The sequence below is a fragment of the Chryseobacterium sp. POE27 genome (assembly GCF_039727685.1).
GTDB lineage: Bacteria > Bacteroidota > Bacteroidia > Flavobacteriales > Weeksellaceae > Chryseobacterium.
Genome location: NZ_CP152475.1, coordinates 346,029 through 461,371, shown reverse-complemented (window position 1 = coordinate 461,371; position 115,343 = coordinate 346,029). Strand labels below are relative to the sequence as shown.

Annotated in this window: 101 protein-coding genes, 1 tRNA gene and 2 pseudogenes (2 of these 104 cut by a window edge); 42 read left to right on the top strand and 62 right to left on the bottom strand. The window is 37.7% G+C overall.

Features of this window, described 5'->3' with window-relative positions; all coding sequences use genetic code 11:
• The 5 genes from AAHI02_RS02030 to AAHI02_RS02010 all read left to right on the top strand — a co-directional run.
• A protein-coding gene (locus AAHI02_RS02030; protein ID WP_346985222.1) for a M28 family peptidase crosses the window boundary here: on the top strand, nt 1-268 show its 3' portion. The gene continues 1,139 nt to the left of window position 1, outside the view; 268 of the gene's 1,407 nt are visible here — the last part of the coding sequence; its start codon lies off the left edge, out of view; its stop codon occupies nt 266-268.
• Between the two features lie 27 nt (nt 269-295).
• Entirely contained in the window at nt 296-1,303 is a 1,008-nt protein-coding gene (locus AAHI02_RS02025) for a S1C family serine protease (RefSeq protein ID WP_346985221.1), read from the top strand.
• Nucleotides 1,304-1,351: 48 nt separating this feature from the next.
• The gene (locus tag AAHI02_RS02020) at nt 1,352-2,197 is read left to right on the top strand and encodes a hypothetical protein (protein WP_346985220.1); all 846 of its coding nucleotides are present in this window, start codon (nt 1,352-1,354) and stop codon (nt 2,195-2,197) included.
• On the top strand, nt 2,172-2,282 hold the full coding sequence (locus AAHI02_RS02015; protein WP_346985219.1) for a M28 family peptidase: 111 nt from the start codon (nt 2,172-2,174) through the stop codon (nt 2,280-2,282). Before AAHI02_RS02020 ends, AAHI02_RS02015 begins: the two co-directional genes overlap by 26 nt.
• Nucleotides 2,283-2,357: 75 nt before the next feature.
• Nucleotides 2,358-2,723, top strand: a complete 366-nt coding sequence (locus AAHI02_RS02010) for a hypothetical protein (protein WP_346985218.1) — start codon at nt 2,358-2,360, stop codon at nt 2,721-2,723.
• Between the two features lie 399 nt (nt 2,724-3,122).
• Here AAHI02_RS02010 and AAHI02_RS02005 read toward each other — a convergent pair whose 3' ends face one another.
• The 5 genes from AAHI02_RS02005 to AAHI02_RS01985 form a co-directional block, all read right to left on the bottom strand.
• Complete coding sequence (locus AAHI02_RS02005; RefSeq protein ID WP_346985217.1) at nt 3,123-4,286, bottom strand: aspartyl protease family protein; 1,164 nt, start codon at nt 4,284-4,286, stop codon at nt 3,123-3,125.
• 102 nt (nt 4,287-4,388) lie between these two features.
• Nucleotides 4,389-4,958 carry a hypothetical protein gene (locus AAHI02_RS02000; protein ID WP_346985216.1) on the bottom strand — a complete coding sequence of 190 codons (570 nt, stop codon included), beginning with the start codon at nt 4,956-4,958 and terminating at the stop codon, nt 4,389-4,391.
• Between the two features lie 244 nt (nt 4,959-5,202).
• Entirely contained in the window at nt 5,203-6,240 is a 1,038-nt protein-coding gene (locus AAHI02_RS01995) for a peptidylprolyl isomerase (protein ID WP_346986653.1), read from the bottom strand.
• A gap of 81 nt (nt 6,241-6,321) precedes the next feature.
• A complete protein-coding gene (locus tag AAHI02_RS01990) occupies nt 6,322-6,831 on the bottom strand; it encodes an FKBP-type peptidyl-prolyl cis-trans isomerase (RefSeq protein WP_346985215.1) in 510 nt (169 codons plus the stop codon).
• Nucleotides 6,832-7,215: 384 nt separating this feature from the next.
• Nucleotides 7,216-8,286 (bottom strand): branched-chain amino acid aminotransferase, encoded by a 1,071-nt coding sequence (locus AAHI02_RS01985; protein ID WP_346985214.1) that lies wholly within the window; start codon nt 8,284-8,286, stop codon nt 7,216-7,218.
• Between the two features lie 84 nt (nt 8,287-8,370).
• Between AAHI02_RS01985 and mnmD the strand changes: the two genes are divergently transcribed.
• Entirely contained in the window at nt 8,371-9,060 is a 690-nt protein-coding gene (mnmD, locus tag AAHI02_RS01980; RefSeq protein WP_346985213.1) for a tRNA (5-methylaminomethyl-2-thiouridine)(34)-methyltransferase MnmD, read from the top strand.
• Between the two features lie 68 nt (nt 9,061-9,128).
• On the opposite strand, the gene egtB is transcribed toward mnmD, so the two are convergent.
• From egtB to AAHI02_RS01965, 3 genes and pseudogenes are all read right to left on the bottom strand, one after another.
• Complete coding sequence (egtB, locus tag AAHI02_RS01975) at nt 9,129-10,301, bottom strand: ergothioneine biosynthesis protein EgtB (RefSeq protein WP_346985212.1); 1,173 nt, start codon at nt 10,299-10,301, stop codon at nt 9,129-9,131.
• Between the two features lie 9 nt (nt 10,302-10,310).
• Nucleotides 10,311-10,850 carry an L-histidine N(alpha)-methyltransferase gene (locus AAHI02_RS01970; RefSeq protein ID WP_346985211.1) on the bottom strand — a complete coding sequence of 180 codons (540 nt, stop codon included), beginning with the start codon at nt 10,848-10,850 and terminating at the stop codon, nt 10,311-10,313.
• Between the two features lie 112 nt (nt 10,851-10,962).
• Nucleotides 10,963-11,304, bottom strand: a pseudogene (locus AAHI02_RS01965) (L-histidine N(alpha)-methyltransferase); the annotation flags it as partial.
• Between the two features lie 306 nt (nt 11,305-11,610).
• On the opposite strand from AAHI02_RS01965, the gene AAHI02_RS01960 reads away from it, so the two are divergent.
• Complete coding sequence (locus AAHI02_RS01960; protein WP_346985210.1) at nt 11,611-11,931, top strand: hypothetical protein; 321 nt, start codon at nt 11,611-11,613, stop codon at nt 11,929-11,931.
• A gap of 221 nt (nt 11,932-12,152) precedes the next feature.
• The gene (locus AAHI02_RS01955; RefSeq protein ID WP_346985209.1) at nt 12,153-12,659 is read left to right on the top strand and encodes a hypothetical protein; all 507 of its coding nucleotides are present in this window, start codon (nt 12,153-12,155) and stop codon (nt 12,657-12,659) included.
• 25 nt (nt 12,660-12,684) lie between these two features.
• On the opposite strand, the gene AAHI02_RS01950 is transcribed toward AAHI02_RS01955, so the two are convergent.
• From AAHI02_RS01950 to AAHI02_RS01940, 3 genes are all read right to left on the bottom strand, one after another.
• On the bottom strand, nt 12,685-14,706 hold the full coding sequence (locus tag AAHI02_RS01950; protein WP_346985208.1) for an ATP-binding protein: 2,022 nt from the start codon (nt 14,704-14,706) through the stop codon (nt 12,685-12,687).
• Nucleotides 14,707-14,918: 212 nt separating this feature from the next.
• Entirely contained in the window at nt 14,919-15,080 is a 162-nt protein-coding gene (locus AAHI02_RS01945) for a hypothetical protein (RefSeq protein WP_199897975.1), read from the bottom strand.
• 124 nt (nt 15,081-15,204) lie between these two features.
• Nucleotides 15,205-15,972: a hypothetical protein gene (locus AAHI02_RS01940; protein ID WP_346985207.1), complete on the bottom strand. Its 768-nt coding sequence runs from the start codon at nt 15,970-15,972 to the stop codon at nt 15,205-15,207.
• Nucleotides 15,973-16,218: 246 nt separating this feature from the next.
• Here AAHI02_RS01940 and AAHI02_RS01935 point away from each other — a divergent pair, with 246 nt between their 5' ends.
• The 3 genes from AAHI02_RS01935 to AAHI02_RS01925 are packed head-to-tail and all read left to right on the top strand — an operon-like array spanning nt 16,219 to nt 18,086.
• Nucleotides 16,219-16,968 carry a PAS domain-containing protein gene (locus AAHI02_RS01935; RefSeq protein ID WP_346985206.1) on the top strand — a complete coding sequence of 250 codons (750 nt, stop codon included), beginning with the start codon at nt 16,219-16,221 and terminating at the stop codon, nt 16,966-16,968.
• A complete protein-coding gene (locus AAHI02_RS01930) occupies nt 16,943-17,719 on the top strand; it encodes a HAMP domain-containing sensor histidine kinase (protein WP_346985205.1) in 777 nt (258 codons plus the stop codon). Before AAHI02_RS01935 ends, AAHI02_RS01930 begins: the two co-directional genes overlap by 26 nt.
• 4 nt (nt 17,720-17,723) lie before the next feature.
• Nucleotides 17,724-18,086, top strand: a complete 363-nt coding sequence (locus AAHI02_RS01925; RefSeq protein ID WP_346985204.1) for a response regulator transcription factor — start codon at nt 17,724-17,726, stop codon at nt 18,084-18,086.
• A gap of 157 nt (nt 18,087-18,243) precedes the next feature.
• On the opposite strand, the gene AAHI02_RS01920 is transcribed toward AAHI02_RS01925, so the two are convergent.
• The 3 genes from AAHI02_RS01920 to AAHI02_RS01910 all read right to left on the bottom strand — a co-directional run bounded on the left by AAHI02_RS01920 (nt 18,244) and on the right by AAHI02_RS01910 (nt 21,564).
• Nucleotides 18,244-18,864 (bottom strand): DUF4142 domain-containing protein, encoded by a 621-nt coding sequence (locus AAHI02_RS01920; RefSeq protein ID WP_346985203.1) that lies wholly within the window; start codon nt 18,862-18,864, stop codon nt 18,244-18,246.
• A gap of 433 nt (nt 18,865-19,297) precedes the next feature.
• Nucleotides 19,298-20,056, bottom strand: a complete 759-nt coding sequence (locus AAHI02_RS01915) for a GEVED domain-containing protein (protein WP_346985202.1) — start codon at nt 20,054-20,056, stop codon at nt 19,298-19,300.
• A gap of 110 nt (nt 20,057-20,166) precedes the next feature.
• Complete coding sequence (locus AAHI02_RS01910) at nt 20,167-21,564, bottom strand: alkaline phosphatase (protein ID WP_346985201.1); 1,398 nt, start codon at nt 21,562-21,564, stop codon at nt 20,167-20,169.
• 154 nt (nt 21,565-21,718) lie between these two features.
• On the opposite strand from AAHI02_RS01910, the gene AAHI02_RS01905 reads away from it, so the two are divergent.
• The 10 genes from AAHI02_RS01905 (at nt 21,719) to AAHI02_RS01860 (ending at nt 33,848) form a co-directional block, all read left to right on the top strand.
• The gene (locus tag AAHI02_RS01905) at nt 21,719-22,114 is read left to right on the top strand and encodes a transcriptional repressor (RefSeq protein ID WP_346985200.1); all 396 of its coding nucleotides are present in this window, start codon (nt 21,719-21,721) and stop codon (nt 22,112-22,114) included.
• Nucleotides 22,115-22,411: 297 nt separating this feature from the next.
• Nucleotides 22,412-24,436: a hypothetical protein gene (locus AAHI02_RS01900; RefSeq protein ID WP_346985199.1), complete on the top strand. Its 2,025-nt coding sequence runs from the start codon at nt 22,412-22,414 to the stop codon at nt 24,434-24,436.
• On the top strand, nt 24,436-25,476 hold the full coding sequence (locus AAHI02_RS01895; RefSeq protein WP_346985198.1) for a hypothetical protein: 1,041 nt from the start codon (nt 24,436-24,438) through the stop codon (nt 25,474-25,476). Before AAHI02_RS01900 ends, AAHI02_RS01895 begins: the two co-directional genes overlap by 1 nt.
• 4 nt (nt 25,477-25,480) lie before the next feature.
• Entirely contained in the window at nt 25,481-26,428 is a 948-nt protein-coding gene (locus AAHI02_RS01890; protein WP_346985197.1) for a hypothetical protein, read from the top strand.
• Between the two features lie 8 nt (nt 26,429-26,436).
• Nucleotides 26,437-27,456 carry a glycosyltransferase family 2 protein gene (locus AAHI02_RS01885; protein WP_346985196.1) on the top strand — a complete coding sequence of 340 codons (1,020 nt, stop codon included), beginning with the start codon at nt 26,437-26,439 and terminating at the stop codon, nt 27,454-27,456.
• 332 nt (nt 27,457-27,788) lie between these two features.
• Nucleotides 27,789-29,816, top strand: coding sequence for a hypothetical protein (locus AAHI02_RS01880; protein WP_346985195.1), 2,028 nt, complete (start codon nt 27,789-27,791; stop codon nt 29,814-29,816).
• 358 nt (nt 29,817-30,174) lie between these two features.
• Nucleotides 30,175-30,546, top strand: a complete 372-nt coding sequence (locus AAHI02_RS01875) for a response regulator (RefSeq protein WP_346985194.1) — start codon at nt 30,175-30,177, stop codon at nt 30,544-30,546.
• Between the two features lie 178 nt (nt 30,547-30,724).
• Nucleotides 30,725-31,849, top strand: coding sequence for a serine hydrolase (locus AAHI02_RS01870; RefSeq protein ID WP_346985193.1), 1,125 nt, complete (start codon nt 30,725-30,727; stop codon nt 31,847-31,849).
• Between the two features lie 273 nt (nt 31,850-32,122).
• Nucleotides 32,123-32,560: an FAD/NAD(P)-binding protein gene (locus AAHI02_RS01865; protein ID WP_346985192.1), complete on the top strand. Its 438-nt coding sequence runs from the start codon at nt 32,123-32,125 to the stop codon at nt 32,558-32,560.
• Nucleotides 32,561-32,921: 361 nt separating this feature from the next.
• Complete coding sequence (locus tag AAHI02_RS01860) at nt 32,922-33,848, top strand: hypothetical protein (RefSeq protein WP_346985191.1); 927 nt, start codon at nt 32,922-32,924, stop codon at nt 33,846-33,848.
• A 1,216-nt stretch (nt 33,849-35,064) separates the two neighbouring features.
• On the opposite strand, the gene AAHI02_RS01855 is transcribed toward AAHI02_RS01860, so the two are convergent.
• The 8 genes from AAHI02_RS01855 to AAHI02_RS01820 form a co-directional block, all read right to left on the bottom strand.
• Entirely contained in the window at nt 35,065-35,799 is a 735-nt protein-coding gene (locus AAHI02_RS01855) for a DNA-binding domain-containing protein (protein ID WP_346985190.1), read from the bottom strand.
• A gap of 131 nt (nt 35,800-35,930) precedes the next feature.
• Nucleotides 35,931-37,895, bottom strand: coding sequence for a hypothetical protein (locus AAHI02_RS01850; RefSeq protein ID WP_346985189.1), 1,965 nt, complete (start codon nt 37,893-37,895; stop codon nt 35,931-35,933).
• 627 nt (nt 37,896-38,522) lie between these two features.
• Nucleotides 38,523-39,053, bottom strand: coding sequence for a hypothetical protein (locus AAHI02_RS01845; RefSeq protein WP_346985188.1), 531 nt, complete (start codon nt 39,051-39,053; stop codon nt 38,523-38,525).
• Between the two features lie 397 nt (nt 39,054-39,450).
• The gene (locus AAHI02_RS01840) at nt 39,451-40,926 is read right to left on the bottom strand and encodes an efflux transporter outer membrane subunit (RefSeq protein WP_346985187.1); all 1,476 of its coding nucleotides are present in this window, start codon (nt 40,924-40,926) and stop codon (nt 39,451-39,453) included.
• Nucleotides 40,919-44,080 carry an efflux RND transporter permease subunit gene (locus tag AAHI02_RS01835; RefSeq protein WP_346985186.1) on the bottom strand — a complete coding sequence of 1,054 codons (3,162 nt, stop codon included), beginning with the start codon at nt 44,078-44,080 and terminating at the stop codon, nt 40,919-40,921. Before AAHI02_RS01835 ends, AAHI02_RS01840 begins: the two co-directional genes overlap by 8 nt.
• Nucleotides 44,081-44,095: 15 nt before the next feature.
• Complete coding sequence (locus tag AAHI02_RS01830; RefSeq protein WP_346985185.1) at nt 44,096-45,178, bottom strand: efflux RND transporter periplasmic adaptor subunit; 1,083 nt, start codon at nt 45,176-45,178, stop codon at nt 44,096-44,098.
• Between the two features lie 92 nt (nt 45,179-45,270).
• Complete coding sequence (locus tag AAHI02_RS01825; protein ID WP_346985184.1) at nt 45,271-45,750, bottom strand: hypothetical protein; 480 nt, start codon at nt 45,748-45,750, stop codon at nt 45,271-45,273.
• A 96-nt stretch (nt 45,751-45,846) separates the two neighbouring features.
• On the bottom strand, nt 45,847-48,174 hold the full coding sequence (locus tag AAHI02_RS01820; RefSeq protein WP_346985183.1) for a hypothetical protein: 2,328 nt from the start codon (nt 48,172-48,174) through the stop codon (nt 45,847-45,849).
• Nucleotides 48,175-48,540: 366 nt separating this feature from the next.
• Here AAHI02_RS01820 and AAHI02_RS01815 point away from each other — a divergent pair, with 366 nt between their 5' ends.
• From AAHI02_RS01815 to AAHI02_RS01800, 4 genes are all read left to right on the top strand, one after another.
• Nucleotides 48,541-49,026: a DNA alkylation repair protein gene (locus AAHI02_RS01815; RefSeq protein WP_346985182.1), complete on the top strand. Its 486-nt coding sequence runs from the start codon at nt 48,541-48,543 to the stop codon at nt 49,024-49,026.
• Nucleotides 49,027-49,160: 134 nt separating this feature from the next.
• Nucleotides 49,161-49,934 carry an SDR family NAD(P)-dependent oxidoreductase gene (locus AAHI02_RS01810; RefSeq protein WP_346985181.1) on the top strand — a complete coding sequence of 258 codons (774 nt, stop codon included), beginning with the start codon at nt 49,161-49,163 and terminating at the stop codon, nt 49,932-49,934.
• A gap of 56 nt (nt 49,935-49,990) precedes the next feature.
• Nucleotides 49,991-50,911 carry a helix-turn-helix domain-containing protein gene (locus tag AAHI02_RS01805; protein ID WP_346985180.1) on the top strand — a complete coding sequence of 307 codons (921 nt, stop codon included), beginning with the start codon at nt 49,991-49,993 and terminating at the stop codon, nt 50,909-50,911.
• Between the two features lie 336 nt (nt 50,912-51,247).
• On the top strand, nt 51,248-52,480 hold the full coding sequence (locus tag AAHI02_RS01800; protein WP_346985179.1) for a YaiO family outer membrane beta-barrel protein: 1,233 nt from the start codon (nt 51,248-51,250) through the stop codon (nt 52,478-52,480).
• Nucleotides 52,481-52,484: 4 nt separating this feature from the next.
• Here the strand turns inward: AAHI02_RS01800 and AAHI02_RS01795 are convergent, their stop codons facing one another.
• From AAHI02_RS01795 to AAHI02_RS01725, 15 genes are all read right to left on the bottom strand, one after another.
• A complete protein-coding gene (locus tag AAHI02_RS01795; RefSeq protein WP_346985178.1) occupies nt 52,485-55,916 on the bottom strand; it encodes a sulfatase-like hydrolase/transferase in 3,432 nt (1,143 codons plus the stop codon).
• Nucleotides 55,910-56,287 carry a HEAT repeat domain-containing protein gene (locus AAHI02_RS01790; protein WP_346985177.1) on the bottom strand — a complete coding sequence of 126 codons (378 nt, stop codon included), beginning with the start codon at nt 56,285-56,287 and terminating at the stop codon, nt 55,910-55,912. Before AAHI02_RS01790 ends, AAHI02_RS01795 begins: the two co-directional genes overlap by 7 nt.
• A complete protein-coding gene (locus tag AAHI02_RS01785; protein ID WP_346985176.1) occupies nt 56,268-56,981 on the bottom strand; it encodes a hypothetical protein in 714 nt (237 codons plus the stop codon). The genes AAHI02_RS01790 and AAHI02_RS01785 overlap by 20 nt, the downstream gene beginning before the upstream one ends.
• Before the next feature lie 6 nt (nt 56,982-56,987).
• The gene (locus AAHI02_RS01780) at nt 56,988-57,344 is read right to left on the bottom strand and encodes a response regulator (protein WP_346985175.1); all 357 of its coding nucleotides are present in this window, start codon (nt 57,342-57,344) and stop codon (nt 56,988-56,990) included.
• 13 nt (nt 57,345-57,357) lie between these two features.
• Nucleotides 57,358-60,681 carry a response regulator gene (locus AAHI02_RS01775; protein WP_346985174.1) on the bottom strand — a complete coding sequence of 1,108 codons (3,324 nt, stop codon included), beginning with the start codon at nt 60,679-60,681 and terminating at the stop codon, nt 57,358-57,360.
• Nucleotides 60,584-61,267: a GAF domain-containing protein gene (locus AAHI02_RS01770; protein ID WP_346985173.1), complete on the bottom strand. Its 684-nt coding sequence runs from the start codon at nt 61,265-61,267 to the stop codon at nt 60,584-60,586. Before AAHI02_RS01770 ends, AAHI02_RS01775 begins: the two co-directional genes overlap by 98 nt.
• 339 nt (nt 61,268-61,606) lie before the next feature.
• Nucleotides 61,607-63,184, bottom strand: a complete 1,578-nt coding sequence (locus tag AAHI02_RS01765; RefSeq protein WP_346985172.1) for a Na+/H+ antiporter — start codon at nt 63,182-63,184, stop codon at nt 61,607-61,609.
• A gap of 138 nt (nt 63,185-63,322) precedes the next feature.
• Nucleotides 63,323-63,604 carry a hypothetical protein gene (locus AAHI02_RS01760; protein ID WP_346985171.1) on the bottom strand — a complete coding sequence of 94 codons (282 nt, stop codon included), beginning with the start codon at nt 63,602-63,604 and terminating at the stop codon, nt 63,323-63,325.
• 63 nt (nt 63,605-63,667) lie between these two features.
• Nucleotides 63,668-64,921, bottom strand: a complete 1,254-nt coding sequence (locus AAHI02_RS01755; protein ID WP_346985170.1) for a S41 family peptidase — start codon at nt 64,919-64,921, stop codon at nt 63,668-63,670.
• A gap of 24 nt (nt 64,922-64,945) precedes the next feature.
• The gene (locus tag AAHI02_RS01750; protein ID WP_346985169.1) at nt 64,946-65,767 is read right to left on the bottom strand and encodes a hypothetical protein; all 822 of its coding nucleotides are present in this window, start codon (nt 65,765-65,767) and stop codon (nt 64,946-64,948) included.
• 267 nt (nt 65,768-66,034) lie between these two features.
• Nucleotides 66,035-67,042 carry a T9SS type A sorting domain-containing protein gene (locus AAHI02_RS01745; protein ID WP_346985168.1) on the bottom strand — a complete coding sequence of 336 codons (1,008 nt, stop codon included), beginning with the start codon at nt 67,040-67,042 and terminating at the stop codon, nt 66,035-66,037.
• 67 nt (nt 67,043-67,109) lie between these two features.
• On the bottom strand, nt 67,110-68,378 hold the full coding sequence (locus AAHI02_RS01740) for a hypothetical protein (protein ID WP_346985167.1): 1,269 nt from the start codon (nt 68,376-68,378) through the stop codon (nt 67,110-67,112).
• A 372-nt stretch (nt 68,379-68,750) separates the two neighbouring features.
• A complete protein-coding gene (locus AAHI02_RS01735; RefSeq protein WP_346985166.1) occupies nt 68,751-69,929 on the bottom strand; it encodes a TonB-dependent receptor in 1,179 nt (392 codons plus the stop codon).
• Nucleotides 69,874-72,039, bottom strand: a complete 2,166-nt coding sequence (locus AAHI02_RS01730) for a carboxypeptidase regulatory-like domain-containing protein (RefSeq protein WP_346985165.1) — start codon at nt 72,037-72,039, stop codon at nt 69,874-69,876. Before AAHI02_RS01730 ends, AAHI02_RS01735 begins: the two co-directional genes overlap by 56 nt.
• A gap of 45 nt (nt 72,040-72,084) precedes the next feature.
• Nucleotides 72,085-73,035 (bottom strand): FecR family protein, encoded by a 951-nt coding sequence (locus AAHI02_RS01725; protein WP_346985164.1) that lies wholly within the window; start codon nt 73,033-73,035, stop codon nt 72,085-72,087.
• Between the two features lie 296 nt (nt 73,036-73,331).
• Here AAHI02_RS01725 and AAHI02_RS01720 point away from each other — a divergent pair, with 296 nt between their 5' ends.
• The 3 genes from AAHI02_RS01720 to AAHI02_RS01710 all read left to right on the top strand — a co-directional run bounded on the left by AAHI02_RS01720 (nt 73,332) and on the right by AAHI02_RS01710 (nt 75,996).
• The gene (locus tag AAHI02_RS01720; protein ID WP_346985163.1) at nt 73,332-73,952 is read left to right on the top strand and encodes a sigma-70 family RNA polymerase sigma factor; all 621 of its coding nucleotides are present in this window, start codon (nt 73,332-73,334) and stop codon (nt 73,950-73,952) included.
• 264 nt (nt 73,953-74,216) lie between these two features.
• Nucleotides 74,217-75,188, top strand: a complete 972-nt coding sequence (locus AAHI02_RS01715; RefSeq protein ID WP_346985162.1) for an aldo/keto reductase — start codon at nt 74,217-74,219, stop codon at nt 75,186-75,188.
• A 28-nt stretch (nt 75,189-75,216) separates the two neighbouring features.
• Complete coding sequence (locus AAHI02_RS01710; protein WP_346985161.1) at nt 75,217-75,996, top strand: AraC family transcriptional regulator; 780 nt, start codon at nt 75,217-75,219, stop codon at nt 75,994-75,996.
• A 112-nt stretch (nt 75,997-76,108) separates the two neighbouring features.
• Here the strand turns inward: AAHI02_RS01710 and AAHI02_RS01705 are convergent, their stop codons facing one another.
• The 11 genes from AAHI02_RS01705 to AAHI02_RS01655 all read right to left on the bottom strand — a co-directional run bounded on the left by AAHI02_RS01705 (nt 76,109) and on the right by AAHI02_RS01655 (nt 84,694).
• The gene (locus tag AAHI02_RS01705; RefSeq protein ID WP_346985160.1) at nt 76,109-76,243 is read right to left on the bottom strand and encodes a hypothetical protein; all 135 of its coding nucleotides are present in this window, start codon (nt 76,241-76,243) and stop codon (nt 76,109-76,111) included.
• A gap of 240 nt (nt 76,244-76,483) precedes the next feature.
• Nucleotides 76,484-77,281 (bottom strand): SDR family oxidoreductase, encoded by a 798-nt coding sequence (locus AAHI02_RS01700; RefSeq protein ID WP_346985159.1) that lies wholly within the window; start codon nt 77,279-77,281, stop codon nt 76,484-76,486.
• Between the two features lie 80 nt (nt 77,282-77,361).
• Nucleotides 77,362-78,246: a helix-turn-helix domain-containing protein gene (locus tag AAHI02_RS01695; protein WP_346985158.1), complete on the bottom strand. Its 885-nt coding sequence runs from the start codon at nt 78,244-78,246 to the stop codon at nt 77,362-77,364.
• A 209-nt stretch (nt 78,247-78,455) separates the two neighbouring features.
• The gene (locus tag AAHI02_RS01690; protein WP_346985157.1) at nt 78,456-79,316 is read right to left on the bottom strand and encodes an SDR family oxidoreductase; all 861 of its coding nucleotides are present in this window, start codon (nt 79,314-79,316) and stop codon (nt 78,456-78,458) included.
• Nucleotides 79,317-79,395: 79 nt separating this feature from the next.
• Entirely contained in the window at nt 79,396-79,965 is a 570-nt protein-coding gene (locus AAHI02_RS01685; RefSeq protein ID WP_346985156.1) for a Crp/Fnr family transcriptional regulator, read from the bottom strand.
• Nucleotides 79,966-80,048: 83 nt separating this feature from the next.
• Nucleotides 80,049-80,876, bottom strand: a complete 828-nt coding sequence (locus tag AAHI02_RS01680; protein WP_346985155.1) for an NAD(P)-dependent oxidoreductase — start codon at nt 80,874-80,876, stop codon at nt 80,049-80,051.
• Nucleotides 80,877-80,939: 63 nt separating this feature from the next.
• A complete protein-coding gene (locus AAHI02_RS01675) occupies nt 80,940-81,794 on the bottom strand; it encodes a helix-turn-helix domain-containing protein (RefSeq protein WP_346985154.1) in 855 nt (284 codons plus the stop codon).
• A gap of 174 nt (nt 81,795-81,968) precedes the next feature.
• Nucleotides 81,969-82,880 carry a helix-turn-helix transcriptional regulator gene (locus AAHI02_RS01670; RefSeq protein WP_346985153.1) on the bottom strand — a complete coding sequence of 304 codons (912 nt, stop codon included), beginning with the start codon at nt 82,878-82,880 and terminating at the stop codon, nt 81,969-81,971.
• A 7-nt stretch (nt 82,881-82,887) separates the two neighbouring features.
• Nucleotides 82,888-83,244 carry a hypothetical protein gene (locus AAHI02_RS01665; RefSeq protein ID WP_346985152.1) on the bottom strand — a complete coding sequence of 119 codons (357 nt, stop codon included), beginning with the start codon at nt 83,242-83,244 and terminating at the stop codon, nt 82,888-82,890.
• A gap of 222 nt (nt 83,245-83,466) precedes the next feature.
• Entirely contained in the window at nt 83,467-83,901 is a 435-nt protein-coding gene (locus AAHI02_RS01660; protein WP_346985151.1) for a DUF2147 domain-containing protein, read from the bottom strand.
• A 10-nt stretch (nt 83,902-83,911) separates the two neighbouring features.
• Entirely contained in the window at nt 83,912-84,694 is a 783-nt protein-coding gene (locus tag AAHI02_RS01655; protein WP_346985150.1) for an SDR family NAD(P)-dependent oxidoreductase, read from the bottom strand.
• Between the two features lie 1,113 nt (nt 84,695-85,807).
• On the opposite strand from AAHI02_RS01655, the gene AAHI02_RS01650 reads away from it, so the two are divergent.
• From AAHI02_RS01650 to AAHI02_RS01640, 3 genes are all read left to right on the top strand, one after another.
• Nucleotides 85,808-88,147, top strand: coding sequence for a TonB-dependent receptor (locus AAHI02_RS01650; RefSeq protein ID WP_346985149.1), 2,340 nt, complete (start codon nt 85,808-85,810; stop codon nt 88,145-88,147).
• 117 nt (nt 88,148-88,264) lie between these two features.
• Nucleotides 88,265-88,519, top strand: a complete 255-nt coding sequence (locus AAHI02_RS01645) for a PepSY-associated TM helix domain-containing protein (protein ID WP_346985148.1) — start codon at nt 88,265-88,267, stop codon at nt 88,517-88,519.
• Nucleotides 88,416-89,753 carry a PepSY-associated TM helix domain-containing protein gene (locus AAHI02_RS01640; protein ID WP_346985147.1) on the top strand — a complete coding sequence of 446 codons (1,338 nt, stop codon included), beginning with the start codon at nt 88,416-88,418 and terminating at the stop codon, nt 89,751-89,753. Before AAHI02_RS01645 ends, AAHI02_RS01640 begins: the two co-directional genes overlap by 104 nt.
• A gap of 665 nt (nt 89,754-90,418) precedes the next feature.
• On the opposite strand, the gene AAHI02_RS01635 is transcribed toward AAHI02_RS01640, so the two are convergent.
• The 3 genes from AAHI02_RS01635 to AAHI02_RS01625 all read right to left on the bottom strand — a co-directional run bounded on the left by AAHI02_RS01635 (nt 90,419) and on the right by AAHI02_RS01625 (nt 93,018).
• Nucleotides 90,419-91,189: a hypothetical protein gene (locus AAHI02_RS01635; protein WP_346985146.1), complete on the bottom strand. Its 771-nt coding sequence runs from the start codon at nt 91,187-91,189 to the stop codon at nt 90,419-90,421.
• A 53-nt stretch (nt 91,190-91,242) separates the two neighbouring features.
• The gene (locus tag AAHI02_RS01630) at nt 91,243-91,980 is read right to left on the bottom strand and encodes a hypothetical protein (protein WP_346985145.1); all 738 of its coding nucleotides are present in this window, start codon (nt 91,978-91,980) and stop codon (nt 91,243-91,245) included.
• 267 nt (nt 91,981-92,247) lie between these two features.
• On the bottom strand, nt 92,248-93,018 hold the full coding sequence (locus AAHI02_RS01625) for a helix-turn-helix domain-containing protein (RefSeq protein ID WP_346985144.1): 771 nt from the start codon (nt 93,016-93,018) through the stop codon (nt 92,248-92,250).
• A 618-nt stretch (nt 93,019-93,636) separates the two neighbouring features.
• On the opposite strand from AAHI02_RS01625, the gene AAHI02_RS01620 reads away from it, so the two are divergent.
• A complete protein-coding gene (locus AAHI02_RS01620; protein WP_346985143.1) occupies nt 93,637-94,242 on the top strand; it encodes a hypothetical protein in 606 nt (201 codons plus the stop codon).
• Nucleotides 94,243-94,298: 56 nt separating this feature from the next.
• A complete protein-coding gene (locus AAHI02_RS01615; RefSeq protein WP_346985142.1) occupies nt 94,299-94,736 on the top strand; it encodes a hypothetical protein in 438 nt (145 codons plus the stop codon).
• A gap of 2 nt (nt 94,737-94,738) precedes the next feature.
• On the opposite strand, the gene AAHI02_RS01610 is transcribed toward AAHI02_RS01615, so the two are convergent.
• The 8 genes from AAHI02_RS01610 to AAHI02_RS01575 all read right to left on the bottom strand — a co-directional run bounded on the left by AAHI02_RS01610 (nt 94,739) and on the right by AAHI02_RS01575 (nt 102,517).
• A tRNA-Ser gene (locus AAHI02_RS01610) sits at nt 94,739-94,827 on the bottom strand.
• Between the two features lie 243 nt (nt 94,828-95,070).
• A complete protein-coding gene (locus tag AAHI02_RS01605) occupies nt 95,071-96,777 on the bottom strand; it encodes a hypothetical protein (protein ID WP_346985141.1) in 1,707 nt (568 codons plus the stop codon).
• Between the two features lie 213 nt (nt 96,778-96,990).
• On the bottom strand, nt 96,991-97,182 hold the full coding sequence (locus AAHI02_RS01600) for a hypothetical protein (protein ID WP_346985140.1): 192 nt from the start codon (nt 97,180-97,182) through the stop codon (nt 96,991-96,993).
• A complete protein-coding gene (locus tag AAHI02_RS01595; protein ID WP_346985139.1) occupies nt 97,154-97,990 on the bottom strand; it encodes an SDR family NAD(P)-dependent oxidoreductase in 837 nt (278 codons plus the stop codon). Before AAHI02_RS01595 ends, AAHI02_RS01600 begins: the two co-directional genes overlap by 29 nt.
• 107 nt (nt 97,991-98,097) lie before the next feature.
• Nucleotides 98,098-98,328, bottom strand: coding sequence for a glutathione synthase (locus AAHI02_RS01590; protein WP_346985138.1), 231 nt, complete (start codon nt 98,326-98,328; stop codon nt 98,098-98,100).
• A gap of 341 nt (nt 98,329-98,669) precedes the next feature.
• A complete protein-coding gene (locus AAHI02_RS01585; protein WP_346985137.1) occupies nt 98,670-98,888 on the bottom strand; it encodes a hypothetical protein in 219 nt (72 codons plus the stop codon).
• A 124-nt stretch (nt 98,889-99,012) separates the two neighbouring features.
• On the bottom strand, nt 99,013-99,624 hold the full coding sequence (locus tag AAHI02_RS01580) for an alpha-ketoglutarate-dependent dioxygenase AlkB (protein WP_346985136.1): 612 nt from the start codon (nt 99,622-99,624) through the stop codon (nt 99,013-99,015).
• Nucleotide 99,625: 1 nt separating this feature from the next.
• The gene (locus tag AAHI02_RS01575) at nt 99,626-102,517 is read right to left on the bottom strand and encodes an AsmA-like C-terminal region-containing protein (RefSeq protein ID WP_346985135.1); all 2,892 of its coding nucleotides are present in this window, start codon (nt 102,515-102,517) and stop codon (nt 99,626-99,628) included.
• 237 nt (nt 102,518-102,754) lie between these two features.
• On the opposite strand from AAHI02_RS01575, the gene AAHI02_RS01570 reads away from it, so the two are divergent.
• A complete protein-coding gene (locus tag AAHI02_RS01570; RefSeq protein WP_346985134.1) occupies nt 102,755-102,907 on the top strand; it encodes a hypothetical protein in 153 nt (50 codons plus the stop codon).
• 6 nt (nt 102,908-102,913) lie between these two features.
• Here the strand turns inward: AAHI02_RS01570 and AAHI02_RS01565 are convergent, their stop codons facing one another.
• Genes AAHI02_RS01565 through AAHI02_RS01555 form a run of 3 tightly spaced genes read right to left on the bottom strand, consistent with a single transcriptional unit; the run spans nt 102,914 to nt 104,133 of the window.
• Complete coding sequence (locus tag AAHI02_RS01565) at nt 102,914-103,087, bottom strand: hypothetical protein (RefSeq protein WP_346985133.1); 174 nt, start codon at nt 103,085-103,087, stop codon at nt 102,914-102,916.
• Between the two features lie 10 nt (nt 103,088-103,097).
• Nucleotides 103,098-103,379: an NUDIX domain-containing protein gene (locus tag AAHI02_RS01560; protein WP_346985132.1), complete on the bottom strand. Its 282-nt coding sequence runs from the start codon at nt 103,377-103,379 to the stop codon at nt 103,098-103,100.
• Nucleotides 103,380-103,383: 4 nt separating this feature from the next.
• Nucleotides 103,384-104,133: an NUDIX domain-containing protein gene (locus tag AAHI02_RS01555; protein WP_346985131.1), complete on the bottom strand. Its 750-nt coding sequence runs from the start codon at nt 104,131-104,133 to the stop codon at nt 103,384-103,386.
• A 553-nt stretch (nt 104,134-104,686) separates the two neighbouring features.
• Here AAHI02_RS01555 and AAHI02_RS01550 point away from each other — a divergent pair.
• The 8 genes and pseudogenes from AAHI02_RS01550 to AAHI02_RS01515 form a co-directional block, all read left to right on the top strand.
• Nucleotides 104,687-106,951 carry a TonB-dependent receptor gene (locus AAHI02_RS01550; RefSeq protein WP_346985130.1) on the top strand — a complete coding sequence of 755 codons (2,265 nt, stop codon included), beginning with the start codon at nt 104,687-104,689 and terminating at the stop codon, nt 106,949-106,951.
• A gap of 10 nt (nt 106,952-106,961) precedes the next feature.
• Nucleotides 106,962-109,254: pseudogene (locus tag AAHI02_RS01545) on the top strand (glycoside hydrolase family 3 N-terminal domain-containing protein).
• A gap of 114 nt (nt 109,255-109,368) precedes the next feature.
• Nucleotides 109,369-110,445, top strand: a complete 1,077-nt coding sequence (locus tag AAHI02_RS01540; RefSeq protein WP_346985129.1) for a formylglycine-generating enzyme family protein — start codon at nt 109,369-109,371, stop codon at nt 110,443-110,445.
• 18 nt (nt 110,446-110,463) lie between these two features.
• Complete coding sequence (locus AAHI02_RS01535) at nt 110,464-111,960, top strand: sulfatase (protein ID WP_346985128.1); 1,497 nt, start codon at nt 110,464-110,466, stop codon at nt 111,958-111,960.
• Nucleotides 111,961-111,997: 37 nt separating this feature from the next.
• On the top strand, nt 111,998-112,135 hold the full coding sequence (locus tag AAHI02_RS01530; RefSeq protein ID WP_346985127.1) for a sulfatase/phosphatase domain-containing protein: 138 nt from the start codon (nt 111,998-112,000) through the stop codon (nt 112,133-112,135).
• 77 nt (nt 112,136-112,212) lie between these two features.
• The gene (locus AAHI02_RS01525; protein ID WP_346985126.1) at nt 112,213-113,385 is read left to right on the top strand and encodes an alpha/beta hydrolase-fold protein; all 1,173 of its coding nucleotides are present in this window, start codon (nt 112,213-112,215) and stop codon (nt 113,383-113,385) included.
• A 253-nt stretch (nt 113,386-113,638) separates the two neighbouring features.
• On the top strand, nt 113,639-114,517 hold the full coding sequence (locus AAHI02_RS01520; RefSeq protein ID WP_346985125.1) for an alpha/beta hydrolase: 879 nt from the start codon (nt 113,639-113,641) through the stop codon (nt 114,515-114,517).
• A 236-nt stretch (nt 114,518-114,753) separates the two neighbouring features.
• Nucleotides 114,754-115,343, top strand: the 5' end (the start) of a protein-coding gene (locus AAHI02_RS01515) for a glycoside hydrolase family 3 N-terminal domain-containing protein (protein ID WP_346985124.1). The gene runs 1,867 nt beyond the window's last position; 590 of the gene's 2,457 nt are visible here — the first part of the coding sequence; the start codon lies at nt 114,754-114,756; its stop codon lies beyond the right edge, outside the window.

Below are 115,343 nucleotides of genomic sequence, written 5' to 3'. Positions count from 1 at the left end.
GCCCCAGAGAAGAAGGCAGATCTTTGAATGGAAAAATTATTTCCTTCCGTATGGCGTCTATGATTTCGACCAGACCGAAGCCATTCAGGATATTTCCCCACTGAAAAAACTGGACATTCCATTAGCTGAATTGGTTGTTGATACGCAAAGATATTTCGATTACCATCATTCGGTAGAAGATACGTTCGATAAGGTGAATAAGCGAGAACTTTTGTTGGGTGCAGTTGCGATGACACAGATGGTGTTTATGATTGATAAAAACTGGTAAAATAAATTTGTAATTAAAATAAATTTTATGACATTAAATAATTACTATAAAGAATATAAATATATTCCTATAGAACTGCTAATATTTTTTTCTGAATTAAAAGCTTTAGGGAACGGAAAAAATACAGGACGTACGGTGCAAGAATTCTGCGATTATTATAAAGGTAAATATAATAAGGTGGAAGCCCCACAACCACAAATTGTAGCTATGATTTGTGATAAGCTTGTAAAAGATAATTCATTAACTGTCATTAATAGAGGAGGATTTATGGATATGGAAAACTCCTATTATTGCTTGCTGAACGACAGAAGTTCTTTATCTAATAAATTAATATTTGACTTGAGAAACGTACAATTATCCTCGACTATATATGGATTTGAGTTTATATATGATCATTATAAAAGATACGTTATACCTATACTCAACATTGATAATAAAGGAGATCAGTCTATTGGAAGTGCATTCATCTATAGAGGAGGCATTGTTACAGCAAAACACTGTATAGAAGGAGCTAATAAGATTGCAGTTAAAGGTATTTCAGAAGAAGATCTTAAGTCAGCAATTTTTTATATTTCTCCTAAAAAAGGAATGGATTTAATTTACATAAAACTTCCTAGCGATATTACTGATTCTATATATTTTAAAAATGAAGTGAATATATTAGAAGAAGTTATGGCATTAGGATATCCTAAAATTCCTGGTTTTCATAATTTTTTAACTGCTGAAAAAGCAACGGTTTCTGCAAGATATACTGCAACCAGAGGCGCCGTTGTTTCAATTGCAGAAGACATATGGATAAGAGAAGATCTTATTCTAATAACAGCAAAGATACAAGCTGGAAATAGTGGAGGTCCAATTATCAATGATAAAGGCATGGTTGTCGGAGTAGCAGTAAATATTCCTACAGGTGAAGGCAAATATGATGATTTAGGTTATGGTACTGTTATACCAATATCCTTTGCAGACAATATCATCGATAGTTTAGATTCTGAATTAGATACAAGTAATATTGAATTTTTAAATTTTATTGATTAGCAATTATGCAATATTTGTATTATCATATTAATATTACACCACAATTTTATGAAGATCAAAAAAAATAATTTATTTTTAGTATCAGCTTTACTTTTTATTGGTGTAGAAGTATCCAGCCAAATAAAACAAGATTCTGTACGGTTTGCAGAAATTTCTACAGAGATATTAAATAAAGGAAAAGCCTATAATGAACTGAGAGATTTAACCAAAAACATTGGCCATCGTCTCAGCGGTTCTGAATCTTACGAAAAAGCAGTAAAATGGGCAGAGCAAAAGCTTCGTGATGCAGGAGCCGACAAAGTATGGCTGCAGGAAGTGATGATCCCGGTCTGGGTGAGAGGAAAAGAATCGTTACAGATCAAAGTCTCCAACGGAACATGGAAAAATCTTAAAATGCTTTCCCTCGGGAATTCCGAAGGTACGGGCGGAAAAGATGTTACCGGAGAGATCATCATGGTACGTTCGATGGAAGAATATGAAAAGCTTACCCCGGATCAGGTGAAAGATAAGATCGTTTTCTTTAATTATCCTTTCAGTCAGACGTATATCGAGACTTTCAGAGGATACAGTGATGCTGCCAAATACAGATCAACGGCAGCTTCTTTAACAGCGAAAAAGGGTGGTAAATTTGCTATTATCCGGTCACTTTCTTCTGCTTTTGACGATGTTCCGCATACGGGAGCAATGCGTTATGCAGACGATAAGAAAATTCCTGCCGTAGCTATCGGAAGTACCACTGCTGATGAACTGGCTTTGCTTTTAAAATCTCAAAAAACTGTCGCCAAACTTAATTCTAACTGCGGGATGAAAGGTGAAAAACTTTCCCATTCTGTTATCGGGGAAATTACCGGCAAAAAAAGATCAAAGTGTGATCGTAGTAGGTGGACATCTTGATTCATGGGATGTCGGTGAAGGGGCTCATGATGACGGAGCAGGAATCGTTCAGAGTATTGAAGTGTTGCGGACTTTTAAAATTTAGGAATTAAAAACAATCATACCATACGCGTTGTCTGTTTCGCTAATGAAGAAAACGGTGTAAAAGGTGGTGTTCAGTATGGAAAAACGGTTAAAGAGAATAATGAGAAACATCTTTTTGCCATTGAAACGGATGCCGGTGGATTTACCCCACGTGGAATTTCTCTTGATATGGATAACGAAAAAAAGAAAACAGATTCAGAGTTGGTCAGATCTGTTTTTGCCATACGGAATTTATGATTTTAAAAATACCTATTCCGGAACTGATCTTTATCCGCTTCACGATATGGGAATTCCGACCGCAGAGCTGGTTCCCGACTCTCAACGGTATTTCGATATACACCATACGGAAGAAGATACTTTTGAAAAGGTAAATCGCAGAGAGCTTCTGCTGGGAGCAGTGGCGATGACACAGCTTATTTATATGATTGATAAAAACTGGTAAATATATTCAACCGTTCCTTAAAAGAGCGGTTTTTTTATGAAATTATCTCTAATTGTATTTCTTTCCCGAAAAGCTGTTGCACCTTTGCAATGACTTTTCGGGAACACCCGAAAGTTTGTCGCACCCTTGCAACAAGGTTTCGGGTAACCCAGAAAGTTTGTCACACCCTCGCAATGACTTTTCTGGTGACCCAGAAAGTATGTTGCACCCTCGCAACAAGTTTTCTCCATAAAATGCAAAACAATGTAAAATAAAATACAGATTTTCCATTCCTATCTGCATTTGAATCTTTAGCGCAACTCCCTTGCGAACGGAAAATATGCGAAATTTAATTTAAAAGAAACCTTGCATCGTTGCGTTTAAATCTTTAACGCAACGCTCGCAATGATATGGAAGAAACTACTCCAGATACACCTTTTTATCAAGCTTTACCTCAAAGGTTTCTCCACCTCTTTTAATCTTTAGATTGAGGGTATTCTGATCTTTTTCCACTCGGTTGATGAAATAATGACAGGCCGTATCTTTGTCAAGATTTTCAAGCTTTATGCCATCGATGCTGAGGATCGCATCCCCTATCTTCAGCGGGAAATTTTCATCCTCAAAGATAAAAGTGACCATCGCATTTCCATTAACAAAACGGTAGCTGAATCCGAAAGATTCAAGAGTAGAAGGACTGGTAATGATTCTTTTCATATAAATCCTGTTATTCTTCCAGTCGAGGATAAAAATGAAATCCTTAAAAAATTCGTTGCCTATGAGATCCGTTTTTCCGGTAGCCATTCTTTCCTTCTGAAACATAGTATTTCCCATTTTCACGGAATCTGCCCGAAAAATATATCCCGGTGCCGGCATGGCAGTTCCGAATGCACCGGTGGTACGGGTCCCGAAAGTTTTTACAACGTGCTGAAGTGTTTTCGGATCTATATTGTCACCCGATATTTCCAGCCTGCCGGAAAAGCCGGTATCGAAAGTAAGCTTTATATCTTTATTTAACAGTGAGATATTTATTACCGGAGTTTTCTGTGGCTGGCTCTCGAAAGGAATGACTACTTCATAATCCTTTGTATTAAAAGCATAAATATCATTTGATGCCTCCAGTAAATTTTCTGAATAATTAATCTTCCAGAAAAGTTTAGCCATCTGATTGGCTCCAATAATACCATCGACTTTCAGGCAACCCAGCTCCGCAGAATTGAGGTCGAGAACAATTGCCCCTACATTTTTAAAGATCAGTCCGTCTATCTTCATTTCCGGAAGCTCGGTGAAGATCTGCTGCTGTACCTTTTCGTCGGAATCTTTAATGGATTTTTTATACTTTTTCTTAAGATTGAGTTCCTCATAAATCGTTTGAGAAACAACAGTCGGCGCGCCGGTATCAAACAGGAAGTTATAGAATTTCCCATTGATGCTCACTTTCACAAATGGCAGATTGTTTTCAAATCTCAGATTTACTTTTTCGACCGGATGCAAAATCTGCACTTCTCCTTTTTCAAAAAACTTTTTAGACTGTCCGAAAATGGTAACTGCTGAGAATAGGAAGAGTGAGTATAGGATTTTTTGCATTAACTTATTTTATGGCTAAAATAAGGTTTTTTTGTGAGGATGTGAAAATAGAAAAGCCATCCCAACGGACAGCTTTCTATAATACATTAAAAATTCTAAATTTTATCCAATACCTTTTTTCGGAAGCACCTTTACCAGCTGAGGCTTATATTCCTTTTCCAGTACTACAAACTTCCATGATTTACGGTCTTTGGAAACCGCGCAGGCTTTCATGGTGGCATTGATAAGGTAGACACCTTCTTTGGGCAGATATTTTACGTTGTTTTTACCGTATCTTTTTGTCAGCATTGTACTGAGCTGCTTTTTCATCTCATCATTCAGGGAACTCATATTGCATTTCATGGTAAAAATATAGTGGGCAATTGAGAAATATTCTCCATTGATGAGTTCCGGTTTTTCAATATTTCCAAACTGAAGGTTCTGAAGATCAATTTTCATGAAGGGATTATTGTACGTCATGTTCATAAGCTGGGTCATCTGGTCTTTCGGAATTACGGTGAAAAACTTGGGATAAATACAGTTTACTGCCTGATCGATCTGCTTGGTTTTAATAGTGTTAGCAAAATAGGTAAGCGATTTTTTGATGGCTGCATCATCAGGATTGGCTTTTGTCTGTGCAAAAGTCATTAATGATAACAACACGAAGAGAAACAGAAGTGATTTGATTTTCATAATTTAATTTAAACTTTATTAACGTCAGGTTCGAGTGTTTTTTCGTAATGAAATGAAAATTATCGAGACCTTTTTGAGCTTATTTAAATAAGCTTTTCGATACTATTTTTTTTAAATCTACTCAGAGTGACGTTATTCTTTCTGATCTGTCGCAGGATTCTGAGAGATTGTTACAATCTTTGTGTAGCTGCGTAAAAAAAAGCCATCCTTCCGGACGGCTTTTAAAATATATTGTAAAGTCTGATTATTTCACTTTTACAAGCTCAACATCGAAGATCAACCACGCGTTTGGCGGGATCACCCCTCCTGCACCTCTTTCTCCGTAGCCCATTGCCGGCGGAATTAGTAAGGTAGCGGTTTCCCCTTCTTTTAACAAAAGAATTCCTTCGTCCCAGCCCTTGATTACTCTTCCCATCCCGATAGGAATTTCGATCGGCTCATTTCTTTTGAATGAAGAATCGAACTCGGAACCGTCAACCAGTTTTCCCGCATAGTGTACAGAAACATTGTCACCGGATTTCGGAGCTTTTCCATCAGTAGTTTTGGTGATTTTATAGTAAAGTCCGGATTCTGTTTTCTGCATTCCTGCTTTTAAATTCTCCACCATTTTCTCCTGGTTTGCTTTGAATTCCTCTTCTTTTTTCTTCTTTTCAGCTTCTTCTTTAGCTAAATAAGCTTTATTGTTTTCAGCGATTTTTGCTTTTCCTTCGTTAAAAGTTTTGGCAGCATCGTAGTTTTTGTATTCGTCACCTTTACTGAAAACGGAAACTTTCTCTAATACGATATCTGTTTTAGGCTTATCCTGAGGTCCTTTTTCTACGTTGGCAATCGTATCGATCACATCTTCTCCTTTTACCACTTTCCCGAAGATCGTATGTTTCCCGTCCAACCAAGGGGTAGCTACTTCCGTGATGAAGAACTGAGAACCGTTGGTATTCGGTCCTGAATTTGCCATAGAAAGGATTCCTTTTCCTGTATGTTTAAGGTCGTTTCTTTCGTCCTCAAATTTATATCCCGGATCTCCCATTCCTGTTCCCTGAGGATCTCCTCCCTGGATCATGAAATCTTTAATTACTCTGTGGAAAATCGTTCCGTCATAGTAAGGAACACCTTTCGCTTTTGCCTTATTTTCTATCTTTCCTTCTGCAAGACCAATAAAATTAGCCACAGTTACAGGAGCCTTTTTATCTTCAAGCTTTACGATCATATTACCTTTCGTTGTCTGAAGATTTGCATAAAGTCCGTCATTAAGACCTTCGTAAGTTTCTTTGTCTACGTTCATTTTTTTATAAATTGGTGTACAACTCATGAGCGAAATACTTGCCGCTGCCAGAATTATATTCTTGTTAAACAATTTCATTGATTATAATGCTTTTAATTTTATGATTAACGGGATATCGTTGTCTATTTTCTTCTCGTCTCCGTACGTACCGTACGCAAGCGCTGAAGGGACCAAAATTGTAACTTCCTCACCATCATGTATAAAACGCAAAGCATCTTCTACTGCTTTCAGCTCATCAAAATGTCCGAATCTGGCTTCCCTTCTCTGGATCGGCCGGTCATAAATCTTGGTCTGATCAAAATCGTAAAGATCATACGAATAGGAAATGAAGCTTTCGTCCTGCCTTCTCTGTCTTTGGTCAAATCCCTGAACATTCACCCAATAATTAAGCTGGGTAGGATAAAATTTCACAGGCTGATTGTTGATCCATTCCTGGATATGATATCTTTCCTGTGCATTCAGGTTTTTCATTCGCTGCCTGGAAATATCAAGATCATTCTTGCTGAGAACTCCCCCAACAGGCGGATGCGTCTGCGCATTCTTGCTACAGCCAAATAAACTGAGAACCGATATGAAGAGTATTTTTTTCATAAACTTTTGCGAAAATACACATTTCAGGAATGATTAACAAAACTTGTAAACTAAAGTTTAAACATTTTATTGCTATTCTGAACACATTTTTTAAATGTACCAGCTTGGTCTTTGAAGCTTTATCCGGCTTTTAGCACTCGCTATTTTTTCAGTTTCGGCGGCGCAGCTCCGCTGCGCCGCCGAAACTGAAAAAATGAGCTCAGACAATTGCTGCAATCAGGCTAGGGCTGAAGCCATTTTTTGTCATTGTGAGGAAAAAATCTTATCAGTAGGTTGTTAGAGATTCTTCACTTCATTTTGTTCAGAATGAAAGGAGTAGAGATATTATTTAAACGCAAAAAAGCCGGGAAATCCCGGCTTTTACAATTATTTTAAGCTTAAAAATTAAACAGTTTCCAATACATGATCTACCTGAACTCTCCATCCAAAAGGATCTTCTGAAAGATTGCTCTGAATATTGACAAGGTCTTTCTTAAGCAATTCAGCATAGCTTTCCTCGTCAGACAATCTTGGCAACTGAAGTTTTTCACCATTGTATCCTAAAGCCTGGAAAACAGTTGTCACCACAGCTGTTCCAACACCCCAAACTTCTTTAAGTGTTCCGTTTTTCTGGGCTTCGATCACGTCTTTTACTTTAATAGGCTCTATTTTCACTTCAATTCCTCTCTTTTTAGCCAACTGAATAAAACTGTCTCTGGTAACTCCGTCAAGAATTTTTTCTGATGTCGGCGGAGTATAAATCGTATCGTTGATTCTAACAAATACATTCATCGTTCCGCTTTCTTCAAAGTACTCATGGGTAGAATCATCGGTCCAGATGATCTGCTCATAGCCTTCTTCGATAGCCAATTGTGTAGGATAAAAAGAAGCCGCATAGTTTCCTGCAGCTTTAGCAGAACCTACTCCACCGCTTGCTGCTCTTGAATAGTGGTCAGAGATTTTTACAGAAACAGGCTCTGTGTAATAGCTTTTTGCAGGTGTCGCCACAATAGCAAACATATATTTATTGGCAACTCTTGCCTTCAGAGCTTCTTCGGTAGCAAAGATCAATGGTCTGATGTACAATGACATTCCTTCACCCTGAGGGATCCAGTCTCTGTCGATGTCTACCAATGCTTTTAATCCATCAAGAAACATTTCTTCCGTTACTTCCGGCATTGCCAGACGTTTTGCCGACTTGTTGATACGTTCAAAATTCTTTTCAGGCCTGAAAAGGAAAACCTGTCCGTCTTTGTCTTTATAGGCTTTCATACCTTCAAAACAAGCTTGTCCGTAATTTACGCCCATCATCGCAGGAGTAAACATTAAAGGACCATAAGGAACCAATTTTACATCACCCCACTTTCCATTTTCATACTCGCAGATGATCATATGATCAATAAAAGTATTTCCGAATGAAAAATTGTTTGGGTCGAATGCAGAAATCCGGGAGTTTTCAGTTTTTTGAATTATCATTTCTAAAATTTTTTATGATGTTCTACAAATTTAACATAATTTTCTAAATATAAAAATTTTAGAGTAAATTTGTAAAAAAATAGCTTGGAAAGAGAAATTAAAACCACGAATGACGGTAGCAAAACATTATATATCAACGATTTAAATGAAAACTATCATTCCCATCACGGAGCGCTTCAGGAAGCAGAACACGTGTTTATTAAAAATGGATTAAATTTAATAAATAATTATGAAATTAATATTTTAGAACTCGGTTTTGGAACAGGTTTGAATGTTTTGGTGACAATTAATGAATATTTAAAAACTGACAAAAATCATGTCATCAACTATTTTACCCTTGAGAAATATCCCATAAATGAATCGGAAATGAACGATTTGGCATATTTTGAACTCTTTGATAACCCGGAATTCAAAAATATTTATCAAAAAATTCATCAGGCAGACTGGGAAAAACAGACTGAAATCATTAATGGTTTTACTTTAAAAAAGATACAATGCGATTTTTTCGACCTGAAAAACATTGACTTACCAAAAATAAACCTTGTATATTATGATTGCTTCGGGGCAAGAGTACAACCCGATCTTTGGGAAAAACCTTTATTTGAAATGGTTTCTGACAAAATGGCGGTTAACGGATTGTTAACAACCTATTCTTCCAAAGGAAGCGTAAGAAGGATTCTCCAGGAACTTAATTTCAAAGTAGAAAAGAAGCAGGGGCCACCGGGAAAAAGAGAAATGATCAATGCGGTGAAGAATGAAAATTCATTAATGTAACAATCTATCAATGTACCAATTTAACAATGCTCACCGGTAAACTGCTACATTGATACATTGATAGATTGTTATTTGGCAAGCCTTATTCCTGTAAACTGCCATTTCAGTTCGGGCTGAAAAAAATTGCGATATGTGTTTCTGCTGTGTCCATGAGGGGTTGCTACCGATGCGCCTCGCAAAAACATCTGGTTGATCATAAATTTTCCATTGTATTCTCCTACTGCGCCGGGTTCTTTTTTAAAACCGGGATACGGAAGATAGGCGCTGTTTGTCCATTCCCAACGTTTTCCCCATTCAAAATGAGGAGATGCTACTTCCCATTCCTGTTCGGTAGGAAGACGCATTTCTTTCCATGAAGCATAGGCGGAGGCTTCATAAAAACTGATGTGACAAAGCTCTTCTTCTGGATCAATTTCTTTCGAACCATTTAATGTATAATGCATCCATTGATCATCAATTTTATGCCAGTATAAAGGAGATTTTATATTATTCTCTTTTACCCAGCTCCAACCGTCAGCGTGCCAGTATCTGAAATCTTCATAGCCTCCTGCTTCCATGAATTCAAGATAATCTGCATTAGTTACCAGACGATTGGAAATTTCAAAATCATTAAGGTAAACTTTATGCCTTGTCAATTCATTATCAAAGCAAAATCCGGATCCTTCAAAGCCCACTTCATAAATGCCTTCTAAGAATCTAAGCATTGTTTTCTCTGCAGCTATTTTATTTTCTTTTTCGCACTTATTTTTATAAACAGGGAAAAGAGGATTATGTCCCAGAATATATTTAATATCGGTCATCAGCAATTCCTGATGCTGCTGTTCGTGATTAAGACCTAATTCCAATAATATTACAATCGAGCCATTTATATGATCGCTGTTAAGAAAATCAGCCATTTTTTCATCCACATACTTTCTATATCTGTAGACATCAGAAACAGAAGGCCGGCTTAAATTTCCACGGTCTGTACGGATGACACGGGCTCCAATGGTTTCATAGTAACTGTTAAAGACAAAATTATATTGAGGATCAAAAACCTCATAAGAAGGATCGTAAGCTATTAATATAAATGTCTCAAAAAACCAGGTTGTATGTCCCAAATGCCACTTGGGAGGACTTACATCTACAATAGGTTGGACTACATAATCTTCAATCTCAAGAGGCTTGCATATTTCTTCTGAATGCATTCTGATCTCCTTAAATCTTTTAACGAGAGAATTTATGATCGTATCGGTTTCCATATTTATATATTATTTGTTAACCATCCAAATACTGTCTACAAACCAGTTTTTTGAATCACTGATTTCTCCTGTTATTGTAAACCCTGATTTTTTTGCGAGCTCTTCTATGTCGGGTTTTGAAAACTTCTGAGAAACCTCCATATCAATAACTTCATTTTCTTTAAAAGTAATCATTTTACCGGCAACTCTCACTTCCTGCTCTGCAAGACTTATCAGAAAACTACGGCAAGCTCCTGTGATCGGATCGTAAGATTCATAATGCTGAAATTTTTCAATCGTAAAATCACCTCCCAACTCCCGATTAATTCTGGATAAAAGATTAAGGTTAAATTGCGCGGTAATTCCGGATTGATCACTGTATGCATTCAGAACTGTGTAAGGATTTTTCTTCAGATCAAAACCTATTAAAACGATATCTTCAGGATTTAGCAAACGATGAAGCTCTTTGCAAAACCCTTCCGCTTCTTTTCTGTTCATATTTCCGATATTTCCACCCAGAAACAAAATTACTTTTCTTCTTGATGAAAGCGTCATTGCCTTTTCCAGCATTTGAAAGTATTCTCCTTCGAGTGGCAAAACATTCATATGCGGCAACTTCTTTTTTTAAGTTATTCTTCAACACAGAAAGAATATTTCCAGATATATCAATAGGCATATACGTGAAATCGTGTTCTTTTTCGCTAAGATATTCTAAAAGATAAGTAGATTTCATTGCATCTCCGGCTCCCAGTTCTATCAGGTCAAAAGGCTCCTGATGGGCTTTGATACAGTCTGCAATTTCTGCTGTTTTGTTTTTAAAAATATCAAGCTCGCATCTTGTCAGATAATATTCCGGCATAGCCATTATTTTCTGAAACAGCTCATCACCTTTTTTGTCGTAAAAATATTTGGAAGACAAATGTTTGGGAGTGCTTTGCAGACCGGTAAGAACATCATCCAGAAAATGATCCTTATGATTTTCTTCGTTTCGGTTTTTTAGTTTTTGGGTTAATTGAAGATTCATATGAGTTGTCATTTGGTTTTTAGAATTCTGCAACTATCTTGCCGACGTCATAAAATGTTTGATAAAATATTTGTTTCACAGTAATTGTATTATTGCAAGAATTCATATAAAAACTATTTTTTTTAAAGCTTGGAATGCTCATTGCTATATATGAGCTGAATGGCTTCCAGAGAGATACCACATCAGTTTTATAAATTATATCAGCATAAATATTGAAACATCTAATTGTAAATGGCTCGGGTTTCTGTACAGGAAGTAATCAGCTTTTTTTGTGAAATTTTTTAAACCAAATTAAATCATCATATTATGAACAGTAAAATAAAAGTCGCTTTAGCGCTTATCGGAGCAGGAGCTCTTGTTGCCTGGGGAATCAAAAGAAAGAAAAACGGGAAGCTAAAAACATTTACAGCACCGGATGGGAATACTTATCAGGAAAACCAGCTTTACAGAACCTTTGACAATAAACTCTATAAGAACGGAAAACAAATTCATTTTGAAACTCCTGTCATGGAGCAGAGTAAGTCGGGCAATCATGCATTCGACGAGCATTCCAATACAATTCCGAAAAATTACGAAAGCGTAAATCAGAATATCACTTATCATCAGAAAGGCGTAAGACATCACTAAATCAACAAAGCTTCGGTCATCTAACCGGGGCTTTTTTTATTAAATACCGATGAATTCAAATCAACATTATTCAATGATAACAATTTATTATATACAATAATCTAATATAAAATTTCAATAAAATTAAAATTTTATAACATTTGTAATGAATTAGTATTTTTTTTGGTATTTTTAATTAATTAAAAAACGAAAACACCTTTCACCTTAAAATATTTATACTAATGAAAAAACTGACTTCTTTTTCAATCCTTATTCTTCTAATGGCTTTTTCTTTTTTGAAAGCTCAGAAAATATCGGATGGACAGACAATCGATATTAATGGTTTATCCGTTACGTTCAATATACTGAATAAGGAATCGATTACTGTTTCAGGTAAGGATTTTGACCGGTATAAAGTATCTGCCAAGCTGGTGAACAATTCTCAGAAAAGTTATACTGTAAGATTAAGCAATGCTCCACAAATTGTCACTAATACTTCATTAGTAGAACTTAACTGCATCAATGCTACCGGCGCAAAACTAACCTCAAAAAAAATTGATCTTAAGCTCAAAGCACAAAATGTAAATGTGACTTACTGGGCTTACACGAAAGACGGCAAATACCAAAGCTTTGTTATCCCGATCGTAGCAGGATATTATCTTGACGGTGGAGATTCTGTAAGTGATGACGCCATCTTTATTGTACCTAAAGGAGAAGCTCCGAACGTTAACGTAAGGAGTTTACAGTAGCCAATTAATATCTGTTTTTTTTAATTTAAACTGTAGCGGCGGCATCAACTGTAGTATGATCTTCCTTTTTAGGAATGGTAAACCAGAAAGTACTTCCCTCACCTATTTTGCTGTCAACTCCTATAGTTCCGGAATGCTTCCTTATGATCTCCGAACAAATATACAATCCCAGACCAAGTCCCGAATAGGAAGCTCCCAAATGGTCTGCACGGTAATAACGATCGAAAAGATTAGGAATAACGGACTCTGAAATTCCCTGACCAAAATCCTGCACAGACACTTTGATATGATCATCAAATGACTCGGCAAAAATATGGATTTCAGGAGATTCTTTCGCATATTTCACAGCGTTATTCACCAAATTGACCACTACTTGTTCGATCCGGTGTTCATCGGCAAATATTTCAAGAGATTCATTACTTTTCAGAATGAGCCGGTGTTTATTTTCAAGCCTTACATGATGGCAGCTTTTGTTAAGCATCTCATATAAATTGAACTTTTTATATTCTAGCATAAGCTGATCCTGCCCCAGCCTGCTCATGTTAAGCAGATCGTCTATCAGCAGACACATCTTCTCTATACCTTTATCGGATTGCTCGATCAATCGTATGTGTGTTTGTGAATACGGTTGATGTTTAATCCTGTTAAGAAGCTGTATAGAAGCTTTTACAGCAGTAAGAGGGGTTTTAAGTTCGTGGCTGGCAACACTCAGGAAATCATCTTTTCGCTGTTCTGCCAGTTTTTTATCTGTAATTTCAGTGGTCATCCCTACCATTCTGTCGGCAACGCCATTTTTATCATATCTCGGGCGGCCGTTTGCCTGAATCCAGTGGATGGAACCATCTTTCCACTTTACTGGATATTCAGCTTTGTAAATTCCGTTTGTACGGATGGCTTCCTGCACCAATCCTCTGATATGCTCTCTGTATTCCGGGAGAATTGCTTCATAGAGATCGGAATAATTAAATTCTTCATCCGGTAAAAAACCAAAATTATATTTAAACTGAGCCGAACTTTCCATTGTTCCGGTGGCAAGATTCACTTCTGTCGATCCCAATCGGCTTGCATCCATAGCGATCTCCAGACGGTTTTTGAATTCTAAAACAGCATCTCTTGCATTTACCTGCTCTGTAACGTCACTTGCCACCACAAGAATCGAAGTGCTTTTATTGTTTTCGTCAAAAATAGGCTGATATGCAAAGTTTAGATAATATTCATTCAGCTCATTTCCATTTTGTATTAAAGCCTTGATTTCTTTACCATAATAAGGCTGTCCTGTTCTGTACACTTCCAAAAGAACATCAATAAACACCTGCCCTTTCAGCTCCGGAATAGCTTCTGACAAAGGCTTTCCAACAATTGAACGATCTTTGTTCCAGATTTTAAGAACCAAATCATTCACAATTTCCACCTCAAAGTTTTCGCCTCTTAGGGACGCCATAGCAACAGGTGATTTTTCAACTAAAGTTTTGAAACGTTTTTCATTTTCAGTCAAAGTATGATTGGCAGTGAGCAATTCTTTTCTTATTTTAAGGAGTTCACTGTTTGTAGCAAAGAGCTCTTCATGTTTAGAAAAAAGATCTTCGTTGGTGGTGAGATATTCTTCATTTAAAGCAGAAAGATCATTAATAAGCTTCTGTTCGGATTTGGATTTTTCTTCTACCATATTCATGGCTTTTTTTCTTTCGGTAACCTCAAATGCGGTATGCAGAATATATTCTGTTTTTCCGTGCTGATCCAGAATGGCTTTATATTCAAAATCAAAATAAAACTCCTGAGGTCCTTCGTCAGTAAGCAGAACGGCAGGATAATTTTTAGCCTTAAAAGTTTCTCCCGAATCCCAGACATTCTTCAGAATAGTAAAAAAAGGCTGCTCATCCAACTCGGGAAGAATAGTCCGAAAATCTTTACCAACAACACTTCTGTCCTTACCCCAAAAATCAAGCATTGCCTGGTTGGCGCTTAAAATCCTGATGTTATCACCCTGATAAACAGCAGTAGCATTGGGAGAGTAAAAAAAGTACTGACAGTAATTTTTCTGCCTCAATTTGTTCCGGAGAATTCATATTGCTAAATATTATTAAATATAATTATTAAATGTAATACTGTCTGTACTGCAGAACATTATTTCAAATTCACAGTACAGAATAATGTAGTTCAGCAATGGGAAAAAAGTAAACCATAACAGGAACAACTGCTATGGTTTAATGATCATTCTATTTCTAATCTTTATATTTAAAAGAGTATAAAATACATCCATTAAAAAAGATCGTTGAATTTGGGACTTCCTGATGCTCCTTTAGGAAGAAAAACGACTTTTCTTTTGATCATTTTTGCTTTTTCAAGAGCTTTTAAGGCTTTCTGACGTTCAATCTCTCTGTTAATAGACGGGGAATTTTCCCATTGTGTAAATTCTTTCATAATTTAATATTTTAAGTGTTGGTGTCTGGTGTGACTTATTATAGTCTTAGCATAAAGCAGACCAATTTTTAACAAACATTAAAATATTTTTTAACTTTTTAAAATTATAAAATTTCTGATGCAATCATTCCAAATGAAATCTTCTGGGATCAGGATATTTAAAAATAAAACCAAGCTCAGAAACCAGTTTTTCAGATGAGATCATCCTTTGTTCATCATTATAAAGCCTATCATTGAGAGGAATATTATTTTGAGCCGAGATAACTTCCTGTTTTGTCGGATGAAGTGGTGCCACAACATTATAAACTTTAGATTCCACATTCTTTTCCATCATGATCCGTATTACTTCTGCAACATCATTATAATGAATATGATTAACAATACCTCCGAGATCTGAAACTGTAAAATTTTTCAGGAGCCTCCTGTCGCCCATCAATCCTCCGAGTCTCAGGATATTAATATGCGGAAACTTTTTAGATATTTCGTTTTCTATAAACACATTTTCTACAGGCATCATTTCTTCAGTATAAATTCCCGGTTGATTGGGATAAGCACCTGTTGTACTCGTAAAAAACATTTGTTTTTCATATTTTCCGATAAATGAAAATAGCTTTGAAAGTATTGTCTGTAATGACTCTTGGGACGATCTTCTTTCCGATAAAGGAATGGTAATGATCACAGCATCAAGCTGATGAATTATTCCCCAGGATTCCGGATAACCATTATCTGTACTGTTACTGAACACTGCTATTTCAGCATGAAATCCCTGTGACTGAATGCCATGGAGTTTATCATAAGATGTAGTTGTCGCGTAAATATCAAATTTCCCATCCAGATGATCAGCAACTCTCGACCCCAGCCAACCGAATCCTATAATTCCTATTTTTTTCATTTAAATTTAATAATTAAAAGAAATCTCTGTTATTCCCCATGAATAAAGGATAAAGATATTGAATTTAAACAGACATCAGATTACATAAATGTGAAAGTTTGTAAAATAATCAGGCATATTATTATACTGTAGGCATATTATTTGCGTTGGAGATTATTGAATATGCAATTTGCAAAACCACGGGCTTTTCCACATATTTGCATATCAATGAAAGTTTAAAGCTATTTCACAAAACAGCTATATCCGATGAATAACAACATTGAAATATATATACAGGCACTTAACTCGGCAAACTGTGGAATTATTATCACAGATAATTTGCAGCCCGATAATCCTATTGTGTACTGCAACAAGGCCTTTGAAACTATAAGCGGCTATTCTCACGACGAGATTATCGGTCACAACTGCCGGTTTCTGCAATCTCAGGACAGATCCCAACCCGAAAGACAATATATTAAAGACTCCATAAGAGAAGGAAAAGATTGTAAGGTCGAAATACGAAACTACAACAAAAAAGGAAATCTTTTCTGGAATGAGCTTTTCATCTCTCCGGTAAAAAATAATGATGGTGTTATCACCCATTTCATTGGTGTTCAGAATGACATTACTGAACGAAAAAAAGCAGAACACGAATTAAGAGAAGAGAAATCTTCTGTAGAAAGGAAAATTCAGGAAAGGACTAAAGAACTTGTTGATAATGAAGCGTTTCTTTCGAGTATTATTCAGACGGTAAGAGAAAGTCTGCTCGTTTTAGATGCAGATTACAGGGTTCTGAGTGCCAATAGTCATTTTTTAAGTTCATTTAAAGTAACTCATGAAGATACGGTAGGTAAAATTCTGTTTGAGTTAGGAAATCATCAATGGGATATTGATACATTGAGAGAGCTTCTCATGAAAATTCTGCCGACTAATAATCCGGTTATTGATTATGAAGTAGAACATGATTTTCCACATATAGGTAAAAAAGGTTATGCTTCTGAATGCTTACCGAATTGAATTTGAAGGACAGTATAAAGACCGAATACTCATTGCTATTGAAGATATTACTGAGAAAAAAGAAATTGACCGCCGGAAAGACGATTTTCTCTCCATCGCAAGCCACGAGCTGAAGACACCGCTGACAACCATCAAAGGATTGGTACAACTCCTTCAGCGAATGAAACCCGATGGTTCCTCTGAGAAATACAATGGAACATTAAATAAAGTATCAGTGTACGTAGATCGTCTTAACATATTAATATCTGATCTTTTAGACACCTCCAAAATACAATCGGGAAATATAGAACTTCATGTGGAACCATTTGATATTGATAAGACAATCCATGATACTGTTGAAAATCTGTCTGTATCAGCTCCCGGTCATACGATCACATTATCCGGTACTACCAACGCAACACTTTTAGGAGATGAGCTACAGATATCACAGGTAATCAATAATCTGATTTCCAATGCTATCAAGTATTCTCCCGGCTCAGATAAGGTAGATGTTTATATCAACAGAGTCGGTAATTTTGTAAAAGTTTCGGTAAAAGATTACGGAATGGGAATCAGCTCGCAGGACAAAGCCAAAGTTTTTGACAGATTTTACAGGGCAAGAGATATACAGAAAAAATTTCCGGGGCTTGGTATAGGACTCTATATTTCGCATGAAATCGTAGCCAACCACAACGGTACTCTATGGGTCGAAAGCGAGGTCGGAGAAGGCTCAACATTTAGTTTTACGTTACCCATAATGAAAAATCACTAAGGAAATGAATAGTAAAAAGATAATGGTCTGTGATGATGATCAGGGTATATTGGATGTCCTGCAGATGCTTTTAGAATCGGAAGGGTTTACCGTATTTACAGAAATTAACAGTACAAATCTGATTAAACAAATCCATATTGATAATCCGGATCTTATCCTGCTGGATCTATGGATGCCACTTCTTTCCGGTGATCAGGTTTTAAAGGCAATAAGAAGCACCAATGAGATAAAAGATCTTCCGGTAATTGTACTTTCGGCGAGTGTAGACGGTGACGATATTGCTTCAGATGCGGGTGCTAACGACTTTGTTGCCAAACCGTTTGACCTTGATGTCATCGTTTCAAAAATAAGAAATCTTTTAGTTTAAATATTTACAAATTAAAATAGTAAAAAAAGGAATATGTGTACTTTACCACGTATTCCTTTTTTTGCAATTATTCACCAAATAAAAATTCCGTAGAATTAAACTTGCGCTAATTCTACGGAATAGATTGGATTTATAATAATGAATATATGTTTAAAAACTATTTAACAGCTTTTTTCGCGTTTTCAGATTCCATCAGGTGATGCTCCAAAGTAGGTAGTGTTGTGCTTGCGAAAGATTTCAGAGATGCTTCTGAGCCTTCAGACGCCTGTTTTTTAAATTCAGCAATATCTTTTTTATGATCGGTTACCATCAAATCAGTGTATGCACGATCAAATTCTGCCCCCTTTTTAGCTTTTAGGTCGTCATACATTTTCTGTTTTTCTGCATCCAGGCTCGTTGGTAATGTATATCCTGCAGTTGATGCCCACTTTTTAAGCTCATCATTTGCCTTTCCATGATCTTTCACCATCATTGCCCCCAAAGATTTTACGGTTGCATTACTTGCATTGCTCGCGGCAAGCTGTCCCATCATGACTTCCATCATTCCTCCTATTGCTGCTGCATCTGCAAATTTCTTATCCTGAGTGCTCAGTGTAGCCGTTGCTGTATTGGTATCTGACACAGCAGTTGTAGCAGAATCTCCCGTAGCCATCGAAGTATCGGCGGGTGCAGACATTGAAGCCGTACTATCCGCAGACTGATCAGAATTCGTTGTTTCTTTTTTCTTGCAGGCTACCATAGCAGCCACTGCCAGAATAGTTAAAATTGAATTTTTCATAATATAATTGTAAATGGTTAAATAAAACAGCAAAGAATATTGCTTATCGCTGATAGTAACAATTAATTTGCCAAAGTTTTTAAAATCAATTATTTATGATACCACAAAAGTATTTATGGAAGAAATTTTTAATATCAACACAATGGAATATGTCGTATATAAAAAAATACAGTTTAATTTGATTAATTGCAGTTCAGATAAAAAAGATTATTCTTGTTTAATAGGAAATAAACATTTCCATCATTATCATGATAGAGATGAACTTTTTGGAAGACTGATATTCTAGAAGCAAGCATTAAAAACTACAGAGACCACCATCACGGTTTACAAAAGTTGCTGACCCCAAAAAATCCGGCATCTGGCAAAAAAAGTAAAACGGCGGTGAAAAATTTAAATTGCCCCAAAAGAAAAACTTCCGGGGCAGCTTATTTTTTTAATTTTTAATGAATTTAAAGTTTTTTACTCCTCCACACGAATAGATGGTAACTAGGTAATTTCCTTTAGGCAGCTGAGAAATATTTAAACTACTTTTTACCTTTCCGATATCCTTTTTAAAGAGTTCCCGCCCGGAAAAATCAGAGATCGTTACATAATCGATTTTGGTTTCGCTTTCAAGATTGACTTCATCCTGAGCAGGATTTGGATAAATTTTAACATTCTTTACTTTTCGCGTTTCCGAAGTTGATAAAGAATTATTTGTTATCTGAAATACATAATCCCTTGTTTCACCGGACCCGAAACTTGAGCAGGCATTGGAGGCCAGGATAGAACTTCCGTAGGCGCGCGACCGGATTCTTACTCTTATACTTCCGGAAAGAACGGAAGACGGAACAGAAAAAGATGAGGTATTCTGTGTAATCATCGAATTTGTCAACAGCTTATATTCCTGATCTTCAAACAATCCGTTATTGTTAAAATCCAGCCAGATGGCGGTTACAGCTTCTGAAGATGTAGAAGTATAAATATCATAGCTGTTGCCGGCTACTAACGTTGCTGTCGTCTGTCCCGTTGCAGGATAGCTGTGATAGTAGGACGTAAGTGATGAATACGTCAAATGGTCGAAAGCAGTATTATTGATCCTGATCTCAATAAAAGCCGGATCATCTCCACCGCCAAGATTTGAGGTACAAGGATCTGACTGAGCCTGTAAAATGCTGCTCAGCAGAACGCTAAAAAATAAGATTGATTTCATAAGGTATTATTTAAATTAAAAAATATGATAACAGCAGTCCTGTCTTGCCAGTAAATGAACTGCAAAACGGATATGATTTGTAAAGGAATAGTGCGGGTAAAAGCTCTCGTTTATTCTACTAAAGCCGCTTTCAGCATAAGGTAATGTAAATCTGTATTTTTAATAAAAGGCTGTAAAAGTTCGCTTCCGGGGCCAAACATGGCCAGCTCTACATAATCTCCGGAATGATCCATGCTGATCCATCCTACGGAATTATGTTTTTTCTGAATTTCAGAATATGCTTTAAATGGAAGTTTTTTGTAATTGTAAAGACCTACTTCCTGTTTTTCAAGACCTGAATAAAAACTCAGCATATATTTGGCTTCGTCATCGGCCAGCCTTATTTTATTGGTTTCATAGATCCAGTCTTTTATCTCTTGAATATTAAAATCTGCATGAATGGAATTCAGGATAAATTCATTGGTATATCTGTAGTTGGCAATGCTGTTGAATTTCTCAGTCGCCTCCGAACCATAAATCGTTCCCGGATTTGCATTTCCGTGATCGGTAGTAATAATTACGAGTGTATTACCGTCTTTTTCTGCAAAATCCATCGCTACCTTTACGGCTTCTTCAAATGCAATCTGATCATGAAGCAAAGCCGCAATATCATTGGCATGAGCCGCCCAGTCTACTTTTCCGCCTTCAACCTGCAACACAAAACCTTCTTTATGATCCTTCATCTGCGAGATGGCCGATGAGGTCATTTCCGCGAGTGTAGGAATAGTCTGCAATTCAGGGATATTTTGTCTGTCGATACTGTAAGGCAATGCACCTGTATTGAAAATACCGAGCGTTTTTGTATCTTTTTTTAAATTTTTCAGATCAGCTTTCGTTTTGAGAACCTGATACCCTTTCTGCTTGTAAAGATTATACAAATCTTTTTTATCCTGTCTTTTTGAAGGATTAAAAAATTCGTCTCCACCGCCCATCATCACGTCGAATCCTATATTGGCATACATTTCGGCAATCTCGGGTTCGGCGTTTCGGCTGTCGGAATTGATGCAGAATCCGGCAGGTGTCGCATGGGTGATCGTAACCGTCGTTACACAACCTGTCTTTTTCCCTGATCTTTTGAATTTTTGCCAAACAGGAAGATATCTTTCTCCATTCGGTCCGACATTGAGAACTCCGTTTTTCACCCGGAATCCACCACCAAAAGAAGAGCTGGCGGCAGCAGAATCTGTTACGATAGAACTTGCAGAAGCAGTATCCATCAAAGCTCTTGAGATTTTATTTTCCCGGTAAAGATTCATCCAGTTGCCGCCGTATCCCAGGATATTACGAGAATATAGATCGGCCATAGCCAATGTTCCCGAGCTCATCCCATCACTGATCATGAATATTATGTTTTGGGCCTGCTTTCTTTTTGCTGACAAATTGCGTTGGCCAGCTAATAAATCCCAGGGATTTAATGTTAATGCTCCCGACAATAAAGCCGATCCTTTTAAAAACTTACGTCTGTCCATTACAATGAAATTAGGCGTGCAATTTAGATATAAAATTCATTTATTGAAACAATGTTGCATTAAAGAATTATTAAATTTCAGATTTAGAATTCTTATTGTAACTTTGTTGCAAAGATAGTCATTAGAATTAAAAAAGCAACACTGTTGCATTATCATGAGACAAATACGCAATACTCAGGCAAAAACGGAAATACTGAATCTTCTTGATCATACAGAAAGCGCTTTGTCACACAGCGAAATACAGGAAAAACTTGATGGATTATGCAACCGTGTAACAATCTACAGGGTTCTTGAGCGACTGGAAAAAGAGGGAAAAATTCACAAAATTGTAAATGTTGATGGGGTGATAAATTATGCAAAATGTCATCACTGTAAGGAAGATAAACATTCTCATAATCATCTTCATTTTAATTGTGAAAACTGTAAACTTGTAACGTGCATAGAAAATGTAGTTCCTGAAATCGAACTTCCTGAAAATTTCATTGCACACAGTTATAACTTCATCATCAGTGGAATTTGTCCGAAGTGTAAATCTCTACTCAATGTTTAGTAAATAATCATAATTTCTTATCAAAAACTTTAAAAAAAGATGATAATAATCAGTAATTTCTTAGGAAGTTATCTGATGTATTAGGATAAATAAGAATTTTAGAAAAAATCAATAACTATAAAAAAGATTCTGAACGGTGTAACAATATTAGTCTTAACAGCTTACACAGTAAGCAATCGCATGATTATTCACTATTTTAAGACATTTGAAATCTTTTGAAATATATACCAAATATTTTATTTATTCGTTAAAATTTTAATAGAATGTTATAACTTTGCGCAAAAATTATTTTAATCTATGCGGAAAACGTTACCAATTCTACTAGTACTGAATGTTTTCATTTTCTTTAATGCTCAAAACAAATCAACCTTAAACATCAACTCTAAATCATTAAGTACTCTTACCGTAGAGTATAATAAAATCTATGAGTCTGCTAAGGAAATTATTTCAAACTTATTGGCTGATAATAAAAGTACTGCTGAAAAAAGCAACTATGATTTTACATCTGCTGATGTCTCACTACACAAAAATGACTTCACTTTCAACACCAAAACTTCTGAAGACAAAAACAGGCTTCATCTGAACTGGGTTTCCGAAATGAGCTACAATTTCAGCCCCGGATTTGGTGATGATGAAAATATCTTTTACCGTGCCAGGGTATCTTCAGGGCTAGACTGGCTGGCTTTGGGAGAAGGAAGTTCAAAAAACCAGAGAATCCAGAATTCTTTGAATGAGAAACTAAGAAATATTGATCTTTTAGAAAAAGTAAAATATAAAAGAGAAATTGACCACAGACTCAATATTGATCATGTAAGAGCCGCTTTTGACGAAAAAAAGATCAGCCTTTTATCTGATTACGAGAAAATTTTAAAGCTTCTGAACGATTTTACAATCAACCAGAATAAAATCGGACTGAAGAACAATGCTGAAGCAGCACAGTCAAAATATCTTCTGGAAAAAATTTCAATTGAAAAAAAATCACTGGAAGATCTTCTGAAAACTTCTGGCAGAAATCCTTTAAGCAAAGAGATTTTTACGACAGATATCCCGGATCTGATCCCTGTAGAAAATATTGATCTGAGCGTATTGATAAAGGATAAGGCCATGGCTTTAAAGATGGAAAAGGAAATACTGGACATCAAACGCAAGAGAGACAAGCAGCTTGATCTTAGGTTTAAGCTTCGTTATAATTATTACTCAGCATTATCAAGAGACCGTAATTTTGCCAGCGTAGGCGCTACGATCAACCTTCCGCTAAGCAGAAGCAAAACTGATCTTGAAAGTGATAACGATCTGAAAGCTAAGGAAAACAGCCTTCAGGATATGCAGATGATTTATCGTAATAATCTCAGCAATATGTACAGAGATTATTATCTTCTGAAATCTGAAATAGAAATATTACAAAGCGAAAGCACCTATCTGGAATCTGAACTTAAAGTAAATTCTACCAACGAGAAGAGCAATACCTTCAGTCCGGCAGCTTATCTCACTACAGCTGAAAAATTTTTGAACAACCAGATACAGATATGTGACAAAAAATCTGATCTGTACGAAAAATATCTTGAATACAGAATGATTTCAGGAACAGACAATAAAACAGAAGGTTTACAAAACCAGGCCAACGACGACAACGCAGGGCAGGAAACTTATATCTGGAGCAGTTTTTTCACAAACTATTCTAATACATATATCATCAATCTGATGAACCACTGGCACATCAACAGGGTTTTTCTGTCGGTGGGAAAAGTAGCGGATATGGTAAAAGTAGCAGACTTTATGACGAAAGCCGCAGAAAACAATATTCAGGTGTATCGTCTTATCGGTGAAAATTCCTATGCTAAAACGGATGATGGATTTGCAGACCTGCAACTGGTGATGGAAGATGCTAAAACCTTGGGATTTACGGGAATTCACCTTGACATTGAGCCTCATACTTTTGATGATTATAAAGCCAATGTTGATCTCTATGCACAAAGGCTTATCAACCTGTTTACCAACTCAAAAACATGGTGTATCCAGAACAATATGGATCTTGGAGTGAGCGTTCCGATGCAGCTGCCGGCGGAAGTTGCAACAGCATTACATGACAACAACACTATGGCTTACATTATGGCTTATGATGTTCTGAGCCTTGACAAAAAGCTCAATAAGACAGCCATTATTAGAAATATATTAGGTCCGGATTATTACGTTTGGGTATTCCGTATTAATGATTTTCAGGCTTTCAGTGATCTGCTGGACGCCGAAGAAGCGGTTCAGACGGCTGGTGTTACCAAAATAGGATACTACGATCTATCACAAATGAATAATTTTAAACCATAATGGAAATCAATTTTAACGACGATAAAATAACCGAAGAGTCTTACGAAAAACCCATAAAAAAACGGAAATGGGACCGTTGGATTTACTTCGCCATCATGTTGTTGATCGTATTTTCTGTCCTGAGGTGGCTTATTTCATCCTGGATCTTTGATTATGCCGACGGCTTCCTGAAGCAGCAGCAGTTTGATGTGAAATTTACCAGCGATGTAAGAATTCTTAATTATAACATAAAGGAAGGTGCTGCCATAAAAAAAGGAGATACCCTATTCAGCTATGAATTCTATGATGCCAATTTTCGCAAAAATTCTGTACAGGATTCATTAAAAAATCTTGTCGACAATACGACTTTTGAAAATCATCTTGCTTCCATCAGCTCAGAGATTTCAAAAAAACAGAGCCTTGTTGCCGATTTGAGAAAAAGAGTTGACTTCTGGAAAAAAGAAAAAAGCAGAAAAGAAAAACTGGTGTACATTAATCAGATTACACCCAATGAGCTGGCCAATGTAGAACGCTCAATAGATGACCTCCAGTACGAGATCTCCTCTCTTGTTGCAGATATCAGGGCTCTCAATGATGAGAAGGGGAAAATCTCACTGATCAATAATCATAAAAATCTTCTCGCAAAAGAAGAAAACAAAGCAGCTGCCATTCAGAATTATTACATTTCACCCGTTAATGGAAATATAGATCGTTTCCGTGTGACAGACGGACAGGTTGGATATAAATCTGATATCATCACTTCGGTAATCCGTAAAGGACAGTTTGTACAAGCCTATATCAATATCAGTGATGTAGATGAGTTTCATGAAGGTGATCATGTTGCCATTAAACTGCCATACGGATTCAATAAAACACTTACCGGCAAAGTAAGAAAAATTTATTCTATATCGGAGATAAAGGATAATACCATGATCAATAAAAATGTTAATGAAGATAAATACGGAGTAGTCATTGATATTGTACCATTAGACGGAAAATCATGGGACAACGTAAAGATCAGTAATATTCCAGTGAAAGTAAGGAAACTAAAATTTACATAAAACGATGCCTGATAAAATACTGACCCTTGAAAACGGAATCAGAGCTCAATTGCTGGATGACTGTATAGACAGAAATGAAATCCCCAACGCCGAAAATGCCGATATCTGGATCATCAACAATGAAAAAGCGTGGGAAGTAAGAAAATTTTTAATTTCCGTTATTAGACACCCGGATCCGAAAGTTTTTCTAAAACCGGTTTTCCTGCAAAAAGACTTAAAGAAAATATATAAAGAATTTAAGAATTATAACCTTAAACATTTGTGTGATGGGTATATTCAGGACTTAAATATTCAAAATAAAATACCTTACATACGGTTTATTTTAAATTTCATAGCAAAGCTTGATGCTTCCCTTCATCAAGGAGATTTGCTGAAAAAAACATTGCTGTATTATCATTCAAGAAATAAAGATATTGATTTCTACGAAAGTGCCAACTCGCTCAACGGATATTCTTACCCGAGAATTGAAGCCTATTATGATGGTACTACCGATGCGTATATCAATGGAAGAGCTTTATTGCATGATGCTTACAAGGATGATCTTCTTCACAGAAAATATGTAGATACCTCGCATATCTGCAAAAAATGTCATTCCGGATTTCTGAACTACCGGGAAGAATGTCCGAAGTGCAAAGAACACAACCTTCAGGTAAGAGTTCTGATCCATCATTTCAGATGCGCTCATGTTGCTACAGAACAGAGTTTTCAGCAAGGAGACAGGCTCATTTGCCCAAAATGCAGCATGGAGCTGAGAAATCTGGGAGTTGATTATGACAAACCCGGGAAAGTATTTTACTGCCTGAACGAAAAATGTAAGAATGAATTTCAGAAACCCCTGATCGGGGTACACTGTATCAATTGTAAAACAGAGCAGGCCCCTGCTGAGCTGCACCTGGAAAAGATTTACAATTACGAGCTTACTCAAAAAGCAATTAACGAAATTCTCAATTAAAAACAGACGTGGACAGTTTCTGGGAAATTATCTATTCAAACTTAAGGTATTCGGATTGGTCTACAATCCTGAACTGGGGCTGGTATGTCTTTATCATAGATATTCCAAGGTTTCTTGTTCTGGAAATCATCGTACTTTTCGTAACCTTCAGAAAGCGGTTTCTCGCCAAAGATGAATGGCAGCTGGCACGTAAAAAACTGATGAATGAGTTTCCGCTGATAACGGTTCTTGTTCCGGGACATAATGAAGGGAAGCATCTCCACAAAATGGTGATGTCTATGCAAAAACAGACGTATAAGAATATTGAAATCATTGTAGTGGATGATGGTTCTACCGACCACACCGGAATGATCGGGAGATCGTTTGAAGAAAGAGGGCTTATCACTAAATTTCTCCGCTCCGAAATCCGTGGTGGTAAAGCATCGGCAGCCAATCTTGGCCTCAAATACTCGAAAGGGAAATTCATTGTACATATTGACGCCGATTCGTCACTCGACAATGATGCGATTGAAAAATCGCTCCTCCCCTTCTATGTGTACAAAAACTTAGGTGGCGTAGGCGGAAACCTGATGGTAAGGAACGACGACGACTCTCTCACTGCAACCATGCAGTATCTGGAATATCAGCAATCGATAAGCATATCGAGAATTGTGACTTCCAGTCTGGGGCTTTACAAGATCATTTCAGGAGCTTTCGGTGTTTTTCCGAGAACTATACTGCAGAGAGTCGGCGGATGGGATGTGGGGCCTGGCCTGGATGGTGATCTTACGGTGAAGATCAGAAAGATAGGTTATGATATTCACTTTGAACAGACAGCGATCTGCAATACGCACGTTCCTATAGAATGGGGAAAACTTGCCAAGCAGAGGTTAAGATGGTCGCGTTCGCTGGTACGTTTCAGACTTAGAAAACATTATGATATATGGCTGCCCAATAAGAATTTCAGATGGACAAACTTTTTTTTCGTTCTTCGAAAATGTATTTTTCGGATTGGTGCTGGACATCACCTGGCTGATTTATATGCTTAGAATAATAATTGAGAACCCAGAATTCTTACTTTTTTTGGTTGCCTTTCAAATATTTAGTATATTTGCTGCTGTATTTCATGCAGTTTCTTATTTGCTTGTTAATAGTGAAAAATAAAAGAAAATATTTCTCAAAAATCATTTATGTTCCGCTTTATCCCTTATATATGGGATACTTTATGCGTATCGTAAGAACAATTGCCTATTTTGATGAATTCTTCTTTTATGATTCCTATAAAGACCCCTGGAACCCTCAGAAAACCTCTAAAAAAAGCCCGTGAATTCGGTGCATGATATTTAATAATAAGACCCTAATAAAATAATATTTACCCTTAATGACAAAAAAACTAAGCGTAGCAATGGGATTTTTCCTTCTTGTTGCTGCAACCGGGTGTTCTTCAGAAGACAGTTCGCTTACTGAAAACAGTGAAAGTTCTAATTCTATTACCAATGGCGACATTACCCTTCGTTACGGAAGCGGTGATCTCAGCAAAAGTATTGAACTAAAGAATTCAGCCGTCAATTTTATTAAATTTGACCAAAGTGGTCAGAAACTTTCTGCATCACAGAACAAAACAACTTATACCCCTAATCTGTCAGGTGCGATAGCAGCAGTAGGCAGCAACTGGTATAACATCAACAACGGAGAGACCTATTACATCCCGGAAGGAACTACCTTTACAGGTGGGTTCAATTTCAACTCGGGAGGAAAGATCATCATTCTTGGTGAGCTGGGCGGCTCAAATTGGCTCAATGTTCCCAATGGTGGTAGAGTGGAAGTAGGAAACAACGGTAAAATCTTAAGTTCTGTCAACTTTCACCTGAACTCTGCAGGTAAATTAGACAACTACGGATTTGTGACTTACAGCACAGGATCTGTTGATGGTATCATCAATAATTACAACAACTTAAATTTCAGCAATTCCGAAAGCCTTAACGGAAGCTCTACAGTAAATAACTACTGCAGAATGGTTTTCAATGCACCAAACAATTACCTGAACTCAAGCCTGAATAATGAAGGATATCTTACATTCGAGAAAGGATTCCATATCAATGGTTCCGGAACACTCAATCTAAAAGATCAGTCATATACTGAAGTTACCGGTGGAACAGTATCAATAGATGGTAAGATAAAAGGTATTGGAAATGCAAGCGGAGTCTCAAGAATGGATTTTTCCAATATGTCTTTCGGTAATATTAATGCAAATATTGCTTTCATGGGGCATATTGATCTAAACTTTGTGAATACTTCTTATACTGCAATACAAAATAAGATCAATAATCAGGTTACCATAAATTCAAACGCATACATCCAGGCAGCAGAATGTACGCCTCAGAAAGGTATAGCGCCTTGCTCAGATGATCAATTGCAGTTCACGCTGGTGGCAAATGTAGTAAGCCCATCTATCACCAATACTACGCTGAGCGCAACAGGTGTTACCATGAACAACGGTTTCGCTTATGTATCTTACCATACCAATGATGCTGTTGCAGGAAGTACTACAAAAGGTGCAATCAGAATCTTTAATGTAACAGATTACAGCGCTCCTTCTTTGGTGAGCGAAGCATTATTCAACAATATAGAATTCAACAATGTAGATGTTGCGAATAATAAACTGTATGCAGTAGGTGGAGACAAAAACGGTGCTAAGCTCGTTACTGCTCCATTGAACAATAATGTGTTTAATACTCAGGATCTTTCTTCATTCCTAACTTATACACTACCTAGCTCTACTGCTAAAAATTCTTATTTCTACAACAATTATCTGTATGCATCCACAGGGACAACCGGCGGAGGATTCTTTAAACTTGATCCGAACAATGGATATACTGTATCTGAGCAGTTCAATTTTGCAGGAGACAGAGCAAAATATGTGGCACACAACAATACGTATCAGGTATTTTTTGCAACTCAGGCCAACGGAGCATCACTGAGAGTTGCCAACAACGACGGTTCCAATCCGAAAGTGTACAATTATCCGGCTCTTACACAAACGGTTACCGATGGGAAGAATGTAATTGTTCTTGATGAGGAGTATGTGTATGTTGCTTTAAGTGACAAAGGGGTGGCTAAAATCAGATTGAACGACGGACAGCTGATGAATAATTTCGTACCTAGAAACTTCAAGGTAAACAATCAGAATGTATTCAGCCAAACCGGGCTTACCAATGCTGTTGCCGTAAACAACTGCTACCTGTATCTGGCTAACGGTACAGACGGGGTAATCGTTCTGAACAAAAACACCTTTAAAGTGGTAGGTTATTACAAATTGAGCGGTTCTGCAAACTACATTTACATCAACAGCAATCTTGCCTTTGTAGCGACAGGACAGTCCGGACTTAATATCCTTAAAATAAACTAATCGTTCTGCAGACTATTGATCGTCAGTAACGAAAAAACAATCATCCGTCCCGGTTTGGGACGGATTTTTTATGTATAGATAAAGCGGAAATAGATTAGCTATCAGAGAAAATAATTTTAACTATTATCCAATTTTTATATTAGATCTGTTTAAACTAATATTAAATTTGACCGCAAAAGGTTCAAAAGAAATTAGAAAATAAGAAATTGAAAAGCTTATAAAATGTATGATTTTCCCATTCTCATTTTTCCCTATTTTGAATAGCTAAATAATAAGAGAATATCTTTTGTAACTTTTGTGGTTAATAAAAAGTTTAAGCAATAATTAAAGATTGGCTTTGTTTTTGCCCGCCAAGGGTATGAAAACAATTTTTATACTTGAAGATGAGACAGGCATCAGAGATGCATTACAATTGCTCCTGTCATTTGAAGATTATGATGTACGTTCTTTTTCCACGGTAGATTCATTCAACAAAAGAGATCTGTCTGCCAAGCCTGACATCTTTATATTGGATGTTATGATGCCCGACGGATCGGGAATCGAAGTATGCAATGAATTGAGAAATACTCCGGAAACGGCCAATATCCCGATTATGATCATGAGCGCTCACGCAAAAGATACGGAAGTAACCAGCAGATGCAACGCTGATGAATTTGTAAGCAAGCCGTTTGATATTGATGATGTACTTGTAAAGATCGAGAATCTGATTGGTCAGAAAGCAAGCATTTAAAAGCATTGACGATCAATCAAAAATTATATCAGCAATAAAGGAGACCGGCATGGTCTCCTTTATCATTTGCAAAAAGTGACGGCACAGCCTTTGAATGAAGGATAAAATGTTAATATATCTAATCTTTATTTAAATCATCATTCTCTTATAACAGAAAGATACACCGAGCGTACGAAATATGAAAAAAACCCTGACTGCCATTATAGCCGGAACTTCAGCGATTGTCGCAGGCATTTACCTGTCCGGATACGGATTTATCTTTAAAGCTTTTGCAATGAATGTAAAGAAAGGGCCGATTACTCCCTCCAGCGATGATGCAGAAAAATTTCCATCACGCAGCATTCCCAATCTTCATCCCGAACTGTGGCAGAAAGATACGGATTATAATACCTTAGTTCTAAGCGAAAGATTAGTCGGTGAACTGAAAAAAACACGCGCTTCATCACTCATTGTTATCCGCAATAACAAGCTTCTTTATGAAAACTACTGGAAAGATCACGATGCTTCCTCATTGATGAATTCCTTTTCAATGGCTAAGGGCATTCTGTCGATACTCGTAGGATGCGCCATTGATGACGGTTATCTGGAATCTGAAAATCAGCTGGTATCCTCGGTTCTTCCTCAGTATAAAAACAACCGTTACGGAAAGCACCTTACCTTCGCTCACCTGATGACCATGCAGACCGGACTGGACTGGAAGGAAGAATACCACCACCCTTTTTCGGAAAACTCTAAGCAGTATTTTGTGGAAGATCTTGCCCAACAGGCTTTCGAAGTAGAATTTAAAGAAATGCCGGGCTGCAATTATGAGTATCAAAGCGTTGCGGCGCAGCTGCTCGGTTTGGCTTTAAGGAAAGTTATCCGAAAAGACCTCACAACCTACCTCTCCGAAAAAATATGGAAACCTCTGGGAATGGAGCGCCCTGCACAATGGAGCATAGACGAAAAGGGAGTCGAAAAAGCTTTTTGTTGTATCCATGCAACCCCGCGAGACTTTGCTAAAATAGGACAACTCATCATGCAGAATGGTAACTGGAAAGGCATGCAGCTCATCAATGAAGACTACTGCCAGAGAATGCTCACTCCTACTAAAGCCAATGATGCTTTCTGCTTTACGGTTTGGGCAGACGACGAACATCAACTCAAATACCGGTTTTTCTACGGCTTTTTGGGACAGTTTATCATCATGATCCCGGAGAAGCAAATGGTTATCGTAAAGACAGGCTTCTACAACAGGCTTGATGTGGATGAGAAAAAAAGGCCCCTTCAGGTAAAGCTCTTTGCCGAAGAATTTGCCGGATGATGTGATTGAATCATTCTTAGCTACCTCTTATTGCATAAGTAATAGCAAACTTTGCGTTAAAAAAAGCAGAAAGAATACCGAGTGATAGCTAAAATTTTAGTAACACAGGTTAATTTAATAATAACTTATCATACCACACGCTCTACAACAGGCTGCTACTGGCATACGCTTTGAATGAGACACAACGACTGCAATACATCACAGATTCAATAGTCATTAGCTATTGATATTCTTGTTTATACATTGTATCACTGCAAAAATAGAAATATAGATATGAAAAAAATCGACAGTATCGGAATTGTCGGGGGCGGCCCGGCAGCACTATTCGTTGTGAAGCATCTAATCTCCGAAAACGTATGCCCTCAAACGATATATATTTTCGAAAAAAGCACAAGACTTGGTGCAGGAATGCCCTACAGCCGGGAGGGTGCTGCTCACGAGCATGTGGCCAATGTTTCGGCGAATGAACTTCCTGAACTGCCGGAAAGCTTCACTTCATTCATTGAACGTAAACCACATAAAGACTACGAAGGTTTTGGCAATGACCAGGATATTAATGAATATAAAGTAATCCCCAGGCTTGTTCTTGGCGATTATCTTGAGGAGCAGTTTAAAATTCTCCTGAAAAACATCAGGAAAATGGGTGCACAGGTAAAAGTATGCACCGAAACAACCGTTACTGATATCCGCAAAAAAAGAAGATTCTTTTGAAATTGTTACCGACGGCGATAGCATTTATGAATGCTCTGCAGTTGTCATTTGCACCGGTCATCACTGGCCCAAAATACATGAAGAAAAAGTTCCGGGATGGTATGATTCCCCTTATCCCCCATCAAAATTCTCAGAAATCACCAACCATCCCGTAGCCATACGCGGGACTTCCCTTACCGCTGTCGATGCGATAAAAACACTGGCACGTCTCAATGGTAAATTCAGTGAAGAAAAGGATGAAATTATTTATACCCTGAATGAAGGAAGCCCTGATTTTTCCCTTACGTTATTCTCTAAAAGAGGTTATCTGCCCGCATTACGCTTCCACTCGGAAGGAAGCGCATTTTCTGAAGGCTGGATTATGTCGCAGGACGAAATCTTTGAATATAAAGCCAGCCACGGCGGGTTTGTAGATCTGGATTATGTATTTGAACGGAATTTCAAGCAGCCACTAAGAAAGAAAAATGAAAAATTCTACAACGAGATCAAAGACCTCAGTATCGAGGATTTTGTAGAGAAAATGCTCAGCATACGCGAAGAACTGGATAGTTTTGAGCTTTTTAAAGCAGAATACGATGAGGCACAGAAATCAATAGAACGACACCAGACTATTGCCTGGAAGGAAACACTGGCAGCATTCAGCTATGCCATTAATTATCCTGCCAAACATTTCGCGGCAGAAGATATGATCCGCATGAGAAAGACACTGCTTCCCCTCATTTCCGTGATCATTGCTTCATTACCCCAGTCATCTTATAAAGAAATCATCGCCCTTTACAATGCAGGACTGATCAGACTGGTAAGCGTGGACGACGAAAGCTACGTAGAACCCCACTCGGGAGAAGGTATTGTCTATCATTACACCGATCATACAGGGGATAAAAAATCTGATCATTACAAAATGTATATAGATGCTATCGGGCAGCAGCCGGTACAGTTCAATGATATTCCTTTCAGCACCTTGCGTGAAGACGGAATCATCAGTTCAGGATATCTTAAATTCAAAGATACCGATGCCGGGAAAGAGCAGTTTCAGCATAATAACGGAAATATTCTCAAAGTAGAACCCGATCATTTTTACCTGCGTGTTGACGGTCTTAATATCAACGACCATTTTCAGGCACTCGATTATTACGGAAAAGCAAGTCCTTATCTTTTCATCATGGCAGTTCCTTTTATTGCAGGACTCAATCCCGATTATTCCGGTCTTGATTTCTGTGATACCGCCGGAAAAAGAGTCGCCCACTCTCTGAAATCAATTATCACCGCTGATCAAACAGTATTTTAACTGTATTCTTATTGGTGGTTGTTTTGTCATTCTGAACACTACGAAGCGGAGTGAAGAATCTCTATTAGCGCAACGATTTCGCAAGGTTTTATTTTAAAGGATCGCGTATATTTCCGTTCGCAAAGGTACTTCGACAGGCTCAGCATAAACTATAACACTCAGCAAATGATAGTAGCGAAGTGATGCGCGCAGTTACTTGAACACGGAGCACATGAAGGTTTCTTTTTACGGGGGACGCATAAGTTTCGCAAAGGCGTTTGACTACGTCGAATCTTCGATTTCACTTATAAAGCGCTCAGAGAATACAAAAGTCTTCAATTCCTATGGTGGCTGAGGCAACTCGAAGCCACCTTTCCCTCCAGTGTACGCGAACCTTAGGGAGCCTTAGGGTCCGCCAGCCGACTACTTTCCATTGTCTCGTAGAAACTTACATACTCAGATACTCTAAAACCCTCCGACTCTAAAACACGCATTTTGTCATTCCGGTAGGAATCTCGGCATAGCTTTTAAAAGTTAGCATGGAAAGATTTGGGCTTAGATTCTTAAACCACCCCGTCAAAAATTCTTTGAATTTTCGCCACCCCTCCGGAGGATGGGAATTTTTAAGTTGTGCTTATTATCAATTGCAGCCAGCCATTACAATAGGGGCTTTGCGTTCTCTTCTAAATGGAACGGCTTTGTGAAACTTATACACAATACTTTCAAAAAATCTTAGTGGGCTTCGTGTTCAAAAAACAATTGCGTATTGTTACAACGTCTCTGTCATTCTGAACACAGCGAAGCGGCGAAGAATCTCTAATAGTAAGAAGCTGTAGATATTAACGCAAGGATGCAAGGATTTTCTTTTAAATTAATTGCGCATATTTTCCGTTCGCAAAGGTACTTCGAAGGCTCAGCATAAACTATAATGCTCAGCAAATGATAGCAACTCTTAATAAAGTCTCGGTGGCTTCGGCTCCGCTCAGCCACCAAGATCCCTCCACTCTCAAACTCAACCCCCCCACTCAGAAACCCTCAAACCCTCAAACCCTCAAACAAAAAAGACTGCCCTTCCGGACAGCCTCCCTACTAAAATATCTACGTTTTGTCAACGCTGCTTACATCGTACCGTCAACACACCCTTGACAGTACGGTCAACACCTCGTTGATGCTACCATCTACACACCCTTGATCGGGCGGTCAACGAGGTGTTGACAACTATGACTGATTTTCTTCATCAGACAACCGTAAGCAATTTATCGAATGTAGCGGTTCTCGGTTCCTTGAGCAGGGCACCCTGGGTAAATTGCGTCACGATCTCTAAGCGATAGGTTCCTGCTGACAAGTTCGGAATCACCACCATAACCTCCGAAGGATTATTGGTTACCATATCGCTTTCTTCTACCATTGTTCTGACATTAGAGGCGGTATTGACAAAGAATACCCCGATAAAAGGATCATTGCCTGTTACCTTGATCTTGCTTCCGGCAATCTTAAGGTTTCTGCCGGGAGTAAGAAGATCATTGACCGAACCACTTTTGACATCCGTTACCTGTAAGATCACCGCAGAAGCCTCTGCCACACCGAGAATTTCGACCTCAATATTAGGAATCTCTGCCCTTAGCTTTTCTCCCTGGTTGAACTGGAAGATAATACTGTGCTTATCTTTATTAAAAGTCTCTGACGGACTATCAAATACCCCACGAATGGTTGTATTAGCCGTGAAATAACCAGTATTGATGGAGTACCCATCACACAGCTGATACGCCATTTCCTTAAGGAAAAGCTCTGTGGCGTGTTCCATTGCTGAAGCGGAGATATCTGCCCCGCCACGGTTGGCGGCTGAAAGGCAGATCTGCTGTACATTGAGACTGCGTTCACTTGCCGTACGTGCCGTGAAATCATTAGGATTGTCTTTGGTTAAAACGTTATCATAGAGATACGCTTTGATTCTGTGAAGAATTGTTGCCATTGTTGTTGATTTTAAATGGTTGTTAAATTTGTTATTAAATCCTCATAGGTTTCTAAAACCTATGAGGATTAATTAATTCAGTTGTTGAGGGATTGTTGGCGAGACGCTCGCGCCAGCAGGGAAATCTTTTATTACAAAAGTTTTTTAATTACAAGAGAGGTATTAGAATTATTAAAACTCCATGCACCACTACCTACTTGAATAGCTCCACCAACATAAATAGTTCCTGAAGAACTTAAGGTGAAAACTCCTACCCCCGTCATAAACCCCACGTTTGTGCCAGATGTTGAATAAGAGGCCAATACTTGATAAAACGAATTATTAACATATAAGCGGGCATCAAAATAATTTGCTATTGATGCTCCTGTAAATCCACCTCCGAGTGTATAAACAACTTCGTAAGTTCCTTGTGGCAACGTAATAACATTTCCGGATCTGCTAGAACCTGAGATTAAATTTATTGTCTGGGAGTTAATATTTGGAATAAATGACATGTTAGTTCCTTGAGCGGGACTACTGGAAAAAGTATATCGATTTACCTGAGTAGAACCCCCAACAACAACAATTTTACCATTATTGTCAACTCCAATACCTGCTACATTTCCAGAAGTTGCAGAAGTGCTCGATGTCAATTGGGTTAATTTTAGTCCTGAATCATTGAGCGTTCCACTATTTATTTCTAAGTTTGTACTAGGAGCATTTGTTCCTATTCCCACTCTATTATTCGCTCCATCTACAGAAAGTGTAGTTCCATCCACAGAAAAACCATTGGTAGTATTAGAAGTAAATGCTAACGTATAACCACCTTGATTTACGGTTGTATTCTTTGATAATGCTCCGTTTCCTTTATAGATTCCTCCTTTTCCTTCTACAATAGAAGCCGCTCCTGTATTATCCATAGTTGCATCTCCCGAAAGGCTTACTTCGGCTGCTGCACCGGAACTGTTTCCCACATAGATTTTTCCATTGCTCAATGTCATTTTATTCGCAGTCACCGCACCATCTGCAATTCCTGCGGTTGCTACTGTTCCAAAGCCTAAAGAAGTTCCGCTTCTTCTCAATACATAGCCATCTGTTCCTGCGGCAATATCGGTTGGCGATGCAGCCGCATTCGTTGCGTTTCCTTTTACCGTAAGAGCCGCTGCACTTGCCAAGTCTGCATTACTTACCGCTCCGGTAGCTATTTGGGTTGATGTTATGGCATCGGCTGCGATTTTGGCTGTGGTCACGGCACCATCTGCAATTCCTGCGGTTGCTACTGTCCCGAAGCCTAAAGCCGTTCCACTTCTTCTCAATACATAACCGTCTGTTCCTGCGGCAATATCAGTAGGCGATGCAGCCGCACTTGTTGCGTTTCCTTTTACCGTTAGAGCCGCTGCACTGGCCAAGTCTGCATTGGTTACTGTTCCAGTGGCTATTTGGGTTGATGTTATGGCATCGGCTGCGATCTTGGCTGAGGTCACGGCACCGTCTGCAATTCCTACGGTCGCTACTGTTCCGAAGCCTAAAGCCGTTCCGCTTCTTCTCAATACATAACCGTCTGTTCCTGCGGCGATATCGGTAGGCGATGCAGCGGCATTGGTTGCGTTTCCTTTGATGGTAAGAGCAGCTGCACTTGCCATATGAGTGTTGGTTACTTTTCCAGCGCCTATGGAAGTTATTCCCGCATTGGAAATGGTTACGTCTCCTGTTGGAGTTACTGCGGTGGCTACATTCGATGTATTTCCGATATAGATGTTTCCGCTCGCAAGAGAGGTATTTAACGTATTACCGGTTGCAATCTTCTGCCAAGCACCACCATCGAAATAGTAATATCCCGGAGCGGTAATGCTGGCCGTTGCACCTGCGGGAGCCGAATCTGCGGTGGATGCATATACGATGAGTCCTTTCTGATTTGGTCCGTACACTCCTGCTGTTGTTGCAGTATGGATTTTGTCACCGGATAATTGCGGGATGATAAGTCCTTCGGGTTTACTGCCATCTGTTGTTTTGGCGGTGATGTCGAGGGTTGCTTTTGGTGAAGTATTATTGATCCCCACCTGAGCGAATGCTGTCATGCTGAACAGCATCGCGGCGGCTGTAATTATATTTTTCATTGTTTGTTGTATTTATGAGTTTATTTATGTTTTACTTAGTTGTGTCTATTTGAACACGAAGTGCACTAAGATTTTTTTATATATGATGTGCTTTTTAGTTTCACAAAGGCGTTGCACTTATAAGAGTTCGCAGAGGTTTTAGAGTTGGAGGGTTTTAGAGTTTGAGTGTGGGAGAGTCCTGGTGGCTGAGGTGACTCGAAGCCACTATTTCCCCTCTCAAACCATCCCATATTCCACTCCGACCCTAAAACGCTCCCACTCTCAAACCCTCCGACTCAATAATAGCTTCGACAGGCTCGTCACTTCGAGTAGATTTTGAAAAAATCATATCGAGAAGCTTGTGAATTTGAGGATAAATGTCATTCCCGATACATTTTTTCTTCACCTTGTTACGAAAAAACACTCGAATTGACGAAACACGAATGGCACGAATGGTTGAACACGAATTTCACCAATGTTGTGTGATTTTCTTTGCTGAGATCCCTACGGGATGACAAACAGAGTGGATAGTGAATGACCATTTGCTGCGAATGAAAATCAAAGATTTTCATGAACTGATGTGTTCTTTTGTTTTCAAAGTTTTAATCCTGCCTCTTATGTGACTGATGTGTTAAAAGCTCTTGTGCCTTAAGATTGAAGCACAGGCGGAGGACGCCCGAAATGATTGATGGTAATATGTTTTAAATGAAAATGATGAGAAGTAAAATGAACATGTTTTTCATAATCCCTTCTTGCGCTTACAGATAGAAGAAAAGATGATGATATTGTTTTCTGTTGAAGCTTTACCGGAGAAGGATTTCCGATAATAGCTGTAAGTGAAGAATTGAAAAATAGTCCAAGACTGTGTTTGCCTGTTGGACAGCTTTTATAACACAAATTATCCGTTGGAATATTTATGGACTTCTTATGAGAAACTTTAGAAGCAGATGTTTTGATCAAAACCCTGGACCACTTTTTAAAAGAGTTTTTTCTTAAGTTCTGACCGGAAATATATACTGGAGATTCTGCATACAAATACGAGTCTTCGGATACAAAGACTACAGAATCGGAGGATACAAAAGTTTGAGCGCTTAAAAATGATGATACCAAGACCACTAAAAAGCACAGCAAAACCACGCAAAAGCGTTGGAGGGAGAGGGCTTTAGAGGGAAATATCATTTGTAGTCTCATTTTTGGTAAAAAGTAGTCTAGGTTAGACTACTTTTTCACATAACAAACTGACCAATATAAAACGTCGTAAAAAACAGATGAAAAACGGTGCGAAATTCCGGTTGTTTTGCTCCAAGAATTTGTAACGAACAGATTTATGATACAAAAAAGCAAGAAATTAGAAAACAATATCTTAGTGTTTGGAGGTAAAGAGAATTTGTTTACATTTGTAGCAGAAAAAAGTAGTCTAACCTAGACTACTTTTTTTGTGATGTTCTACCGTCCCTCAGGAAAGCGCATCAATAAAGAGTTTAGAGAGCGTCTGTGATTTACTATTACTGAAGATTACATACAAAAGGAGCTTACCTTGCGGTAAGCCCCAATCATAAAAAATTTAGTAAAGCATTTATTTCTTGATAATACTTGGAGGAGTCAGCGCATTCTGATCCCATCCCCCACCAAGTGCTCTGTAGATTGCGACGCTGGCTTTGAGCTGGCCGACTCTCTTTTCAACAAGCTCAAACTTAGACTCCAACGCATCGCGCTGGGTAAGCAGTACCTCCATATAATCGGCTCTTGCATATTTGAAGAGATCGTTGGAGATATCGATGGACTTCGTTAAGGCATCCACTTCTTTTGCCTTGATGTCATAACTGCTGTTCAGGTTTTTGATCTTAGACAGCTGGTTGGCCACCTCAATATAAGCACCCAGAACTGTCTGCTCGTAATGATATACTGCCTGTACCTGTTTGGCATTGGCATTGTAATAGGCTGCTTTAATGGCACTTCTGTTGATGAGCGGCGCGGTAAGCTCACCCGCCAGCGAAAACAGGAATGACTCCGGTTTGATAAGATAAGCAGGATTAAAAGCCTGTAAGCCTACTCCTGCACCAATATCCAGCGAAGGATAAAATCTTGCCTTGGCAGATTTGATATCCAGCTTTGTGGCGGCCAGCTCATATTCTGCCTGCTTGATATCCGGGCGGTTTTCCAGAAGCTCCGAAGGAATTCCAGTATAGACCGCCTGCGGAACAACCGCATCAAAATTATCATGACTACGCTCTACCGACTGGGGAAATCTTCCTACCAGGTAATTGATTCTGTTTTCAGTCTCCACGATTTTCTGCTGAATATCATACTGCATTCCCTGGGTTTTCAGTACCTGGGCTTCAAACCTTTTCACGGCCAGCTCATTGGAGCGGGCATTCTTTTTTAATTCTTTAATAATGCTTAAGGCATCGTTCTGAATTTTGATATTCTGGTTTAAGATAACCAGCTCATTATCCATCGCAAGCAGCTCATAATAAGACTCGGCAATCTCTGAGATCAGGTTGGTCATCATAAAGTTCCGTCCTTCAATACTTGCCAGGTATCTCTGTACCTGAGCTCTCGTGGCATTGTGAAGTTTTCCCCAGATATCGGTTTCCCATTTGGCCTGCACGCCTACGCCAAAATCAAACAGCGGATCCGGCATTTCCCTTCCCGGTTCGATCTCGGTATTGGCTTCCATCGCTCCGATATTGGTGTAACGGCTTACCTTATCTACGCCCGCACCGGCTTTAAGGCCTACGGAAGGAAGGTACTCCCCTTTTTTTGCTCTGATTTCGTTCTTTGAAATTTCAATCTCCTGAAGCATGATATTCAACTCCTGATTGTTTTTCAATGCTTCATTAATGAGTGCCTGAAGATTGGGATCGCTGAAGTATTCATTCCATTTCAGCTTTCCCGAGTTTTCGGTGTCGTTATTTTCAGCGGTATATTTTTCAGGTACGGATCTGTTTTCCGCACGCTGCTGTATTTCTATGGGTTTGCAGGCTGCAAGGCTTAATAACAGCAACGACAATCCTGCATATTGATAAAGTTTATTTCTGTTCTTATTCATAATGGATCATGTCTTCGCTTAGTGGTGATTCGTCTTCGTCTTTAATCATCTTTCTGCCGTCTGATAATTTGGCAAAAATGTAATAGAGTCCCGGGATGACAATCACCCCGAACAGGGTTCCGATCAGCATTCCTCCCAATGCCGAAGCACCGATGGTATGGTTCCCTATTGCTCCTGCCCCGCTGGCAAAAACCAGAGGGATAAGCCCTGCAATAAAGGCAAATGAAGTCATCAGGATCGGTCTGAAACGTGCTTTTGAACCTTCAATGGCCGCATCGAGGATAGAATCTCCGGCTTGCCGCTTTTTAACCGCAAATTCTACGATAAGCACAGCATTCTTACCTAATAACCCGATAATCATGATGAGTCCTACCTGTGCATAGATATCATTTTCCAGTCCCATTGCTTTCAATAACAGGAAAGACCCGAATACTCCTACAGGAAGGGAAAGCAGCACGGCAAAAGGAATGATAAAGCTTTCATACTGAGCTGCCAGCACCAGATACACAAATACCAGTACCACAAGGAATACATAGATGGCTTCATTACCACGCTGTGCTTCATCATAGGATAATCCTTCCCAAGCCACTTTATAACCGTGAGGAAGACTCTTCGCAGCGGTTTCATTAATCGCCTGAATAGCATCGGCGGTTGTATATCCTTCGGCCGGAAGCCCACGAATCGCCGCTGAATTGTACATGTTGTACCGCGTAATCTCGTTTGGCCCCTGTGTTTTTTTTAAGGTCATAAATGCGGAATACGGAACCATTTCACCATGATCGTTCTTCACATACAGATTCATAATATCCGAAGGAAGCCTTCTGAATTCCGGAGACGACTGAACATAAACCTTAAAGAACTGTCCGAAGCGGATGAATCCCTGTTCGTAGGTACTTCCGATCAATATGTTGAGATTATCCATGGCTTTACCGATGGAAACGCCTTTCTGCATGGCGGCATTGTTATCAAAAACCAATTCATACTGAGGATAATTGGCGGCGAAGAAAGTGAAAACTCCCGTCAGCTCCTTGCGTTTTTTGAGCTGCGCGATAAAGGCTTTATTTACTTTATCGAAATCCTGGTAATTGGTGGTTCTGTTCAGATCGAGCAATCGTACGGAGAATCCACCTGAAGATCCGAATCCCGGAACAGCAGGCGGTTCAAAAAACTCGATGGTTGCCCCAAGGTTTTTAGATTTCTCTTCCAGCTCTTCCATGATTTCTTTTACATTATGCTCACGGTCGCCCCAGCTTTTCAGGTTGATGAGACAGGTTCCGGCATTGGAACCACGTCCTTCAGTCATGATTTCATACCCCGCCAGTGAAGAAACAGATTCAACACCGTCTACCCCCTGACAGATTTTCTGCAATGCCCTTGAAACTTTATTGGTCTGCTCCAGCGTAGATCCCGGAGGGGTCTGGACAATGGCATAAATGGTTCCCTGGTCTTCATTAGGAATAAAACCTCCCGGGAGTGTTTTATTAATGACAAAAATCCCTGCACAGAAAGCGATAAGAATTCCCCAAGTCACTACTTTACGGCTTACGATCTTTCTTAAGAATGAAGCATACTTTCCTGTGATCTTATCAAAACCTTTGTTGAAGGAATCCAGAGACTTGGTAAACAGGTTTGATTTTTTCGGCTTTCCATGATTGTTTTTTAATAACATTGCTGCCAATACCGGTGTAAGCGTAAGTGCCACTACCGCAGAGATCACGATGGAGCTTGCCATGGTGATGGAGAATTGACGATAGAATGTTCCGACAGGTCCTGTCATAAACGATATAGGAATGAATACGGCTACCATTACCGCTGTAATGGCAATAATAGCCCCGGCAATTTCGCCCATTACTTCTTTTACGGCTTTGTATGGTGAAATATCGCTTTCTTCCATCTTTGCGTGCACTGCTTCGATGACCACAATCGCATTATCTACCACAATACCGATCGCCAGTACCAATGCAAAAAGCGTTACCAGGTTGATCGACAATCCGAATAGCTGGATCACAAAGAAAGTTCCGATCAGGGATACCGGTACGGCAATAATCGGAATTAATGTCGAGCGCCAGTCTCCCAGGAAAATAAATACTACAATCGCTACAAGAATGAAGGCGTCCCGTAGAGTATGCATCACCTGCTCTACCGAGGCATCCAGGAACTGAGAAACGTCATAACTGATCTTATAATCTACTCCTGGCGGAAAGTTCGCTTTCATTTCTTCCAGCTTTGCCTTTACATCTTTAATCACGTCATTGGCGTTACTTCCATAATTCTGTTTTAAAACAATAGAAGCGGATGGATGCCCGTCAAGATTCGAATAAATATCAAAGAATTCACTTCCCAGCTCTACTTTCGCAACATCTTTCAGCTTAATATTTTCTCCTTCGGAATTGGAACGGACGATGATGTTTTCATACTCCTCGGGGGTATTGTACTGGCCTTTGTATGTCAACACATATTCCAGCGACTGTGCTGCAATCCCGGAACTCTGCCCGATCCTTCCGGGACGCCCGATGATACTCTGTTCACCGATGGCTTTCATCACCTCATCTACGGAAAGGTCGTAGGCACGCATCCTGTCAGGATTCAGCCATATCCTCATGGCATATCTTCTGCTTCCCAGAATCTGGGATTTGGCAATCCCGTGAATACGGTTGATTTCCGGGATGATATTGACGGTGGCATAGTTGTACAGGAATTTTTCATCCATGTCTTTACTGGTACTGTACAGGTTCACGTACATCAGCATACTGGGCTGAATAGGATTTACCACTACTCCTTCCTTCTGCACGAGCTCCGGAAGAAGCGGCATTACCTGATCGACCCTGGTTTTTACCAATACTACTGCGGCATTGGGATCTGTTCCGGGATCAAAAACCACATTGACGGTTGCTTCCCCGGCACTGGTAGCATCGGTTGTGATATATCGCATACCCTGAACACCATTGATGGCATTTTCGATGGTAATTAATGAAGATTTCACCAATACATCCGCACTGGCTCCCGGATAAGCGATGGAAACAGCTACTGTAGTCGGAGCAATTTTGGGGAATTGTTCTGTAGGCAGCTGCTTAATCGCCAGCCCACCGATAAATAAGATCACCACCGATATGACAATGGCAAAAACCGGTCTGTGTATTACTTTTTTAAACATAATTCAGCTTTTGGGTTATTCTGCATACAGATCCAGGTTCGACATTACTTTTTCAGGTTTCTGGTATTTTGAGGTGATCTTCTGATTTTCCTGTACCAGTCTGAGACCGTCCAGAAGGATTCTTTCATCTTTTCCGAGTCCTGAAGCGACGACATAGACGTGCGGTAATTCGGCAGCGATTTTAATTTCCCTTGCTTTTACCTTATTGTCTTTGGTAATCACATAGATATATTTTTTCTCCAATTCTTCAAACGTGGCTTTCTGAGGAATCATAACAGCATTGGGATATGGTGAAGTGATGAGGATATTTCCGGTTTCACCGTACCGTAAGAGTCCCTGAGGATTTGGGAAAGTAGCTCTGTAAGCTATGTTCCCGGTTTCATTGTCAAAATCAGATTCTATGGTTTCTACAATTCCGTCCTGACTGAATTCTTTACCATTCGCCATTTTTAAGCGGACGTGAAGCGGCTCATTTTTATGATCGCTCATCTGATTCAGATATTCTGCTTCGGGAACATTGAAATAAACCCACATTTTGCTGTTGTCGGAAAGTTCCGTGATTAATTCTCCGTCGTCTACCAGGCTCCCTTTACGCACATGCAGCTTCCCGACAATCCCTGAAAAAGGAGCGCGGATTTCGGTAAACTGAAGATGAGTGTTGGTAGAAGACAGTTCGGCTTTTGCTTTTTCATATCTTGCTTTAGCCATTGCCATTTCCTGTGGAGCTACAATATCTTTGTCGGAAAGGTTTTTCGTGTTCTGGTATTCGATTTCGGCATATTTGGCTTCTGCCTTGGCACGGTTTACATCGGATTCATAGAGATTAGGCATAATCTTGAATAACAGCTGACCTTTGTGTACAAATTGCCCCTCATCTACATAGATCGACTGGATATAGCCTTTCTCCTGCGCCCGGAGTTCTATATGATTGATGGAACGGATCTGCGCAACATATTCTTTGTCGATCAACGTGTCTTTTACAAGGGGACTTGTGACGTTAAATGTAGCAGCTTCAGTTTTCTCTTTCTTTTCAGACTGACAGCTTACGCACCAAAGAATAAGGCACAGGTTTACATACATGAGACTTTTCTTGACCATGATAATAGTATTTATAATAATTTAAATTTGAAAAATAGAGGTTCGGGCTTTCGTTAGGAAAGCCACAGTTTTACATAAAAAGTATCATAAAATCACAGTCTGATGACCCTGTACTGGATGTACAGATCATCATGCAGAGTTTTTAGAAGCCCGGAATGAGCAAGAGTGACGGCAATTTTCCTGTCGTGAAATGTGGTGACAAAACCTGAGATCAGATCCCAGAATCCCTCTCTCAAAATGCTGAGCATCTCTGAGGATTCTGAAGAATCTATATTGTCATCATTCTCATTGTCGTTTTCAGAAAGATTTGCCTTTAATTTACTGTAATGGGGATGGCTGATACCGTAATGATCAGCTGTATTGTGATTTCCTGTCAATAGAAAGGAAGAATCCGATTTTTTATTTTGTGAAAGACCCGTATCGGAAACGAATACAATGCCGGAATTTTCATCTCCTGACATATATTGCTGAACCTGCCCGTAATACCAACCCAGAACAGTCAGCAGGGCAAACAGCAAGCTATATACATATTGATAAAACCTTCCTTTCATTGCAGGTACAAATCTAAGCAAACTTCAATTTGACCGCAAGAGACAAGAGATTAAAAAAACGTTAAAAAGTTCATATTATATGGGTTTATAAGATTTCGATGTGTTAAAAAAAAGTTATCAATATTGTTTATTATTCTTTGATAAAGGCATATTGTAAAGTTCATTCTTACGTTTAACACTATCTAAATCTATTCTCATTTCATCAATAGTTTTGTTACTGAGCATTCTGCTTAATGTATATTCACCGATTGGCTGTAATGTCAGAATTCTGTCGCTCTGATTAGTATTTAACAGATCAACACTTTTATAAAGCTGTTTAACCGCCATAAGCTGATGTCCCGTAAACGGATTTTTACTCATCACCGTCAAAGTATTAAGAATAGATGCCGCACTATAATTAACCGCTGACTCATTGTCTATAGTTCCGTTCAGAATATTTATGATTGTAAATTTCACCTTGTAAGAAGGGTTTTTCTCCAGATATTTTTTGAGTGCAATATATACCTCCATCGTTGTAGAGGTTCCGGAATTCTCAAAAACTCCTCCGTCGGCAAGACGTCCTACCCCATGAAGAAAGCTGTAGGCATTAATTATAGGAAATGCCTGACTGGCATTTACACAGGCTGACATGGGTAATTCTTTATTAAGAGACCATTCACAATGACGGAATATTCCATAAGCATCTTCGTAAAAAGTAAATAATGCATGATCTTTATGTGCTGATTTACCGATTGTATGGCAAATAGGCGTATTCAGCTCAACAGGACTGAATACAGCTTTCTTTCCATTTTCTATAATGGCAGTGTTCAGAAAAAACAATGGCGTTTTATATTTACCGCTATCCATCTTTTTAGTATAATGATACATAAAATCTCTGGTGAAAAAATTGTCTGAAGATTCTTTCCCTATTTTTATTCCATCCTCTTCCTGATGCGCTTCAGCAAATGCACGTTCCTCCTCCTTTTGAAAATAATAATTCCGGTCTCTTTCAACGCCTTCAAAAATACCTTCCATTGAATCTATAAAGTCACCGATAAGAAGCCCATAGAGCGCACTGCTTAAATAATTTCTTGAATAAATATTTTTCGCTACATCTTTAGCTTTACCAAGAGAAGGCAACTTATAATATTTCTTAGATGCCAAAAACATCTGCGCCCCCGAACTCGATCCGGAAACAGTTGAGATTGAATATAAATTATTATAAAAATTTTTATATGTATTATCCAGTTCATACATATTTGATAAAAACCAGTATCCGGCCCTTGATCCACCGCCCTGTCCGGAAACTAAATACACTTCCAAAGAATCACCATTTTTTGGAACGCGCTGCTGATACCAATTTTCAAAATGATCTTCAATAGTTTGTCGTTGATAATATTCTTTATCATTAATAACCTGTGTTTTGTTAATTGCATGTGTATTGGTACTTTTAAACAACAGAAGAACCCATCCGGCAGCAAATACTACAATAATGACTTTGTACAATCTGAAACGAAAACTTTTAGTATCAAATCCTTTGAGCATAATGTTCGCAAGAAGTAGTTGTGAGGTAAAAAAAAGTTCTATGATAAGAATATAAAAGCTCATTACCATTGTACCGATTGTTATGGGCGAGATATGATTGATCGTTCCGTTGACCTGCTTGATATAATAAATTATCATTGTTCCTACTGCAATAATCAGCAAAAAGATATGCGTATAGAAGGTTTTCCTGTGAATCATTTTCATTTTACGGCGGTCTCCGTCCGGATAGTCTTCCGAATTTTCTTTCACCAAAAAAAATAAGTATGATAAAACAACTCCCAAGATATTGGCAAAAGTAAATACATAAGTGAACTGCTCACCTTTGCCAAACTGCAAAATGATATGTTCAACCAATAACACTGCGGCTAGTACAAGTATTTCCCAATATTTTTTAAACTGTAAAAATGTTGTATCAAGAGTTGTGGTAAGAAGAGAAGAATAAGAATCAAGCACTTTAATGATAATAAATATAACAATACCTGTAATAATCATGATTCCTTTTCCGAAATACACATTCGTTAAAGAAAAAACAAATATAATCCAGGGTATAATGGCCAGATATCTCACCGGAACCTGCAAAATCTTCCTTACATTATTAGATTTTGGTTTGGCATTGTAAAGATCCAGCAGTTTATCCAATATTGCTTCTATTTTTTGAGAAGGCACTTTGGTGAAAAACTTGAAAATATAAATAGAAATCGTAGGAATACACCAAATACTGAGACCAAGAAAAAGAAAAGATGCTACGGCAAAAAAAACTTTATTTCTGTCATCCTGCTGATATGCCAGGTCTAAGACGATTTCCTGTCCGGCCCCAACTTTATAAAGCAACACCGGAAACAAGACCGCAAGAAAGATAAAAAGTCCATTATCTTTTATTGTATCAAAGATACTTTCCACAAGATTGAGTAATTTTTCCATGATATTAATTTTTTTTGCCAACACTATCACACATTATATTGGTCTGGTTATTTTTTTATAAAATTAATACCATTCCGAAGGCCAGGAAATACTACAAAAGGGTTATTTTTAAAGAATACTCATTCGAATTGTGTAAAATTATCTAATGCAACGTGGACTTTTTGTAACTTTATAATCGTCATTTTCCATTCAGGACATTGAAGGCAATGCTCTGAATTATAATTGGCATTAAATGAATTACCATGATAAAACTGATAACAGACCATATTAAACAGATAGAACATGGCTTTAAGCATATTATAGAAGCCGGTGACCAGATTTTAGGAGATAAAAAATGAAAATCATTTCGAACTGGCCCTTAAATTTTTGGACGATAGTACTTATCAGGTAAGAATGCTCGGCACTTATATGCTGGGACAGCTTTCAGCCGTTCGCCCAGACTCATTAGAAATTCTGGAGACAAAAGTAGCACACGATCCGAACTGGCGTGTGCAGGAGATGCTTGCCAAAGCTTTTGATAGTTATTGCCGTTGCATTGGATATGAACAAAGTCTGCCCAAGATAGAAAAATGGCTCTCAGATCCTAATCCCAATGTAAAGCGAGCCGTGATCGAAGGTCTGCGCATCTGGACGGGCAGACCTTATTTCAAAGATCATCCGAAAATTGCCATAGAATGTATCAGCAGATACAGATCAGAAGACAGTGAATATCTGAGAAAATCGGTTGGAAATGCGCTTCGCGATATTTCTAAAAAATATCCGAATGAAATTGCAGAAGAGCTATCAACCTGGAATCTTCAGGACAAAAAAACATTGTTTACCTATAAGCTGGCAAAAGGGAAACAAAAATGAATATCTTTTGAAATGTAAGCAAGTTTAAAAAAATTATCATACCCTCAATAGGGCTTCACATAGTCTCGATTTGACTACATTTTCTACCACTTTAAGCACCATCTTTGCTTTATCAATATAAATCAATACATATTATGCAGACCAATGAAAATAAAGTAGCCCTGATATCAGGTGCCAATACAGGTGTGGGATTTCAGATCGCTAAAGCCCTTGTGGAGAACGGATATACCGTGTATGTGGGGTCCCGTGACTTTCAAAAAGGTAAAGCAGCGGTAGAATTGCTAGGCGGATCAGCTAAAGCTATTCAATTGGATATTACAGATTCTGATTCCATTGATGCAGCAGTAAAAACTATTGAAAATGAATCCGGATATCTGACATTATTAGTCAACAATGCTGCGATCTCTCATGCAGGCGCATCAGGGCGCACAATGGAAGAAGTGCTGGGTTCGCAGCGTGCCTCAATCGTACCCATTAGTGAGCTGAAAAAAGTGTGGGAGACAAATGTGTTCGGGACACTTGCCGTTACACAAGCCTTCTTGCCTTTATTGCATAAGGCTTCTGGTGCAAGAATTGTAACCGTTTCCAGTGCCTTGGGATCTCTTACCATCAATGCCAATCCGGAAAATCCTTACCGATCTAATTTTGATGCGGCGTATGGCGCTTCAAAAACTGCACTCAATGGGATCTTTTTATCCCTTGCTATCGATCTGGAGAATACCGGCATTAAGGTTCATATGGTTAGTCCCGGATTTACGGCTACAGCGCTTAATAACTTTCAGGGAACAGATTCCGTGGAAGAGGGTTCAAAAGAACCGATTCGTGTTGCTTTGGCAGAGGATCTTCCTACCGGAAGCTTTACCGGTCCTGCCAATTTCAGTGGTAAAGACAATATTCTTCCCTGGTAGATTTTTAAATACAAAACCTATGATTGCTGGTCATAGGTTTTTTATACATTTATAGTATGAAAGCTAAAGAAGATAAACTGATACGCTTTATATCAATATCGGAAAGCCATCAGGCCTTCGGGTTGCCGGCGCCGCAGCATCCGCTGATCAGTCTTGTACATTTCAACAAGGAAAATCCTTTTAATACGGCAATGGCGCCAATCTATGATGTTCTGAGTTTCTATAAGATCACCTTCATTACAAGAAATAGAGGCAGGCTGAAGTATGGCCGGAATTATTATGATTACGATGAAGGCAGTATGCTTTTTCTGGCACCTAATCAGTTGGTGGGAAGTACTGATTATAACAGCGAAACCTATTGTTATATTTTGCTGATCCATCCCGACTTCCTGTTGGGCCATCCTTTAGCCCGGAAAATAAAACAGTACGGTTATTTTTCATACGCTTCCAATGAGGCGCTGCATCTGTCAGATGCTGAAAGGGAGATTATTCTTTCCGTCTATAGAATTATGCAACAGGAACTTAACAGCCGCGTGGATGAGTTCAGCCAGGAAGTCGTGATTGCCCAGCTTGAGTTGCTGCTGAGCTATGTCAACAGGTTTTACAAGCGTCAGTTCATTACCCGGAAAGTGGTTAACAATGATATTCTCCAGAAAACCGAAAGCATCCTGGATGACTATCTCAACAATCAGTTATCACTGCATCAGGGCCTTCCAACAGTACATTATCTCTCGGAACAGCTGAATATATCCCCCGGTTATCTGAGTGATATGTTGCGCTCACATATTGGACAGAACGCCCAGCAGTATATTCGTGAAAAGCTTATCGAAAAGGCGAAGGAAAGACTGACCGGCACGGACCTTACCGTGGCTGAAATAGCCTATGAATTGGGATTTGAACATCCACAGTCTTTCAGCAAAATGTTCAGGATACGGATGGGGCTTTCCCCATTGGAATTCCGAAAATCCCATGATTGATATGGTTTTTATCCGTTTCTTTTCAATAAGGAATTATTTGCTTGCTTTACTGTGCATCCGACATAATAAAAAGGAATTTTGCCGTAACCATAGTATTTCCCAATAATATGATCAACAATGAACGTTCGCGTTATGAGATTGAATATCATGAAGACGGAATGCTGAAATCTTTGAACAGAGATAAATAGTCATATTTATTATTGATAAATCAACCATAAATATTAAGCTATAAAAATAGAGATAATAATAAATCTATATTTCCATCAATTTTTAATTTTTTAATATAAAAGTTCAATATATTTGTTGATAAGATTTCAACATAGCTATTCATTTTAGATGAGAAAACATTTTGAATTTTTATTGTTATTATTACTTCCTTTTCAGGCTTACAGCCAGCAGAAACTTTCTGCTGACGAATTATTTGCGAATGCCAGAACCGAAGCATTTGAGAAAAAGGATTATCCAAAATCGATATCACTTGCCAAACAGGCACTGGAAATAGCGCCCAACTATACTGATATTTCAGTTTTTCTCGGCAGGCTATACACCTGGAATAAAGACCCTGATTCTGCAAGAACTGTTTTTGAGCAGCTTGATAAAAAAAATGTACAGGATGAAGATTATTTCATCGCGTACGCATCTCTGGAATATTGGAATGATAACAATACTAAAGCTATAGAAATCATTGACAAAGGTCTTTCATATCATTCTCAGTCCGAATCGCTTTGGCTATTGAAGGCGAAAAGCTATAATTCTGCGAAGGATTACACAGCTGCAAAGAATGCTATTGAAAATGTGCTGAAGATTAATCCAAAAAATACTGAAGCTAATAGTCTTGCCGTACGAATCAATGACCTTGCTTCTAAAAATGCAGTAAGCATTACCTATAATTATTCTCACTTTGATAAGCAATTTGCCAATGATTGGCACATTGTGAGCGTTGGTTACAAAAGGGTGACACCAATTGGTTCAATCATTCTGCGGGCCAACTATGCCAATAAATTTGCAGAAAATGGCGCTCAGTTTGAACTGGAGGCTTATCCAAGATTATCTGATATGTTCTACCTTTATGTAGGAGGTGCCTATTCTAAAGATGTAGGGATTTTCCCAAAATACAGAACAGGTGTTTCACTGAATGCAAATCTCCCAAAAAGCTTTGAGGCAGAGATCGGTTACAGACAACTCTACTTTAGCAGCAATATCTGGATGTACACAGCCTCTGTGGGGAAATATTATAAAAATTTCTGGTTTAATATTAGAACTTATCTTACACCTGATAATCAGAATATTTCACATTCATACACAGGTACTGTACGTTATTATACCAAAAGCGGCCAGGATTATTTTGCGTTTCAGATTGGGACCGGAATCAGTCCGGAAGAATCTATCAACAACCTGCTTCAAAATGATGTCTATAAACTTAAAACATTCAAAATCGGAGGTGAATATAATTTCTCTATAGACAGAAACTTATTTTCAGTGGGAACAATGTACTACAACCAGGAATATCAACCTCACACCAAAGGAAACCAGATTGATGTAACGGTCGGTTACACCAGAAAATTCTAAAACATTACTTTCCTTTCCTCATAAAATTGGTAAAGACAGAATCCGGAATCAGCTTTTTGCTCTGATAAAATTTTGAATTCATCCTTTTAAAACGGTTGAAACGCCCTTCTATTTTTTTATAAATCTGAGGATTGTCAAGTGCATCCTCTTCAGAATTGTTGAGAATAAAGAGATTAGAATCGTGCAGGTAATATTTTTCTGAAACGAAGTCCGTAAGCAATGTTTTACTCTGCATGATCGGAATATCACCTTTTCTGATTTCTGAATCCGGAGAAAAGCCTCTTCCCACCCAAGCCACTGTGGAAGGTGTACGCAGGTTATAATTCTTTTTGTAATAGGCTAAGAGAGAAGGCGCAATATCAAAATGACTTACAATTTTCTGGAATCGTTTTGCCTGTTTCAGCATCGGTGAATATATCATCATCGGAACGTGGAACCGGTCTATCTTCGACTCTAGTAGAATCTCCGGCATACTGTGATCACCTGTGATGAAGAAAATAGTTTTCGCAAAATCTCCTCTTTTGCTGTAGCTATTAAAGAACTGCTTCAGTGCATCATCAGCATTAAGAACTGAAACCAACTGATCTTTATATTGTCTGCTCCATTTTTTTTGCTCTGATGTCAAGAGGTTTGAATTAATTCTTTCATTATATAATTTTTCATAATAACTACTGTTGTTTATTGCAAAAGGATTGTGAGTAGAAAGGGTAAGGATCATATTGAAATAAGGCTTAGAATCTACCTTTTGTACATCCAATACTTTTTTGAAAACAGCCTGGTCTTCAAAACCCCAGCTTTGGTTGCCGTTTTTAGCCGGAAGTTTTCGGTACGTTTTATTATAAGCTTTCAGATCAATAATATTATTGACTTTGCTATATTCCAAATATTCCCTGTACCTGTCAAATGAAAGATTACCACCATAATAAAATCCGGTTTCAAAACCATTGGCTCCGAGAATGTTGAAGAGATTAAAATGATCGGGCGTGTCTTCAATTTCTAAAAATCCGTTTTTCCCAAAAGGCAAAGAACCTGTAAGCGATGGCAATGCACCAAAAGTACGACCTGCAGAACTCAAACCGTTTTCCCAATATAGGCTTTTCTGGGAAAGAGAATCCAGAAAAGGCGTAAAATTACCGATATAGCCTTTCGGCGAAGAATAGGCATGTCCGAAACCTTCCATCACAACAAACACGAGGTTAGGAACTTCTTCGGAATGATTAAAATATTGACCAAGAAAATCCTGCGTATCTTCTTTTCTCCAAAATGGAAAAGCTTCATTCAGAATGTTTTTTTCATAGCTGATATTTTCTTTTTCGCTGAAAAGTTCATTAATCTCAGGATGTTCGCTTATAAAATTTTCTTCATTGGCCTTAAAGAAATAAGCCCATTTGCTTTTAGCTGCATTCTGATTAAATTCATTGGCACTGCTCAATTCTTCAGAGTGTAAACTATTTGTCGGGACAAAGAATGCTACCAATCCCAAAACGAAAATCGATAATGAAGGATAAACCGATTTTAGACGGAATCTGCTTGCTAACCACAACGGAATGAAAGAAGCCGCCAATAAAATCCCTAATAATGCATAGTTTTTAAAATTAAGCATTCCGCTGGCTTCAAGAATCTGTTTGATTTCTTCTTTACTGTAATAAATAAGGTCTGATCCCAGCAGATTTCCTGTCTCGGAAAAATATAGAAACAGAATATATTGCAGCACAACGACTAGTCCACAGGCAGCAATAGCCAATTTCTTCGCCCAATTTTCTTTAACAAAATTTATCAGCAGATAGATGATTCCGAATCCGAAAATCAATTCCAACAAAAATAGGAGATTATCTATGAAAAGAGCTCCGATAACTGCCGATGTATCAACTCCTTTAAAATTGTAATGATACCACAGCCACTCTGTTACAAGGCCAAGCAGAAACAGAACAGTGAATGTAAGCGCAATTGTACCCCACTGTTTAAGACCGAATTTCAGAATTGTAAAAATCCTTTTTCCTAATGGAAGATTCTGCGTATTCTGATTAAATCCCTGTCTCGTCATTTCTCCCCAGCCATGTGATTTTTTGAAATAATCCACGAAGCCATTCACTCCTGCACGAACGGTAATCGGATGGAAATAAAACGGTTCTGAAAACGCAGTTCCTATCAGCGCAAAGAAATCTTTTCTCTTACTGTAAACCTGATAACTAAGCATATCGACAAGTATTCCATAAACAGAGTATAGAAATCCCAACGAAAGAACAAGCGCGAAAAGAACAAAGAAAAAAGGCCAGCTGATAAGCCCTAAAAGAAGAAAAATGATAAAAACAAAATATCCTGAAAACTCTACCAATGGGCCTAAAAATTCGAAAAAAAACCAATATGGCAGGCTAATCATACCCAATTTCTTATACTTCGGGTTGAACATCATTTTACGGTGCTTCCACAAAGTTTCTATAGTGCCGCGCATCCAGCGGTTTCTCTGTTTTTTGAGGATATCTTTCGTTTCGGGAACTTCTGTCCAGCAAAGCGGATCCGGAATGGTCAGAACTTCATAAGGTTCGTTCCGTTCTTCCATGTATTTCCTCATCCGTACTACCAGCTCCATGTCCTCACCTACAGTTTTTCTGTCATATCCCCCACATTCCAAAACAATTTTCCGGTCAAAAACGCCGAAGGCACCTGAAATAAGAATTAATCCGGATGCTCTTGACCACGCCATTCTTCCTAGTACAAATGCTCTTATATATTCCAACGCCTGCGTTCTTCCTAACAATGTTTTCGGCATATTGACGCTGACAACTTTTCCGTCTTCAATCACACAATTATTAGCAAGACGGATAACACCTCCGCAGGCAATAATCTTTTTATCAGTCTCCTCAAGAAATGGTTTTGCCAGCTTAAGAATCGCATCCTGTTCCAGAATACAATCCACATCTATACAGACCAGATATTGCCCTGAAGAAACATTGATCCCGACATTGAGAGCATCGGCCTTTCCACCATTTTCCTTATCAACAACAAGCAGTTTATTGAAAGCAAGATTCTTACTCTTATAAATGCCCCTGATTTTGTTAGTCTCAATCTTACCCTGCACAAAATAAGACACACATTCCAGGTCATAAGCTTCTATAAGCTTTTGCATAGAATCATCCTTACTGCCGTCATTGATGATGATGATCTCAAGATTATGATAATAAAGCGACAGAAGCGACCTTACATTTTCCACGATGGTCATTCCTTCGTTATATGCAGGCGCGAGAACACTGAAAACGGGCGCATTGGGATTAGAAGCAATAATGCTGTAATCCGTAAAAACATTTTCTTTTTTATAACGAAGAACGGCTCCGAAAGCATAAATGCCTACCCAACCATAAATAATAACGATGGCTGTCCCATATAAAATATATAGCCAGATGACAACTTCATATACTATGTGTGAAAACTCTAACATACTTTTTCCTGTAAAGCGTATTTTACAATTTGAATCAGCTCTTCGGACGAATCTTCGCGATGGGCAAGCTCTGATAAATAATCCTGATGTCCGAGCTTATAGAGCGCCTGTGCCGCATTAACTTTAATCCCTGGTGATAACTCATTTTTCAGTTCATCTTTAAGCAAATCTGTACAACATTGATCTTTAGAGATCTGTATAACACGAAGAATCTCTAGCTTCACCTCCTCCGGCTGCTCATCATATATCTCGCTGAGATAAGCGACCGTTTCAGGGTTTTCTAATGACATCAGTACCTTAATGACTTCAATTCTGACCTTAACAGAATCTCTGTTAAGCAATTCTATGGTTTTAGAATAAAGGGTCAGCATCTGAAACTTTTTTTATCAGTTTAAGTACGAAAATCACTACAGAATCATTGGTGCTTTCCAACCATTTCCCAATGGTGGCTTCGGAATTTTCAGGTATTGATGATATGGAAAGGAGCAACCTCAGCTGCTGCCATTCCGAAATTTTTGAACTGAGTTTTTCCAGAAAATGTAAGCCTTCAAAACCTTTGAATCTTACCATTGCATATTGTGCTTCCTGATATACCTGAACGGAAGGATGTAATAAAAATGTAGTGATCTTTGGCACAGCACCCTCTACGTCCATCACCGTCAGCTCCGTAATGCCTCTTACGATGAGATGTGGTTTTTTCTGATTAAGTTTTTTAAGCGCTTCTTTCTGAAGGTTATAATCATTGAATAAACTTTTTATTTTATCCTTGGCACCTCCTGAAAACTTTTTTTCGGAATCCACCAGTTTCTGGAGAAATAAATTTCTGAATGACGCATTTTGGCTGAGAATCTTGAACTGGTCATCATCATCTATCGACCCTTCTTCCCAATACACAATCACTTCAGAAATCTTTCTATTGATAATATCAGACCACTTGATTATGCGGAGAGATTGCTTATATTCTAGAAAGTTGTAGATCAGGACAGCGATAATCAATGCCATCACCAATGACAGCATTATCACAAATACAATGAAAAGAAAATGTACCGATGAAATTATTAGCATTAAATTTTATTTAGGTATAAATCTTTTGATTCTCAGCATGAGTTCATTAGGACTAAACGGTTTTACAATAAAATCGGAAGCTCCCAAATCAAAAGCATTGAGAACCACCTCTTCCTGTCCCATACTGGAAAGCATAATCACGGGGGTCTGCTTCCCCATAGACTGCAATTCGGAGAGTATCTCTATCCCGGAAGCAAAAGGCATCATAATATCGGTAATGGCGACATCAACATCTTTTTCCTTCAGGGTATCGATGGCCTCTCTTCCGTTTCTGGTCAGGATTACCTCGTGTCCTTCTTTTATTAATTTATGTTCGATTGTTTTGAGAATCAGCTCATCATCTTCTGCAACCAAAATCAGCATACTTATGTAAATTTTATTTTATTAAACTTTTAATTATTTCTAATCCTATTCTTATTTCTTCACTTATCTCTTTGTAAAGCGATGCAAAATCCATGCTCTTACTCAATTTTATTTCCCATTCCCGAGCATATTCCGATAGTCTGAAAAGTCCTGCTGTTCCTGCCGTCCCTTTCAGCTTATGAAGGATTATCTCCATATCTGATACATTTTTAGCATCTTCCGCAGTTTTAATATCTTTCATTGCCTGATCCAACTGCTGAACAACGAGATTCAGAAACAAATTTCGAAATTCTGCATCATCGCCTATTTGTCCGTTGAGCATAGGCATGTCAATATGTTTATCCGGAGTATTTGAATCGTTACTATCATTAGGGTTATCAATAACAGGAAAATATTTTTTCAACATTGTTTCCAGATCATTTTGTCTTAAAGGTTTTGGGAGAAAATCATTCATACCGCTTTCCAGACATTTTTCTTTTTCACCCAGTACATTTCCGGCCGTAACACCTATAATCGGCACAGTTTCGTATCCCGGCAAAAGCCGAATTTGTTTCGTAGCTTCTATGCCGTCCATCACCGGCATCTGCACATCCATCAGGATTATAGAAAATTGCTTTTTCCTGCATTCCTCTAAAGCTTCAAGTCCGTTCACCACCTCTGTAAGATCGGAATGAGGCGAGATTGCTTTCATCATCCTGTTGTTCAGAACCATATTAACCGGATTATCATCAACCAGCAATACATCCATTTCCTGAAAAACAGATACATGGTCTTTCTCTGTATCTTTTACAACAACAGGTTCTTCTTTAAAACTATTCTTCTCCACACGTCTGAGCGTTTTGTACAGCTCTTCAGACTTAATGGGTTTCATCAGGAAGTAAGAATTATCTTCTTTTCGGAAGGAATTGATGACATCGTGTTCTTCGGAAGAAGTATGGAGAATGATCAGAGGCAAAACCTCGTTGCGTTGGCTAAACAGCTCTTTAATTTTATCAATAGTCTCCAGACCGGATATAATCGGCATATGATAATCCATCAGTATCACATCAAAACGTTCACCTTTCAATAGCATTTGCAATGCTTCCATACCATTAGCAGCAAGCACAGATTCCACATTTTTATAATCAAGCATATGTTTCAGGATGATTCTGTTTGCTTCGTTATCATCCACAATCAGGACACGTTTAATCGAAATAAATTCATTTTCATCTTTTATTTCGGACGTTTCGTACGGAATCTCTATATCAAAGAAAAATACTGACCCTTTTTCCGGGGCGCTAATTAAGGAAAGATTACTTCCCATATACCCCAAAATATTATTTGATATGGTAAGCCCAAGACCCGTTCCACCATATCGTTTACTGATTGAACTGTTTTCCTGTGTAAAGGCATTAAAAATGTACTTTTGTTTATCCGGCGGGATTCCTATTCCCGTATCTCTTACTGAAAAACGTAATTTAATATTCTGATTGTTAATATTCAACTTTTCAACCTTAAGTTCTATTTCACCTTCTTTTGTGAATTTAACGGCATTGCCGAGAAGATTAATCAGAATCTGCTTCAGCCTTGCTCCGTCTACCAATAAAGTTTTCGGAAGCCCCGGCTCGATATTAAGGAGCAGCTCAATATTCTTTTTCTGCGACTGGTAAAGAATCACATTGATAACCTGGCTTACCATATCGTAAACATCGTAAGGTTCTATCAAGAGTTCCAGCTTGCCGGATTCTATCTTAGAAAAATCAAGAATATCATTGATGATGTTCAGCAGATTCTCACCGGATTCATTGATATAATTAAGATATTGTGTCTGAATCTCATTAAGAGGTGTTCTCAGAAGAAGGTCGGAAAATCCTATGACGCCATTCAGCGGCGTACGAATCTCGTGACTCATATTGGCAAGAAATTCTGATTTGGTTTTGCTTGCAATATCTGCCATTCTTTTGGCTTCTTTCAATTCTTTATTGATGATGGCTGCGTTTGTGATATTCTGAATAGAAACAATCACACCTCCTATTTCATCATCAGAAACGTACCAGGGTCCCACCTTCAGATTATAGTGCTGTGTTTCTTTCTTACCTTCTATGTTTAGAATAAAATCTTCATTGACGTAAATTTCACCCTTCAGCGCAGCCTGGTAGATTTCCTTTCTTTCTCCCGGTACATTGGGTGAAACAGTGAACAAATTCTGTCCGATAAGATCCGGATGATTCATATTAAACTCATCCCTCCAGCTGCTACTGACTGCAAGATAGTTAAGCTCCTTATCAAACATCGCTATGGCATCGGGAGCATACGTTGCAAAAGACTGCATCATTGCTTCTTTTTTTGTCACCTCTAGCAACATATTCTTGAACTTATTGATATCTTGGATAATACCAAAGACTCTTACACACTCACCGTTTTCGAATTCCGGTATCGCTTTCACCCTTACCCAAATTGTAACACCATCATTCCGGACCAGCTGAAACTCTTCATCATAAGGGATACCTTCCGTAACCGCTCTGTTGAATAAAAATTTAACCCTATCCTGGTTATCTTCTTTATAAAAACCAATTGCATTTTCGAGATCCGGCTGATAACCACTTTCTATTTTATGAATTTCCTTAGTACTTTGTGACCAAAATATAGTATTGGTTTTCAGGTTCACTTCCCAGCCGCCCACCTGAGCCACAGAGTTCGTCTGCTCCAGCATTTTTTTTGTATGAAGCAGGTCTTTTTCCAGACTCATTCTCTCTGTTATATTGAGCGCTGTACTTACAACATAAGGTCTGCCATCCTGATCCATCTCCACGAGATTATGATACATCCATATCAATTCAGCACCTTCCTTAGTTTTGAGAATCATTGTTCCAAAATCCTCTTTATTTTTGTTAATGCGCTCTAGATATTTCATCAGTAAAGGATGGTTATTTTCAGGAACCAAATCCTTGAGATTAAGCATTGCTACTTCCCCGGCAGAATATTGCAGGGTTTCACGGCCTTTTTCATTAACAGCAATGATATTCCCCTCCATATCGTGCATACTCATCAATCCTATTGCATTCTCGAAAAAACTCCTGAAGCGCCTTTCGGAACTTTCCAGCTGACGCTTTTCTTCCGATTGCGATGTAATATTGATACCGAAACAGAATACTTCAGAAAATTTTTCGTTTTGCTTCAGAGACCACTCAACAATTGTAGAAGTATCATTGCGGTTTCTTGTGGATGTTGTAAATGATACTTCTTTTCCATTTTCAAAATCATTTAGGACTGACGAGAACTGGCCGTCTTGATCTAAAACATCTGGAAAATACTGTCCGACAGCATCTTCTCGTTTGATAGAATATATTTTTTTCAAATGCAGGATTAACGTCCTTAAATCTCAGTTTCTCATCAAGAACGCAGATTATATTATTTGATATATCAAAAGTTTGCTGGAAATATTCGGCATTGACGGTTTTTCTTTTGGATGTCAAAATTTTTGCAATAACATCCGAAAGTTTTTTAAGGGCATCAATCTGATTTTCAGAAATTGTTTTAGGAACATAATCAATTACGCAGATCGTACCCAAAGCAAAGCCGTCCTCGTCTCTAATTGGAACTCCGACGTAAAATTTTATCCCTCCTTCAAGAATTATAGGATTATCAGAAGAGCGGTCATCTAAAAGTGTATTATTGATTACAACGACTTCACCGGAAGCTATGGAATACTGGCAAAGCGTATTTTTTCTGTCCACAGAATCTATCGAAAGTCCAACACAACTTTGCATCGTTTGCTCATCACTTCGCATAATGGCAATCAATGATGAAGGACAATGCGAAATCAGACATGCCGTTTCTGCAAACACATCAAACTGTGGATCTTTGCCCAGATTCAACAAATTGAGAAAGTCTAATTTCTTCAATCGTTCTGCTTCATTCTCGGGAAGTGGGTATTTATTCATCGTGCAAACTAAGTTATCTAAAAAAATTAAATATTTTTACAAATTAGACAAAAATAATTGTTTATAACTTTTGAATATTACAATATTTAAGAAATAGCAAAAAAAATTATCATCGTAATATCTTTATGATTAAAAAATAATTTAATCACTTATGGAAAGTACATTACCGTTTGCAGAATATTTTAAGTAATATTTATTGAAGATGAAAAATTTTGAGTTTTTGTAAAAGTCTATTACTATTTAATTTGGCTCAAACGAACCAAATCATCTATAAAACTGTCTGAAGAAAATCCCGTATTGGTAATTGATGCTGCCTTAAATTTATTAGTTAACCACGTCTTAGCCTTTCATATTCAATCTTTCTTCCTGAAGATCAAGTAATCGAAGATGTTTTCTAATTATTTCTTCATCTAACAAAAGTTCTTCGCGGTTTTTATTGATGAGCCAGTTTCTTTGAGTGTCGAGAATGTCTAGATAAATATTTTTATATTGCTTATAATTAAGAATAATTTCAGAACTGTTTAATTGGTTTTCATATTTCTGCAATTGATCTTTCAGTGCAGGGAAACTTTCTATCCTGTGGGCATAATCGCTTCGAATTTTATCAATCGCTACTTTTGCCAAACTATTCTGAATTTCGTAATCTATTTCTTTTTCGCTTTTTATAAAGTCGCGGTCTACCGGTGGAAATTTTTTAAGTAAAAAAGGAAGCGTAAGCCCCTGTAGCAGCAGTGTTGACAAAATAACAATAAATGTGATGAAGAGAATCATATTTCTTTGCGGAAAAGGAGTTCCATCATCCAGAGTCAAGGGAATGGAAAGTGCTGCTGCCAAAGAAACTACGCCTCTCATTCCTGTCCAGCCAATAATTAAAGGCGTTTGCCAGCCGGGATGCTGTGCATCTGCAACGTTGATAAAATTTCTCATAATCAAGGTTGTAACTACCGCTGCATAACCTGCCAAAATTCTTACAATAATTAGTACAGCGGTAACTGCAATTCCATAACCCATTGCTGTGTAAATATCTGTTTCCCCTAAACCTGAAACAATTTCCGGCAAATCTAAACCGATAAGCATGAAAACAATTCCATTTAACAAAAAACATAAACTTTCCCAAACTGTTACCGTACGTATTCTTGATGCACTGCTTAAAAAATCATGACTCCGGTAAGAAAGAAACAATCCGCCGGTGACTACCGCCAAAACTCCGGACGCATGAAGCTGTTCTGCCGCCAGGTACATTGAAAACGGTGCAATAAAAGTCAATAGAATATCTATATTTGAGTCGGTAGGTAAAATTTTGTGCATTTTCATAAAGATGTACGCAATAACAAGTCCGATTCCCAACCCACCAAAGCACATCCATACAAAACTCCCGGCTGCTTCATGCCATACAAATTGTCCGGTTGCAGCAGCAATCATTGCAAATCTGAAAATGATGAGAGAAGAAGCATCATTCAGCAAACTTTCACCTTCAAGAATTGAAGCTAGTCTTTTCGGCACTTTTACAAATTTCAGAATTGCTCCGGCACTAACTGCATCTGGTGGAGAAACGATTCCACCCAATAAAAAACCGAGGGCCAGAGAAAATCCCGGAATAAAATAATTCGCAAAAACAGCAACTGATAACGCGGTAAAAAAAACGACTACAAAAGCAAAACTGAAAATGATCCTGCGCCATCGCCAAAGTTCTTTCCAAGAGGTCGACCATGCAGCTTCATATAGTAAAGGAGGTAAAAAAATGATAAATAATAATTCGGGTTCTATTTTAATTGGTGGCACGCCAGGTATAAAACTTATAAAAAGCCCGGCTAATACCAATAAAACCGGATATGCAACCTGAATTTTCTTGGCCAGCATGATGAGCATTGTAATTAAAAGAACCAAAAAAAGATAAAATTCAAAGTTTTTGAGCATATAAAAATTTTAGATATTTAAATATATCAAATTTTTAAAAATATTTAAATGTTAACTAAAGATTTAAAATGATGTAATAAAAAAAGAAAGCTAACTGCTGTCAACTTCCTATAAAATTAAAAAAAAGAATGAAAAGAGCTATTTTTTGTTTTTAATAATACTATTCATTTTTCGGGTTTGATTATTTAACTTTACCTTTATGAAGTCTTTGGTAGTCCGATAGTTCTGAATACAAGCTTTAAGTTCTGATAGAAGCAGTTCATATTGAGCATAAGAACCTTTCAATTTCAAAATGTTATGGCGCAAGATTTTATCTTCTTGCTCAGTTGTTGTAAAATTTCCGTATTTCTGATGGAATAGCTTATACCGTTCAAATAGATCTACCAAATCCTGATATTCTTTAGTATCAATTTTTTTCAATATTTCTAATTCTTTAATTGAAAATTATATGTAAAATATATTTTTCAAAATATTAATCTGGGTTTAATTAATTTCCTGTAAAGCTTTTTTAAGTAAGGTTTCGTTAGGATCACCTAAGTCTAAGATTGGCAATGTTTCAAATTCGTTCTTTATAATGGTTGGTGATAATCCACTACTGTAATTTCCCACGTTGCCAGCGTTAAATAATTTGTAAATCATCGGATGAATCTGCCAAGAAATTTTCGGTGGTTTTCGTTGGTCAGTAATATCCCAGCCCGACATATCTTTTCCCATTGTTTTTTCACCGATCTGTACTACCTGAATGTAAGGTTTGAGATTATTAATCACCGTTTCGGAAGCGGATGCTGTACTTGCTGTTGTCAAAACATAGACTTTATTAAGTCCTAAGTTTTGATTTAATAAAGTATTAAAACTTGGAGCAGAGTTGTCATAGGCTATTTGTTGGGCAAAAGTTAAAGTTACTTCACCGCCGTTTTTGTTTCCTTTATAAATAATAAATGGAGAGCTAGCCGATATTCCTGATGGAATCATTGCACAAAGAGCGGTAGAAGATGCAAGTATTCCACCGTAGTTGTAGCGAAGATCCAAAATTAAGTCTGAAATTCCTGCAGATTTAAACTCTGTAAATTTACTAACCAAAGATTGTGCAAGTCCATTTTGAAAATTGTAAATATATAAGTAGCCGACTTTTTTTCCGTTATGCTCAAAAATCCTGGAAACTAAAGGTTGATCAAATGTAAAACTTTGATATATTGTAATTTCATTTTCGTTGACGATATTGCCATTATCCCAAACACCAACCGTTAATTTTATCGGTGAAGCAGAATCGATAATCAACGATTCAACCTGATTTTTATTTCCAGAAGTAATTGCAGTTCCATTTATTTTCGTAATAATTCTTCCACGTTGCAAACCGGCATTTTGGGCCGGAGAATTTTTCATTACTAATTTAACAATGGCAAATGTTTTCCCATTCTGCTGTAAAACAGAGTAATCAAAACCATATAAACTTCTCGTAGTTTTGGAATATGTCGAGGCATCATTCTTATTTAAAATATTGGAAAATTTATCTTCCGGAGAAAGGAGACTTTTAAAAAATTCCTGTGTTGGAAGACTGTAATTCGGTTTTAGAGGCATGGTTGCGGCCCAATAATAGTAACGTTTCATTGAATCCTGAACCCAAAGATTCACGGATTCAGTTGTTCCCTCGGCAAAATCGGGCCTGAAGTCTTCATCATCAATCCTGTTACAGGAAAATAGCGTGAAAACAAACAGTAATAAGAACCAAATTTTCATTAATTTTTATTCTTTATTTTAAAATTATAAATATGGAGCAATATCAATATCTCCCTTTACTGTCCACATTCCATTTTCCATTACCTCCTGCAGGACGATAAGCTTTGCTCTATTATTATTGATGTAGGCCGTGCTCATTTTTACTGTTATTAACGGAGTTCCGGCGTAAGGATCTAAGGAATTAGGTTTGTAGAGCTCAAGCAATACATTTCCAGTAAAATAGGTAATGGTTGGCTTTAATTCAGTGAAAGTATTCTTTCCGATGTTATCATAAGTTGCAAGGACAGCCCCGGAACTTTCTCTTTTGAGAATACCCTTAACGTTTTGGAGGCTGGAACCCGAAAATTCTCCCAAATTTGGAAAAATAAACTCAAAGCCGACTCTGCCCAGATTTACTGTCGGCTTGGTTACTGATGTTTGGAGAAAAATTGTGGGTAAACTGATAAAATTTATCGTTTTATACTGATCTATATTATCATAGTTGATATTGAATGTTTTAATTTCCTTCCCCGTATTACTATTGTAAATGCCAAGTAAATTATTTTCACCATTATCCAAAACAAATTTTAATTGGGTTAAAATATTATTGGTGTAAGAAGTCGCTCCACCAATTACTACGGGTTCTCCATTAAACCTTAACTGTAATAAATCAGGATTGGAATATCCTTTAATGTTTACTTCTCCATATTTCTGGTCAGCATCATTCAATTGTAAAGTTTCGTCTGTACATGAAAATAAACCCATTGCTATGACAGAAAATGTAATAATATTTTTAGCCATTATACTTATTGTTTTAGCTATTTTGCGTTTATTTTCGTTTAAGAATTCGAGAATATTCGATTTCATTTTATTTATTTTAATTATTTCAATATTAACTAAGAGTTCTCCCTGATTCTGTTTAAGCTGATAAAAACCATGAACGCTACTTTTAGACTGCCTACTGCAGTTTTTAAGTGTCCACAGGTAAAATCAATCACCTGTGGACGTATTTAAACAATATATCTTCTATTTGATTCGGATAAAGCTTACATCATTGTGCTAAGTTTTTCGATATAAGGGGCAATAAAACAACTAACAATGTATAAAGGCCAGTTGCAGTTTAGATAAAAACGGTTATTTTTTGATAAATTTCGTGGTGTATGATTTATCATCAGCACTTATAGACAGCATATAAATACCTTTTGGTAATGTACTAACATTAACCTGTCCATTGTTTACTGTTTGGTTTAATACCAGTTGCCCTGCTGCATTGTATATTAATACAGAAGCCTTAGTCATCTCTTTCAGATAAAGCACATCAGTTACAGGGTTCGGATATATTGTTACCGCTGATTTAGTATTTGCTTCACGAGTCGACAAGGTCGATTGTTGTGTTGCAAAAATCTGCATCTCATCGATTTGAAAACTTAAACTTGAATTTGTATTGAGAAAGGGTAACTGATCAAATCCAATACCGCCAGAGTAGTTACGGTTGGTCCAAAAACCTATATAGATTTTTTGACCTGCATACTGCGAAAGATCTGCTGTTGCCTGTGCAAATAAAGCATTGCTTGCCGCAATATAATCTGCATTGGTGATATTTAATCTTGGAGGCAATGCATTAGGATTAGTGGCATAAGCCGCCACAATATTAGCACGTATTGCCTGAAAATCGGAAACACTCGGTACTGGTTTACTTGGAGTGCTTACATACACAAAAATATCTTTATAGGTATTGTTACTTGCAGAAGTCGTGTTATAGGTAATCACTCTTCCGATCATTGCCGCTAAAGTAATTTCTCCACTATATGTTGACAGATCAATTTGTGGGGAAATTGCCCAGTCTTCAACATCATTTTCATAGCCTGGCTTAAGGTTAGCAGGACTGCCTGTTACATTAGGAATATAAGCAGTATGTCTCAAAACAAAGTTTGGTGCTACCTCAGTGTATACGTTGGTACTTGACTGGCGAACAACGTGTGGCCCAACATTCCATGTATTGCTATTATTATTACCATCGATAAACTGCCAACCTGCTACTTCTGCAGGAGTATCAAAGGTTGTTTCCCAAGCAACATATAAGTTTTGTGATTTTAAGCTGATACTTAGCAGTACCGCTAAGCTGATAATTATTTGTTTCATATTATTTAGATATAAAAAACAGGCAGCAGTAAGCTGCTGCCTGCTATTGTTAACATATTAAAAAAGATTAAAAACCGCTGTATTTTGTCCAAACACCATTATAATTCCATGATCTTGGAGCAATAGTCCAGCTACCTGAATTAAAGAATGGATTTCCTGTAAGGAAGAACACTGAAGCCGGTGATCCCGTAGCAACATTAGCAATCGTAGGTGTTCCTATTGTAGCATTGGTAAATCCGTGTGCATAAATCGTTGAAAGATTTAGTGGTGCTAAGGCAGAACCTGTTCCTTCAACTCGAATACCTGTAGGGTATCCGGTAACTAATGCATCATTAAGTGTCAAGCTTCCACGTCTTCTGATATGGATTCCGTTTTCGTATAAAGCACCCTGTGTTCCGTTTTGTGCACCAATAACCGTCAGATTATTAATAACCGGATGAGTAATTAACGAAGTTACAGTACCTCCTGAATTGTTATCCAGCTCAATACCGTTAGAGTCAGGACTTCCACCACTTAAGCTATGTGTGGAGTTATAATCAGCCAGGGCAAGTGCATTTGTAACTGTACCAGTATATCCATTATCAAAATCGAACCCATCATCGTCTTGTGCAAAAGCAATTAAATTAGATGCATTTACAGTTCCTCCAAACCACTCAAAAGCATCATCTTTTCCATAAGATACCTGAATGTGATCTAAAACTGTTCCTGATCCAACACCACCCAATGTTAAACCATTGATCTCATTTCCAGAATTAATACCAATGTCAAAACCGCCATATTCAATACGAACATACGTTAATGAACCTCCGTTGTGAGATGAATTTGTTCCACCATAAAAATATTGAGATCCAGATAGACCTTCAATTGTAGTGTCAGTACCTGTATTTGTTGGTGCATCTCCTAAAATAACTACTCCTCCGAAATCACCAGGAGCACCGGTTGTTTCAGAATCACAATCCAATAGGTTATAGCTGGTAAATACCACCGGAGCAGAAGCAGTTCCGTTAGCATTTAACTTCCCTCCTTTCTGTACAACTAAAACACCCGTAGCCGCACCATTGGTACTAGGTTTTGCTTTGATAAAAGTTCCCGCCTCAATGGTTAATGTTACTCCACTTGGAATATTTACGATACCATCAAGTTCCCAAATTTTATCTGACGTCCATGTCATAGTCGTTAAATTACCTGACACAGTCTGTACAGGTTTAGAACACTCTGCATAATCTGCAGACGCCGAATGCATGTCAAAGTTAGAATCTGCTTCCGCTACGGAATCGTTTTGGCGACAAGCTGTCAGAGACAAAGCTGCGATCGCTACAAGAAGAAAATTTCTCATAATATTGGTTATTTGGTTACTTTTGCTGTGGGCTTCGCTATATTTATGCCCACAACAGATTAAATTCGGGGAGACAATGCCTTTTGTCTCCCATTTTGTTTTTTTTGTTTCTTCACGTTTTCAATGTCGAAAGGCACAACAATGAAAAGTGCTTACCCAATTACCCATTAAAACCGGCACTTGACGAGCATGGTTGATATCTCTTAATCTCAAATGTTCTCACTCCGAAAGGCGGGTTTTCTAAGGTAATATTACTGTTAACAATGAACGCTATTCTTATCAGCTTACAGGCCGATTGTATTTTAAACTTCTATCTAGAACTTGGTGTAATTTCATATATTTCTTTATCCGGCATTTTCAAATACATTCACTTTAAAAAGTATAACTTATGTTTATTCCAAAGGTTCTTCCTCTGTATGCACGAAACAATATTTTGTCTATATTTCTATCATATTTATCAGTAGCTCCGGGTATCAGATGCATAGATTCTCTAGTAGTAACAAAAGTGCCAGGGGTAGCACCTTCCGCTGAATAGGAGTTATTGTTGTTATAATATTCTATAACCCTGTTAAAAATATTTTTTGCATTAAGTTTAATTTCCAGATTCCTGTCTTTAAGCATCTTATATGAAATCTGTGCATCAGCAACAGCGTAAGGAAGCTGGATTTCTTCGGCATTATAATCATAACCAACCGTAATATATTGTTCTCCTTTAGCATTCCAAAGAAGATTGAGTCCCAATCGATCGCTTTCATAAGAAAATCCGAGGTTGTATGCCCATGGCGTTTGTCCGTAAAGCGGTCGTTCAACTTCATATGTCTCTGCACTATTCTTTGTGTCAAAACGATTCTTAAAAGCAATCACTTTGGTATCATTATAGGTGAAATTTCCGCTGATAAAAAAATGTTCTAAAAAGGAATCTTTTACAATAAAACCAAGGTTCTTTCTGACTTCAACCTCAACACCTTTCAGTTTTGCATTTTTAGAATTTCCGTTATAGAGATATAAATTACCTTCATTAGATATATATCCTTCGCGTTCAATAGGGAGATCAAGGTCTTTATAATAAAGCCCGGCAGAGATAATTTCGCCTAATCCCGGAAACCATTCGAACTTGAAATCATAATTTTTAATTACAGATGATGTCATTTGTGTATTATAGATGAGACCGTTGGCAACGGGATCAAAATATGGCAATCCGGTTCTTTCGTTAAATTGGGGACGAATGACTGATTTACTGTAGGCCAGTCTAAGATTGATCTTACTCGTTGGGCTGTATGTAAAATTGGCGGAGGGCATCCACTGCCAAGCTTTGTCATCAATTACTTCTCTATTCAGATTTCTTGAGTCTTCCTCATCGATCTGTTGAGAAAGTTGATCGTATTTGAAATATTCAGCCCTGACACCCCAGACCAAACGGAGCTTACTTCCAAAACGATTGTCAAACATCAGATAGGGAGCGTGCTGAGTAACTTTACCTTCGTACTTGTTATTTTTATATAAAGGGCGGGTTTGCCAACCTATTCCCCCCCGGCAGATAGTATGAGCCATTGAACCAGTTTGACAGTGACCCATACATCAATAAGTAATTTTTTTCAGTATTTGGAACATCCCTGTTCTCATCAACTCTAAGAAAGAATTTTTCCTGTTGATTGGTATTATTTTTTAGGGTTCCTGCGTATCCTGTTTTAATATCATTTCTGAAGTTACCGATATTTAAACTCCATTTGAACGAAACTCCGAAATTGTAATCCGTTTCTTTATTTTTTATGATACCTCTGGCGAAATTATTACCTGAATTATAAACTTTATGATACGTTAAAATTTCACTTCCAATAAAATCGTAAAATGTCTGATGCATTGTATAATCTTTCGTATCCGCCTCTACTCCAGTTCTTGCAGCAAACCAGCTTAATTCGGTATTTCCAATTTTGTGGCTTCCTTCCAGTTTATTTTGTAATAAGGTCTGATAAATTGGATAATCTGTATTATCGGTATATGGCCTGTCCAAAGTCGAAAGTTGAGAAATATCATTATTCGGAATTACACCATTATAGAAGTAATTGTAAGATGCTTCTGCATTTTCAGGCAGTCCGCTTCCGTTAGTATATTCGTTCCAGCCTGTTACCTTTGTAAGCGTATTATCATAGATGTGGGTATATGAATTACGGAATGAAAACCTGTTCTTTCCCAGCTGCAAACCAAAGTTTAACATTGCTGCTGCTGTTGAATTGTAGTTGAAGGACGCTCCCTTGTTTTTAAAATTATAAAATTTAAAGGATGTTGCTTCATCCGTAAAGTACGAAGTGTCAAGCCAGTTTCCTCTTCCTGTATGATCAATATTTAATTTATTCTGTTCATTTCTTATAGTTACAGCTCCCGCAAATCCCCATTTATCATTATTTTTAAGCTGAAAACTTTTACCAAATGCCAACTGGAAGCTGGAGTTTAAGTCAGCTGTTGTTTGATAAGTTGAAAAGTTATCTTTAAACTGTTTTGACTGCTCAAAAAACAATTGGTTATTCCAATCCATAGGCTCTAATCCCTGGGGAAAGGCCTTCGTCCCGTCATCATATCCCCAGTAGTCGTATTTTCCACGTTTACGGGTAAGAAATTCTTTAAATGTAGAGATATCATTATAAGATGTTCCCATATTTATGGTAATAAAATCTTTATTCGGGATGTCCTTGGTTTTTACTTCAACATAACCTCCTGCAAAACTTGCGTTCATGTCAGGCGTTGCAGTTTTGCTTACAACAATGCTTTCTACCATTGCAGTCGGAATAATGTCAAAAGAAAAATTATTATTATATGCTTCCGTACTTGGTAGATTAATACCATCCATTGCCGCTGTATTCCAACGTTCACCCATCGAGCGCACTACCACATATTTGTTATCAATTGTAGTGACGCCTGTGACTCTCTTTAACGTTGCACCAACGTCGCTATCTGGCGTTTTGGATATTTGTTCAGCCGAGATCCCATCGCTCATCTGAGCCGCTTTTTTTTGCTGAATTAATAAACCTGCCTGTGTATCAGCCTTTCGAATCCCCGTGATTACCACTTCTTTTATAGAAGTTTCTTTATTAGAAAGTGGTTTTAATGCAAAAGAAACTGCATTGGTTTCATTTATTTTTATAAAAAGCTTTTCCACACGTAAAGGACTATATTTATCTGCTACCACAGTAAGGGTGTATTCTCCGGCAGTTATATCCAGCGTAAAATTACCATTGTTGTCTGTAATGGCCCTTCTTCCCCCTACGATCACTTCCGCTCCAATAACGGGATCCCCGACTTCATTTACGATCTTTCCCGACAGCCTTCCGTTTCCCAAAATATCAGAGTGGTCTCCATTATATTTCAATGACACGAGATTTCCACGCATTCTGAATGTCACAGGCAGACCAGCTGTAATTTCCTGCAGGCATTCCTTAATCGAAATACTCTCACACTTTATATTTTTTACTTTTAATCCTTTAAAATCTTCTTTTGAATATGTTAATCCTAAACCGGTTTTTACGGCAAATTCATCAAGTGTTCTAACCAACGGACTACTCGCAGAAACCTCAAACGATACCTTTTGTATCAATTCCTGTCCATGTAATGATACTGCAAAAAATACAACAGCAACAGTAAGCCCGCATTTCATTATTTTACTCATTATAATTGATTTCCTTAATTATTTGATTTGTTTATGAATAGTTTTTTATTTTTTAAGTGTGTAGGTGTTTGTATTGTCTTTCTCTACTTGAAGGCCAACCGCAAAGGCTAATACCTCAATATTATCATCAATACTTCCTTTAAGTTCTGCCGAAATTCTTTTTGAGGCAATTCCTGTAGGATAGATGATATTTATTTTATAATAATTTTTTATAACACTGATAATTTCCCCGAATGGAACCTCATTGAAACTCAGGGATTCTATTTTTGTCACGGATTTCCCCGACTTCTCATCAATATTCTTTGAATAAACTGCTGCTGTACGAGCGATCCCGAAATTGGTCCAAACCTGATTAGGTTTTAAGTAACAAAGAGGTGCGCCTTCATAAGAAACAGCAACTTTACCTTCATATAAATCTACTGCCTTATTATTCCCGGACTGTGAGATTTTAAACACTGTACCTAGCACTTTGGTACTGAAGTTTTCAGCCTGAACCACAAATGGATGTTTTTTTGATTTTGCCACCGAAAAGATTGCATCACCTTTTAAGCTTACCCACCTGGTATCTTCAGGAAATGACTTTTCAACGGTCAATTTTGCACCTTTTAATAAGGTAACTACAGTACCGTCTTTCAAAATTATTTTTTGGGTTACAGATTTGGCAAAATAAACATCCGATTGAAAATATGTTTTGTAAATAGAAATACCACTCAATGATAGTAACAATATTATAACTGCAGCTGGTATAAACGTTAACAGCCTTTTTGTAGTGAAATAGCTGCTTTTTTGAAGAGTAACTACAGAACTTTGTTTTATATTCAACAATATATGTTTCTTTGTTAGATCCAGATGTTGGATATCCAGATCTTTTAAAGCATCTTCTTCCAACAATTTTGAAAGCTCAGCTTCATTTTTTGTCAAAGTTTCACCTGATGTTTCCCTACCCCAGAAAAAGAAAATAAATGCCTTTAGCTTATTGTCTTTATTGTTTTTCATTCTAATAGATTAATTTTTTACTTTTTGTATAATGCAAGAATGTAAGGAACTTACCCTCTCTATTTATATAACAGGTAAAATCTTAAATACTCCCTCAGCATTTTTTCAAATTTACATATCAACATATTATGAAATAAAGTTTTATTAATAATTTAAAGTTCTAAATATCAAGCATTTAAATTGTTATTAAAATATTATCAGACTACAATCATTAATGATTAATTAACAATCAACTATGGATTTATTCATCGAAAATTAACATTAACATCCTATTTTTGTAGTGTAAAAATTATCTCATGGGTAAGACGGATTTAGTTCTTCTAAAAAAAATTAGAACTGGGGACCAGAATGCGTTTTCACTTCTATATAACCGTTACTATGAGGGCCTTTATAAAATGGTCTTTGTAAGAACAAAAAATAAATATAGTACTGAAGAATTGCTTCAGAATTTATGGCTGAAAATTTTCGAAAACCCGGAATTTGTTCAGGTTGATGATGAGCAATGCGCTAGAAAATATTTATTTCGTTACATGCATTTCAGAGTCATTGATTTTTACCATGCCTCAAGCAGTAATCCTGAAAATTCAGATATTTCAGAAGATCTATTAGATGATATAAGCGCTTCAGAATATTTTGAAATTTTTGAAGAGAATGATATACAGGAGCTATTTGCAATGATTAAAGATGTTCTATATGGTGTTACTGATACAGAGCAGAAGGTATATGATTTGAGGATCCGCCAGAATAAAACGGTAAAAGAAACAGCTCAAATACTTGGTATTACTGATAAGACAGTGCATAATAAACTAAACAGTGTTCTCACCAAAATTCGAAGTCAGGTAGAGCCAAAGTATAAGTCTTCCAAAAATTTGCTTTATTTTCTGATGTATATAGAAATGGTTTCTACTATGAATTAATTTGCTTACTCAAGTAGAATACGCTCTCAGTGAAACCTGATTCCGTTCATCAAACATCTTCACCATTGGGGTAACAAACAACTGGAAAAAGAAGTGATCTCGTGTGAAAAATGATAGTAGATTATGATAAGTTGCATATTATACGAATGACTTTATTTTGCTTATCGCCATATTGAACCATACAGACAAGTAAATTGAACCGTAGAAGAAAGTAATTTAGTTAATAAAATGAAGACCTTTGTCCTATCACATTAAATCAATCAAATGTCAGAAATTACTAAAATTCAATTGGGTCATAACGGACCTATGGTGTCTAAACTTGGTCTGGGATGTATGCGGATGTCATCGATCTGGGGCGGCCCGACGCCGGATGAGGCTGAAAGTATTGCTACTATTCATCAGGCTTTGGATAATGGGATCAATTTCCTAAACACCGGAGATTTTTATGGTGCTGGTCACAATGAGATGCTCATTGGCAAAGCGATCAAGGGAAAACGTGATGAAACCTTCATCAGTGTCAAATTTGGGGCAATCTTTCATAATGGGCAATGGATCGGGATGGATCTCCGCCCAATAGCGATCAAGAATTTTGTCAACTACTCTCTTACCCGGCTGGGAATAGAGACCATTGATCTTTACCAGCCAAGCAGAATGGATGACAGCGTACCTATCGAGGATATCATCGGAACAATTGCCGGCCTTATTCAGGAAGGCAAAGTACGCCATATCGGGGTATCAGAAATCACTGCTGAGCAGCTTCGTACTGCTAACGATATTTATCCGATCAGTGCACTGGAAATTGGTTATTCTTTGGCAGACCGCCAGATCGAAAATGATCTACTATCCACCGCCAGAGAATTAGGAATCGGTGTTGTAGCTTTTGCCAATACGGCCGAAGGTTTGTTAACCGGTGATCTAAAAGCACCACTTTCACAAGATGACTACCGAAATTATTTCTCCCGTTTTCAAGGCGAGAATCTTATCCATAATCTTGAAAAAGTAGAAGTCCTTAAACAGATGGCTATTAACAAAGGCTTTACACCAACACAACTTGCCATTGCCTGGGTGAAAGAGCAAGGCGATCATATCATGCCATTGGTGAGTATGAGCCGCAGGTCAAGGCTGCCTGAAAATATCGCCGCGATGGAAATTGTGTTTACTCCTGAAGAAATGAACATTTTAAACACTACATTTGCAATAGGTTCCATCAAAGGCGGGACCTATCTTCAAAGATAAATGGAAAGCCCAGCAGAAATCCTTCCCGGTGTTATATTCTACTCTTACCTTTCTTCGGAACGGAAAGAAAAAGCCTGCATCTGGAATCATCATACTTTGGTCATGCAGGTTTCGGGTCAGATGGTTCTGGAGAACCTCGGAGCAACATTTGATGATGTCTGCCGGCGAAGTATTGCTGATTCACAAAAATCAGCTGGGAACTCTTACCAAAACGCCCGAGCCGGGCGGACATTACGAGACCATCGTCATCTCGCTTCAGGAGGATCTGATGCGTAAGATAGTTCTGGAAGAGAAAATGGAAGCCTATGCTAAATATAATGGGCTTCCAAATCTCATTTTCCCGAATAACGAGTTTCTGAAAGGGTATTTTCAATCCATTGTTCCCTATGCCAGAAACTCGGGTGCTGAAATGACAGACGAAATGGGACTTTTAAAGGTGAAGGAAGGCATTAAATTAATGCTGCATGTTGCACCGGTGCTCCGCAATTTTCTATTCGATTTTTCCGAGCCTCATAAGATAGATCTTGAAAGATTTATGCTCAGCAATTATCGCTTCAATGTTCCGGTAGAAAAGTTTGCACAGCTCACAGGACGAAGTCTTTCAGGATTTAAAAGAGATTTCCAGAAAACCTTTGAAATGCCACCACGAAAATGGCTGCAGGACAAAAGATTGAATGAGGCGCGGCACTTAATTGAAAGTAAAAACAAAAGGCCCTCATCCATCTACCTAGATCTTGGGTTCGAAAGCCTCTCTCATTTTTCTCACGCATTTAAAAAGAAATTCGGAAAGGCACCTACTTTAGGTTGATAAAAAGTTAATTAAAAATAAAATGAATACTTTTAAGTACATTTATATGTAAATAAATCTTGAAATAAACTCAACTATCCCAGCAAAGTCAGCAATTCCAGACTTGTACTTTTTAAATTAAACGACTTCCTAAATACCAAAGGTGTTTGACTGCCACCAATACCAGATTTTGTTTTCTTACTGCCAGTTTCAGGGCTATGGCTTCTCCGATTCCACCTGATGCTCCTGTTATTAATGTAGCTTTCATTACTTTGTTCCTTTAATTTTGATGGTACAAAATTGATAATCTCCATTAACTAAAAAGTATCCAGAAGTCGGTTATTTGTGCTCAATTGGCAGTTTGTATAAATGGAAGACTAATTATATCTTATCAGGGCGCATTATATTTAGTAGACCCAAAAGAGCTTCAAGCTATTAACAATTTCCTTTATCTAGTACACATGGCAAATATGACAAAACACCCGAGGAAGTTTGTAACTCGTTTATGCTATATCATTTTAATGGCATCGAGCCTTTTTTGCAAACCAGTAATGAGATTTTTTGTAGCTACTGAACCAATAGGCAAACGTAAGGGAGGATTTTTTAATGCAGTACATTCAATAATCGCCCCTGCAACATCTGCAACATTATCCAGTTCACCAAAGCCCGCGTCGATAAATTTTCGAATTTCATGAACCGGGGTACTTTGATAAACGTCCATAGGTTCAGCGATCCTCAGGCTGTTTCCAAAATTAGTACCGGTAGGCCCGGGTTCTGCAATGGTAAACCTGATATTGAATGATGAGACATCCTGGGAAGTAGCTTCCACAAAACCTTCGATTCCCCACTTAGAGGCATGATAAAGACTGAACCCAGGATAGGTAATCTGTCCGCCTTCAGATGATACCTGAACAATATGTCCACCTTCGGATTGCTTTCTTAAAAAGGGAATCAAAGCCTTTATCAGCATGATGGAACCCAATAAATTTACCTCCAGTTGTTTTATGATTATTGAACTATCCAATTCTTCTACTGCCCCAAAAACACCTATTCCTGCATTGCTGACTGCAATATCAATTTGTCCCAATTTTTTATAAGCATTGGTGACCGCTTTTTCGATGCTTGCCAAATCCGTCAGCTCCAAATAATCCACATGAAGTCTTCCAGAGTGTTTTTCAGCCAGATCATTTAGCAGTTCCGGCTTTCTTAGTGTGGCAAAAACCGTATGTCCTGCCTCTAAAAGTTGTTCCGTTAAATTACGTCCTATACCGCTTGATGTGCCCGTAATAAACCATTTTTTATTCATAGTAGTTCTTTTTTACAGGGCAAATTTCGAACTAATGACATATTGGTAGTTAACGAAATAAAAACCAATAGTTATAAAAATCAAACTTTTCTATACATGGATGGAGATATACCTTCGTGTTTTTTGAAAAAGCCCGAAAAATGGGTAAGTTCGCGAAAACCCAAACGATGGGAAATTTCCGAAATATCAAGATCGGTATGCTTCAAGAGCAGTCTCGCTTCTTGTAAAAATCGCTCCTGGATAAGCTGCTTTGTGGAGCTTCCCATGTTTCCCTTCAAAATACGGTTAAGATAGTTCGGATGTACGGACAATGCCTCCGCAAAATCAGAAGCTCTATTTAAAATACGACCATGCGGCATTATTTCTGTATTGAACTGTTGTTCAAGTAAATCCAGAAATGCTTTTATAATACGTGTCGAAGTTTTATTATGCCTATCTACATTCGAATCTTGGGGAGACAGTTTCGAAGCAAAATGAAGAAGTTCATATATTTTACTCCTGATTAAATCATACTTGTGCTCATTATCGCTATCATGCGTATCTTCTATCACTTTAAAAATGCCATCTAAACGAAAAAACTGTTCCTCTTCCAGTTCAAACACCTTTAACCCATCTTGTTGGAAAACGGAGTAAGCTCCCAATGAACCAAAATTATGGAAAAAGTCAGTATTAAAAATACAGTAAACCCCGCTATGCTCCCCATCATTTGGTATCCAGTTATACGGACTCAAAGGATTAGCAAAAAAAATTGCGGCTTTCCTGACTTTATAGGTCTCTTCAGCAAAATGAATGTTATAGGAGCCTCTAAGTAAATTTATTTTATAAAATGACCTTCGGTTATAAGCTATAGGTCGTAACGCACAAGGGTCTTTTTCTGTAATCCGCAGAATATTAAAGTTGCCCGGATTAGATTTGTGTCTAATTTCTGATTGATCTAAAAAGTCATTTATACTAATAGTCTGCATAGTCCAAACTTATAAAAAATAAACTATTTTCCAATTCTTACACCCAATTTTTTTAAGTTAATTGCATGCAGGACAAATTCTGACCCCATCCTAAAATTGCTTGCATGCATAGCCAACGCCATAGTCTTACAGGAATGGCATTCAACATATTTTCAAACAAAAACGGCAGGAGTCTATACTTCTGCCGTTCTTATTAAATCTGTTTTTGTTTACAATAGCTCACCCATCCCGAATACCGTCAAGCCTCTGGCAAACTGTTCGGCTACGGCCTGGTTGGCGGCTTCTATATATTGTCCGGTTATGGGGTCAACCACGGTGCGTAATGGCCGGGTGCCTTTTGGAGTAGCGATAAGTTTTACAATAGCATCAGCAACATCCTGCGGATTAGGAGTTTTAGCCTGCATCTCTCCGCCTAACGCGGCTATCATTTTATTGGGGATATCGGCAATGGCACCGTAGCCCTCAAATACTCCCTGATCAGATGCAGGGTTGTTTTTTTGCTGCATTTCCGTAGGGAAAGCACCCGGCTCTACAATAGCTACATCAATACCTAAACGTTTTACCTCGTAATGCAGTCCCTCGCTTATTCCCTCAAGTGCAAATTTTGAGGCAGCATAAATGGTAGCGAACGGGAATGCTACCCTTCCAAAGCCACTGGTTACGTTAATGATCAGTCCGTCGCCCTGTTTGCGCATGGCGGGCAGCACTTGTTTCATTAGTCGCCAAGGCGCATAAACATTAATATCAAAGGTAGTATGCACATCGGCTACGGTAAAGCTCTCGGCCACACCGGTCATGCCATAACCCGCATTGTTCACCAGCACATCAATAGTGCCTTCTTTCTCCAAAATGGTGTTAACAGCCTGTTTCGCACTCTCATCGTCTGTCAGGGTAACATCCAAAACGGTCACGTTCTCTACGGCCGCAAGAGCAGCCGCTTTATCAGCATTACGGCCCTGAGTATCGCGCATCGTAGCATACACTTTATGTCCTAAAGCAGCTACGCTTTGGGCGGTCAGCCAGCCAAAACCACTATTTGTACCAGTTATTAATACGATCTTTTTGCTCATCTTTTTTATTATTTTAAATGAATATGCAAATATTGAAAATAGTAGTAAAAAAACATTTACCAAATGGTAAAAAGCATCATTAACGGATATTCCGGCGTATACGACTTAACGATTGCTGGGTGACACCCAGATATGAAGCCACGTATGACAGCGGGATGCGATTGATGAGGTTGGGGAACGCCTCAATGAATGACAGATAACGTGTAGTGGCATCTTCTGAGACCAGCGGACTGCGCCGCTCCATGGCCAGCGTAAGGCATTTTTTTACCATCTTCGCCTTCATCATTTCCCAGCCCACAATGGTATTAGATATATCGTCCCAATCCTTTTTATTAAAAACAAGCACCTTGCAGTCGGTCACAGCCTGTACATATTCTGAAGCAGCGATCTGCGATTCGAACTTTTCGTTATCGACTACAAAATTGCCTTCGTCCACAAAATAATTGGTGACCTCTTCACTCTTGTTGTTATAATAACAAAAGCGGAACACACCTTCCAACACGAATGCTACATAACGGGGCACCTTACCTGCTTCCGACAGGTAGTCGTTCTTTTTAAATTCGAGCGTTTCAACTTTGCTCAGTAAAAATTTGATCTGCTGTTTGTTCAGGTCACCAAACTGCAGGATAAGATTTATCATCGCTTCCATCAAGTAAAGATAGTGCACATCGAAAAGCACTTAATTACCATATGGTAAAAAAACGAGGCGAGCCTGACAAATTGCGTAAGTTGTCAGAGCATGTTTTCCCGCGCCGCCTGATAAACAGTCCTTACGGAAGGTTGAAAGCCCAAAGTGCGGGCCAATGATGCATCAGCATGCAGATACCAAGGATTCACCAGCGGCTCTGCGGATGAAGTCATGGTTTCACCAACAAGGCGCAATAATTCGTAAAGTGTGGTTGGCGCCTCATCTGCGATATTGACCACCCGCCCATCCATAATCCCTTGTAAAGCCATCATTATAGCCGTATATATATCGCGATGATGAATGGTGCTCATCCGCATCGCCGGATGATATTTAGCCGCGACTACATGTTTAGGCAAGTCTTCCAGGTGGCCGTCACCATCCCCATACACAAATGGGAAGCGAAGAACTGACCAGTTCAATCCGCTTTTGCGTAACTCATTTTCAGCAGCCACTTTGCTGGCCGGATAGGCATGCTGCGGGTTAAGTGCATCATCCTCCCGGCCGGGGTGAGGATTGTTCATATCGTAAACATGGCTGGTACTTGCAAAAATGAAGCGGGCATCCGGGGAGTTGCGTTTTACAGCATCAATGAGGTTTTGCGTACCCTCCAGGTTACTTTTCCAGATGAGATCCGTGTCCGGTGAACGAAACACGGCTGCCAGATGAATGATGGCTTTTGCATCTTTTACTGCTTTTTCCAGCGATGCGGGATCAAACAAGTCTCCATCTATAGCCGTTATTCCGGCCGCAACCTGTTTTCCACGTACCAGTGCGAAACAATCATACCCTGCTTCAATAAGGCGGGGTAAAAGCCTTGAACCTATCTGACCGGTTGCACCTGTTACCAATATTTTACCAAATTGTCTGTCCATAATTAAATTATTTTAGACAAAGGTGGGGTTAATGTAGTAGTCAGGTGTGGACAAAAACCGCTTTTATAAGGACAAATCCTGATAAAAGCCGGCTATCGTTTTACCAGTCACTTTTTTGAATAAACGCGAAAAATACCCGGGGTCATTAAAGCCGAGCTCAAATGCCAGTTCCTTTACCGATGTTTTTTGGTTATGATATATTCTACGCCTTGCCTCGATGATCAATCGGTCTGTGATGAATTCCTTTGGGGAAACGCCGGAATGCTGTTTTACAATCCTGTACAAACCATCTGTACTTAAAGCCAGCTTTTCTGCGATCTCTGTTATGGACGGCTGATCAGTAAGATTCTCTTCCACAAATAGCTTAAACCCTAAAAATTTATCAAGGTTTCCTGCCGTGTGCTTTTTATGCATTACAAAATAGGCGGCGTTTATTTCTGTAAGCAGGCTGTTCAGGTAAGCCAGGATCAGTTCCGGATCAGTATCGGCAGTACGTAGCAGGTCATTTAAGGTTTTGAATGTAGTACAAAGCCTAAGTGCAGCATCGGGCGGGAAACTGATTTTCTGCTGGTTCAGAGGGTTGAGCAAAAATGGGAACTTTCCCGGCAACCGCGAAAGGCATTCGTCGTCAAATCCCAGTTTATAGTAATCTACGCTGTGACCAGCTGTCAGTTGCCTGAGCTGATGGGGTAATGCAAATAAAAGCTCATGCCTGCTAACCGTGATGGTTTCCCCGTCGATAACCTCCTGACTACTCCCATGCAGCACAAAAAGAAGGAAATAATAAGGTAAACGTTGAGCAGAAACATATTGAGCCGCCAACTCCGGAGATACATGCCCGAACTCCGGGGAAACAATACGTATAGAAAGTCCTTTGTTTTGACTCAGATTTTCGGGAAAAGTGTTGTTACTGCGCATAACTTCTAACGATCATTAGTAAACGAAGTTAATCAATTATTTTTTTTTATGCCTTAAAAGAGAGGTTGAAACTATCCCAAACTCTTTTTTTGAAAGCAACGGAAAAAACGAGACAGAGATTCAAAACCGAGTTCCAAGATAAATATCCGAAGGTTCAAAACTTATATGAGTATTTCAATTGAAGGACTGACGGAAATCCAACGGACTTTGCTTTGTCTTGCTCTTAAATAATTTATTGAACGACTGAGGATGCTCAAAACCGAGCTGATAGGCGATCTCACTTACGGACATCTGCGTTGTAGACAATTTTTCTTTCGCTTTCTCGATCAGTTTCTCATGGATGATCTGCTGCATCGTCTGACCTGTCAGTTGTTTCAACAGGCTGCTTAAATACTTAGCGGATATGTTCAATGCACCGGCAAAATACTGTACAGTTGGTAATCCTTCAGACAGCAGTGCTTCGTTGTTTAAGTATTTGGTTAAGAGCTCTTCCACGCGGTTTAACACCTGATGGTTAGTGATCTTCCGGGTGATGAACTGGCGCTGGTAAAAACGTTCGGCGTAATTCAGCAAGGTCTCCAGGTGTGAGATAATAATGTCCTGGCTGAACCTGTCGATATTGGAATGATATTCAGTTTTAATATTTTTAACTAAGTCATTGATTACTTCCTCTTCCTTATCTGAGAGGAACAGCGCTTCACTGGTAGCATAGCTAAAGTATTCGTATCGTTTAATCTTGGCAGCAAGTGATGTGTTCCAGAGAAAATCAGGGTGTACGAAAAGCATCCAGCCTTCCAGATCCGGAGGTACGCCGCTGTCTTCACCACGCAGGATCTGACCGGGAGACATAAAAGCCATTAATCCTTCATCAAAATCGTATTTCTGTTGCCCGTAATGCAAACCATCACATCCTCTTTTCATTGAAATCACATACAGGTCGAATACGACCGCATCTATACCTGTATCATTTCTGAGGCCTTTCAGGTCAACGATGCTGATCAGCGGGTGATGAGGTTTTGGAAGTCCCATCAAACGGTGTATTTCTGTTATGGAACTGATTCGGTAAGGTGTACTACTGTTAGCCATGTTGCATTTATTTAAATTTAAACGGATAGTTGAGCCATATCATCACTAATGGCATCACTAAAAACGGGATCTCTATCAACGCAATACGATAATTTCCCGCCCGCAGCGCAAGCCCCATGATCATAACGATCAGAAACGCATTTAGCATATTGCCAAGGAAAAAAGTGTCCGGGATCAGCAAAAGTATCCCAATTACTACAGCTACAGCAGTCATATATGGCATGAATGTTTCGCTGATCCCTAAACTCTCTATCATCTTAACAGACTCAGGATTGTTTTTGTAATATACGGAATCCCAGGCATGTTTGAAACTAAGTACTACCGAAATGAGCAGCAATACTGTGGAAATAATGTTTTTCATCATGGTTTAACTAAGGATAAAAGTATTCATGATATAACCTCCGAGTATTGCGATCGGCACACCGATTATTGCGCTTGTTAACGCTTTCCTGGCTTTATTTGGATATGCCTTCCTGTGCCTGAAATACAGGAAGAACCCTATAGGGGGAACGACATTGGACACAACAAACCAAAACCTCGACAAATTGTCTTTATTATCTTTCATGAGCATTGTTTTTATAATTAATTACTGAACCCTTTTCCATTTAAATGATTTCCCCACCATTGGAATTCCTTTGTAGCCACGGGTTTCAAGGTCATTACGGCTTTTCAGTTTTCCTTTCAAACTATAGGTGTTTCCATCCTGTATGCTATACAGCTTACCGTCTACATACTCGCCGTCCTTATAGACAAGACCGGTGATATGTGTAAGACCTTGCACAGACCTGTTGCGGAGTTTTTCATCAGGATTTTTAATGTCTTTCTTTGATGTTTTGCCATCGGTTTCAAACATCTTTTTTGACCATAAGAGCTTGGCGGAATAAGTGTTTCCTGCTTTAAATACTTCAATTTTGTAATCATCACATTTCCAAACTCCGATAATTTGATCTGCAGGTAGCTTCTGTGCAAAGGACGCCAGTGATAACAGCATCGTAAACAGTGCTAAAATTGTTTTTTTCATAACTGATTATTTATTGTTGATTATTAAGTTGTTTAAATTTTTCAAATTCCTTGTGCCCAAACTTCATCAATTGGTTAGGCATCAAGCGGCTCAGAAATTTTATCACATTCACCAGGAATGGCTTGATCTCAGTCTGGTCGTTCAGAAGTCCTTTGATGGCTACACTGACCAGTTTATCCACCTCCATCATTTGACCCGGATTTGGTGGCAGCACCCAATCATTCTGAAGGTTGGTATTCACCCCTGGGGGAACCAGTTCGAATACCTTGACACTGGTTTTGTTCAATTGCAGGCGCAGGGCCTGAGTATAAGCATGAACTCCTGCTTTTGAAGCGCTATAAACCGGAGCGGTGGAATAAGGCATAAAAGCAATGGCAGAGGAAACGTTTACAATGGCCGCCGAACGCTTTTTGATCAGGTGCGGCAAAAACTGATGAACCATCCGGATCGTTCCTGTGAGATTGATATCGATCTCACGGGTCATGTTTTCCAAATCCTTGCCTATGTCCTGAACGTCCAGTAACCGCATTTCACCTGCATTGTTAATGATTATATTCAGATCAGGGAATTGTTGCGTCATCTCTTTATAGAGGCGCTCAATGTCGTGCGGATCACTTACATCGCTCTGAAAAACTTGTATTTTTGGAAAATGCCTCTTGGTATCATTTAAGGCTTCTTGTTTACGACCTGTAATGATGATCGTTGATCCCAGCTGGGTAAGTTGTTTGACAAGTTCCAACCCTATACCGCTCGTTCCTCCTGTAATCAGGATGGTGCTATTCTTTAGATCCATTTTTTTCTGTTATTGTTGATACAAAGTTCTGCCAATATCGCTGAGCAGATGTATCCAAAATTCGCGAAGTTGTAGTAAAAAGGAATATTTGCAGGTTTATAACAGGTTAACAGTCTAAGCTTTATTTAAGATCGCAAACACCATTTGCTATACAAACGTTTTTAGACAATAAACCTATAACAAAAGAGAAATTATTGGAAACACTTGCTGAAAACAAAAAATCCTTATTTTTCGAAGTAAGGACAACAAAGAATAACTGACAAATATTTTAAACCCTAATTGTCAGCGAAGATATACTGTCTTTAGATATAAAGATTATAAGAAGTCTGAAAATATTCATTAATCTTATCATTTATTTTGATAATCAAATTAAGATAAAAATTCAATTTATCGGAAGTTTATATTATTATTTCAAAACAGGTATCTTAACAAAACTATCATTAAACCAATGGATAATCAATGATTCTTTTGCATCTGCATGTCCTATGTTCAAATTTTTAGAGCTTTGATTTTAATCTGCTTAATGTTTGATTGGTCAAAACCCTCTTGTGGCCTCTTCTCCTTCTTTATTAACGCTAAAAAGTCGTATGCAATCTTTGTTTACAAAATAGAAATGTTTACAGATTTCGTCTTCTTTCAACAGAAACTCGTTTCGTTTGGTCTTTTTAAATTTGAAATATGAGGAGATATAAGAAAGTGTCTTATCGTCAATTTCAGTTCTTGATTTAAAATATTTTTCTAATTGTATATACACTTTAAATGTTTTAGCTTTCGTTACATTGCAGTTAACTGCAATGTAACGGATTACGTCAATCTCATTTATTAAACTATCTTATGAATACAATAGAAAATGTTCTCTTTCTAACTTGCATTTTTCGACAAACTTCTTCAACTTTCAGTCATAACTTTGCATGTGTACATCCAAGTATTTTAGTCCTCTTTTTCTTAAAAACATTTCCCGCTTTTAAAATGCTTTAGAAGATTCTATTATTATAATTACGTAGATAGCTATAACCTTAACAAATTGATATTGCTAATCTGTTTAAATAAATCTTCATTATTATTAATTAGAATAAATAAAAATTATATAAATTTGCCGAAAATTTATAAACTATGAAGAAAGCAGTAATTCCTTGTTTGCTTTTATCAGCATTTCTAGGTGCGCAACAAGTGAATGATTCGTTAAAATCGAAAGATATTGATCAGGTTGAAATCATTGGAACAAAATCCGTTATTGCTGATAAGAGTGAGTATGTCGGAAAAATCCCATTAAAAAATCTTGAAAATCCACAGGTCTATACCGGAATTACCAGCAGGCTCATTACACAACAAAAAATTTACGATCTGGAAGATGTCGTACGCTATGCACCGGGACTGAATAAATCCAATGATGGCTGGGCCGGCAATATTATGTATGGCGGGGCCAGTTTTGTCATGAGAGGCTTTTCAACTCAAATACGTGCGACCAACGGATTGGCAAGTGATATCGCTTTGACCACAGATATTCAGAACGTTTCCAGAATAGAAGTGATCAAAGGGCCTTCTGCCACCTTGTTCGGAGGGGTCGTTACGACCTACGGAGGCTTGATCAATAGAGTCACAAAACAGCCTTACAAGGAAATGAATGTCGCTACAGAAGCCAGTGTCGGTTCTTATAATTTTCAGAGAGTCGGGCTGGATGTCAACTTACCGATAAATCAGGAAAAAACACTTTTATCGAGACTCAATGCATCTTATACCAATCAAGGAACCTTTATGGATAACGGAGGCTATGTGAGAAATATTCTGGTTGCGCCATCATTCTCCTACCAACCCAATGATGATCTAAAATTTACGGTCAATACGGAAATATTCAGCACACAGACAGCGGGAAAAGTAAACGCCTTTATGTTTTCTATTATCCCTTCTAATGTGAAGCAATATCTTCAGCAGATTCTACAGCATCAAGGCACTGACCAATCTGCTATCGATCAGATATTAACTAAATTGCCAACTACAATTAAAGAGGCTTTCGGAACCAATAATGTGAATGAAATAGGTCTAGATCGTAAGCGTTCCTTCACAAATAAAAACATGACCTCCGGCTCAAAAGGATTTAATATTAATTTTGAGGCAGAATACAGGATAAACCCACAATGGAAATCTGTGACTGCAGGTATTTTCAGTTCGGGGTCTGACGACGGATATGAAAGCAGGCATATCATTTTACCCAATGTTGTTCGAGCAGTTCTTACTACGTTTTCTCCAGGTCCTATTAATTATGGAACGCCTGGCGCAGATTATATGGCCAGAACCTCCAGGAAATATGAGAGTTCTGTCGATGCGCACGATATCCAACAAAATTTCATTGGGGATTTCAATATAGGTTCTCTTCGAAACCGTATGGTCATCGGAATCGATTATTATCATTACAACGGTGTTTCCAACTGGCGTAATTATACCGGGAAGTTATTTACGGTTCCCTACGAATCTATTTTTGATGTCGTAAAAATTAACGGAGACAATCCGAATTACTACGATTTTGAACGTTATGCCGTAGATAAATTGTTGCAAAATAATCAGGCAACGAAAACCACCTACGGCAGCAATACAAATATCTACAGTGCTTATGTGAATGACGTACTTAATATTACTCAAAGCCTGCTTTTGAATGCCGGGGTGAGATATGACCGTTTCAATGCCAAAGGAAGCTATAACGGAGTCAGCAATACCTGGGATGGAGGCTACAATCAGAACGCATTTTCTCCAAAATTCGGTATCGTTTATCAACCTGTTCTGGACAAAATCTCATTATTTGCCAACTACCAGTCCGGATTTAAAAACGTTGCGGGAACTGATGAAAAGAACAATTCTTTCAAACCTGAGCAAGCCTTTCAGTGGGAAGCAGGTGTTAAATTCTCATTCTTCAATGAAACATTCACCGGAAGCATGAGCTATTATGATATTACAGTTAATGATAAAGTAAGAACTAATCCTGACAACCTATCCTTCAGTATTCAGGACGGAACCCAGAGGAGCAAAGGCTTTGAAGCGGAAATTTTGGGTAACCCAATTCCACAACTTAACATAATGGTAGGATATGCCTACAACGACAGTAAGATGACGAAGGCAGATCCGTCTATCGAGGGACTTAGACCAGCTGGTTCCGGACCGTACAATCAGTTCAATGTCTGGGGGCATTATCATTTTACAAAAACATTCCTTAAGAACATGAGTGTTGGTGCCGGGATCAATTATGTAGGGGAAACATTTGTGATGAACCAGAATCCGGATGGCGCTTTCATCGCCCCGGCCTACTCTCTGGTCAGCGCAAAAATATCTTATGATACGCTTAAGTACAGCTTAGGATTACGTGCCAACAATTTATTGAATGAAGAGATCTGGACAGGAAACTGGTCTGTTACGCCTCAGATGCCTCGCCAGATCATCGCAAGTATTGCCTTGAAATTCTAGTTATATTATATCACTAATGACCGGTGAACTCTGTCAGTAGATTTTACCGGTTTTATACTATTAATTTTTATGTTTTTGAAAAAAATACGAGCGCTCCGATCCAGGAAATTAAAAAAGATGCAATGGGCCTATCATCAGAAACGATGGTTTGGAAAATGGCATTTGTATGTAGGTATTTTTGCCGGATTAATACTAACCATCGTAGGACTTACCGGCAGTATTCTTGTTTTTCAGGATGAAATCGATCAGGCACTCAACCCGGAACTTTTTGAAGTTGCAAAAACACAAAAAAAGAATTCCGATAGAAGAGATCATCCCCATAATACAATCCAAATATCCGGGTATCAAATTCGAATATATTATGGATACTGATGAAAATAATCCTTTGTCAACTTATCGGTTCTATGGTTCCGATGATAAACAGGAATATTTTATCAATCCCTATACAGCAGAGTTGTCGGGGAAAAGAATCGCAAGCAGTGCATTTATAAGAGTAGTAACAACGATCCATAGAACCTTGCTTATTCCCCAGGCGGGAAGGTATATTGTGGGTTTGGCTGCACTCTGCTTGATCATACTTACTATCAGTGGCATCAGGTTATGGCTGCCAAAAAAGATCAAGCATCTGAGAAAAAGTCTTTCGGTTGATTTTAAGACAAGCTTCAAAAGACAAAATTATGATTGGCATAATGTACTAGGTGTTTTTAGTGCACCTGTTGTTATCAGTCTGGCCTTAACAGGTCTGGTGATTACTTTCAACACAGTATTTATTGCATTGTTGTTTTTATTCAACGGCAGGTCTCCACAATCTACAGCTTCCATTTTTGGATCTAAATCAACAGTTATCCCACATCAAAAACCATTATCTCCTAAACAGCTGAGCAAAAAGATATATAAGCTATTCCCTGATATTAAAATTAAAGGCATTTCCATTCCAAAAGAACAGAACGGGTCTTATCGTTTTGATGTGTATAAAAAAGGTGTTCCGAAAACAGGAGAACGTATGCTATTTATTGTGGACCAATACTCAGGTAAGATCCTGGTCAACAGTGAAACTGATTTTCCCAATACAGGAAAATCGTATTTAAGCTGGGTCACACCTCTTCATTATGGGACATTCGGCGGATGGCCTACCCGTATTCTGGCACTACTGGGTAGTTTAATTCCCCCAACATTGTTTATAACCGGGATTATCATCTGGTGGCCTAGGTATAGGAAACAACGGAAAAACAGGAACTTCGGAAAAACTGCTGGAAAAGCATCAAAAGAAAAATCGCCGGAGAATTTAAACTTTATTTTTTATTTCAAAAACGGAATCCGTTATGCATTGGTGATATTAACTGCATCACTTTCTTGTGGAGCTTTATACGGGATCAGTTCAGGGATTGTTACTGCCCCTGCATTTTTTATGGCCTATTATATAAGTATGATTGTTGCCGTTAATTTCATTATTTCTGTGATTTGCTTTATAGTTCGTTTGATAGGCTTACTTTTCAGAAAACAAGGAAAGACATTAGTGAGATATTTTGCTTATTCACTTGCTTTTGCACTCGTATTTATACCTTTAATCGTGATCTTGAATGTTTTTGATGTTAAAATTTTCTAACAGTTTGGCGGCTTCTTGTAAAGGTGATTTAATAATTTTTACACTTTAAAATTGTACTGTTTTTCGGTGAGCCTACAACCCAAAAAGCTGATCGATCTTGTCATTTCAGATGTGTATAGTGTTTGTATTAGCTTGCAGATAATGGAAAAAGTATGGACGAAGTGCCTGAAGGAGACTTCCGATGAGCAGTCAAATCAACATTATTATTCTCATAACTATTTGTTTTTGAAGGTTTCAAATTCAAATATAGTTATTTAAAGAAGTAGAATAGGGAAAAAGTGAATTAAAGCGTACGAAATTACCCATCGTCAATTTTTTGCTGAATTAACTATTTTTAGAAGTGCGGGCGTAAATGAAAGAAGGATCCAGTTTCAACCAAACGAGGCTAATACATTTTCAATGCAGTGAAATTACAGAAAGAAAACGTAATTGAAAAGTAGTCGCGACCAAATATTGCAAATAGTACAACATTGTCTCTACTATTTTGTAATTGTTCTACAGAAAAATTGAATTACTATATAATCTTTTTACTTTTCTTACGAAGAGAATTTCCGATTGGGTTTACCTACTTCGTTATAACTTGGCACAAATTATAAAATTTAAGCCTTGATATATTTTCATTTTTAAAATATTTTTACCTTATGTTTGCTTGTCGTCAATTTTCATTACAGCGGTTTTTTCCAAAATTTATTGCCCGCAGAATAAATCTGAAGATTCTCCATCTTTTTAACATAAGATTTTTCGAACATTGATAATTTGATTTCTATCACATCGATAGATTTGGCCTTTCTATTTCCCTGTGAATCATAAGACACTTCCTCTTCTTTATTTTCTCTTTTAGACAAAAAATAATAAAATAACTTCCCTTCCCAATAAGAAACGTTTGGGTCGTCCATATCAACGGTTATCTTTTTGGAATTTTTGCTAATGTATTCTTTAATTTTATTAAAATCAGCGGCATTTTTTGAGGTTTTACCAACAGTAAGATACATTAAGTTACCTTTTTTGTCTTCCACCATATCCATTTTGGGGAATGGTACTGTATTTAAGATGGCTATCGTGTCCTTTTCAGCATTGTATGCGACAGTATTGTAACTGTAGCCGAATATTTCAGTCGGTTTTTTATTTTTTACCATCCAGTCACTGGCTGACTCCAGGTACAGATCTGTAGGAAATCTTCCATCCGTTTTAAAGTACGCCAAAGTATCTTTTACAAAAAAAGGATTATCTAAAAGCTCAAGAGCCTTTTCTTTACTGACGCTTTTAGGTTCTGTCACAATAATTTCATTGGTCTTTTTCACTTTGTTTTTGTAAAATGTTGAGACATCAAAATCGTTCGATATTTCTGCTAAATCAACCATTTTCTTTTCCTGAGAATTGCAGGAGGTAATGATCAACGATATTAAAAGAAGTAAGAGTTTAACTTTATTTCTCATAATGATATAAATTTGACAGTTATTTCTTCTCAAGACTATATTTGCTGATGTCATTAATTCTTAAATAATTCGTTCACTACTTCTTCTAGCTTTTTCTGTAGCAGACCTGCTTCAGTCAATTTAATTTTTCTATTGATTCTCATATCATTTCTAAGTTTCAGATAAAAATCCAACTCATTTTTTGTAGTTTTAGGTTTAATCTGATGAAAATTAGACAAAATCCAATAGTTGCCACTGCATTTATCATTATACAATTCCAAAAAGATAAAATCATCCTTTTTATCGCCAGTGATATCTTTAATAACGAATGCAGGAATAGTCAAATCGCAACCTTTTACCGTTGATACAGACCAAAATTCTGAAATCTTTTGATTTGTTTCGGGAGAGATAAAAAAATAGGTAAATGATGATGTATCTTTCTCCTTAGTATCAAGAGCACAGATAGCCAATACAACCGGATTATTATCTATTTTAGTGATGTATGCTTTTTTTAAGGTTAGTGGAATTTCCTCACCGCTATTGCTATTATTTGTTTTTGAAGGAATGGTCTGCTTTGCATACTCAAAAGTTTCCTTTCTCCAATCAGGTAAAGTACTTTTATTTGTCTTGCTTACCTGTGAGTTTATACTGATAAACATCAGCAAGGTTATAAAAAGTAGCAGTTTTTTGTTTTGCGTCATTTTTCTTTTGTATAAAATTCTACATTTTATTATATAAGTGCTTACATTTTTAAGAGCTGTTGCTTTAAGGTATTTAGCAAATAATTTTTCGATTTCATTAATTCCGTGCACGAAACGAGCAGTATTGGAAAAATAACTAATAGAAAAAATTCTTTTTCATAGTGTAAATTAATTTTCGGAATTTCAGAGTTGGAATATTTTTAATTTAAAAGTGATTGTCTGCAGTTACTAAATAATTTCATTTACTAAAAATCCGCAGTATAAATCCCATTATAAAGTTTTACCTCCGACTACGATGTAAATATAGATTACTTAAAAACAGTATAATTGTAAAAATGGAAAGTCTAAAGATAAAGCCAGATATTTTCTTTATCTACATCAACTTTTTTTGAAGAAATCACTTGGTTTCTCATTTGTTAATTCTCTAAAATTCTTGATGAAATGAGACTGGTCGAAATATAAGTTGTCGTTAGACAAATCGGTAAGGTTTGCACTGATTTTTTGCTTAAGCAGAGCATTCCTGAACCGTTGAACTTTTCTGTACTCGGATGGTGTTTTTCCGACGTTTTTTGAGAATATCTTGTTGATATGCTGTCTTGTGAAATTAAATTTTTCGGCAATGTATTCAAGTCTCAGACCTGAATCAATATCTGATAATATCCGCTCAATGACGGTAAGATCTTTCTGTATAAATTTTGATATTAAATAATCCTCCAAAAGTTTGCTCTGTCTGTCTCTGCAAGTATTGCTGAAAATCAATTCCATTTTTTCTTCAAGATCAGGATAGGGCGTAAAATCTGAAATCTGTGCTTCTTCGAATATTTTTGGACTGCGAATAAAATGATTTATTTTGATTGGATTAAAATAAATAGTTATCTCATTGACCAGTTTCTCGTAAATAATTTCAATAGGTTTTGAATATTTGGAGAATAGGCTGGAAACAATCTTATTTTCTTTGGAAGGTCTAATGATATAGCGGTTTTTTGAAAATGCTTCTTCTGCATTTTGGTATATGGAGAGGATACAATAGTTATTAGGAAAAGTCAGATAACTTATAGGTTTGGAACTGCTATCCTCTGAAACAAAATAATATCCTGCAATATGTTCTTTCAGAACATTGTTTTTAGGTTTATAAAAGTCAACTTTCATCCGTCACGTTTACCTTTTAAAAATTATTGAAACTATCTAGAACGGAGTGTAGTATATCATTCCGTTTTAGCAAGCATACAATATAAAGCAAGTGCTCTGCCAATTTTACGGCTAATGTAATCAGTTTATATTTATCCGCTTCCCATTTTTAAATTTATTATTTTTTTGGTCTTCTGGTGGTCAGATACATTACGTTGATGAAACCCACATAAACTCTTAAATTAACGTGAACTTGAAGTAGTGACCGTGCTACAAGACTATAAGCTGGATGCCGGGATTTCCTTTTGCCAAAATAACGTTCAGCAGTCTTCTATGGAGAATGGTCATATTAACTTCTTTAAAGAGTAAGTATTATTATAAATTCCTGATTACCTTTCTGCTTTTTATTTTACGTAAAGTATTTAAAACCAAATAAATATTATCTAATTCACATTAAAATACAGCTGAGGTGTATGATGTTCTGGGATAAAAAACGGTACACGATAGGGTATTTTGGGAATAATTTTCATAAGTGGCATTTTAGTATAGAAAATGAGGTAAATTAGCATAGCTGCAATTATTGAAAATATAGTTGTAATTGTCTAAAGAATAAAATCAATAAAGCGATTTAAAAGTTTAATGAGAAAAAGAAATTACATAATCATAGGAATTTTGGCACTTATGGCTTTGTTGGCAATAGGATTTATCATCATACTTGATGGCTTGAGAAGCATGGGGAATCCAAATGGATACAGAGCACCTGATTACCCGTATTTTATTACGACAGAGCCTACGACAGTTAAGAATATAGCATTTCCTAAAGGAACAAAACTAACATATGAGGAACAGTTTTTAAAAGAAGGGAGACAGGAAAGAATAATGAATGAAGGAAAGCTAATGAATATAGAATTGCCAAAAGGAAAAACGATCCTTTGGGGTGGGATACCTGTATATATGATCAGAAAATTTTTCAATCCTGAGATGAAAGGATATTCGGTCTATGCAGATTTTAGCAAACTGAATGATGATCAAAAAACAAAATTTTCAGACATGTGGCAAAGCTGTGAAGGGGAGTTGGGCGTTTTGGTCAAAAACCCGGATGACTGGAGCTTTAATACAAAAAATATCGCCGATATCTCAGATTGCAGCGTGACCTATCAGCGTTTTTTCAAGGAAGATGTACAGCAGCAAAGGTTTCTGGACAGCTTGTTAGTTGAAATTAAAAAATTTGGTATGACTAAATAAAAAAGATACGCAAACCTTGTTTTATTACTACCTCAGGCAACTATAAAAATCATCTAATGAAAAAAACACAGTTTCTCTGTTTTTTATTTTTAATCCTTGCTGCTTGTAAAAACGAAGGAAATAAAGACCGAAATTACAGAAAAGAAAAGCACGAAAACAAACCGTTTCATAACAAGAAGAAATCTGGAACAACTTCGAAAAGTATTGTAAAAGAAAGTATACTGCTTGATGAAAACCAACGAAACAGGATTGAAATTCTAGATGCGGATCTGCTGCTTTTTAATGGTAAGGTTAAAAGATTTTTTTCTTTAAAAGATTTTAAGAAAAACTTTGGAAAAGCAGACAGTACCAAACTGATGAATCACACAGAACGATGCCCCTATGTTTTTCAAAATATTGATCCTGCTAAAAATTTGGAGGACAAATTTTTGTACAATCAAAAAAACGCTGTAAACATTTATGTTTACAGCGTTTTAGCTTATTTTGGTTTCTAACCTGGCGGAGAGTGAGGGATTCGAACCCCCCGGACCTGTTACAGTCAACAGTTTTCAAGACTGCCGCAATCGACCACTCTGCCAACTCTCCAGAAACTCCGATTTTATCGTCGTTTTTCAGTGGTGCAAATATAAAAAAAATTTTAATATTGGCAAAAACATTTTAAATAGTTTGCTTTTTGATATTTTAAAAAAATGAAAAATACAAACCCTCAAATTAACTGAAGGTATGTATTACTCCTAATTTTCAGGAATTACAATTTGAGAAATTATTAATTTATAGTGTTGCAGATGGCATTTTATATTTAAGTCTGTTCTGAAATAAAGGGAAGTTTCAAAAAAGACTTTCATAATAATGAATCCCGTCAAGCAGATTTTCTCTGAAGTTTTTCCATTTTTTTATCTGACCGGCAGTAATGTTTCCTGTAAAATTTATAATGTCATTCTTAATATGATCAACATACATTTTCAATTCATTAATAAACATATTGGGTCTTGTTTTATGGGAAATAACATTTGTTTTTCCATAAATATGCCTTACCATTTCAGATAACGATATTTCCTTGTCAAAATAAGCCAGATTTGGTCCCGGACAAATCACAACACCTTGCTTTTCGCCTTTTATTTCAATTGCGTTTTCCATATAGGCGGCATTCACCAAACCTACACATAGACAGGCTTTTTCAGTTATACTCTCTTTTTTTCTATTATACATTTCAGGTGTTATTTGCAGCCTTTCAGATTCCAGTTCGTGGAGCTTTATATCCTGGTATTTTTTTGAGGCTGTACAAATTCCTTCCGGTGAATATTCTTTGCTTAAGGCCAGTAATTTTTTTGGACAAGAGCTTCCATAACGGCTTTTTCGCTGTTTTTCATGTCTGATAATCTCATTGGAAGATCCTTTTACGGTATTAAAAGGCACACCAAGCGGTGAAAGATTACTTATATAAAAGTCTTTTTCCTTTGCCTTTGTAAGGAGCTGTCTTGTTTCCTGATCCATGGATGTCGCTTCAGGCACCAGTAGAAAAGGTGACCCCCACCCGATACTGTCAACATGATAAGTGTTTAAAAGAAACTCATGTTCTTCGGCAGTGCCTACTCCACCCTGCACTGTGATTTTCATCTCCAAAGGGGTTTCAACCATAAATTTACCTTTTTGTTCGAGAATTTTATTCATCATGCTATGTGCAGATTCTACAAGCTCATGTTTTTTCTGTTTAAATTCTTCAAGAATTGGCCCAAGCAAAAGGCCTTCTGTCGCAAAGGCATGGCCACCGCAGTTCAATCCGGATTCTATTCTGTATTCTGAAACCCAAAGTCCTTTTTTAGCTAAAAAATTTCCCTGAACCATCGCCGAACGAAAATCACTTACTTTCAGAATAATCTTCTTTTTAATATTTCCGTTTTCATCAGGATAGAAATCATCAAATTCTTCAATATAACTGTATAAACGTGGATTCATTCCCGCAGAAAGAACCATTGACGAGGAAAGCCTGCTTTTCGCAAATCCGCGTAGTGAGGCATGAGCATCATTGTATATTACAGGCAGCTGATGATGATTTTTAAAATTATCCTTATCCACTTTTGTCATGATATTGACGTCAATACTTCCCGGAGAAAGATGTTTTTCAATAAAGTTTTTTATTGATGAAGTAATTCCGTCCTTTTGATTCAGGAGATTCTGTAAACCGGTCGTCAGTTCCGATGTGTTGGGAAGCATTTCCAAAAAATTCATCAGTGCCGTTTTATTTTTTGAGATTTCTTCTTTAAAGGCTTCAAACTTTTCGTTGACGATATCATCCATCATATCAAGATAAGCGGTAATCCTTTTGGCACGGTAATCTTCAACCCTGTTAGAAATACTTGCGTAATTAAGGTTGAATTTAGCATTGTAAAAATTTTTCATTTTCTCTATAATCTCATCATCAATTATAGAAACTACGGATGAAATACCGTATTGCGCTACACGGACAGGGCTGTCTATAGTGTACGCCAATCCCATTACAGGAATATGGAAATTGTGTAAAGGCTTTTTGATCATTTTTAATATTGATTAAAATAATTGTTATGCCTAAATTCCCATCAATCATTCACTGGTGCAAAAATACCAGTTTAATATTAATTATGCATACAATAACAGGTTAATTTAACAGATTATTTTCAACATTAAATTATTCAGGATTTTTGATAAAAAAATCCGGATAAATCTAATGTCTATCCGAATTAATTTTTATTTGTTATAAACTTTAAAGTTTTACTCTTTACTTGCTGAAGATTTGATTTTAAGAAACATAAAGGCAAGCCCGAGACCAAGCCCGGCCATCATTGCTAATCTTGTTTTTTTGGAAGGCACCGGCAAAATTGTTTCACCGTAAATTCTGTGGGGTTCGGAAGACGGCTCTAAAACATTTCCTGAATCAGAAGGTGCATTTTTCAGTTTCATCATGAGTCTCATGCCAGCAGAAGCAGTATTGATAATCGGTTTTGGGAATAATCCATATAAACCTGTCAGAATTCTTGAAGTAAGGTCGGGGAAAAGTTCTTTTTTTAGGATTTTTTGCCAGTTCGACAAATTTTGCGGCTGTATCTCTGGGATCTGCAGCAAATGGCGGAATTTTGAAATCAAGACCTGAAAACTTTGCGGAATGCATATTCCCGGTAGAACGTTGAATTTGAGGATAAAGATTGCAGATATGCACATTGGCAAAATCCGAAATTTCGCCATGCAGACACTCCATCATCCCACGGATTCCGAACTTTGTAGAAGAATACACAGCGCTGTAAGGCGCAGGCATAAAACCTCCGATTGAAATATTATTAATGAGTATGCCTTCATTTTGTCTTTTAAAAATTGGCAATACCGTATAGGCACCATGCATATATCCGAAAAGATTGGTTTTAATAACCTGCTCATTTACATCCATCGGGATCTCTTCAAATTTCCCGCTGGCCATCACTCCCGCATTGTTGATCCATATATCTATTCTTCCGTTGAATTGTAATGCCTTATTGGCGAGGTTCTGCACATCAGAGGCCACCGAAACGTCCGTAGGGACCGCCAGTGCGGCAACTCCCAGATCTCTGCACAAAGTGACAGTTTCGTCCAGCGCTTCTTTTCCTCTTGCCGCTACAACAATATTGCAGCCTTCCAGTGCGAAAGCTTCTGCTGCAGCTCTGCCTACTCCACTGCTTCCTCCGGTGATGACGACTGTTTTTCCTTTCAGGCTTTGTTGGATTTCATTATTGGATTTCATTTTGTGATTTGTTTTGGTTAATTACCTAAAAAGAACCTATTATTATGCCATAAGCGAATTTATACGACTAAATAAAAAACCCCGAAGATTATTCAGGATTCTTATTTTTATTCATCAAAAATTACTCTTCCGTTAAATGGTTCGCTCCAACTTATAAAAATACTGTCGTCGTGTCTTCGGATTTCAGCCTGAAGTGTTTCATATTCGGCGTCTTCGTTTTCTCTTTCAACAATAAGATCAGAGCCTGTACCGACATTCCCTTTGCGGAATTCAATCTGATATTGTTTCGAGGATTCATCTTTTACAAAATCCTCTTTTCTAAAATTTCTGTGTGCCATGATTTCTATTTTAGTTAGTACAGAATAAACCGTGCCAAGAATCTGAATTGTTATTTTTTCTTAAAATATCTTAATTACTATTAAAAATATTCTACCAGGAAATCAATGGCATAATATTTTAATACTAATTATTACTCATGTTTAATTTGAGTTTTCATGGTTATTAGTTTTTATCCTCAGTTTTCTGAGGATTTTTTGTTTTTATGAATCATTTTGTTATTAATATCATAAAATGAATGCTTTTATCACTCATCCAAACATATCAATCGTACAAAATTTAAAAGAAACAATAAAAAAAAGAGCAACCGAAGGCTGCTCTGTATTAGATCTATTTGTATTAATTAAATTGAATATGCTCCTTTATTTTGAAATACATTAATTCCTTCGATTTTATCTTTCTGAATATTATAAATCATTTCAACCGTAAAATGTGAAATTTCATAGAGAACATATCTCAGCGTATTAACCGTTCTTTCATTCATGATCCGTCCTTCATTCATCACTAAACTGAATTGATCCTGATTAGGCATATTTTTAAAATCGTAATAAGAAATATTCATAGCTGATGTTTTTAATACTTTGGTTATCAATAGACAATTTCTTTGCCAAATTATATTAAGACATATTATTTTTACTATTTTATGGTATTAATAAATAATTATTTCTATTTATATAATATCTTGCTTAAATTTCACGGATTAATCTAAATGTAAGATTGATTCTCGGCTTCATCATCCGGGATGATTTTGCAATCCGATGTTCCCAATGCATCTGTAGATCACCTTTCATGATTAATAATGAACCATGATTTAAAGCCAGGCTGTATTTCTTCTGGTGATCATCAACTTTTCTAAAGTCGAAATTTCTTACGTGTCCTAAACTTACAGAAGCAATTACAGGACGGTTTCCCAGTTCACTTTCCTTATCCCGATGCCACGCCACCGAATCATTTCCGTCGCGATACAAATTGAGCAGGACAGAATTGAATATATAACCCGAGCATGTTTCAATCTTTTCTTTTAAAGTAAATAATTCCGGTGACCATTCATTAACAGTAAAATCATTATTTCCAAGATGATACATTTTGTTGCTGTCGCCATACCAGGCCGTTAAACGCGGAGTCAGTACCGTTTTGTCGTACATTTTCTGTGTATTCTGCTTCCATGGTGTTGTAAGCATCAGATTTTCCTGAAGCTCCGTTGCTTCTTTTCCTGTTAAAAAATGATCTGTATACTCCAGAAGTTCTTCCGGAAATTCATAATATTCATCTGAACCAAATAAACTTAACTGGCTCATTTTATTTTTCTTTTAAATCTTTAGTAATCTGCTTTTCAGCATTTTTCGCCCGTTGTTCCTGCGCTTCTTTTTCTTTACGCTGCTGCCTTTTTGTTTTCTTTTCGGCTCTTCGCTCTTCACGGATTACTTTATTAAGCTTCCTGTTGTAAGCTGCATCCAGAATGCCCTGACCATTCTTACTGAAAATTTTAATCTTCGGCTTTTCGTGTGTTCCGGTTACGACAATAGGAAATCCGATGAGACCGCCGGGAAGAATTCCAATTCTGACCCTGAGATCGAGCAATCCATTGAAACTTGTTGTTCCGCTGATGCTTGGCCTTAAAATGGAAACCCTGAAGGTAAATTTGTCCACATGAATAAGATTATTCTTAATATGGGTTTCAATATTAACCCCTTTCATATCGGGATTATTGAATGCTTTAGCACCGATATTATCTCCCACTGCAGAAAGCATTTTTAAATTTTTAACTTCAACATCACGAAGATTAACAATACCACCACCTTCAAGCGATGGATAAATAGGCTTCATATTTTTATCAAAGTCTCCTTTTAATTTATAATCAATGGAAACAATTCCTTTGACATTTTTGGCTGCAGTAGCCATTTCCCTCACCATATCAATTTCTTTGTAAGCCCGCTGAACATCAAAATCCAGCACCTTGAGCGCAATATCATAGTTAGCTGTAAGCGGAGATTCGTTCTGATATCGTGCATCAATATTCATTTTACTTCCGATAATGTCAAACGACGTATTTTTAAGATAAACCTCACCTTTACCCACAGAAGCCTGGCCTTTAAGATGGTTTAAGCCTAATCCTTTAAACTCTACTTTCTTGACATTGGTTTGGAGAGAAACATCCAGATTTTTTGGGATGATCACTACTCCACTGCTTTTTGGATTTTCTACTTTGGCATATTCAACGTCAATGGATTTTTTTGAATTATCTCCATTTTTTAAAGCCATGAATTCATCAATAAGAATATAATTGGAATTCAAATTAAATTTTCCGTGGAGCGTTCCTTTTCTTTCAATAAAATAATTAATTGTATTTAAAAGATAGCCATTTAATGCAAAATCAGATTTTCCGTAGGTAGCAAGAAATTTAGTAAACCACATTTTTTCATTTTCAAAACGGAAATTTCCTTCCTTAATAAAGAATGATTTGGGTAAAAATTCTGTGGTCGCCTTTATATTTTTTAAAATTAAAGTTCCTTTATTATCCAGCTTGCTATACTGGCCTGTTGTTGCATAACTTTGTCTTCCATTTAAAGATAAATCTGCCATGATCAGTCCGCTGACATCAAAACCTTTTCTGGCAAAAACACGGTAAATCCTACCGACATTCAGAACGCCTTTTGCCCGAACTTTATACAGAACATCCTCAAAATTCTGAAGGTCTGCATTTACGAACACAGGATTACCTTCAAAATCAAACCTGAAAGGATTTAGTTTTACGCCAAGACTTTTAAAAGTTCCATCTGTATTAACGATATTCGCTACAATATTGATATTCTGAATAGGATTCGGGTAATATTTTGTTTTAAGCCAGCCGTTTTTAAGATTCAGGTAACCATTTGTTTTCGGGAATAATTTTTTATCAAGACTGAAAATTCCATTCGATTTAATATTAGTATTCATTAAACCTCGGACATCGATATCTTTCAGTCCAAGCGCCTGGTCAAGGATTTGCAGATCAACAGTACCTTTTATATCAGCATTTACCTGCATTTCATTTAATCCTTTTGTTTTAACTACGGCTTTAAAGCTGTTGTTTCGGCCGAGATCAAAACCTAAGTTTTTAAGATTAATGGCAAGCTGTTCCGTATCGAGAGATGGCAGATCTATATTAAGATCCATGTTGAGATTGTTCATCGGAACCGGTGCTTTTCCATTGGAAACAAAACCGTCTTCTACCAGTAATCTTGCTTTAAGTCTTGGTTTAAGATTCTGCTGTTCACTAAACCGTCCTTTCAGATTGAAGAAAAGATCACTATTACCTTCAATTTTAGTGTCTTTTGCCCAATCGAGGTACTGTGGCGGAAGCACGGAGATCATATCACGAATAGTCGTTTTTTCGGAAGCAGCTCTGATATCCAGATTATATCCATCTTTCAGAATGCTTAAAAAACCTGTAAATTTCAGCGGCAGATCGTTGATTCTTAATTCATTTTTCCTTAAAACAAAAGTCAGTGCATTGGTATTGATCCTTGTGATCAGGTCCGCATGCACGGTTTTCTGTTTGGCATAATAAATCCTGTTGAGACTAAAATCAATTTTGTCAATATCCAGATTGGTTTCTAGATCGAAAATATCTTCGCTCAGGCCGCCTCTTCCGGTATAATTAAGACCTTTGGCATCCACCAGCACTTTTGCAGAATGATCTCTGTATTTAATATTCCAGTTTTTAAGTTTGATAAGATCAAGTTTAATAGAAGTACCTGAAGCTGTTGTATCTTTTGGTTTTTGAGAAGATTTAGAAACATAAACATTGTAGTTGGCTTCTCCTTTACTGTTGACAAACACATTTCCGTACGCATCAGTAACATAAATTTCATCGATTTTTACTTCTCTGTCAAATATGAGATTTTTAAGATTGATTCCTACAGCTACTTCCCTTGCCGCCAATAAAGTATCGTTCTGAAAAGGTTTTGAACCTTTCAGTAAAAAATCATCCACAGAAACCGTAAGCGATGGGAAATGCCTGAAAAATGTAAGATGCGTTTTCCTATAATCCAGCTTTCCTGCAAGATGCTGATTGGCAAATATTTTTACTTGCTCCGAGATCGTTCCCGGAAACAGAATGGGTATGATAAACATTAAAAAAAGAATGGATGCTATCGAAATCCCCAACCATTTTAGAACCTTTAAAATTATTCTTTTAAACCTTTCCATCAGCATGTAATTTTGAGTATAATAAATTACACTTATCTAAAATCACGCCATAGAAATTGAAATTATTTTACAGAAATACCATAAAGGTTTAATTATTACATAAAAATAGCTGAGATGGCATAATTTATTCATTAGCCAAAAAACTTAAAAATAGTAGTATGAATTTCAAAGAAGCTAAAGAACATAAAAAAAGAATCACTGAAAAATGCTGATGAATCTGTATTAAATCTTTTTCATGTGATCATCACCCCTTCCAACACGGATGAAAGTGCCAAATTTATTGAAGATTTTCTGAAATCTCCGGAAACATTTAATGATGAAAGCTGCCAAAAATATTGTTCCGACGGGAATTATGAAGTGGTAAGCTTTAAAAAAGAAACAAACGATTAATAAAAATTATTTTTTGAACGAAAGCATTTCTTCAAGTTGAAAAATAAGTCCTGCCTGCGCGGGATTTATTCTTTTTTTTGCCTCGTCGGAAGAAAACCATTCCCAACGATCTACTTCGGGAATTTCAATCTTTCTTCTGGATTTTGGCGGCCAGTCTATCGTTATTACATTGCTTTTCATGTCAGAAGTTTCAATATCTGCGTCCAAAGCCCAGGCAAAGACTTTTTTTACCACCCTTTTGAGTAATCGACTCTAATTCTATAAAATCTCCGTCAATAGTTTTACCTGTTTCTTCTTCGAATTCAGTCTTGGCACGTTCCAGCAAATTTTCACCTTCAGAAACTTCTCCTTTTGGGATAGACCATGCTCCCAGGTCTTTATTTTTCCAGAAAGGACCTCCGGGATGTACAAGAAAGTAAAAAAAATTTCCTTCTTCTCTTTTAAACAATAGAATTCCGGCACTTATCTTCATAAAATTACCAGCTACTTAATCCGTTTTCCAGCGCTTTTGCATAATTTTCTTCATCAAAAGAATATAAATCCGGAGCTTTATGCGCGCCTCCTTTTCGTCTTTCATCCAGCTTTTTCAGAATCCCGAGATTTTTGATCTTCCGGTAGAAATTCCCTCTGTTAAGTTCTTTTCCAAGAATCACTTCATACAGTTTCTGAAGCTCAGAAAGTGTAAATTTTTCAGGTAATAAATTGTATCCTATCGGCTTATGCGAAATTTTTTCCCTCAACGTCAGCAAAGCTTTTTCAATAATATGACGGTGATCCATAGCAAGTTCGATCTCCGGAAGCTCACTCAGGTAGATCCATTCACAAGTTTCACTGTATTCATCGGCTATAAGCTTAAACCGGTCCGGATTATAAAGCGCGTAATATCCTATGGTGACGAATCTCTGCTTGTGAAAGAGCGTTTCATCAAAATCTTCGAAATAAAATTCGCTCCTGTTCTTTTTTCCAAAAACACCGAATTCTTCAAGATAAACATCGGTAATCCCTGCCCTTTCTTTTAAAATTCTTACCACAGCTTCATCCAGATCTTCATCTTTGCGGATGTATCCGCCAGGTAAAAGCCATTGTTTGCGGTAATTCATTTTAAGAAGCAGAACCTTCAGCTCATTCTGATCAAATCCGAAAATCACAGGATCTGCAGAGAGATGAGGTAAGAAAAACTCTTTATGTTCATTCGACTTGTCTAAAATCTTTTGTTTAGAATCCATTTGGAAAAATTAGGGAAAATTTTATTTGAGCAAATCTAGTAAAAATTTTGAAAAAACTTAAAAAGGGTCGTATTGTCATACTTTTTGGGGAACAATTTGGTTAATTACAACCATTGTTTCAATGAGAAACATTAAAAAAAAATTTAAAAACAAATTATCAAAATACTGATTAACAAATGATTAAATATCATTATTAAATTTTATTAACATTTTTTTGGATAATTGAACAAAAGAATGTAGTATTGTATTGCTTCATACAGAAGCAATGAATTTAAACACTAATCTGAACGAAATTGCTTCGACGATTACACTTTCTTGGATTTAAAGAAATGAATCGAAAAGACAACCGTCTTTTACACTGAATCGAAAGCAGATCAGTAAAAAGCAAACGCTGCTGACCCCATTTCGAGAAACCTGATGCTGAGGAATACCGGCTGTAAAAACAATCCCGGTGCTGAAATAAAGTTTCATCCATACATTTTTTTGGATGCAGGATGAACTATGCCTTTAAACATGTACGATAACAACTATATAGAATTTAGAAAACTAAGCAATGAGAAAATCAACTCTTAAGATTTCAGCATTGGCATTGGTACTTTCCTTCACAACCGTTTTTGGACAGGAAACCGACAGTGCTTCAGTGAAAACAGCAGTAAAAGCAGTGGTTAAAAATGAAGAAGGCGTAAAAATCGTTACCACTTCTTCCAAAGAAGACAACAACAGAAATGTAATGTTGAACGCAGCAAATAATACAAGCCCGAGAGACGTGAATATCGGTTTGCCATCAACAGTTGGAGGAATTACTATTCTTGAAAACGACCTTCCGGCAGTTTATTTCTTTTGGCCTGAACTTCCAAACAAAACATGGAGACAGAGTGTAGGTCTTGAGAAAACAGGACTTCTGAAAATGGACCAATTGGCCAATACAATGGGCGACCTTGGTTTTGCAGTGAATTCTTACTCTCAAACCGGAACAAAGGATTTCAAATTGAAAGGAAAATTTACGACGAGTACTTTTGGTTGGCTGCAAGGTGACGTAAACGCTTCCGGGCCGATTTCTAAAAACGGCTGGACTTATACCGTAGGTGCTTTTGCAAACTTTGACCCGAGTACCTACAAATTAGGCTTTGCAAGAAATGCTGATGAAACAAAGATCTTCAGGGCAGGCATTACCAAATATTTCAATAATGATAAGGGAAAAATCTCGGTTTTATACAAATATGCAGATTCTTATAGCATCACCAATTATGCTGTTTTCGAATACGGTGCAGAAGGTAAAGTAACTGAGCTCGACAATTTTAAAATCGGTAGAGATTCTTACGTGGTGAGAGACGGACTGATGAAAGTCAAAGATATTCTTACCGGAGAATACTCTTGGAGGTCAATGAGTGGAAATGATAACAGGTCAAAATCACATAATATCGATATTTTCGGTAATTATCTTTTAGACAACGGCTGGAATTTTAAATTCTCAACAAGAGCGCATTTTTCTAAAGTGAAAATGTCTAATATGATTCCTTTAAGCATTTTTAACGCTGATTCTTCAGCAGGATATACTTTGGCTTCCACTGGTCAGCCTTATTCCGGACAGGTAGGAACTATTTTAGGGATGTACACACCGGAAACCCCGATTACCAGTGTTGCAGGTCGTTTTTCTTTAAATAAACAGCTCGGAAATCATAATGTGACATTCGGAGTATTAGAACAATATTATCACGTTGACAAATTCACATCCGACCGTACTTTTTTCTTCCAGACTGTTGAACCACAACCTCAGAGACTGATTGGTCCCAATACCGATGCTGACGGATTCTACAATTACAACGCAGGTGGAGAATATCACAGCGGAACGGAAAACAAACTTTCAGTCTATGGAACAGATGAATGGAAAGTTACTGACAACTTTAACTTAAGCTATGGCTTACATTTGAGAAACCACATCCTTGACGGAGAATATTCTTTGACGCCAAGAACGATTGGTTTTAACTTTACAGATCCTGCTCAGTTCGATCATATCAGTCAAAGTTTTTTCCAGATTGCAGGAAGCCTTAATGCGACGTACAACATTACCAAAAACTTCGGAGTTTTAGCCAACTTCTTATACACAGAAGAAAACAGAAGACTGGAAAGTTACTCTCAGGCTTTCGAACCGAATACCAATAAAATTAAAAGCCCGTTGGGAGCATTCGGAGTTTTCTGGAATACCAACTGGATTCAGTTGATTTCTCAGGCTACTTATCTTAAAAAGAACAACAACCTTAACAGATACAACCTTGTAAACCCAGCGAATAGCTCACAGGCTCAGACGACAACAGTGTATTACGATATTCAGACTTTAGGATGGACGACGGATTTTGTTTTAAAACCATTCAAAGGATTCAATTTACATTACTTAGTTACATTCCAGAATCCGGTGTATAAAAAATTTAATTTCAATGCTTTCGGAAAAGACTACAATTACAGTGACAACAATGTGTTAGGCGTTGCTAAAGTATTGATGGAAATCGACCCAAGCTATACCATTGACAAATGGAGATTCTGGGCGAGTTTCAGATATTTCTCAAAACAATATGCGAACCTTACGAATGCATTATACTTTGCACCAAGATGGGAAACTTTCGGCGGGGTAAGCTATACGGTTAACAAAAATATCAATGTTGGCGCGACAGTGATCAACTTCCTTAATCAAAGAGGAGCCAGCGGAACCATTAACGGTGCCGAATTGATTACCGATGCAAGTCCGTATTACGGAAAATTGTTGACGGGAACGTACATTATGCCACTGACAGGACAATTCTCAGTAAGCTTTAATTTCTAAATGTAAAACAATGAAAAGAACGGTTTTAAATGTGGCTGCATTATTTTTAGGAATAACAGCATTTTCACAGAATATTCAGACAGTTACCAATTCCAAAGGTCCGGTTCTAGGATATTCCGCAGATTCAGGGGTAAAAATCCTTACGGTTGGCGGAAATAAATTCAAAGATTTAAACAGAAACGGAAAACTAGATAAATACGAAGATTGGAGACTACCTGTTGATGAAAGAGCAAAAGATCTGGCTTCAAAAATGACCATCGAACAGATCGCAGGATTAATGCTATATAGCGGTCATCAATCGGTTCCTGCTCCGGCAGACGGTTTCAGAGCAGGAAAATATAATGGAAAATTGTATAAAGAAAGCGGAGCCAACGCATGGGATCTTACCGATCAGCAGAAGAAATTTTTAAAAGAGGATAATCTGCGCCACGTTTTGGTAACAACAGTAGAATCTCCCGAAGTGGCCGCGAAATGGAGCAATAATATTCAGGCGTATATTGAAGGTTTAGGATTAGGAATTCCTGCCAACAACAGTACAGATCCGAGACATTCGGCAACGGTTACAGCAGAATTTAATGAAGGTGCAGGCGGACAGATTTCACTTTGGCCGGACGGTTTGGCAATGGGTGCAACTTTTGACCCTGAGTTGGTTAAAAAGTTCGGAAACATAGCCGCTCAGGAATACAAAGCGTTGGGTATTTCTACAGCTTTATCTCCACAAATCGACTTGGGAACAGAACCGCGCTGGTACAGAATTGCCTACGTTTTCTCAGAAAGCCCTGAACTGACCGCAGATATGGCGAGAGGTTATATCGACGGATTCCAGACAACTACAGGAAGTAAAAACGGCTGGGGAAACAAAAGTGTGAATGCCATGGTAAAACACTGGCCGGGAGGTGGACCTGAAGAAGGCGGCCGCGACGGTCACTGGGCTATGGGAAAATTTGCCGTTTACCCGGGAAATAATTTTCAAAACCACGTAAAACCCTTTACAGAAGGTGCTTTTAAACTTAATGGCGGAACCAAAGAAGCTGCAGCGGTAATGCCTTATTACACGATTAGCTTTAATCAGGATACAAAAAATGGCGAAAATGTCGGAAACGGATTCAGCAAATATTTAATTACAGATTTACTTCGCGGAAAATACAAATATGACGGCGTAGTCTGCACCGACTGGTTAATCACCGCAGACGAACCAAAAACTCCCGGCGGATTTGCCGGAAAACCGTGGGGCGCAGAAAAATTATCCATCGCAGAACGTCATTACAAAGTATTAGAAGCCGGTGTTGACCAATTCGGAGGAAATAATGATAAAGAACCCGTTCTGGAAGCGTATCAGATGGGTGTAAAAGAGCACGGTGAAAAAGCGTATCGTGCAAAATTTGAGCAGTCGGCCGTTCGTTTGCTGAGAAATTTCTTCAGAACAGGATTGTTTGAAAATCCTTATGTCAACGTAGAGGAAACCAAGAAAATCGTCGGTAATCCCGAATTTATGAAAGCAGGTTACGAAGCGCAGGTAAAATCCATCGTGATGCTGAAAAACAAAGCCAACATTCTTCCGATTAAAGAAAGAAAAACGGTTTATATTCCGAAGAGATATTCTCCGGCAACGTTCAACTGGTGGGGAATTTATACCGCTCCGTCTTTAGATTATCCTATTGATATTGAGAAAGTAAAAAAAGCATTTCAACGTTACTGAAGACCCTGCAAAAGCCGATTTCGCATTGGTTTTTGTGAAAAGTCCGCATAGTGAAGAAGGCGGTTACAGCGACATCGATGCCAAAGAAGGCGGAAATGGTTACGTCCCGATTTCTCTTCAGTATCAGACTTATACAGCGACAGAAGCTCGTGAAAAAAGTATTGCAGCCGGCGACCCGGTTGTGGCACCGAATGTTCACGACAGAACGTTTAAAAATAAAACATCCACAGCAACCAACTTTACAGATTTATTGACCATTCAGAACACCTACAAAGCAATGAACGGAAAACCAGTCATTATTTCTGTAACCGCTTCAAAACCGATGGTTTTTAATGAATTTGAAAAGCACGCTGATGCAATTTTGATGAATTTCAATGTCTCGAATCAGGCTGTTTTAGATATCATTACAGGGAAATACGAGCCTTCAGGGTTGCTTCCTCTTCAGATGCCTGCAAATATGGCGACAGTGGAAAAGCAAAAAGAAGACGTGCCTTATGATATGGAAACGCATAAAGATTCTGAAGGTCACAACTACGATTTCGGATACGGAATGAACTGGTCCGGCGTGATCAAAGATGCCAGAACTGAGAAATATAAAAAGTAATTGATTAGAATCTGAGTCTGTTTTACATAGGCTCAGAATTTTATTTTTTGATTTGGATCGGCAGCAATTTTTTAATATTAAAGAAAAACAAAAAGGATGAAAAAAGTGCCTTTAATGATAGTTTTATTAACTGCTTTTTTTAGTAAAGGAAATGCGCAGGGACTTTCTTGTCACCCCCTCGAAAAACGTTTTCAAACAACAACTTTACAGAATTATTCTATTTCTGAAAATAGGTCGCTGGATGGGATGATTTTGATTAAAGGAGGTACATTTTTGATGGGTGCATCTGATAACCAAGGCAGAAAAGATGAATATCCACAGCACAAAGTAAAGGTTAATAGCTTCTATATTGATGAAACTGAGGTGACTAATGAGCAGTTTTTAAAATTTGTAGAAAAAACAGGTTACATTACAACTGCAGAGAGGGTACCGAACTGGAATGAACTGAAAAAACAACTTCCCAAAGGAACTCCAAAACCGGCAGACAGTCTCCTGACGGCTTCATCTCTTGTTTTTAAACAATCATCAAGCCCTGTACCTCTCAATAATCCAGGACTTTGGTGGGAATGGAAAAAGGAAGCCAACTGGAAACATCCTGAAGGGCCAGGGAGTAACCTAGAAGGTAAAGAAAACTTCCCGGTAGTACATATCACTTGGGAAGACGCTAATGCTTATGCAAAATGGGCGGGTAAAAGACTGCCGACAGAAGCTGAATGGGAATATGCGGCAAGAGGCGGATTAGAAAATCAGATATATCCGTGGGGAAATGAAGAACCTTATCAGGGTTTACCGAAAGCAAATACCTGGGATGGAAAATTTCCTTATTTAAATACGGAAACCGATGGCTTTAAAAGATTAGCACCAGTAAAATCATTTGCTCCAAATGCTTACGGACTTTATGATATGGCAGGAAATGTTTGGGAGTGGTGTGCTGATAATTATGACCAGAACTACTATCAGAGCTTGGTAAACATCGTGTCGGAGAATCCTCAAGGATCTGCCAAAAGCTACGATCCGCGAATGCCCAATACTGCCGTGAAAGTAGTAAAAGGAGGTTCTTTTATGTGTAATGAAATGTATTGCTCTGGATACAGAGTATCATCCAGAATGGCATCTTCACCCGATACAAGTCTTGAAAATACAGGCTTCCGATGTGTTGCCGAATATAGTGAAAATGAGAACTCATATTAATTTATAGAAAGAATAACAATGTATAAAAGAAAACTATTACTCTTAACATTAGCTGTGGCGTTCCAGATTTCTTACGCTCAGAAAAAACCCAATATCATCTATATCATGACAGATGATCATTCTTATCAAACAATCAGCGCATACGGAAGCAAAGTTTCAAAACTGGCTCCAACTCCCAATATAGACAGACTGGCAAAAGAAGGAATTCTCTTCGAAAAAGCTTTTGTTGAAAATTCTTTGTGTACTCCAAGTCGTGCTGCTCTGATGACTGGTCTTTACAGCCATCAGAACGGACAAAAACAGTTGGCAGAAGGTATTGATTCCACAAAAGTTTTCTTTTCAGAATCACTTCACGATGTTGGATATCAAACGGCTATAGTTGGAAAATGGCATATGTCGACCAGTCCAAAAGGTTTTGATTACTATAATATTTTAGATGACCAGGGAAAATATTATAACCCGACTTTCAAAAGTAAAATGACCAACGACAAATATGTTCAGGAAAAAGGTTATGCAACAAAACTGATTACACAGCACTCTCTCGAGTTTTTAGATAAGCGTGATAAAAACAAACCATTTTTACTGATGGTTCATCACAAAGCACCGCACAGAAACTGGATGCCGGAATTGCAGTATTTAAATCTTTATGAAAACACGGAATTTCCGCTTCCATCAAACTTTTGGGACGATTACAAAGGAAAAGGGGTTGCCGCGAAAGAGCAGAAAATGACCATTTCAAAAGACCTCGAACTTGTGCAGGATTTGAAAGTTGGAGAGTTGAATGCAGAGGCAAAAACACCTTATGACAAATTTTCATTTGTAGCACTTTCCGGAGAATTAGACCGGTTAACACCAGAAGAAAGAGTCGTTTGGGATAAATTTTATAAGCCTAGAAATGAAAGATTTCTGAAAGCAAAACTGACGGGTAAAGAACTGGTTTTGTGGAAGTATCAGAATTATATGAGAGACTACGAAAGAGTCGTAAAATCTGTGGATGATTCTGTAGGCGAGATTTTAGATTACCTCGATAAAAACCCGGAACTGAAAGAAAATACAATCGTTGTCTACACGTCTGATCAGGGATTTTATATGGGCGAGCATAATTATTTCGACAAAAGATTTATGTATGAAGAATCTTTCAGAACACCTTTGTTGATGCGCTATCCGAAAGGAATTAAAGCAGGAACAAAATCTCAGGCTTTAGTTCAGAATATTGACTTTGCGCCGACATTTATTTCGATGGCAGGTGCAGAAAAATCTTCTGAAATGCCCGGAAATACTTTAGAACCACTATTTTCAGGCAAAGAACCGAAAGACTGGCGAAACAGTTTATACTATCATTATTACGATTATCCAGCTTTCCATTTGGTGAGAAAGCACGATGGTGTGAGAACAGACCGTTACAAATTGATTCATTTCTACGGAGATGGTGGTTTGAAGGCAGCAAAAACAAAATTTCAGTTAACTCCGGGTTACAGAGAATACAGAGTTTTGGAATTGCTTAAAAAAAGTTGATTACATCACAGATGCAGAGGATATTAATTACAATGAATTGTACGACCTGAAAAATGACCCGAACGAAATGAATAATCTCTACGGAAAACCTGGTTACGAAAAAGTAACTGAGGAATTACAGGCGAGATTAGACAAGTATAGAAAGGATTTGAATGTTCCTAAAGATGAATTTTAATAATTGAAAAATTATCAGTCAGAATATTGGTTTTCTGACTGGTATTTATTTTTAAACCACATTAAAAAAAATTAAAAATGATTCATAAAAAAATAGTTTTAACCTTACTTTTGACTTCATCAATTATGATGTTTGCTCAGGAAAGCCTTGATTTCAGCGGAAAGAAAAATTTAGTCTCCCCGGAAATCAATGGTCAGAATGTGACCTTTCGTTTGCTCGCTCCCGATGCGAACAGCGTAAAACTGCAGGGAAACTGGTTTCCTTCAAAAGGAATGGAGCCTGGTTCTGTCGATTTGCAGAAAGACAAAGACGGCGTTTGGTCGTTCACTAAAAATGATTTCACACCGGATTTATACACCTATTTATTCGTTGTAGATGGCGTAAAAGCTAATGATCCCAATAATTCTTATCAGGTTCGGGATGTTGCCTCGGTGATGAGTATGGTTTTGGTTGATGGAAAACAGTCGGAAAATTACAAAGTTCAGAACGTTCCTCACGGCACCGTTTCCAAAAGATGGTACAAATCAAATGGACTGAAAGAAGACAGAAGATTAACAGTCTACACACCACCAGGTTACGAAAATTCCAAAGAAAAATATCCTGTTTTATACCTGCTGCACGGAATGGGTGGCGACGAAGAAGCCTGGATGACATTGGGAAGAGCGTCACAGATTCTTGATAATTTGATTGCTCATGGAAAAGCCAAACCGATGATTGTCATAATGCCGAATGGTCATACCAGCAATTCCGCTGCACCCGGAGAATCTTCGAAAGGTTTTTATAAAATCGATATGAGAACGCCGGATATTTTCAGTGGTGATATGGAAACTTATTTCAAGGAAATTATAGATTTTACCGAAGCAAATTACCGCACAAAAGCCGATGCCAAAAACCGTGCGATTGCAGGACTTTCAATGGGAGGTTTTCATTCGCTGTACATTTCTGCGAATCAACCGAAAACGTTCGATTATGTCGGACTTTTTTCTCCCGCTATTCTTCCGCCGGATGAAAAGAAAAGCCCGGTTTACCAGAATTTAGACTCAAAGCTGAAAACGCAGCAGACCAATTCTTACAAACTCTACTGGATTGCGATTGGAAAAACAGATTTCCTGTACAAAAATGTATCGGATTATCGCCAGAAACTCGACAAAATGAATTTCAAATATCAATATGTAGAATCCGAAGGCGGTCACACCTGGAGCAACTGGAGAACATATCTGAACGAGTTTGTGCCTCAATTATTCAAGTAAGAATATATTTATTGGGGCAGCTTAATCCGCCCTCCGTTCCCGCTTTTTTTGCCTCTGCTTTGCTTCGGCAAAAAGAGCTCCACTCAGGTCGGGCTGCGTGAGATTCGCTGTTAAAATCAATAACAAAAGTAACTGTTATTTAATTTGGCCCTTAGCTGAGTGCCAACGCCTTTGCGAACTTTAAAACAGTTTAATAATCAAAAAAACTTTGCGCTCTTTGCGTTAAAATTTTTACAATCAAAATAATTTAAAAATGAAAAAATTAATCATAGCGAGCATCTTCCTATTCGGATTAAATACCATTAATGCTCAAAAATCAATTCCATTATACCAAGGAAAAGCGCCCGGTTCAGAAAACTGGACGTATTCTGAAAAAGAAATGGATTCCGATTTATTCAAAACCCATTTAGTGTATAACGTTGCTGCTCCCGCAATAGAAATATTTGAAGCGCCAAAGGCAAAAGCCAACGGAACAGTGATCGTAATCGCTCCCGGTGGTGGTTTTCAAAGTCTTTCTATTAATAAAGAAGGAAGAGATTTAGCAAAAATCCTTCAGGAAAAAGGGATAACGGCTGTTGTTTTAAAATATCGTTTGCTGGAAACCAAAACCGGAGATCCTGCTCGCGAAATGATGGAAAACATCAAAGACAGAAAAGCTTTCGATGCAAAAACAGCACCGATCAAAGTAATGGCCGGTGAAGACATCAAAACTGCGATTTCTTACATCAGGACGCATGCAAAAGAATTAAATATCAATACAGAAAAACTAGGTGTCATTGGATTTTCTGCCGGAGCGAGTGTCATTTTGGAAAGTGTACTTCACAGCAAAGATGCTTCCACATTACCAAACTTTGCCGCTTCCATTTACGGAGGGCCAAGTGAAGAAATTTTAAATACAGAAATACCGAGCACTACTCTACCGCTGTTTATTTGTGCTGCCAGCGATGATCAGCTGAAGCTCGCTCCAAAATCAGTTTTGCTTTACAGTAAATGGCTGCAGGCGGGGCAACCGGCAGAACTGCATATCTACGAAAAAGGTGGTCACGGATTCGGAATGGCAAAACAGAATTTGCCTGTCGATAAATGGTCGGAGATCTATCTGGATTGGCTGAAATTCCACAAATTTTTATAAACCCTTAAAATTTAAACCACAAAAGTTTTGCCTATAAAGCTGAATGCAAAACTTTTAAAGTTCATCAAAAGCACTTTGAAAATCTTTGATTTTCATCTTATGTGTTCTTACATTTTCAAGCTATTTAAATTAAATCTAATGTGACTCATGTGTCAAAAAAAATTTATGCCTTTTTGACTTCGTCGAATATTCGATTTGTGGTTAAAAAGAAATTAAATATCAAACAAAGAAATATTATGAAGAAGAATATATCAACATTAACAGCACTTTCTCAGAAAGCAAAATATGCAGGGTTATTTCTGGCATTATTAGCAGCTTCACCAGTTGTTAAGGCACAGAATAATACAACGGTAACGGTTAACGGAAAAACATTTAAAGACCTCAACGGAAACGGCAAACTTGATGCCTGGGAAGATACAAGACTTTCAGCCGATAAAAGGATTGATGCCATCATCAAACAGATGACCAATGCAGAAAAGGTGGACCTGCTGATAGGAACCGGAATGCCCGGTATAGAAGTTCTTACTGGTCCTGTAGGAGATTCTAAGCAAGGACTTGTTCCCGGTGCTGCGGGAGGAACTGCGGAATTGACAAGATTCGGAATTCCGGCAACGGTAGTAGCAGACGGCCCTGCAGGGCTTAGAATTGCACCGAACAGAGCAAATGATTCCAAAACATATTATGCTACTGCCTTCCCAGTGGGAACTGCTTTGGCTTCGACATGGAACAAAACACTTCTGGAGCAGGTAGGAAAAGCAATGGGAAATGAAGTAAAGGAATACGGCGTTGATGTATTGCTTGCTCCCGCCCTTAATATCCACAGAAA

Bases quoted from the DNA above. Each gene is read 5' to 3' on its own strand.
- AAHI02_RS01715 (WP_346985162.1), top strand. From the start codon at position 74,217: ATGTCAGAAATTACTAAAATTCAATTGGGTCATAACGGACCTATGGTG.
- AAHI02_RS01805 (WP_346985180.1), top strand. From the start codon at position 49,991: ATGAAAGCTAAAGAAGATAAACTGATACGCTTTATATCAATATCGGAA.
- AAHI02_RS01575 (WP_346985135.1), bottom strand. From the start codon at position 102,517: ATGGAAAGGTTTAAAAGAATAATTTTAAAGGTTCTAAAATGGTTGGGG.
- AAHI02_RS01970 (WP_346985211.1), bottom strand. From the start codon at position 10,850: ATGCTGGAAAAGGCAATGACGCTTTCATCAAGAAGAAAAGTAATTTTG.
- AAHI02_RS01915 (WP_346985202.1), bottom strand. From the start codon at position 20,056: ATGAAATCAATCTTATTTTTTAGCGTTCTGCTGAGCAGCATTTTACAG.
- AAHI02_RS01875 (WP_346985194.1), top strand. From the start codon at position 30,175: ATGAAAACAATTTTTATACTTGAAGATGAGACAGGCATCAGAGATGCA.
- AAHI02_RS01565 (WP_346985133.1), bottom strand. From the start codon at position 103,087: ATGAAAAGCAATGTAATAACGATAGACTGGCCGCCAAAATCCAGAAGA.
- AAHI02_RS01920 (WP_346985203.1), bottom strand. From the start codon at position 18,864: ATGAAAAATTCAATTTTAACTATTCTGGCAGTGGCTGCTATGGTAGCC.
- AAHI02_RS01795 (WP_346985178.1), bottom strand. From the start codon at position 55,916: ATGTTAGAGTTTTCACACATAGTATATGAAGTTGTCATCTGGCTATAT.
- AAHI02_RS02020 (WP_346985220.1), top strand. From the start codon at position 1,352: ATGAAGATCAAAAAAAATAATTTATTTTTAGTATCAGCTTTACTTTTT.
- AAHI02_RS01680 (WP_346985155.1), bottom strand. From the start codon at position 80,876: ATGGACAGACAATTTGGTAAAATATTGGTAACAGGTGCAACCGGTCAG.
- AAHI02_RS01695 (WP_346985158.1), bottom strand. From the start codon at position 78,246: ATGCAGACTATTAGTATAAATGACTTTTTAGATCAATCAGAAATTAGA.
- AAHI02_RS01605 (WP_346985141.1), bottom strand. From the start codon at position 96,777: ATGATCAAAAAGCCTTTACACAATTTCCATATTCCTGTAATGGGATTG.
- AAHI02_RS01660 (WP_346985151.1), bottom strand. From the start codon at position 83,901: ATGAAAAAAACAATTTTAGCACTGTTTACGATGCTGTTATCACTGGCG.
- AAHI02_RS01700 (WP_346985159.1), bottom strand. From the start codon at position 77,281: ATGAATAAAAAATGGTTTATTACGGGCACATCAAGCGGTATAGGACGT.
- AAHI02_RS01860 (WP_346985191.1), top strand. From the start codon at position 32,922: ATGTCGCAGGACGAAATCTTTGAATATAAAGCCAGCCACGGCGGGTTT.
- AAHI02_RS01810 (WP_346985181.1), top strand. From the start codon at position 49,161: ATGCAGACCAATGAAAATAAAGTAGCCCTGATATCAGGTGCCAATACA.
- AAHI02_RS01835 (WP_346985186.1), bottom strand. From the start codon at position 44,080: ATGTTTAAAAAAGTAATACACAGACCGGTTTTTGCCATTGTCATATCG.
- AAHI02_RS01740 (WP_346985167.1), bottom strand. From the start codon at position 68,378: ATGAGAAATTTTCTTCTTGTAGCGATCGCAGCTTTGTCTCTGACAGCT.
- AAHI02_RS01730 (WP_346985165.1), bottom strand. From the start codon at position 72,039: ATGAGTAAAATAATGAAATGCGGGCTTACTGTTGCTGTTGTATTTTTT.
- AAHI02_RS01655 (WP_346985150.1), bottom strand. From the start codon at position 84,694: ATGGATCTAAAGAATAGCACCATCCTGATTACAGGAGGAACGAGCGGT.
- AAHI02_RS01880 (WP_346985195.1), top strand. From the start codon at position 27,789: ATGACAAAAAAACTAAGCGTAGCAATGGGATTTTTCCTTCTTGTTGCT.
- AAHI02_RS01580 (WP_346985136.1), bottom strand. From the start codon at position 99,624: ATGAGCCAGTTAAGTTTATTTGGTTCAGATGAATATTATGAATTTCCG.
- AAHI02_RS01645 (WP_346985148.1), top strand. From the start codon at position 88,265: ATGCAATGGGCCTATCATCAGAAACGATGGTTTGGAAAATGGCATTTG.
- AAHI02_RS01670 (WP_346985153.1), bottom strand. From the start codon at position 82,880: ATGGCTAACAGTAGTACACCTTACCGAATCAGTTCCATAACAGAAATA.
- AAHI02_RS01600 (WP_346985140.1), bottom strand. From the start codon at position 97,182: ATGATGAAACTGAAAAATGCACCTTCTGATTCAGGAAATGTTTTAGAG.
- AAHI02_RS01990 (WP_346985215.1), bottom strand. From the start codon at position 6,831: ATGAAAAAAATACTCTTCATATCGGTTCTCAGTTTATTTGGCTGTAGC.
- AAHI02_RS01755 (WP_346985170.1), bottom strand. From the start codon at position 64,921: ATGAAAATTTGGTTCTTATTACTGTTTGTTTTCACGCTATTTTCCTGT.
- AAHI02_RS01635 (WP_346985146.1), bottom strand. From the start codon at position 91,189: ATGAGAAATAAAGTTAAACTCTTACTTCTTTTAATATCGTTGATCATT.
- AAHI02_RS01705 (WP_346985160.1), bottom strand. From the start codon at position 76,243: ATGAAAGCTACATTAATAACAGGAGCATCAGGTGGAATCGGAGAAGCC.
- AAHI02_RS01550 (WP_346985130.1), top strand. From the start codon at position 104,687: ATGAGAAAATCAACTCTTAAGATTTCAGCATTGGCATTGGTACTTTCC.
- AAHI02_RS01590 (WP_346985138.1), bottom strand. From the start codon at position 98,328: ATGGCACACAGAAATTTTAGAAAAGAGGATTTTGTAAAAGATGAATCC.
- AAHI02_RS01770 (WP_346985173.1), bottom strand. From the start codon at position 61,267: ATGAATAAATACCCACTTCCCGAGAATGAAGCAGAACGATTGAAGAAA.
- AAHI02_RS01620 (WP_346985143.1), top strand. From the start codon at position 93,637: ATGAGAAAAAGAAATTACATAATCATAGGAATTTTGGCACTTATGGCT.
- AAHI02_RS02000 (WP_346985216.1), bottom strand. From the start codon at position 4,958: ATGAAAATCAAATCACTTCTGTTTCTCTTCGTGTTGTTATCATTAATG.
- AAHI02_RS01840 (WP_346985187.1), bottom strand. From the start codon at position 40,926: ATGAATAAGAACAGAAATAAACTTTATCAATATGCAGGATTGTCGTTG.
- AAHI02_RS01850 (WP_346985189.1), bottom strand. From the start codon at position 37,895: ATGAAAAATATAATTACAGCCGCCGCGATGCTGTTCAGCATGACAGCA.
- AAHI02_RS01685 (WP_346985156.1), bottom strand. From the start codon at position 79,965: ATGGAAGCGATGATAAATCTTATCCTGCAGTTTGGTGACCTGAACAAA.
- AAHI02_RS01720 (WP_346985163.1), top strand. From the start codon at position 73,332: ATGGGTAAGACGGATTTAGTTCTTCTAAAAAAAATTAGAACTGGGGAC.
- AAHI02_RS01995 (WP_346986653.1), bottom strand. From the start codon at position 6,240: ATGAACGTAGACAAAGAAACTTACGAAGGTCTTAATGACGGACTTTAT.
- AAHI02_RS01750 (WP_346985169.1), bottom strand. From the start codon at position 65,767: ATGAAATCGAATATTCTCGAATTCTTAAACGAAAATAAACGCAAAATA.
- AAHI02_RS01895 (WP_346985198.1), top strand. From the start codon at position 24,436: ATGGAAATCAATTTTAACGACGATAAAATAACCGAAGAGTCTTACGAA.
- AAHI02_RS01845 (WP_346985188.1), bottom strand. From the start codon at position 39,053: ATGATATTTCCCTCTAAAGCCCTCTCCCTCCAACGCTTTTGCGTGGTT.
- AAHI02_RS01725 (WP_346985164.1), bottom strand. From the start codon at position 73,035: ATGAAAAACAATAAAGACAATAAGCTAAAGGCATTTATTTTCTTTTTC.
- AAHI02_RS01665 (WP_346985152.1), bottom strand. From the start codon at position 83,244: ATGATGAAAAACATTATTTCCACAGTATTGCTGCTCATTTCGGTAGTA.
- AAHI02_RS01935 (WP_346985206.1), top strand. From the start codon at position 16,219: ATGAATAACAACATTGAAATATATATACAGGCACTTAACTCGGCAAAC.
- AAHI02_RS01735 (WP_346985166.1), bottom strand. From the start codon at position 69,929: ATGGCTCATACTATCTGCCGGGGGGGAATAGGTTGGCAAACCCGCCCT.
- AAHI02_RS01615 (WP_346985142.1), top strand. From the start codon at position 94,299: ATGAAAAAAACACAGTTTCTCTGTTTTTTATTTTTAATCCTTGCTGCT.
- AAHI02_RS01925 (WP_346985204.1), top strand. From the start codon at position 17,724: ATGAATAGTAAAAAGATAATGGTCTGTGATGATGATCAGGGTATATTG.
- AAHI02_RS01585 (WP_346985137.1), bottom strand. From the start codon at position 98,888: ATGAATATTTCTTATTACGATTTTAAAAATATGCCTAATCAGGATCAA.
- AAHI02_RS01945 (WP_199897975.1), bottom strand. From the start codon at position 15,080: ATGAAAGAATTTACACAATGGGAAAATTCCCCGTCTATTAACAGAGAG.
- AAHI02_RS01960 (WP_346985210.1), top strand. From the start codon at position 11,611: ATGAACAGTAAAATAAAAGTCGCTTTAGCGCTTATCGGAGCAGGAGCT.
- AAHI02_RS01910 (WP_346985201.1), bottom strand. From the start codon at position 21,564: ATGGACAGACGTAAGTTTTTAAAAGGATCGGCTTTATTGTCGGGAGCA.
- AAHI02_RS01820 (WP_346985183.1), bottom strand. From the start codon at position 48,174: ATGGAAAAATTACTCAATCTTGTGGAAAGTATCTTTGATACAATAAAA.
- AAHI02_RS01675 (WP_346985154.1), bottom strand. From the start codon at position 81,794: ATGCGCAGTAACAACACTTTTCCCGAAAATCTGAGTCAAAACAAAGGA.
- AAHI02_RS01765 (WP_346985172.1), bottom strand. From the start codon at position 63,184: ATGCTCAAAAACTTTGAATTTTATCTTTTTTTGGTTCTTTTAATTACA.
- AAHI02_RS01940 (WP_346985207.1), bottom strand. From the start codon at position 15,972: ATGAAAAAAATAGGAATTATAGGATTCGGTTGGCTGGGGTCGAGAGTT.
- AAHI02_RS01900 (WP_346985199.1), top strand. From the start codon at position 22,412: ATGCGGAAAACGTTACCAATTCTACTAGTACTGAATGTTTTCATTTTC.
- AAHI02_RS01625 (WP_346985144.1), bottom strand. From the start codon at position 93,018: ATGAAAGTTGACTTTTATAAACCTAAAAACAATGTTCTGAAAGAACAT.
- AAHI02_RS01985 (WP_346985214.1), bottom strand. From the start codon at position 8,286: ATGATAATTCAAAAAACTGAAAACTCCCGGATTTCTGCATTCGACCCA.
- AAHI02_RS02010 (WP_346985218.1), top strand. From the start codon at position 2,358: ATGGAAAAACGGTTAAAGAGAATAATGAGAAACATCTTTTTGCCATTG.
- AAHI02_RS01520 (WP_346985125.1), top strand. From the start codon at position 113,639: ATGAAAAAATTAATCATAGCGAGCATCTTCCTATTCGGATTAAATACC.
- AAHI02_RS01905 (WP_346985200.1), top strand. From the start codon at position 21,719: ATGAGACAAATACGCAATACTCAGGCAAAAACGGAAATACTGAATCTT.
- AAHI02_RS01865 (WP_346985192.1), top strand. From the start codon at position 32,123: ATGAAAAAAATCGACAGTATCGGAATTGTCGGGGGCGGCCCGGCAGCA.
- AAHI02_RS01745 (WP_346985168.1), bottom strand. From the start codon at position 67,042: ATGAAACAAATAATTATCAGCTTAGCGGTACTGCTAAGTATCAGCTTA.
- AAHI02_RS02005 (WP_346985217.1), bottom strand. From the start codon at position 4,286: ATGCAAAAAATCCTATACTCACTCTTCCTATTCTCAGCAGTTACCATT.
- AAHI02_RS01595 (WP_346985139.1), bottom strand. From the start codon at position 97,990: ATGAAATCCAATAATGAAATCCAACAAAGCCTGAAAGGAAAAACAGTC.
- AAHI02_RS01855 (WP_346985190.1), bottom strand. From the start codon at position 35,799: ATGGCAACAATTCTTCACAGAATCAAAGCGTATCTCTATGATAACGTT.
- AAHI02_RS01535 (WP_346985128.1), top strand. From the start codon at position 110,464: ATGTATAAAAGAAAACTATTACTCTTAACATTAGCTGTGGCGTTCCAG.
- AAHI02_RS01560 (WP_346985132.1), bottom strand. From the start codon at position 103,379: ATGAAGATAAGTGCCGGAATTCTATTGTTTAAAAGAGAAGAAGGAAAT.
- AAHI02_RS01525 (WP_346985126.1), top strand. From the start codon at position 112,213: ATGATTCATAAAAAAATAGTTTTAACCTTACTTTTGACTTCATCAATT.
- AAHI02_RS01930 (WP_346985205.1), top strand. From the start codon at position 16,943: ATGCTTCTGAATGCTTACCGAATTGAATTTGAAGGACAGTATAAAGAC.
- AAHI02_RS01830 (WP_346985185.1), bottom strand. From the start codon at position 45,178: ATGGTCAAGAAAAGTCTCATGTATGTAAACCTGTGCCTTATTCTTTGG.
- AAHI02_RS01540 (WP_346985129.1), top strand. From the start codon at position 109,369: ATGATAGTTTTATTAACTGCTTTTTTTAGTAAAGGAAATGCGCAGGGA.
- egtB (WP_346985212.1), bottom strand. From the start codon at position 10,301: ATGGAAACCGATACGATCATAAATTCTCTCGTTAAAAGATTTAAGGAG.
- AAHI02_RS01790 (WP_346985177.1), bottom strand. From the start codon at position 56,287: ATGCTGACCCTTTATTCTAAAACCATAGAATTGCTTAACAGAGATTCT.
- AAHI02_RS01555 (WP_346985131.1), bottom strand. From the start codon at position 104,133: ATGGATTCTAAACAAAAGATTTTAGACAAGTCGAATGAACATAAAGAG.
- AAHI02_RS01800 (WP_346985179.1), top strand. From the start codon at position 51,248: ATGAGAAAACATTTTGAATTTTTATTGTTATTATTACTTCCTTTTCAG.
- AAHI02_RS01690 (WP_346985157.1), bottom strand. From the start codon at position 79,316: ATGAGCAAAAAGATCGTATTAATAACTGGTACAAATAGTGGTTTTGGC.
- AAHI02_RS01890 (WP_346985197.1), top strand. From the start codon at position 25,481: ATGCCTGATAAAATACTGACCCTTGAAAACGGAATCAGAGCTCAATTG.
- AAHI02_RS01785 (WP_346985176.1), bottom strand. From the start codon at position 56,981: ATGCTAATAATTTCATCGGTACATTTTCTTTTCATTGTATTTGTGATA.
- AAHI02_RS01870 (WP_346985193.1), top strand. From the start codon at position 30,725: ATGAAAAAAACCCTGACTGCCATTATAGCCGGAACTTCAGCGATTGTC.
- AAHI02_RS01955 (WP_346985209.1), top strand. From the start codon at position 12,153: ATGAAAAAACTGACTTCTTTTTCAATCCTTATTCTTCTAATGGCTTTT.
- AAHI02_RS01780 (WP_346985175.1), bottom strand. From the start codon at position 57,344: ATGCTGATTTTGGTTGCAGAAGATGATGAGCTGATTCTCAAAACAATC.
- AAHI02_RS02025 (WP_346985221.1), top strand. From the start codon at position 296: ATGACATTAAATAATTACTATAAAGAATATAAATATATTCCTATAGAA.
- AAHI02_RS01650 (WP_346985149.1), top strand. From the start codon at position 85,808: ATGAAGAAAGCAGTAATTCCTTGTTTGCTTTTATCAGCATTTCTAGGT.